The sequence below is a fragment of the Andreprevotia lacus DSM 23236 genome (assembly GCF_900176275.1).
In the GTDB taxonomy this organism is placed as follows: domain Bacteria; phylum Pseudomonadota; class Gammaproteobacteria; order Burkholderiales; family Chitinibacteraceae; genus Andreprevotia; species Andreprevotia lacus.
In genome coordinates this window covers 56,526-155,730 of record NZ_FWXD01000011.1, presented here as the reverse complement: position 1 = coordinate 155,730, position 99,205 = coordinate 56,526, and the positions used below count along the sequence as shown (strand labels likewise).

93 protein-coding genes are annotated in these 99,205 nt (G+C 61.5%); 37 read left to right on the top strand and 56 right to left on the bottom strand.

The window, feature by feature from the left end:
* Window positions 1–515: IS3 family transposase (locus tag B9A19_RS11135; RefSeq protein ID WP_139798782.1), on the top strand; the 515-nt coding region annotated here is incomplete at its 5' end.
* 58 nt (window positions 516–573) lie between these two features.
* Here B9A19_RS11135 and B9A19_RS11130 read toward each other — a convergent pair.
* Together B9A19_RS11130 and B9A19_RS11125 are read right to left on the bottom strand one after the other, a co-directional pair.
* Window positions 574–4,401, bottom strand: a complete 3,828-nt coding sequence (locus tag B9A19_RS11130; RefSeq protein WP_084090868.1) for a PAS domain-containing protein — start codon at window positions 4,399–4,401, stop codon at window positions 574–576.
* On the bottom strand, window positions 4,398–5,291 hold the full coding sequence (locus B9A19_RS11125; protein ID WP_084090867.1) for a transporter substrate-binding domain-containing protein: 894 nt from the start codon (window positions 5,289–5,291) through the stop codon (window positions 4,398–4,400). Before B9A19_RS11125 ends, B9A19_RS11130 begins: the two co-directional genes overlap by 4 nt.
* A 295-nt stretch (window positions 5,292–5,586) precedes the next feature.
* On the opposite strand from B9A19_RS11125, the gene B9A19_RS11120 reads away from it, so the two are divergent.
* Window positions 5,587–6,468: an AraC family transcriptional regulator gene (locus B9A19_RS11120; protein WP_084090866.1), complete on the top strand. Its 882-nt coding sequence runs from the start codon at window positions 5,587–5,589 to the stop codon at window positions 6,466–6,468.
* 503 nt (window positions 6,469–6,971) lie between these two features.
* Complete coding sequence (locus tag B9A19_RS22560) at window positions 6,972–7,139, top strand: hypothetical protein (protein ID WP_176216887.1); 168 nt, start codon at window positions 6,972–6,974, stop codon at window positions 7,137–7,139.
* A gap of 88 nt (window positions 7,140–7,227) precedes the next feature.
* Here B9A19_RS22560 and B9A19_RS11115 read toward each other — a convergent pair whose 3' ends face one another.
* The 15 genes from B9A19_RS11115 to B9A19_RS11045 all read right to left on the bottom strand — a co-directional run bounded on the left by B9A19_RS11115 (window position 7,228) and on the right by B9A19_RS11045 (window position 22,982).
* Window positions 7,228–7,770, bottom strand: a complete 543-nt coding sequence (locus B9A19_RS11115; RefSeq protein ID WP_084090865.1) for a hypothetical protein — start codon at window positions 7,768–7,770, stop codon at window positions 7,228–7,230.
* 164 nt (window positions 7,771–7,934) lie between these two features.
* Window positions 7,935–8,372: a hypothetical protein gene (locus tag B9A19_RS11110; RefSeq protein WP_084090864.1), complete on the bottom strand. Its 438-nt coding sequence runs from the start codon at window positions 8,370–8,372 to the stop codon at window positions 7,935–7,937.
* 21 nt (window positions 8,373–8,393) lie between these two features.
* On the bottom strand, window positions 8,394–9,350 hold the full coding sequence (locus B9A19_RS11105) for a hypothetical protein (protein WP_084090863.1): 957 nt from the start codon (window positions 9,348–9,350) through the stop codon (window positions 8,394–8,396).
* A 184-nt stretch (window positions 9,351–9,534) separates the two neighbouring features.
* A complete protein-coding gene (sucD, locus tag B9A19_RS11100; protein WP_084090862.1) occupies window positions 9,535–10,419 on the bottom strand; it encodes a succinate--CoA ligase subunit alpha in 885 nt (294 codons plus the stop codon).
* 25 nt (window positions 10,420–10,444) lie between these two features.
* Window positions 10,445–11,614 carry an ADP-forming succinate--CoA ligase subunit beta gene (sucC, locus tag B9A19_RS11095; protein ID WP_084090861.1) on the bottom strand — a complete coding sequence of 390 codons (1,170 nt, stop codon included), beginning with the start codon at window positions 11,612–11,614 and terminating at the stop codon, window positions 10,445–10,447.
* Between the two features lie 63 nt (window positions 11,615–11,677).
* The gene (gene lpdA / locus B9A19_RS11090; RefSeq protein ID WP_084090860.1) at window positions 11,678–13,111 is read right to left on the bottom strand and encodes a dihydrolipoyl dehydrogenase; all 1,434 of its coding nucleotides are present in this window, start codon (window positions 13,109–13,111) and stop codon (window positions 11,678–11,680) included.
* A gap of 51 nt (window positions 13,112–13,162) precedes the next feature.
* Window positions 13,163–14,356 carry a 2-oxoglutarate dehydrogenase complex dihydrolipoyllysine-residue succinyltransferase gene (odhB, locus tag B9A19_RS11085; RefSeq protein WP_084090859.1) on the bottom strand — a complete coding sequence of 398 codons (1,194 nt, stop codon included), beginning with the start codon at window positions 14,354–14,356 and terminating at the stop codon, window positions 13,163–13,165.
* Window positions 14,357–14,439: 83 nt separating this feature from the next.
* Window positions 14,440–17,247: a 2-oxoglutarate dehydrogenase E1 component gene (locus B9A19_RS11080; RefSeq protein WP_084090858.1), complete on the bottom strand. Its 2,808-nt coding sequence runs from the start codon at window positions 17,245–17,247 to the stop codon at window positions 14,440–14,442.
* Window positions 17,248–17,340: 93 nt separating this feature from the next.
* Window positions 17,341–18,627 (bottom strand): citrate synthase, encoded by a 1,287-nt coding sequence (gltA, locus tag B9A19_RS11075; RefSeq protein WP_084090857.1) that lies wholly within the window; start codon window positions 18,625–18,627, stop codon window positions 17,341–17,343.
* A gap of 44 nt (window positions 18,628–18,671) precedes the next feature.
* Window positions 18,672–18,929, bottom strand: coding sequence for an FAD assembly factor SdhE (locus tag B9A19_RS11070; protein ID WP_084090856.1), 258 nt, complete (start codon window positions 18,927–18,929; stop codon window positions 18,672–18,674).
* 6 nt (window positions 18,930–18,935) lie between these two features.
* On the bottom strand, window positions 18,936–19,646 hold the full coding sequence (locus B9A19_RS11065; RefSeq protein WP_084090855.1) for a succinate dehydrogenase iron-sulfur subunit: 711 nt from the start codon (window positions 19,644–19,646) through the stop codon (window positions 18,936–18,938).
* 13 nt (window positions 19,647–19,659) lie between these two features.
* On the bottom strand, window positions 19,660–21,432 hold the full coding sequence (gene sdhA, locus B9A19_RS11060) for a succinate dehydrogenase flavoprotein subunit (protein ID WP_084090854.1): 1,773 nt from the start codon (window positions 21,430–21,432) through the stop codon (window positions 19,660–19,662).
* A complete protein-coding gene (sdhD, locus tag B9A19_RS11055) occupies window positions 21,432–21,779 on the bottom strand; it encodes a succinate dehydrogenase, hydrophobic membrane anchor protein (RefSeq protein ID WP_084090853.1) in 348 nt (115 codons plus the stop codon). Before sdhD ends, sdhA begins: the two co-directional genes overlap by 1 nt.
* Window positions 21,773–22,147, bottom strand: a complete 375-nt coding sequence (gene sdhC / locus B9A19_RS11050; RefSeq protein ID WP_084090852.1) for a succinate dehydrogenase, cytochrome b556 subunit — start codon at window positions 22,145–22,147, stop codon at window positions 21,773–21,775. The genes sdhD and sdhC overlap by 7 nt, the downstream gene beginning before the upstream one ends.
* A gap of 100 nt (window positions 22,148–22,247) precedes the next feature.
* Window positions 22,248–22,982, bottom strand: a complete 735-nt coding sequence (locus B9A19_RS11045) for a GntR family transcriptional regulator (protein ID WP_084090851.1) — start codon at window positions 22,980–22,982, stop codon at window positions 22,248–22,250.
* A gap of 258 nt (window positions 22,983–23,240) precedes the next feature.
* On the opposite strand from B9A19_RS11045, the gene B9A19_RS11040 reads away from it, so the two are divergent.
* Window positions 23,241–24,227, top strand: coding sequence for a malate dehydrogenase (locus tag B9A19_RS11040; RefSeq protein WP_084090850.1), 987 nt, complete (start codon window positions 23,241–23,243; stop codon window positions 24,225–24,227).
* Window positions 24,228–24,497: 270 nt separating this feature from the next.
* Here the strand turns inward: B9A19_RS11040 and nagE are convergent, their stop codons facing one another.
* Entirely contained in the window at window positions 24,498–26,567 is a 2,070-nt protein-coding gene (nagE, locus tag B9A19_RS11035; RefSeq protein ID WP_084090849.1) for an N-acetylglucosamine-specific PTS transporter subunit IIBC, read from the bottom strand.
* A gap of 448 nt (window positions 26,568–27,015) precedes the next feature.
* On the opposite strand from nagE, the gene B9A19_RS11030 reads away from it, so the two are divergent.
* From B9A19_RS11030 to B9A19_RS11010, 5 genes are all read left to right on the top strand, one after another.
* Window positions 27,016–28,128, top strand: coding sequence for an efflux RND transporter periplasmic adaptor subunit (locus tag B9A19_RS11030; RefSeq protein ID WP_084090848.1), 1,113 nt, complete (start codon window positions 27,016–27,018; stop codon window positions 28,126–28,128).
* A gap of 42 nt (window positions 28,129–28,170) precedes the next feature.
* Window positions 28,171–31,338, top strand: a complete 3,168-nt coding sequence (locus B9A19_RS11025; protein ID WP_084090847.1) for an efflux RND transporter permease subunit — start codon at window positions 28,171–28,173, stop codon at window positions 31,336–31,338.
* Between the two features lie 120 nt (window positions 31,339–31,458).
* Entirely contained in the window at window positions 31,459–32,334 is an 876-nt protein-coding gene (dapA, locus tag B9A19_RS11020) for a 4-hydroxy-tetrahydrodipicolinate synthase (RefSeq protein ID WP_084090846.1), read from the top strand.
* 60 nt (window positions 32,335–32,394) lie between these two features.
* On the top strand, window positions 32,395–33,534 hold the full coding sequence (gene bamC / locus B9A19_RS11015) for an NlpB/DapX family lipoprotein (RefSeq protein WP_176216886.1): 1,140 nt from the start codon (window positions 32,395–32,397) through the stop codon (window positions 33,532–33,534).
* Window positions 33,535–33,674: 140 nt separating this feature from the next.
* A complete protein-coding gene (locus tag B9A19_RS11010; protein ID WP_084090844.1) occupies window positions 33,675–35,093 on the top strand; it encodes a DUF2252 domain-containing protein in 1,419 nt (472 codons plus the stop codon).
* A gap of 43 nt (window positions 35,094–35,136) precedes the next feature.
* On the opposite strand, the gene B9A19_RS11005 is transcribed toward B9A19_RS11010, so the two are convergent.
* Window positions 35,137–35,544: a hypothetical protein gene (locus B9A19_RS11005; RefSeq protein ID WP_139798781.1), complete on the bottom strand. Its 408-nt coding sequence runs from the start codon at window positions 35,542–35,544 to the stop codon at window positions 35,137–35,139.
* Window positions 35,545–35,571: 27 nt separating this feature from the next.
* Window positions 35,572–36,507 carry a tRNA-dihydrouridine synthase gene (locus tag B9A19_RS11000; RefSeq protein WP_084090880.1) on the bottom strand — a complete coding sequence of 312 codons (936 nt, stop codon included), beginning with the start codon at window positions 36,505–36,507 and terminating at the stop codon, window positions 35,572–35,574.
* Window positions 36,508–36,660: 153 nt separating this feature from the next.
* Here B9A19_RS11000 and B9A19_RS10995 point away from each other — a divergent pair, with 153 nt between their 5' ends.
* From B9A19_RS10995 to B9A19_RS10980, 4 genes are all read left to right on the top strand, one after another.
* Window positions 36,661–37,248 (top strand): LexA family protein, encoded by a 588-nt coding sequence (locus B9A19_RS10995; protein ID WP_084090842.1) that lies wholly within the window; start codon window positions 36,661–36,663, stop codon window positions 37,246–37,248.
* A gap of 11 nt (window positions 37,249–37,259) precedes the next feature.
* Window positions 37,260–38,087 (top strand): NADPH-dependent 7-cyano-7-deazaguanine reductase QueF, encoded by an 828-nt coding sequence (queF, locus tag B9A19_RS10990; RefSeq protein ID WP_084090841.1) that lies wholly within the window; start codon window positions 37,260–37,262, stop codon window positions 38,085–38,087.
* A gap of 70 nt (window positions 38,088–38,157) precedes the next feature.
* Complete coding sequence (msrA, locus tag B9A19_RS10985) at window positions 38,158–38,685, top strand: peptide-methionine (S)-S-oxide reductase MsrA (RefSeq protein WP_084090840.1); 528 nt, start codon at window positions 38,158–38,160, stop codon at window positions 38,683–38,685.
* Between the two features lie 295 nt (window positions 38,686–38,980).
* On the top strand, window positions 38,981–40,645 hold the full coding sequence (locus B9A19_RS10980) for a carbohydrate-binding protein (protein WP_084090839.1): 1,665 nt from the start codon (window positions 38,981–38,983) through the stop codon (window positions 40,643–40,645).
* Window positions 40,646–40,715: 70 nt separating this feature from the next.
* Here B9A19_RS10980 and B9A19_RS10975 read toward each other — a convergent pair whose 3' ends face one another.
* The 16 genes from B9A19_RS10975 to B9A19_RS10900 all read right to left on the bottom strand — a co-directional run bounded on the left by B9A19_RS10975 (window position 40,716) and on the right by B9A19_RS10900 (window position 53,879).
* Window positions 40,716–41,210 (bottom strand): phosphatidylglycerophosphatase A family protein, encoded by a 495-nt coding sequence (locus B9A19_RS10975; RefSeq protein ID WP_084090838.1) that lies wholly within the window; start codon window positions 41,208–41,210, stop codon window positions 40,716–40,718.
* Between the two features lie 13 nt (window positions 41,211–41,223).
* Window positions 41,224–42,192 carry a thiamine-phosphate kinase gene (gene thiL, locus B9A19_RS10970; RefSeq protein ID WP_084090837.1) on the bottom strand — a complete coding sequence of 323 codons (969 nt, stop codon included), beginning with the start codon at window positions 42,190–42,192 and terminating at the stop codon, window positions 41,224–41,226.
* Window positions 42,193–42,201: 9 nt separating this feature from the next.
* Window positions 42,202–42,687 carry a transcription antitermination factor NusB gene (nusB, locus tag B9A19_RS10965; protein WP_084090836.1) on the bottom strand — a complete coding sequence of 162 codons (486 nt, stop codon included), beginning with the start codon at window positions 42,685–42,687 and terminating at the stop codon, window positions 42,202–42,204.
* A complete protein-coding gene (gene ribH / locus B9A19_RS10960; protein ID WP_084090835.1) occupies window positions 42,684–43,160 on the bottom strand; it encodes a 6,7-dimethyl-8-ribityllumazine synthase in 477 nt (158 codons plus the stop codon). The genes nusB and ribH overlap by 4 nt, the downstream gene beginning before the upstream one ends.
* Window positions 43,160–44,272: a bifunctional 3,4-dihydroxy-2-butanone-4-phosphate synthase/GTP cyclohydrolase II gene (gene ribBA, locus B9A19_RS10955; RefSeq protein ID WP_245804328.1), complete on the bottom strand. Its 1,113-nt coding sequence runs from the start codon at window positions 44,270–44,272 to the stop codon at window positions 43,160–43,162. Before ribBA ends, ribH begins: the two co-directional genes overlap by 1 nt.
* Window positions 44,269–44,883 carry a riboflavin synthase gene (locus B9A19_RS10950; protein ID WP_084090834.1) on the bottom strand — a complete coding sequence of 205 codons (615 nt, stop codon included), beginning with the start codon at window positions 44,881–44,883 and terminating at the stop codon, window positions 44,269–44,271. The genes ribBA and B9A19_RS10950 overlap by 4 nt, the downstream gene beginning before the upstream one ends.
* Window positions 44,884–44,976: 93 nt before the next feature.
* Entirely contained in the window at window positions 44,977–46,110 is a 1,134-nt protein-coding gene (gene ribD, locus B9A19_RS10945; protein ID WP_084090833.1) for a bifunctional diaminohydroxyphosphoribosylaminopyrimidine deaminase/5-amino-6-(5-phosphoribosylamino)uracil reductase RibD, read from the bottom strand.
* On the bottom strand, window positions 46,107–46,829 hold the full coding sequence (locus B9A19_RS10940; RefSeq protein ID WP_084090832.1) for a glutamine amidotransferase: 723 nt from the start codon (window positions 46,827–46,829) through the stop codon (window positions 46,107–46,109). Before B9A19_RS10940 ends, ribD begins: the two co-directional genes overlap by 4 nt.
* Before the next feature lie 3 nt (window positions 46,830–46,832).
* On the bottom strand, window positions 46,833–47,288 hold the full coding sequence (nrdR, locus tag B9A19_RS10935) for a transcriptional regulator NrdR (RefSeq protein WP_084090831.1): 456 nt from the start codon (window positions 47,286–47,288) through the stop codon (window positions 46,833–46,835).
* Between the two features lie 91 nt (window positions 47,289–47,379).
* The gene (glyA, locus tag B9A19_RS10930; RefSeq protein ID WP_084090830.1) at window positions 47,380–48,627 is read right to left on the bottom strand and encodes a serine hydroxymethyltransferase; all 1,248 of its coding nucleotides are present in this window, start codon (window positions 48,625–48,627) and stop codon (window positions 47,380–47,382) included.
* Between the two features lie 97 nt (window positions 48,628–48,724).
* Complete coding sequence (locus B9A19_RS10925) at window positions 48,725–48,925, bottom strand: hypothetical protein (protein ID WP_084090829.1); 201 nt, start codon at window positions 48,923–48,925, stop codon at window positions 48,725–48,727.
* 11 nt (window positions 48,926–48,936) lie between these two features.
* The gene (locus tag B9A19_RS10920) at window positions 48,937–50,595 is read right to left on the bottom strand and encodes a magnesium transporter CorA family protein (protein WP_084090828.1); all 1,659 of its coding nucleotides are present in this window, start codon (window positions 50,593–50,595) and stop codon (window positions 48,937–48,939) included.
* Window positions 50,596–50,753: 158 nt separating this feature from the next.
* Complete coding sequence (locus tag B9A19_RS10915; RefSeq protein WP_084090827.1) at window positions 50,754–51,308, bottom strand: hypoxanthine-guanine phosphoribosyltransferase; 555 nt, start codon at window positions 51,306–51,308, stop codon at window positions 50,754–50,756.
* A gap of 70 nt (window positions 51,309–51,378) precedes the next feature.
* Entirely contained in the window at window positions 51,379–51,939 is a 561-nt protein-coding gene (locus B9A19_RS10910; RefSeq protein WP_084090826.1) for an adenine phosphoribosyltransferase, read from the bottom strand.
* Between the two features lie 21 nt (window positions 51,940–51,960).
* Complete coding sequence (locus B9A19_RS10905) at window positions 51,961–53,253, bottom strand: NCS2 family permease (protein ID WP_084090825.1); 1,293 nt, start codon at window positions 53,251–53,253, stop codon at window positions 51,961–51,963.
* 50 nt (window positions 53,254–53,303) lie between these two features.
* A complete protein-coding gene (locus B9A19_RS10900) occupies window positions 53,304–53,879 on the bottom strand; it encodes a TMEM165/GDT1 family protein (RefSeq protein ID WP_084090878.1) in 576 nt (191 codons plus the stop codon).
* Between the two features lie 627 nt (window positions 53,880–54,506).
* Here B9A19_RS10900 and B9A19_RS10895 point away from each other — a divergent pair.
* Window positions 54,507–55,016: a hypothetical protein gene (locus tag B9A19_RS10895; protein WP_139798780.1), complete on the top strand. Its 510-nt coding sequence runs from the start codon at window positions 54,507–54,509 to the stop codon at window positions 55,014–55,016.
* 89 nt (window positions 55,017–55,105) lie between these two features.
* Here the strand turns inward: B9A19_RS10895 and B9A19_RS10890 are convergent, their stop codons facing one another.
* Window positions 55,106–55,585: a low molecular weight protein-tyrosine-phosphatase gene (locus B9A19_RS10890; RefSeq protein WP_084090877.1), complete on the bottom strand. Its 480-nt coding sequence runs from the start codon at window positions 55,583–55,585 to the stop codon at window positions 55,106–55,108.
* Window positions 55,586–55,812: 227 nt separating this feature from the next.
* On the opposite strand from B9A19_RS10890, the gene B9A19_RS10885 reads away from it, so the two are divergent.
* Window positions 55,813–56,028, top strand: coding sequence for a DUF4287 domain-containing protein (locus B9A19_RS10885; RefSeq protein ID WP_084090823.1), 216 nt, complete (start codon window positions 55,813–55,815; stop codon window positions 56,026–56,028).
* Window positions 56,029–56,044: 16 nt separating this feature from the next.
* Here B9A19_RS10885 and B9A19_RS10880 read toward each other — a convergent pair whose 3' ends face one another.
* A complete protein-coding gene (locus tag B9A19_RS10880; RefSeq protein ID WP_139798779.1) occupies window positions 56,045–56,671 on the bottom strand; it encodes a DUF4253 domain-containing protein in 627 nt (208 codons plus the stop codon).
* A 50-nt stretch (window positions 56,672–56,721) separates the two neighbouring features.
* Window positions 56,722–57,915, bottom strand: a complete 1,194-nt coding sequence (locus B9A19_RS10875; RefSeq protein WP_084090821.1) for a DUF1444 domain-containing protein — start codon at window positions 57,913–57,915, stop codon at window positions 56,722–56,724.
* A gap of 117 nt (window positions 57,916–58,032) precedes the next feature.
* On the opposite strand from B9A19_RS10875, the gene B9A19_RS10870 reads away from it, so the two are divergent.
* The 4 genes from B9A19_RS10870 to B9A19_RS10855 all read left to right on the top strand — a co-directional run bounded on the left by B9A19_RS10870 (window position 58,033) and on the right by B9A19_RS10855 (window position 59,914).
* Window positions 58,033–58,659: a DNA-3-methyladenine glycosylase I gene (locus B9A19_RS10870; RefSeq protein WP_084090820.1), complete on the top strand. Its 627-nt coding sequence runs from the start codon at window positions 58,033–58,035 to the stop codon at window positions 58,657–58,659.
* Window positions 58,660–58,908: 249 nt separating this feature from the next.
* Window positions 58,909–59,040: a hypothetical protein gene (locus tag B9A19_RS23310; RefSeq protein WP_281249562.1), complete on the top strand. Its 132-nt coding sequence runs from the start codon at window positions 58,909–58,911 to the stop codon at window positions 59,038–59,040.
* Between the two features lie 120 nt (window positions 59,041–59,160).
* Window positions 59,161–59,664: a type II secretion system protein GspG gene (locus B9A19_RS23455; protein ID WP_084090818.1), complete on the top strand. Its 504-nt coding sequence runs from the start codon at window positions 59,161–59,163 to the stop codon at window positions 59,662–59,664.
* A gap of 16 nt (window positions 59,665–59,680) precedes the next feature.
* Window positions 59,681–59,914, top strand: coding sequence for a hypothetical protein (locus B9A19_RS10855; RefSeq protein WP_139798778.1), 234 nt, complete (start codon window positions 59,681–59,683; stop codon window positions 59,912–59,914).
* On the opposite strand, the gene B9A19_RS10850 is transcribed toward B9A19_RS10855, so the two are convergent.
* Window positions 59,901–60,767: a sigma-70 family RNA polymerase sigma factor gene (locus B9A19_RS10850; RefSeq protein WP_084090816.1), complete on the bottom strand. Its 867-nt coding sequence runs from the start codon at window positions 60,765–60,767 to the stop codon at window positions 59,901–59,903. The genes B9A19_RS10855 and B9A19_RS10850 overlap by 14 nt on opposite strands.
* A 161-nt stretch (window positions 60,768–60,928) precedes the next feature.
* Window positions 60,929–61,249, bottom strand: coding sequence for an antibiotic biosynthesis monooxygenase (locus B9A19_RS10845; protein WP_176216885.1), 321 nt, complete (start codon window positions 61,247–61,249; stop codon window positions 60,929–60,931).
* Window positions 61,250–61,502: 253 nt separating this feature from the next.
* Here B9A19_RS10845 and B9A19_RS10840 point away from each other — a divergent pair, with 253 nt between their 5' ends.
* On the top strand, window positions 61,503–63,215 hold the full coding sequence (locus tag B9A19_RS10840; RefSeq protein ID WP_084090876.1) for a phospholipase D-like domain-containing protein: 1,713 nt from the start codon (window positions 61,503–61,505) through the stop codon (window positions 63,213–63,215).
* Window positions 63,216–63,307: 92 nt separating this feature from the next.
* On the opposite strand, the gene B9A19_RS22125 is transcribed toward B9A19_RS10840, so the two are convergent.
* The 7 genes from B9A19_RS22125 to B9A19_RS10800 all read right to left on the bottom strand — a co-directional run bounded on the left by B9A19_RS22125 (window position 63,308) and on the right by B9A19_RS10800 (window position 69,289).
* The gene (locus B9A19_RS22125; RefSeq protein WP_139798777.1) at window positions 63,308–63,976 is read right to left on the bottom strand and encodes a hypothetical protein; all 669 of its coding nucleotides are present in this window, start codon (window positions 63,974–63,976) and stop codon (window positions 63,308–63,310) included.
* Complete coding sequence (locus B9A19_RS10825) at window positions 63,976–66,210, bottom strand: NHL repeat-containing protein (RefSeq protein ID WP_084090812.1); 2,235 nt, start codon at window positions 66,208–66,210, stop codon at window positions 63,976–63,978. The genes B9A19_RS22125 and B9A19_RS10825 overlap by 1 nt, the downstream gene beginning before the upstream one ends.
* A 173-nt stretch (window positions 66,211–66,383) precedes the next feature.
* The gene (locus B9A19_RS10820) at window positions 66,384–66,905 is read right to left on the bottom strand and encodes an HD domain-containing protein (RefSeq protein WP_084090811.1); all 522 of its coding nucleotides are present in this window, start codon (window positions 66,903–66,905) and stop codon (window positions 66,384–66,386) included.
* A gap of 10 nt (window positions 66,906–66,915) precedes the next feature.
* Window positions 66,916–67,323 (bottom strand): MAPEG family protein, encoded by a 408-nt coding sequence (locus tag B9A19_RS10815; protein WP_084090810.1) that lies wholly within the window; start codon window positions 67,321–67,323, stop codon window positions 66,916–66,918.
* Window positions 67,324–67,469: 146 nt separating this feature from the next.
* A complete protein-coding gene (locus B9A19_RS10810) occupies window positions 67,470–67,907 on the bottom strand; it encodes a hypothetical protein (protein WP_139798776.1) in 438 nt (145 codons plus the stop codon).
* A gap of 19 nt (window positions 67,908–67,926) precedes the next feature.
* Window positions 67,927–68,532 (bottom strand): 3'-5' exonuclease, encoded by a 606-nt coding sequence (locus B9A19_RS10805; RefSeq protein ID WP_084090808.1) that lies wholly within the window; start codon window positions 68,530–68,532, stop codon window positions 67,927–67,929.
* A gap of 172 nt (window positions 68,533–68,704) precedes the next feature.
* Window positions 68,705–69,289, bottom strand: coding sequence for a hypothetical protein (locus tag B9A19_RS10800; protein ID WP_084090807.1), 585 nt, complete (start codon window positions 69,287–69,289; stop codon window positions 68,705–68,707).
* A 389-nt stretch (window positions 69,290–69,678) separates the two neighbouring features.
* On the opposite strand from B9A19_RS10800, the gene B9A19_RS10795 reads away from it, so the two are divergent.
* The 6 genes from B9A19_RS10795 to B9A19_RS10770 all read left to right on the top strand — a co-directional run bounded on the left by B9A19_RS10795 (window position 69,679) and on the right by B9A19_RS10770 (window position 79,524).
* Window positions 69,679–74,871, top strand: coding sequence for an alpha-2-macroglobulin family protein (locus tag B9A19_RS10795; RefSeq protein ID WP_084090806.1), 5,193 nt, complete (start codon window positions 69,679–69,681; stop codon window positions 74,869–74,871).
* Window positions 74,868–77,225 carry a penicillin-binding protein 1C gene (pbpC, locus tag B9A19_RS10790; protein ID WP_084090805.1) on the top strand — a complete coding sequence of 786 codons (2,358 nt, stop codon included), beginning with the start codon at window positions 74,868–74,870 and terminating at the stop codon, window positions 77,223–77,225. Before B9A19_RS10795 ends, pbpC begins: the two co-directional genes overlap by 4 nt.
* 73 nt (window positions 77,226–77,298) lie before the next feature.
* Window positions 77,299–77,745, top strand: coding sequence for a hypothetical protein (locus B9A19_RS10785; RefSeq protein ID WP_084090804.1), 447 nt, complete (start codon window positions 77,299–77,301; stop codon window positions 77,743–77,745).
* A gap of 94 nt (window positions 77,746–77,839) precedes the next feature.
* Window positions 77,840–78,607, top strand: coding sequence for a DeoR/GlpR family DNA-binding transcription regulator (locus B9A19_RS10780; protein WP_084090803.1), 768 nt, complete (start codon window positions 77,840–77,842; stop codon window positions 78,605–78,607).
* A 19-nt stretch (window positions 78,608–78,626) separates the two neighbouring features.
* Complete coding sequence (locus tag B9A19_RS10775) at window positions 78,627–79,010, top strand: VOC family protein (RefSeq protein ID WP_084090802.1); 384 nt, start codon at window positions 78,627–78,629, stop codon at window positions 79,008–79,010.
* Between the two features lie 67 nt (window positions 79,011–79,077).
* Complete coding sequence (locus B9A19_RS10770) at window positions 79,078–79,524, top strand: hypothetical protein (protein WP_084090801.1); 447 nt, start codon at window positions 79,078–79,080, stop codon at window positions 79,522–79,524.
* Window positions 79,525–79,607: 83 nt separating this feature from the next.
* Here B9A19_RS10770 and B9A19_RS10765 read toward each other — a convergent pair whose 3' ends face one another.
* From B9A19_RS10765 to B9A19_RS10750, 4 genes are all read right to left on the bottom strand, one after another.
* Window positions 79,608–80,954, bottom strand: a complete 1,347-nt coding sequence (locus B9A19_RS10765) for a metallophosphoesterase (protein WP_084090800.1) — start codon at window positions 80,952–80,954, stop codon at window positions 79,608–79,610.
* A 256-nt stretch (window positions 80,955–81,210) separates the two neighbouring features.
* Entirely contained in the window at window positions 81,211–82,485 is a 1,275-nt protein-coding gene (tyrS, locus tag B9A19_RS10760) for a tyrosine--tRNA ligase (RefSeq protein WP_084090799.1), read from the bottom strand.
* A 156-nt stretch (window positions 82,486–82,641) separates the two neighbouring features.
* Complete coding sequence (locus tag B9A19_RS10755) at window positions 82,642–83,025, bottom strand: hypothetical protein (RefSeq protein WP_139798775.1); 384 nt, start codon at window positions 83,023–83,025, stop codon at window positions 82,642–82,644.
* A gap of 51 nt (window positions 83,026–83,076) precedes the next feature.
* On the bottom strand, window positions 83,077–83,790 hold the full coding sequence (locus B9A19_RS10750; protein WP_139798774.1) for a hypothetical protein: 714 nt from the start codon (window positions 83,788–83,790) through the stop codon (window positions 83,077–83,079).
* Between the two features lie 180 nt (window positions 83,791–83,970).
* On the opposite strand from B9A19_RS10750, the gene B9A19_RS23055 reads away from it, so the two are divergent.
* On the top strand, window positions 83,971–86,931 hold the full coding sequence (locus B9A19_RS23055; RefSeq protein ID WP_245804327.1) for a carbohydrate-binding protein: 2,961 nt from the start codon (window positions 83,971–83,973) through the stop codon (window positions 86,929–86,931).
* A gap of 117 nt (window positions 86,932–87,048) precedes the next feature.
* On the opposite strand, the gene B9A19_RS10730 is transcribed toward B9A19_RS23055, so the two are convergent.
* Window positions 87,049–87,849 carry an alpha/beta fold hydrolase gene (locus B9A19_RS10730; RefSeq protein ID WP_084090796.1) on the bottom strand — a complete coding sequence of 267 codons (801 nt, stop codon included), beginning with the start codon at window positions 87,847–87,849 and terminating at the stop codon, window positions 87,049–87,051.
* Window positions 87,850–87,970: 121 nt separating this feature from the next.
* Here B9A19_RS10730 and B9A19_RS10725 point away from each other — a divergent pair, with 121 nt between their 5' ends.
* The 5 genes from B9A19_RS10725 (at window position 87,971) to B9A19_RS10705 (ending at window position 91,233) form a co-directional block, all read left to right on the top strand.
* The gene (locus tag B9A19_RS10725; RefSeq protein ID WP_084090795.1) at window positions 87,971–88,882 is read left to right on the top strand and encodes a LysR family transcriptional regulator; all 912 of its coding nucleotides are present in this window, start codon (window positions 87,971–87,973) and stop codon (window positions 88,880–88,882) included.
* A gap of 297 nt (window positions 88,883–89,179) precedes the next feature.
* On the top strand, window positions 89,180–89,515 hold the full coding sequence (locus B9A19_RS10720; RefSeq protein WP_084090794.1) for an ArsR/SmtB family transcription factor: 336 nt from the start codon (window positions 89,180–89,182) through the stop codon (window positions 89,513–89,515).
* Between the two features lie 22 nt (window positions 89,516–89,537).
* On the top strand, window positions 89,538–90,011 hold the full coding sequence (locus B9A19_RS10715) for an ArsI/CadI family heavy metal resistance metalloenzyme (RefSeq protein ID WP_084090793.1): 474 nt from the start codon (window positions 89,538–89,540) through the stop codon (window positions 90,009–90,011).
* A gap of 20 nt (window positions 90,012–90,031) precedes the next feature.
* The gene (locus B9A19_RS10710) at window positions 90,032–90,529 is read left to right on the top strand and encodes an arsenate reductase ArsC (RefSeq protein WP_084090873.1); all 498 of its coding nucleotides are present in this window, start codon (window positions 90,032–90,034) and stop codon (window positions 90,527–90,529) included.
* Window positions 90,530–90,531: 2 nt separating this feature from the next.
* Window positions 90,532–91,233: an aquaporin gene (locus B9A19_RS10705; RefSeq protein WP_084090792.1), complete on the top strand. Its 702-nt coding sequence runs from the start codon at window positions 90,532–90,534 to the stop codon at window positions 91,231–91,233.
* A gap of 118 nt (window positions 91,234–91,351) precedes the next feature.
* Here B9A19_RS10705 and pdxR read toward each other — a convergent pair whose 3' ends face one another.
* On the bottom strand, window positions 91,352–92,797 hold the full coding sequence (gene pdxR, locus B9A19_RS10700) for a MocR-like pyridoxine biosynthesis transcription factor PdxR (RefSeq protein ID WP_084090791.1): 1,446 nt from the start codon (window positions 92,795–92,797) through the stop codon (window positions 91,352–91,354).
* Window positions 92,798–92,899: 102 nt separating this feature from the next.
* Between pdxR and B9A19_RS10695 the strand changes: the two genes are divergently transcribed.
* From B9A19_RS10695 to B9A19_RS10685, 3 genes are read left to right on the top strand one after another with little or no spacing between them, the layout of a single operon-like run.
* Complete coding sequence (locus tag B9A19_RS10695; RefSeq protein WP_245804326.1) at window positions 92,900–93,697, top strand: YggS family pyridoxal phosphate-dependent enzyme; 798 nt, start codon at window positions 92,900–92,902, stop codon at window positions 93,695–93,697.
* Between the two features lie 43 nt (window positions 93,698–93,740).
* Window positions 93,741–94,466 (top strand): glutamine amidotransferase, encoded by a 726-nt coding sequence (locus B9A19_RS10690; protein WP_084090790.1) that lies wholly within the window; start codon window positions 93,741–93,743, stop codon window positions 94,464–94,466.
* A 45-nt stretch (window positions 94,467–94,511) separates the two neighbouring features.
* Window positions 94,512–94,757, top strand: coding sequence for a hypothetical protein (locus tag B9A19_RS10685; protein ID WP_084090789.1), 246 nt, complete (start codon window positions 94,512–94,514; stop codon window positions 94,755–94,757).
* Between the two features lie 272 nt (window positions 94,758–95,029).
* On the opposite strand, the gene B9A19_RS10680 is transcribed toward B9A19_RS10685, so the two are convergent.
* Window positions 95,030–95,416, bottom strand: coding sequence for a glutaredoxin family protein (locus B9A19_RS10680; RefSeq protein ID WP_176216883.1), 387 nt, complete (start codon window positions 95,414–95,416; stop codon window positions 95,030–95,032).
* A gap of 181 nt (window positions 95,417–95,597) precedes the next feature.
* On the opposite strand from B9A19_RS10680, the gene B9A19_RS10675 reads away from it, so the two are divergent.
* Entirely contained in the window at window positions 95,598–97,325 is a 1,728-nt protein-coding gene (locus B9A19_RS10675; protein WP_084090787.1) for a bifunctional metallophosphatase/5'-nucleotidase, read from the top strand.
* Between the two features lie 182 nt (window positions 97,326–97,507).
* Window positions 97,508–98,590: a hypothetical protein gene (locus B9A19_RS10670; RefSeq protein ID WP_084090786.1), complete on the top strand. Its 1,083-nt coding sequence runs from the start codon at window positions 97,508–97,510 to the stop codon at window positions 98,588–98,590.
* Window positions 98,591–98,654: 64 nt separating this feature from the next.
* Here the strand turns inward: B9A19_RS10670 and B9A19_RS10665 are convergent, their stop codons facing one another.
* A complete protein-coding gene (locus B9A19_RS10665) occupies window positions 98,655–99,029 on the bottom strand; it encodes a hypothetical protein (protein ID WP_444541715.1) in 375 nt (124 codons plus the stop codon).
* Window positions 99,030–99,205 lie beyond the last annotated feature (176 nt).

Sequence of the window (99,205 nt, the reverse complement as noted above, 5' to 3'; positions counted from 1 at the left end):
AGCCGGGGCCGGCGCAATGGGTTGTGCAGCGTAGCGAACAACTCTGGGTCGCCGATATCACCTACCTGCCGACGGCGGGCAAGGTCGTCTACCTGAGCCTGATCACGGATGCGTACTCCCGCAAGATTGTCGGCTGGCATGTTCATGCCAGCTTGCAGACTGAAGAGGTAGCCCAAGCCTTGAAAATGGCGTTGCGAAGTCGGCAGACCCGACAGGCATTGGTTCATCACTCGGATCGTGGTGTGCAGTACTGCTCGAGTTACTACCAGAAGCTGCATCGGCAGCATGGGGTGATCTGCTCGATGACGGATGGGTATGATTGCTACCAGAATGCGCTGGCAGAGCGGGTGAATGGCATTCTCAAGACGGAGTTGTTGTTGCAGCGGCCTGCGGACCTTGCGCAGGCCCGGCGGATGGTGGGTGAGTCGGTCGCGATTTATAACCATGAGCGGCCGCATCTGTCGTTGCAAATGCAAACGCCCGATGCGGTGCACCGGGCGTCGTTGGCAGAATAATGCGGGTTCAAACCAGCTGTTTTGGGTGTCAACCTAATTCAGGACGGGTCAGGTCGATTCAAGCCGTCATGCCGGGTTGCTCCAGCACCGCCAGCACACGGCCAAACTGCAGCATGGACATGGCCGCTTCCATATCCGCCACCTGCACGGCGCCAAAATGCCCGCGCATGCTGATGCGCATGGTCTCGAACAGCTCAATGGCCTTCAGATCATTATTGCGCAGCGCCACCAGCAAATCGGCCAGCTGCGCCTCATCCAGCAGCTGGGCCGGCGCATCTTGGTCTTCTGCGTGTCGGGCAGCATGCTGTTCCAGCCACGCCGCCAGCGCGGCCAGCGTTTCGGCCAGCGTATTGCCGATCAGCGGCAGCTCGCGGCTCAGGTCGACCTCGCCATTCCGGAGCTTGCGCTCGGCTTGTGCCAGCAGCTCGGCCATGCGTACGGCACCAAGATTGGCCATTTCACCTTTCAATGTGTGCAGCTCTGCCTGTGCATCCTGCACCTTGCCCGCCTGCAGCAAGGCATCGATCTGGCCAATGGGCTGCTGCGCCCGCTCAACAATCGAGGTCAGGATGGGGGCGACCGATATCATCAAGGACGGCATTTGCACTGCCCGCGCAAGCAACTGCTCCTCGCGCAACAGCGGATGCACCGGTTCATCACCACGCGATGGCGACAACAGTGGTGCCGGCGCCTCCAGATAGCTGGACACCAGTTGCAGCAACGCATTGCAGTCCACCGGCTTGGGCAGGAAATCATTCATGCCTGCGGCAAAGCATGCTGCGCGTTCGGACTCCAGCACCCCTGCCGACATGGCGATGATGGGCACCTGCAAGCCAAGCTCGCTGCGGATCGCCCGCGCGGCGCTATAGCCGTCCATGACCGGCATCTGCACATCCATCAGCACCAGATCAAATGCCGTTGGCGCTTGGCGCAGCCGTTCAACGGCGATGCGGCCGTTGTCCGCAGTCTCGACCTGCAAGCCACTGGGGGAGAGGAAACCGATTGCCACCGCCTGATTGAAGCCATTGTCTTCCACCAGCAGGATGCGACCGTTCAGGTGCACGGTCTCCTCGCCAACCGCAGCGGCTTCGCCCGGCTCGCCGACCCGCTTGCCATACGCCTCCTGCAATGCGTTCATCAGGCTGGAACTGGTCACCGGCTTCACGGCAACGGCATCGAATGGCGCCACGCCATTGCGCGTGCCCAGCACCACCAGCAACGGCGGCGCGGCATGCTCGCGCAGCGTGCGGATTGCGGCTTCGCAGCCTGCATCTACCAAACGGCCATCAACCAGCAGTACGTCGTATTCACTCTCCGGGCCGGTTTGCAAGGCGTTCAGCAATTCGCCCTGCTGCGCGACAGTGACATGACGCCCACCCCAGCTCCCCACATAATCGGCAATGGACTTGCTCAACAGGGCATTGGGCGACGCAATCAGATAGTTCTGCGCAAAATCGGGTCTGGCGAGGCTTGCCTGCATGCCAACCCCGAATGGCAGGGTAACGCGGAAGGTCGTGCCCTTGCCCAAAGCGCTCTGCACCGCAACCTGCCCTTGCATGGCATCCACCAAACGCTTGGAGATTGCCAGCCCCAGCCCGCTGCCACCGAAACGCCGGGTAATGGAAGGATCCGCCTGCGAAAAAGCCGAAAAGAGCTGCTCTACCTGCCATTCATCCATGCCGATGCCACAATCGGTGACAATGAACTCCAGCAGCACCGTCTGATCATTGCGCCGCCCGGCCTGCCGTACCAGCAGCGATACCTCGCCCTCGGCAGTAAACTTGACCGCATTGCCGCATAGATTGAACAGGATTTGCTGCAGGCGCAGCTCGTCACCCAGCAAGCGCAGCGGCACGCCGGGCTCGACACCGATCACCAGCTCAAGCGGCTTGCTGCTGGAATTGACCGTCATCATCGCGGCCACAGAATCCAGCACCTGGCCAAGCAGGAACTCCTCCTCGTTCAGCACCATCTGGCCTGCTTCGATCTTGGAAAAATCCAGAATGTCGTTGATGATCGCCAGCAACGAGCGCCCGGCAGCGCGTGTCATGTCCAGGTATTTGCGCTGCTCCGGCGTCAACGGTGTAGCCGCCAGCAGCTCGCTCATGCCAAGCACCGCATTCATCGGGGTGCGGATTTCGTGGCTCATATTGGCCACGAACTGGCTCTTGACCTGGCTGGCCCGCTCGGCCGACTCCTTGGCGGCAATCAGCGCCTGTTCAGCCAGAACCTGTACCGAGATATCCCGGTTCACCCCGACCATGCGCACGGGCTTGCCGTCATCCCCACGGATGGGCACCGCATCGGCCGCAATGTGGCGTATCGCACCATCGGCCAGCTGCAGGCGGAAGGTACTGGCGAAAACGCTGCCCCGCGCAATGCAGTCGCTCAACGCCGCCTCGACCCGGTTCACGTCATCCGGGTGCACGCGCGCGCGCCACAGCTGGTAGTTTTCTTCGCCCAAGCCCTGCGGATAGTCATACAACGAGTACATGGTCTCGTCCCACAGCAAGGCATGGGTCTGCAGGTTGAGGTCCCATACCCCCAGACCGACCGAGCCGGTTGCCAACCGCAGGCGCTCGGTCAACTCGCTGATTGCCAGCTCTGCCTGGCGCCGCTGCGTGATGTCGTTGACCTGGATGATCAGGCTGCCGCTGGTGGTGTCTTCCAGCCGCGTGGCCTTCACCTCGGTCACAATCAACGCGCCGCTGCGATGGATGAAGCGGATTTCGCCTTCATAAACATCACTGCTCCCCTGGCGCAACAGGCTGGTCTTGTCCTGCTCCGCAGCAAAATCGTCCGGGTGAACCAGTTGCCCAAAGGGTTGGCCAATCAACTCCTTGCGCGCATACCCCATCAGGTTGCAGAAGGCGTCGTTGACCTCGATCATGCGACGCTCGCTGTCATTCAGCACCAGACCAATGGCGGCGTAGCGGATGATGTCGCGAAAGCGCCGCTCGCTCAGTTGCTGCGCGGCCGTGCGCAGTCGCGTTTCCTGCACCGCCACGGCCAGGATCTGCGGCACCAGCACCATCAGGCAAACGGGGATATAGATCAGCAGCACATCCGAGTAGCTGAGCATCGGCGGCGGCACGAAATAGCCGGTGGCAATTGCTGCGCTCGCGGCTATCGACGCAAACATGACCAGCGCCAGTTGCGCCAACAGCGGCAGCCACAAAGCAGCCAGCACCAGCGGCACTATGCCGTATACCAGCGGCAAAGGCAGGTAGTGCATCGCCAGCACCAGCAATGGCAATGCAATCAGCACTGCGGCCAGCAGATCCGGGTTGCGCAGCTCGGCAAGCGAATGGCTGGGTGTGCGCCGCAGCCACAGCATGGCCAGCGGCAGCACGCAGACGGAGCCGAGCACATCACCAGCCAGCCAGGCTGGCCACACCTTGTCAAACGGGGCAAAGCCATACCATGCAATCAGGCTGGCGCCGATGGTGGCCCCCAGTAATCCCGGCAACAATGCGCCCAGCAGGTTCAGCTGCAACAACGCCAGCACGTTGCGCTCAAAGCCGCGCCAGTAGCCGGCATGGCGCAGTACCAGCGCGCCGAGCATGGCCTCCAGCACATTGCCTGGCAGGAAACTGATGCTGAGCAGGATGGAATCGCCAAAAGTGACATTGGCCAGCAGGTTGCCCAGCCCGCTGGCAAGCAGCAGCAACGGCCAGCTGCGATACTGCGCATCGTAAAGCGTGGCCACCAGGCAGGCATTGGCCAGCCAAAGGGTGGCGATATTGCCCGGCTGGCGCGACAGAAAAATGCACAGCAATGCTGCCGCGCAGTAGGTCAAGGCCAGCAGCAGCGCGCCGCGCCAGCCATATTCGCGCGGCGTATGCAGCTCGGAAACGGGGGCTGCTGCGGCCGGGCGGAGACTCACGCGGCCCTCTGCTTGCGCAAACGGCTGTACAGCAACACGGCAATCCCGGCCGCCACGATGGCGATACCACCCGCGGCAATCGCATTGTCGCCGCGCCGTGTACCGTGCTGGCGCTCGGGCAACCAGCGTGTCAGTACCACTGTTTTCTGGTCAGGCGGCAATGCCAGCAACGCGGCATCAAAGATGCGCCCCAGTTCCGGCCAGTCCTTGCGATAGGCCATGCTGAGCGGGTAGTCATAGCCAACCCGGTCGCCCAGGGTCAGGTCCTTCCAGCCTTCGCGCTTGACGATGAAGGCAAAGCTCGCTTCATCCAGCACCATGGCCTCCACCTGCCCACCGCGCAACAAACGCAAGCCGCTGGCATCGTCGGGCACGGCCTCCCAGCGCAACGAAGGATAGTGCTCCCTGACGAAGCCCTCCACCGCATAGCCCTTGCCCACGGCAACCCGCTTGCCTGCCAGTGCCGCCAGATCGGGCTGACCGGCGCCACTGCGCACCGCCAGTGCTGCAGGCACCAGCACATAGGGTTTGCTGAAATCCAGCCATTGCGCGCGCTCTGGCGTGGGCCGCAAGGAGGTCAGCACGTCCACCTTGCCAAGCTTCACCCCCTCCAGGTTCTGGCTGAGCGGCGCAGCCGGCAAGGCCGCAAAGCGTATGCCAGCCTGCTCGCCGATCAGCTGCAGAAAATCCACCGATAAGCCCTGCGGTACGCCTTGCGCATCGGTAAACACAAAGGGGCCGTAATCGGATTCGGGAGCATAGTAGATGGTGCGGTGTACTGCCAGCCAGCGCTGCGTCTCGTCATCCAGCTGGAGCGCGCCAGCCATGGCCGGACGGGACCAGGCGAAAGCGGACAAGACCAGCAGTAGCAGAAAAAGGCGGATTCCCATGTTCAACCTTGTGCAAGGCGCAATCACGACACATCGGTAACGCAAAAGGTACGATCAGATCAATATAGCGCTGCACCAGACATTTAACAGCACCAGGCAAGCAATCAAAAAGCCTATGCCAAGCTCCGCGCGGTTGCAGGTAAGGGTTGCCGTGCAATGCATGCCTTGCTGTTGCCTGCATCAGCATTGCAGCTCGTCTTCATTCCAACGTCCTTTTCGTGAACGTATTGCGCAATATCTGTCAGGGCAAACGGCCATGCCGTGCGCTACAGTCGCCCTAACAACAGGGGAAGCCATGCAATCTGCCACCGAACGCTATCGCACCCGTTTTCGTACCGTACTGGAATACATCGATGCGCATCTGGACGGAGCGCTGACGCTGGAGCAACTCAGCAACCTTGCCTGCTGCTCACGCTTTCATTTTCATCGCCAGTTTGCCGAGTGGTTCGGCATCGGCCTGTTCCAGTACGTGCAGCAAACCCGCTTGCAGCGCGCCAGCCAGCGGCTGGCTTATCACCCGACGCGCAGCGTGCTCGATATCGCGCTCGATTGCGGTTACGACAGCCCCGAAGCCTTTGCCCGCGCCTTCAAGAAGCTCACCGGGCAAACACCCACGGCCTTTCGCAGCAGCCCCGACTGGCAAGGCTGGCATGCCCGCCTGCAACCACTCAGCGACCTGAGGAGTACTCATATGGCCCAACAACACACCGCAGACGAGGTACGAATCGTCGACTGCCCCGCCGTTCAGATTGCCATTTTGCCGCATCGTGGCGACCTGCAGCGCATCGGCGAATCGGTGCAGCGCTTTATCGCCTGGCGTCGGGAAAACAATCTGCCACCCAGCGTGAGTGCTACCTACAACATCCTTTACGACAATCCGGATACCACGCCACCCGAGCTATTCCGCCTCGACCTTTGCTGCGTGATCGACACTGAACCGGCACCGAACGATATCGGGATTACCAGCGGCCATATCCCTGCGGGCCGCTGCGCCGTGCTGCGCGCCACCGGTGCAACCGAGCGCATGGTCGCTGCCATCCGCTTTCTCTACGCAGAATGGCTGCCCGCCAGCGGCGAGCAATTGCGCGACTTTCCGCTCTACGTGCAACGCGTGAAATTCTTTCCCGACGTGCCGGAGCATGAAATGGTGACGGATGTCTTCCTGCCGCTGATCTAGGGCCTGTTAACACTTATTTCGCGCTTGCGCTGGGCCGCAAAGAGGTCAGCTACAAGGCACGCAACGCGGCAATAACCGGTTATTGCCAAGGCGCGTAACGCCGTAGATGGCCTCTTTGCGGCCCAGCCCTGCGGGTTCGGGGTATTTCGGGCGGTTCGCTGCGTTGCAAACCGCTTGCGCTACCCGTACCGCGGCGCGTTCTGCGCCTTGCGCTCCATCCCGAACTACCCCGAACGCAAGCGTGAAATAAGTGTTAACAGGCCCTAGTACCAGCATCGCCCATCAATCGGCAAACAAAAGAACCAGGAAGAACCGGGAAAGCTTTATCAAAATCAATTTTCAGCAAAAAGACAACATGCTGAAATTTATGTTGTCCGCATAAGGCATACATGTTTGAATGCGCAGGCCGGAAAAATTAGCAAAGCCTGATTTTATCGGTCGACCCAAGCCGTCTTCAACAGATGCAAGGGCCCCACACCAACCGCAGAAAAGGACTGTATTTCATGAAAAAGCACGTTGCACTTCTGATCGGCCTGTTCCTGACGTTGACCGCCTCCGCCACCATGGCAGCAGACGCAAACCCGTGGTGTGAAATCAAGCACCACGTGTGTGAGAAAGACCCGTCCTACATCAGCTGCTTCAACGCTTATCAGAACTGCCCGAACGGCTGAGCGAGCTGCCTTCATGCAAGCAGCGGTGCATGCACGCGCATCGCTGCTTGCTGGTATTCGATAGCGTCGGTAGCTCAATCTTCCGAAGCTAATCGGGCGACTGTGATTCGATCAGCCAGTAATACGTATCCCCTTGATCTCCTTCCTGCATCACAATCCAGCGATAACCCTCCATGGTCGCAAGTGCGGCCAGAACTTCATCCCGCCATACATCAGCAGTCGCGATGATGTTGTGAACAAGAAGCGGCAAACCAGCAAAAAATTCTTCGGCCGGTGCGCAAACGAAGAACAGGGTATTTTGATACCAGCACAACCTTTCAAGGCGTTCGCTGGACACTGTTTCTGGCACCGCGAAGTAGCCTATGGGTTCGTTTCCATCTGTACCAAAATAGGGAAATTCAAACAATGGCGGGGCGGAGCATAGCTCCTCCAGCATGCTGTCATCCCACCGCGCCATCCACGGATAGTTGGGGACCGATATCACCACCTGTTCTCGATCCTGGTGCATGAGGGCGATGAAGTCATCAAGATCAATGATTTTTACCTCCCGCCCAGTATCACGGCGCAACTTCACCGCGATGTCGGAAAAACATTCCATGAAATAGGGTTCGCTAGCTAATAGATTTTTCATCTCACCACGTTCTCTCAATTCACACAGTGGCAAATCTTCCCTGTCGTCACCAGCTGCAATAGCTGTCCCGAATAACAAGCCCTGATCCCCCTCTCAGCACTATGGCTTCTCAAAAAACAGGTCAGAACTGGCTTCCGGCCAATCCCCAGGATTCAACGCAGAGCTCAAGCCAGCTCGAATGCCGCTTGTTTCCACTGGCGATAGCTCAAGTGCTCCCGTAGCCGCCACCAACCGATCTGCAATATGCCGGATGCAGCACGTGCCGCAGGCACGGGAACGGGCACACTGAGCTTGACGACATCGGCAGCAAGCAGCGCGTATTCAGCTGCCAGCTCATCTGCAGGGATTTTCAGCAGGCAATAGCTGGTATGCTCATGAACACACAACACGCTAAAGCGCAGACCCCAATCTGAACTGCATGCGGCTTGGTAACGCGCTGCAATTTCCGCCACGTCGTAACCGTGGCTCGGCAGTATCAGCCATCCTTTGCGAGCACCATAGATAGCCTGCTCCGGCCTCACCCAGACAATCTGCGCTGGCAAACCTTGGCGCTGCAATAAGCCAAGAAAACTGGCCATGACCTGGTTGAATTCGGGCTTCATCGCTATGAGGTTGCTGTGGTTTCAGGCATGACTACCACCGCTAAACGCAAGCGCCAGATCCTGCTGCAACGTTTCCGGGCTTGCCTTGAACCACTCGACATAGCCAAAGCGGTATCCGGGCTGCAGCGCCACTGACGAGGATTCAGGCACAATCAGCTTGCCCAGGCATTCGATGCGTATCGGCTCTCCCGTATCTGCCCAACGATGTATCCGGAAATGCGCAGCCGGAAACGGCTCGAACTCTGCCGTCCACTGGCCGACTACCAGTACGGCTTGTTCATCGTTGCCAAAGAACACCAAAGCCGGCCCGTTGCTGCCCAAGGGCTGAATATCGACGACCCGCAGCGGGGCAACCTCGATGACCTCCACGGCCTGCGGATCAGCGGCCATAGCCCGGCGGCGTTGCTGTTCTTGCCGAAAGCGCCAGTTGGACACCACCGAGCTGGCAAACAAGCCACCACCGATGAGGGATGCTGCCAGCCAGGATTTGCTCAACCAGTAGATCAATGCGGCGAGCACGCCAAATACGAGCAGTGCGAGGCTGATGGCTCGGCCAAATGACGTCCCCTGCTGTTGCAACGCCTTGAAATCGTCGTCTACCGGCGCGCGGCGACTGATTTCGATCCGCCCATCGCCCATTTGCTGGTTGGCCAATTGCTCGGCGGGCAGGCAAAAATCACTGCTGATGTCGATTTCGTCCAGATCGGCCGGTAGTTCAGGCGGCGCTTCGCCGCGTGCAAACCAGTGAACCGCCGAACTCAATATGCCTGATTCATCCACAGACAGTGCCCAATAGCGCCCTTGCGCGTTGCCAAACCCGACACTGGCCCCGACTCCGACGCCAAAGAACTTGTTAGGCGGCGATATGCCCGGCACATAGGCAATGAAGCCCTCTTCCTCGCCCCGCATGCGTTTTAGTCTGACCACATCGCCGGGCAGTACCGCTGTATCACTGCCCGCGTAATGGATGGCTTGCATGTTTGCAGATGCTCCTGCTTGATCATGAACCTGTTGATGAATGGTCTTGGCGCACAGTGGGTACGGCGACTGGCGGCAAGCTGACGTCAGTATGCAATAAGCACCATGCAAAAGAAAACGCCACCCGAAGGTGGCGTTTTTTGCTTTGCCGCGGGTGCAAAACACACCCGCATCAAGCTGATGCTTAGATCATGCCCTTGCTTTTCAGCAGGTCGAACATGGTCTTGCCCAGTTCGGCCGGGCTGCGGGTGTAGGCGATGCCTGCACGCTCGAAGGCGGCGAACTTCTCTTCGGCAGTACCCTTGCCGCCCGAGATGATGGCGCCAGCATGGCCCATGCGCTTGCCCTTCGGGGCAGTCACACCGGCGATGTAGCCAACCACCGGCTTGGTGACGTAGGACTTGGCGAATTCGGCCGCTTCTTCTTCGGCCGAGCCGCCGATTTCGCCGATCATGATGATGGCGTCGGTGTCCGGATCGTCCTGGAACAGCTTCAGGGCGTCGATGTGCGAAGTACCCGGGATCGGGTCGCCGCCGATACCGATACATGTCGATTGGCCCAGGCCCAGTGCGGTGGTTTGTGCCACGGCTTCATAGGTCAGCGTGCCCGAACGCGACACGATACCGATGCGGCCCGGTTGGTGGATGTGCCACGGCATGATGCCGATCTTGCACTCACCCGGGGTGATGATGCCAGGGCAGTTCGGGCCGATCAGGCGGATGCCGGCTTCGTCCACAGCCTTCTTCACGTACAGCATGTCCAGCGTCGGCACGCCTTCGGTGATGCAAACCACCAGCTTCACGCCGCTGTCGATGGCTTCGAGGATGGAATCCTTGGCAAACGGTGCCGGCACGTAGATGACCGAAGCATCAGCCTGGGTCTGACGCACGGCGTCCTTCATGGTGTTGAACACCGGCAGGCCCAGGTGCTCGGAACCGCCCTTGCCCGGAGTCACGCCACCAACAACCTTGGTGCCGACCTTCAACGCTTGTTCAGCGTGGAAAGTACCGTTCTTGCCGGTGAAGCCTTGCACCAGCACTTTCGTATCTTTATTGACGAGTACGCTCATTTCAAAATCCTTTTACGCGTGCGGTTTAGAGGGCTGCAACAGCAGCAACGATCTTCTCGGCAGCGTCGTTCAGGCCTTGGGCCGAAGTCAGCTTGAGGCCGGATTCGTCGAGGATCTTGGCGCCCAGTTCAGCGTTGTTGCCTTCCAGACGAACCACAACCGGCACGGTCACGTTCACTTCCTTCACGGCGGCAATGATGGCTTCGGCGATCATGTCGCAACGGACGATACCGCCGAAGATGTTGATCAGCACGCCCTTCACGGTGTCGTCAGCAAGGATCAGCTTGAACGCTTCAATCACGCGCTCCTTGGTTGCGCCACCGCCCACGTCCAGGAAGTTGGCCGGCTGGCCACCCTTGAGCTTGATGATGTCCATGGTGGCCATGGCCAGACCGGCGCCGTTCACCATGCAACCGATGCTGCCTTCCAGCGCCACGTAGTTCAGTTCGAACTCGGAAGCCTTCACTTCGCGCTCGTTTTCCTGCGACTTGTCGCGCTGGGCCAGCAGGTCCGGGTGGCGATACAGGGCGTTGGAGTCGAGGTTGATCTTGCCATCCACGCAGGCCAGTTCGCCGTTTTCACGCAGCGCCAGCGGGTTCACTTCGAACAGGGCGAAGTCGTTGTCGATGAAGGCCTTGGCCGCACCGAGGAACAGCTTGGTGAACGCAGCCACTTGCGGGCCTTGCAGGCCGAGGGCGAATGCAGCGTCGCGACCCTGGAACGGCTGAGCGCCAACCAGCGGATCGATTTCGATCTTGATGATCTTTTCCGGAGTTTCTTCGGCAACCTTCTCGATTTCCACGCCGCCTTCGGTCGATACCATGAACACCACGCGCTGGCTGGAGCGATCCACCACGGCGCCCAGATACAGTTCGCGCTGTACCGGGTACATGTCTTCACAGACCAGCACCGAGTGCACCGGCTGGCCGGCTGCGTCGGTCTGGTAGGTCACCAGATTGGTGCCGATCAGGGTCTTGGCAACTTCGGCTGCTTCTTCGCGGCTCTTGACGACCTTGACGCCGCCGGCCTTGCCGCGGCCACCCGCGTGCACTTGTGCCTTCACGACGGCAAACTTGCCACCCAGGGTGTCATACGCTGCAGCAGCTTCTTCAGCGCTGTTGGCCAGAATGCCGCGCTGGACCGGCAGGCCATACTTGGCCAGCAGTTCCTTGGCTTGATACTCGTGCAGATTCATTTCTGAGATCCTTTGTGAGGAGGTGTGTTGGGCGCGGGCCGCGCTGCGGCGGCCCGCTGGAAATTAGCTGTGCAGACCGCGCTTGTCGCAACCCAGGGCTGCTTCGTGCATGGCTTCAGACAGCGACGGGTGTGCGTGAACGATACGGGCGATGTCTTCCGACGACGCCTTGAATTCCATCGCCACCACGGCTTCGGTGATCAGCTCGGACGCATGCGCGCCGACGATGTGCACACCGAGGATGCGGTCGGTCTTGGCGCAAGCCAGCATCTTGACGAAGCCCTTGGAGTCGCCCAGCGCCAGCGCACGGCCATTGGCCGAGAACAGGAACTGACCCTTTTTGTATTCGACGCCTTCGGCCTTGAGCTGTTGCTCGGTCTTGCCCACCCACGCAATTTCCGGGTTGGTGTAGATCACCCACGGAATCACGTCGAAATCGACATGCGGGTGCTGGCCAGCCAGGCGTTCAGCCACGGCAACGCCCTCTTCCGACGACTTGTGCGCCAGCATGGGGCCGCGCACCACGTCGCCAATCGCCCATACATTGGGCAGGTTGGTGCGGCAGTCGCCATCGACGTCGATCTGGCCGCGCTCGTTGATCTTGAGGCCGACTGCGTCAGCACCCAGACCATCGGTGTTCGGCACACGGCCGATGGCGACGATCAGCTTGTCGAATTCGCTCTTGTGCTCGGCACCGGCGGCGTCGGTCCAGTTGACGGTGACGTCCTTCTTGCCGGTCTTGATCTCGCCGATCTTCACGCCGATCTGGATGTCGAGGCCAGTGTCCTTGCTGAACAGCTTGAACGCTTCCTTGGCTACCTGCTCATCGGCAGCGGCGAGGAAGGCCGGAGCGGCTTCCAGCACGGTCACTTCCGCGCCCAGGCGCTTCCATACCGAGCCCATTTCCAGGCCGATTACACCACCGCCGATCACGCCCAGCTTCTTGGGCACGGCCGGGATGGCCAGCGCGCCTTCGTTGTCCAGCACCAGCTGGTTGTCGATGGCGACGCCCGGCAGCTGACGCACCTTGGAGCCGGTGGCGATGATGACGTGGGTGGCTTCGATCACTTCGACCTTGTCACCATCCTTGATCTCGATCTGGTACTTGTCGCCATTGCGCGACTTGAAGCTGCCATAGCCGAGGAAGGAGGTCACCTTGTTCTTCTTGAACAGGTAAGCGATACCGCCGGTGTTCTTGTTGATGATGTCCTGCTTGCGCGCCAGCATCTTGGCAATGTCTACCTTGACCGAGCCTGCTGTGATGCCGTGATCGGCAAAACCGTGGATGGTGTTGTGGTAGTTCTCGGACGATTGCAGCAGTGCCTTGGACGGAATGCAGCCGACGTTCAGGCAGGTACCGCCCAGGCTTTGCTTGCCTTCGGCATTCTTGGTTGCGTCGATGCACGCGGTGCTGAAGCCCAGTTGCGCGGCGCGGATCGCTGCCACATAACCGCCGGGACCACCACCGATGACGACGACATCAAATTGTTGGGACATGAGTTTCTTCCAGGTTGATGCACAAGGGGCGGGTTGCCCCGCCCCGTGGTGTTACAGGTCCAGCAGCAGACGCGCCGGGTCTTCGATGGCTTCCTTCACTGCCACCAGGCTCAGCACGGCTTCGCGGCCGTCAATGATGCGGTGGTCATAGGATTGCGCCAGATACATCACCGGACGCACCACCACTTCGCCGTTTTCGACCACGGCACGTTCCTTGGTGGCATGCATGCCCAGGATCGCGGCTTGCGGCGGGTTGATGATCGGGGTGGAGAAGAACGAGCCGAAGGTGCCGCCATTCGAGATGGTGTAGGTACCGCCAGTCAGTTCTTCCACCGACAGCTTGCCTTCCTGCGCACGCTTGCCGAAGTCGGCGATGGTCTTTTCGATCTCGGCCAGGCTGAGCTGGTCAGCGTTGCGGATGATGGGCACCACCAGACCGCGCGGCGAGCCAACGGCCACGCCGATGTCGAAGTAGCCGTGGTAAACGATGTCGTTACCGTCCACCGACGCGTTCACGATCGGATACTTCTTCAGCGCGGCAACCACGGCCTTGACGAAGAAGCCCATGAAACCCAGCTTGACGCCGTGTTCTTTCTCGAACTTGTCCTTGTACTTGTTGCGCAGGTCCATCACCGGCTTCATGTTCACTTCATTGAAGGTGGTGAGGATGGCGTTGGTCTGTTGCGATTGCAGCAGACGCTCGGCCACGCGCTGGCGCAGGCGCGACATCGGCACGCGCTGCTCGGCACGTTCGCCAACGGCCACGGCAACCGGTGCAGCAGCTGCAGCCGCCGGCTTGCTGCCACCAGCAACGGCATTCTGTACGTCTTCCTTCAGCACGCGACCGCCACGGCCGGTACCTTCGACCCTGGACAGGTCCACGCCGGCATCGGCAGCCAGTTTCTTGGCGGCCGGCATGGCGGCAGCGCCTGCAGCAGCCGGAGCCGGGGCAGCAGCAGGTGCTGCGGCAGGCGCAGCAGCGGCAGCCGGGGCAGCAGCGACAGCAGCAGCGGTATCGATGGTGGCGATCACGTCCAGGCTACCCACGGTGGCGCCTTCCTGCTGGGTGATGGAGACCAGTACGCCGGCTTGCGGGGCGACGATTTCCAGCACGACCTTGTCGGTTTCGATGTCGATCAGGTTTTCTTCGCGTGCGACGGCCTCGCCCACCTTCTTCTTCCACTGCAGCAGCGTGGCTTCGGCAACCGATTCCGGCAACTGCGGGACTTTGACTTCTACGATCATGGTGTTTCTCCAAATGGTTCTGGTACGTTCGGGCTGGCCCGAAACGACAAGACGCGGCATCCGGGATGGATGCCGCGTTGGAATTACAGCGTCAGGGCCTCGTCAATGAAGGCCTTCAGCTGCGCGTTATGCTTGCTCATGTAGCCTACGGCCGGCGATGCCGACGATGGGCGGCCGGCAAACAGCAAGGTCTGCTTCGGCTCCATGCAGTTTTCGAGACGGTGGCGAATCTGGTGCCAGGCACCCTGATTGCGCGGCTCTTCCTGCACCCACATGATTTCCTTGGCATTGCCGAACTTGGCCAGCTCTGCCTTCAGCTCTTCGGTCGGGAACGGATACAGCTGCTCGACACGGACAATCGCAATGTCCTTGATCTCGCGCTGGGTACGTGCGCCCAGCAGGTCGTAATAGACCTGGCCGGCACACGCGATCACGCGCTTGACCTTCTTTGCATCGATGTCGCCGGCTTCGCCGATCACGGTGCGGAATTCGCCGTTGCTGAACTGCTCGATCGGGCTGGCCGCATTCTTGGCCTTGAGCAGTTTCTTGCTCATGATCACGATCAGCGGCTTGCGCACCGGGCGCACCATCTGGCGACGCAGCACATGGAACATCTGCACCGCTTCGGACGGTTGCACCACCTGGATGTTGTGTTCGGCACACATCTGCAGGAAGCGCTCGACACGTGCCGACGAGTGCTCAGGGCCAGCACCGTCATAACCGTGCGGCAGCAACATGGTCAGGCCGCACAGACGGCCCCATTTGGTTTCGCCCGAAGTGATGAACTGGTCGATCACGACTTGCGCGCCGTTGGCGAAGTCGCCGAACTGCGCTTCCCAGATCACCAGCTCATCCGGCGCCGACGAGGCGTAGCCGTATTCGAATGCCAGCACGGCTTCTTCGTTCAGGATCGAGTCAATGACGAGGAAGTGCGCCTGGTTTTCCGAGATGTGTTGCAGCGGCACGTGCACGCCCTGGTCCCACTTTTCGCGGTTCTGGTCGTGCAGTACGGCGTGGCGATGGTTGAAGGTGCCGCGCCCCGAGTCTTCACCCGAAATACGCACGGCGTAGCCTTCGGTCAACATCGTGGCATAGGCCAGCGATTCGGCAGTACCGAAGTCGACGCCCAGGTTGCCATTCAGCATCTCGCCGCGATCCTTCAGGATCTTCTCGACGTTGGCGCGCAGTTTGAAGTTGTCCGGCACGGTGATCAGCTTCTGGCCCAGGCGCTGCAGGTCGGCCAGCGGTACGGCGGTGGTCACCGGGTGACGCCAGTGGTTGCCCATGTACTTGCCGAAGTCGATGGCGTACGAACGCTTGTAGTCGGTCAGCGTGGTCTGCTCGACATGCTCGCCGCGATCCAGCGCTGCGCGATAGGTATCGATCAGGCCGGCGGCTTCCGCATCGGTGACCACGCCTTCAGCGATCAGGCGATCGGCGTACTTCTTGCGCACGCCCGGGTGCTGGGCGATTTTCTTGTACATCATCGGCTGGGTGATGAACGGATCATCGGCTTCGTTGTGGCCATGGCGGCGGAAGCAAACGATGTCGATCACCACATCACGGTGGAATTCCTTGCGGAAGGCCAGCGCGGCTTCGACGGTGAGGCAGACCGCTTCCGGATCGTCACCGTTGACGTGGAAGATCGGCGCTTCGACCATCTTGGCGATGTCGGTGCAATACAGCGTGGAACGGGTATCGCGGGTGTCCGAGGTGGTGAAGCCGATCTGGTTGTTCACCACGATGTGCAGCGTACCGCCGGTACCATAACCACGCGTGTTGGCCAGGTTGAAGGTACCCTGGTTGGTGCCCAGGCCGATGAAGGCCGAGTCACCGTGGATCAGCACCGGCAGGACTTGTGCGCCGGTCTTGTCGCCACGGCGTTGCTGACGTGCGCGCACCGAGCCTTCCACCACCGGGTTGACGATTTCCAGGTGCGACGGGTTGAACGCCAGCGACAGGTGGATCGGGCCACCCGGGGTCGGGATGTCGGCCGAGAAACCATTGTGGTACTTCACGTCGCCCGACGGCAGTTCGGTCGTCGGACGGCCTTCGAATTCGCTGAACAGGTCACGCGGCAGCTTGCCCAGCGTGTTGACCAGTACGTTCAGACGGCCACGGTGGGCCATACCGATGATCAGCTCCTGCACGCCATCACGGCCGGCGCCCTGCACGATGCCATCCATGGCCGCGATCATGGCTTCGCCGCCTTCCAGACCGAAACGCTTCTGGCCGACGTACTTCTTGCCCAGATACAGTTCCAGTGTTTCAGCAGCCGTTACCTGCTTGAGGATGCGGCGCTTTTCGTCCTGGCTGAAGGCCGGTGTGGAACGACGCGATTCGAAATAGTCCTGCACCCAACGACGTTGCTCGTTGTTGGTGATGTGCATGTATTCCAGACCGATGTTGCCGCAGTAGGTCTGCTTGAGGAAGGCATGCACTTCGGCCGGGGTAGCGCGCGGCAGGCCGCCGATATTGGTGCCGAGCGTGATGCCCATGTCGGCATCGGTCAGGCCGTGCGTTTTCGGGTCCAGTTCCGGCAGTGCGGTCTTGTCCATGCGCTGCAGCGGGTCCAGCGTGGCCTGGCGGCTACCCATGATGCGGTAGGCGGAAATCAGGCGCAGCAGGTTGACCTGGCGCTCGGTAGCGGCTTCGTCGGCCGAACCGGATTGCACCACGCGTACCGGCGAGCGGGTGAGCTGGCGGAACGATTCTTCGATCGGGGCACGGGCGACATCGCGTTTTGCGGCGCCTTGCGTGAGCTGGTCGAAGTAGCTGCGCCATTGCGCATCCACCGAGGCCGGATCGGCCAGGTATTGTTCGTAGAGATCTTCCACGAACGGGGCATTCCCACCGAACAGATGGGAATTCAACTCAAGTTCTTTCATCATTTTTGTTAGTCCTGTCCTTGCCGCTTTACGGCGGATCAAGCCGGATTCAATGCAAAAGCGCCGCCCCGGCAACGGGGCGACGCTGGTTAGCGCTTAACCGCGCTTGGCAACTTCGACGTAATCGCGACGCGGTGCACCGGTGTACAGCTGGCGCGGACGGCCGATCTTCATGGCCGGGTCGGAGATCATTTCGTTCCAGTGGCTGATCCAGCCCACGGTACGGGCCAGTGCGAAGATCACGGTGAACATCGAGACCGGGATGCCCAGCGCGGTCAGCACGATGCCCGAGTAGAAGTCGACGTTCGGGTACAGCTTGCGCTCGATGAAGTACGGATCGCTCAGCGCGATTTCTTCCAGCTTCATGGCCAGCTGGAACTTCGGATCGTCGCGCAGGCCCAGTTCGGCCAGCACTTCGTCGCAAGTCTGCTTCATGATCTTGGCGCGCGGGTCGAAGTTCTTGTACACGCGGTGACCGAAGCCCATCAGCTTGTGGGTCTTGGCCTTGACGCCTTCCATGAAGGCCGGCACGTTTTCGACAGAGCCGATTTCGTCCAGCATCTTCAGTACGGCTTCGTTGGCGCCGCCGTGCGACGGGCCCCACAGGCAGGCGATACCAGCCGAGATACATGCAAACGGGTTGGCACCCGACGAACCGGCCAGACGCACGGTCGAGGTCGACGCGTTCTGCTCGTGGTCGGCATGCAGGGTGAAGATGCGATCCAGCGCGCGCACCAGCACCGGGTTCGGCTTGTATTCCTCGCACGGGGTGGAGAACATCATGTGCAGGAAGTTGGCGGTGTAGTTCAGGTCATTGCGCGGGTAGTTGAACGGCAGACCCTTGCTGTAGCGGTAGCACATGGCCGCGATCGTCGGGATCTTGGAGATCAGACGGTAGATGGCCACTTCGCGGTGACGCGGGTTGCTGATGTCCAGGCTGTCCTGATAGAACGCCGACAGCGCGCCCACCACGCCAACCATCTGGGCCATCGGGTGCGCATCGCGGCGGAAGCCCTTGAAGAACGAGGTCAGCTGGTCGTGCACCATGGTGTGGCGGGTAACAGTGTTTTCGAACTCGGCCTTTTGCGCTGCGGTCGGCAGTTCGCCGTTAACCAACAGGTAGCAGACTTCGAGGTAGTCGCTGTGCTCGGCCAGTTGTTCGATCGGGTAGCCACGGTAGTAGAGCTGGCCCAGATCGCCGTCAATGAAAGTGATCTTGGATTCACACGAGGAAGTGGCAAGAAAGCCCGGGTCGAAGGTGAACATGCCTGTCTTCGAGAACGCGCGGATATCCACCACGTTCGGGCCCAGTGTACCCGGCAGAACCGGCAGGTCGATGCTCTGCTCGCCGTTGTTGTAAGTCAGGGTGACTTTGTTTTCCATCTGTGTGACTCCAGGGTTGAGGCCCGGTTTTTACCGAACCCGTTTTAACTTTGCAGGGCTTGAATGCGCGCAATGATGGGCCGCAGCGACTCATCGGGGCACGGTGCCTTGCCATTCAGGTATTCAAGAAAATCCTGGTCCGGCAGCAGCAGCAGGCGGCGGTAATCCTCCAGCTCTGCTGCGCTCAGGCCGGGCAGCGCTTCGCTCACGAAGCGCTCCAGTTGCAAGTCCAGCTCAAGCAGCCCGCGACGCGAACGCCACAGGATGCGCTTGAGCTCGGCTTCATCGATGAACGAGTTCATCGTGGATCAGGCAATCCGCTTGACCATCAGGTCTTTGATCTTGCCGATGGCCTTGGTCGGGTTCAGGTCCTTCGGGCAGACATCGACGCAGTTCATGATGGTGTGGCAGCGGAACAAACGGTACGGATCTTCGAGATTATCCAGACGTTCGTTGGTGGCCGTATCGCGGGTATCGGCAATGAAGCGATAAGCGGCAAGCAGGCCGGCCGGGCCGACGAACTTGTCCGGGTTCCACCAGAACGACGGGCACGAAGTCGAGCAACAGGCGCACAGGATGCACTCGTACAGGCCGTCCAGCTCCTTGCGGTCCTCCTGGCTTTGCAGGCGCTCGCGATCCGGCGCCGGCGTGTCGTTCTGCACGTAGGGCTTGATCGAGTGGTATTGCTTGAAGAACTGCGTCATGTCCACGATCAGGTCGCGTATGACTGGCAGGCCCGGCAGCGGGCGAATCTGGATCGGCTGCTTAAGGCTGTCCACGTCGGTCACGCAAGCGAGGCCGTTCTTGCCGTTGATGTTCATCGCGTCGGAACCGCACACGCCTTCGCGGCACGAGCGGCGGAACGAGACGGAATCATCCAGCACCTTGAGCTTGACCAGTGCATCGAGCAGCTTGTGCTCGGTCGCGTCGAGTTCAACGGTGTAGTCCTTCATGTACGGCTTGGCATCCTTTTCCGGATCGAAGCGGTAAATGCTGAATTTAATGGTACGGGTAGTCATGTTCTGTTCACCCTTAGTAGGAACGGGTCTTGAGCGCGATGGTATCGACCGTCAGCGGCTTCATGGTGACCGGCTTGTACTTGAGCTGGTTGCCTTCGCGGTGCCACAGGGTGTGCTTGAGCCAGTTCTGGTCATCACGGCCGTTCGGGCGTTCCGGGGTATCTTCCGCATCATCACGCACGTGCGCGCCGCGCGATTCGGTGCGGGCCTCGGCCGAGATCATGGTGGCCTTGGCCACTTCGATCAGGTTCTGCAGCTCCAGCGCTTCGAGTCGGGCGGTGTTGAAGGTCTTGGATTTGTCGGCGATGACGATGTTGGCCACCTGCTTTTCGACTTCCAGAATCTTCTCGGCGCCTTCCTTGAGCATGTCCTTGAAACGGAACACGCCGCAGTGTTTCTGCATGGTGGCCTGCATGGCCAGGCGGGCGTCGTTGACTTCCACGCCGCTGCTGCGCTGGTTCAGTTCGTCGACGCGGGCGACCGAACGCTCGACGTCAGCGGTGTTGAGCACCGGCAGGTCCTTGGGCGCGTGCTTGATGAAGTCGATCATCGAGTTGCCCGAACTCTTGCCGAACACCAGCAGGTCGAGCAGCGAGTTGGTGCCAAGGCGGTTGGCGCCGTGCACCGACGCGCAGGCCACTTCGCCGGCCGCATAGAAACCGCTGACGATCTGGTCGTTGACGACAACTTCGCCCTTGTAGTTGGTCGGAATGCCGCCCATCTGGTAGTGGCAGGTCGGCACGACCGGGATCGGTGCCTTGATCGGGTCCACACCGGCGAACTTGATCGAGATTTCGCGGATACCCGGCAGCTTGGACTTGATGACTTCCGGGTCCAGGTGGGTGATGTCGAGCAGCACGTGATCCTTGTTGGGACCGCAGCCACGACCTTCGTTGATTTCGGTGACCATGGCGCGCGATACCACGTCGCGCGAAGCCAGATCCTTGGCGTTCGGCGCGTAGCGCTCCATGAAGCGCTCGCCATTGCTGTTGCGCAGGATGCCGCCTTCGCCACGCACGCCTTCGGTAATCAGCACGCCCGCGCCGGCCACGCCGGTCGGGTGGAACTGCCAGAATTCCATGTCTTCCAGCGGGATGCCGGCGCGCGCTGCCATACCCAGGCCGTCACCGGTGTTGATGAAGGCATTGGTGCTGGAAGCGAAGATACGACCCGCGCCGCCGGTGGCAAACAGGGTGGCCTTGGCCTGGAACACGTAAATGTCCGAGGTTTCCATTTCCATGGCGACCACGCCTTGCACATTGCCCTGCTCGTCGCGCACCAGGTCCAGCGCCATCCATTCGACGAAGAACTGGGTGTTGGCGCGCACATTGCGCTGGTACAGCGCGTGCAGCATGGCGTGGCCGGTACGGTCAGCCGCCGCACAGGCGCGGCGCACCGGCTTCTCGCCAAAATTGGACATGTGGCCGCCGAACGGGCGCTGATAAATGGTGCCATCGGCGTTGCGGTCGAACGGCATGCCGAAGTGTTCCAGCTCGACCACGACATTCGGTGCCTCGCGGCACATGAATTCGATGGCGTCCTGGTCACCCAGCCAGTCCGAACCCTTCACGGTGTCGTACATGTGCCAGTGCCAGTGATCCGGCTCGGAGTTGCCCAGCGAAGCGGACACACCGCCCTGCGCCGCAACGGTGTGCGAGCGGGTCGGAAATACTTTGGACAGCACGGCAGTCTTCAGGCCGGCTTCCGACAATTGCAGTGCGGCACGCAGGCCGGCGCCGCCGGCGCCCACGATGACTGCATCAAACTTGCGAACTGGAACAGTCATCACGCACCCCAGACAACTTTAACGGCATAAACAAGGCTGGATACCAGCCACAGGATGGTCACCACATGCAGGGTGAGGCGCAGGCCGATGTGCTGCACGTAATCCATCCAGATATCGCGCAGACCAACCCAGGCGTGCCACAGCAGCGCCAGGATGGTGACGGTGGTGAGTACCTTGACCCAGCCACAGGCGAACAGTTGCTGCCACTGTGCGTAATTGGCGCCATGCGCCAGCACCAGGAAGGCCACGATGGCCACGGCATACACCAGCATGATGACGGCGGTAACGCGCTGCACCAGCCAGTCGCGCAGACCGTAGTGCGCGCCGACAACTTGACGATTTACCATACCAGCACCCCGATCACGACAGTCAGCGACAGGCTCACGGCCATCACGATTTTTGCAGTCAGTCGTGCGGTTTCACGCTCGACACCCTTGTGAATGTCCATCATCAGGAAGCGGATGCCGGCACAGGCGTGGTGCAGGAAGGCCCACAACACCAGCAGCAAGAGCAGTTTCGTTACCGGGCTGCCCACACAGGCGCGGAAAGCGTCAAAACGCTCGCCGGACGACAGGGTGCCGGACAGCGCGTACAGCACGAAGGGGATGGACAGGCCCAGCAGCGCGCCGCTGATGCGGTGCAGGCCGGACACGATACTGGGCAGCGGGAATTTGATTACCCGCAAATCCAGGTGCTTGGGGCGTGTTTTGCTCATACGCTTTCCTTACTGGTTTAAATCCGGCACACGCCCTACAGCCCATGCCACAGCGGGGTTGCCCCCAAAAACCGCCAGCCGGGCATCTGCCCGGCCTTGGTCATTCTTGTTCGCCCCGCATGCTTTGCGGCGGTTCGAACGCGTCCTGCTCGGTGCGCAGCCATGCCACGCTCCAGATTTGCGGCTTGCCGTCGAAATCACGCGACAGGCGCACGATCTGCAGCAGCGGGTCACCAACTTCCATCTGCAACAAACGCGCTTCGGCCTGCGCCGCCGACACGGCCCGGTAACGCACCTCGCCATCCTTGAGCCGCACGCCAAAATCGCGCCAGCATAGCTCGGGCACATTACCTTTCAACTCACGAATCCGGCGCATGTCCAGATCCGGAAAACTGCTCTCGGGCAACAACAACTCTTCCAGCCCGACGATATGTCCCGCCACGCGCAACAGCTTGCGCACCTGCCACAGCGCGGCACCGCGCCGCAGGCCCAGTACCTCGGCCAGCTGCTCGCCGGCATTGATGCGCACACAGCCCAGCAGCTCGAATTTCGGCACTTCACCACCCACACCGGTCAACGGCGTAAAACAGCTGCGTGCCAGAAAATCACTGGTATCCGCCACAAAAGTGCCGACACCCTGACGCCGATACAACACGCCATCGGCCACCAGCACATCCAACGCCTTGCGCACCGTGCCCTGGCTGACGCCCAGGCTGCGGCCCAGATCGGTTTCACTGGGCAAGGATTCGTCGCCATGCCATTCGGCAGCTTCGATGCGGGCCAGCACTTCGCGCACAACCTGCTTGTACAACGGTTGCTGCGTGAGCTTCGCCATACTCGATTGCCTCGCTTTTTATCATGTTGTCCCGGTGTAGTCCACTACAGTCTTATATAAGACACAAGACAATCACCATTCATGCGGGCAATTACATCAAAACGCAAGCGCGGCGGCAATCGTGCGTGCTAAAATCGTCGGGCTTTGCACCAAAGCCGGCACAGCCATGCCGGGCCTTGGTGCGCACCAGACTCAAAACCGCTGCGCGGGACGTAGTCGCCGCAGCGTGAGCAACCACCATGATCCGGAGCTAAATCCATGACCACCAAGAAACCCGTACGCGTTGCCGTAACCGGCGCAGCCGGCCAGATCGGCTACAGCCTCCTGTTCCGTATTGCCTCTGGCGCCATGCTCGGCCCGGATCAACCGGTGATCCTGCAACTGCTGGACATTACCCCGTCGCTGCCGGCCCTCGCCGGCGTGGTGATGGAACTAGACGACTGTGCCTTCCCGCTGCTGCAAGGCATCGTGCAAACCGACGACCCGATGGTTGCCTTCAAGGATGCTGACGTCGCCCTGCTGGTTGGCGCCCGTCCGCGCGGCCCGGGTATGGAACGCAAGGACCTGCTGGAAGCCAACGGCGCCATCTTCACCACCCAGGGCAAGGCACTGAACGCAGTTGCTTCGCGTGATGTGAAGGTGCTGGTGGTCGGCAACCCGGCCAACACCAACGCCTACATCGCCATGAAGAACGCACCGGACCTGAACCCGGCCAACTTCACCGCCATGATGCGTCTGGACCACAACCGCGCCCTGACCCAGATCGGCCAGAAGACCGGCAACGCGGTCACCGACGTGAAGAAAGTCATCATCTGGGGTAACCACTCGGCTACCCAGTATCCGGACATTTTCCACGCAGAAGTCAAGGGCCAAAGCGCTGCCCAGCTGATCAACGATCAACAATGGCTGGAAAGCGAGTTCATCCCGACCGTGCAACAGCGCGGCGCTGCCATCATCAAGGCGCGCGGCCTGTCGTCGGCTGCTTCGGCGGCCAACGCCGCCATCGACCACATCCGCAACTGGGTGCTGGGCACACCGGAAGGCGACTGGGTCACCATGGGCGTACCGGCCAACGGCGAATACGGCTACAGCGACCTGATCTACGGCTACCCGGTGACCTGCAAGGATGGCAAGTACACCATCGTGCAAGGCCTGGAAGTCAGCGACTTCAGCCGCGCCCGCATGGATGCGACCGCCAAGGAACTGAGCGAAGAGCGTGATGCCGTGAAGCATCTGCTGGGCTAAACCCCGCTCGCACAAGCCTGCTTGTGCAAGAAAAAAGGACGAACCTCGGTTCGTCCTTTTTTTTTCGTCCCCGAGCCGCCGGACCACCATCCGCACGCCAGAACTGGCCTCATGCAGACCGGGAAACAGCCCCTGCCACACCTACCAGGTGAGCAGACTGCCAACCACGTACAACGTGCAGCAGCACTGCACGCCCGCACCGGGCCACTGGGCCGCACATGAAAAAACGGACCGGCAAGCCGGTCCGTTTTGTATTGCCACAGCCGAGGTTTAACGCGGCTTGAGCGTATACAGCGTGCTCTGGCCGGCAGCCACCGGGCCACTGGCAAAGTTGGCCACGCCACCGAACTGGTCGATATTGCTCACGACCACCGGACTGATCAGCGATACCGCGTGTTCGCTCAGGTAGTCCAGATCCAGCTCCAGCACCGGCTCACCCGCATTCACATGCGTGCCCTGCTCGGCCAGACGGCGGAAGCCCTGCCCGCCCAGCTTCACGGTTTCGATACCGATGTGGACGATGATTTCCGCACCGTTGTCGGCCTGCAGCGCAAAGGCGTGATTACTGTTGAAAATCTTCACCAGCGTGCCGCTTGCCGGTGCAACCACCAGACGGCCTGTCGGCTTGATGGCCACGCCATCACCCACGGCCTTGCTGGCAAATGCGGCATCCGGCACGTCGGACAGCGGTACGGCCTCACCGGTTACCGGGGCAACCAGCACCAGCTCGCCCTTGCCCGGCTGCACGGCCGGCGCCGGCGGCTGCAGTGCGCTGACGGTGGCAATCTTCTGCTCGATCGAGATCGGCGCAGCTTCAACAGCCTCCTGAATGCTGGTACCTGCAGTCAGCCACTTGCGCATCTGATCAGCAATCAACTCGGCCTTGGGCCCGATGATGATCTGCACGCTCTGCTTGTTCAGCTTGACCACACCGGCCGCGCCCAAGCGCTTGGCTTCAGCTTCGTTCACCAGGGCCGAATCATTCACGTTCAGACGCAGGCGGGTAATGCAGGCATCAATTGCCGCCAGATTGGCAGCACCACCGACCACGCCGATATAGGCCTTGGCCAGTTGCTCGATATTGCTGCCGGCAGCGCCAGCCGAAGTCGGCGCCGGAGCAGCCTGCACCACGGTTTGCGGGCCAGCCTCTTCAGTATCGTCCTCACGACCCGGGGTCTTGAGGTTGAAGGCGGTAATCGAGAAGCGGAAGCCGAAGTAATACACAAAGAAGAATACGATGCCCTGCACGATCAGCATGAACCACTGCACCGCCAGCGGGTTGCGCGACGACAGCACCATGTCGACCAGACCCGCACTGAAGCCAAAACCGGCAATCCAGTGCATGGTCGCGGCAATGTAGACCGAAATGCCAGTCAGCAGCGCGTGCACCACATACAGGAACGGCGCCACGAACATGAAGGAGAATTCGAGCGGCTCGGTCACACCGGTGAAGAACGAGGCAAACGCGGCCGCCATCATGATGGACGCCACACGTGCCTTGTGCTCCGGCTTGGCGGTCTGGTAGATCGCCAGCGCTGCGCCCGGCAGACCGAACATCATGATCGGGAAGAAGCCGGCCTGATACATGCCAGTCACGCCGACGACAGCCTTGTGTTCAGCCAGCGATTGCGCGCCACCCAGGAAGTTCGGGATGTCGTTGATACCTGCAACGTCAAACCAGAACACCTGGTTCAATGCATGGTGCAGACCAACCGGAATCAGCAGGCGGTTAAAGAAGGCGTAGATACCGGCCCCCAGCGGCCCCATGCCCTGGATACCTTCGCCAAAATGCACCAGCGCGCCGTAAATCACCGGCCAAGTGAACATCAGCACAAATGACACGGCCATCATCACGAAAGACGTGACGATCGGCACCAAGCGCTTGCCGCTGAAGAAGGCAAGTGCCTTGTTCAGCTCGACATGACTGAAACGGTTATACAGTTCAGCAGCAATGACCCCGGTCAGAATCCCGACAAACGGGTTTTTGATCTTGCCGAAGGCGGCCGGAACCTGTTCTGGCTTCAGCCCCTGCAGCTGACCAACCGCTTCGGGCGAACACAGTGTTGTTACCACATAGAAACCCACCAGACCGGCCAACGCTGCCGCGCCATCCTTGTCTTTGGACATCCCGTAAGCCACACCGACAGCAAACAGGATGGCCATGTTGTCGATGATGGATGCGCCGGACTTGATCAGGAACGCCGCCAGCGGGCTGCCACCACCCCAGCCTTGCGGGTCGATCCAGTAGCCGATACCCATCAGGATTGCCGCAGCCGGTAGCGTGGCCACCGGCACCATCAGCGCGCGGCCGATTTTTTGTAAATACCCTAGGACACTCACGGTATACCCCCTTGTTACGATTGCGCAAAAAATGATCGCTGCGACACTGAACCCGTCCGCGTTACGCGGGCTGCTCACCCAAGCCCTTGATACAAAATACGAAACGGCGCAAGACAGGCAAATCCACCCCACAGGTCAGCCCGGCCCTCATCCAGCCGGCATATTCCTTGCAGATGAGTTGTAACCATCATGCGTGCGCGTGTAAAGCATTATCGAGTACTTAAATGCGCTTTGGCATCAGGACAACAACATACATAGACGAATGTTAGGCCGAAGCTTACGCGCATTGCTGACTGGCCACACGCGAAAATTGTGTGCAACTTGATCCAGCGCAAACGGTACATTGTCACGAAATGCCGTTTTCGGCCGATTCCGTCATGTTCAAGCCAGCGAACATCGTTAGAATCTGCCCCGTATGTAAATCTCGCCGCCCATCCGGATTCCCGCCATGTCCTTGCCCGCGCATCGTGCCTTGCAATACACCTTTCTTGCCCTGACGCTGACGGCCGCGCTCAGCGGTTGCGGCAACAAGCCAGCCCCGACAGCAACCGCCAGCGCTCCGGCCGCGGCCGAGCTGGCGCGGGAGGATGTCGTTACCATCAAGCGCAGCGATCTCAACCACAGCATTCCCCTCACCGGCAGCCTGCAGGCACTGCGCCAGACCACCTTGACCGCACAGGTCGAAGGCGTGGTGGGCAGCGTGGCCGTGCGCCCCGGCGCGGCGGTTGCTGCCGGACAGGAGCTGGCCATGTTTGATACGCGCGATCTGGAAAAACAGTTGCTGGTTTCCAAGGCCCAGCTGGAAAAGAGCCGCGAGATGCTCGACCTGAACCGCAAGCAGGCCGAGCGCAACGCCAATTTGCTCAAGCAGAATTTCATCTCGCGCAATGCGTTCGATGCCACCAACAGCCAGGTGCAAACCTCGGTGGCTGACGTCAACGTGAGCGAGGCACAACTGGCGCTGGCCAAGCAGGCATTGGCCAAGACCCGCGTAACCGCACCGTTTGCCGGCACGATTTCCGAGCGCCTGGTCGAGCCCGGACAGCACGTGGGCCTGAACAGCAAGCTGTTCACCGTGGTTGACCTGTCCGAACTGGAGTGGGTTGCTGCGGTTCCCTCCAGCCAGATCGGCGAAGTACACGTGGGCCAGACCGCCACGCTGAAGGTGGATGGCTTTTCGGGCGAGTTCAGCGGCCAGGTAAGTCGCATCAACCCGGCGGTGGATGCGGTCAACAAAACCGTCGAAGTCTATATCCGCATCATCAACGATCAAGGCAGCTTGCGTGCGGGCCTGTTTGGCCAGGGTCGCCTTGCCATCGATACGCGCAAGGATGCACTGGTCGCCCCGGCTGCCGCAGTACGCGAGGAAAACGGCCAGCGCTTCGTACTGCAGGTGGACAAGGGCACGCTGGTACGCCGCAACGTGGTGCTGGGGGCGGCCGACGCAGCCAGCAACACGGTGGAAATCCAGTCCGGGCTGGAGGCCGGCGCCGTGGTGCTGGTCAGCGGCGTGCGGCTGACCGCCGGCATGCCGGTCAAACTGCAAGCCAGCCAGCCCTGACCCCTCCGACCCCTCCCGCCCCGCCGCAAGGAGTGTCACGCAATGTGGTTTACCCGTATCAGCATCCAGAACCCGGTATTCGCCACCATGATGATGGTGGCGCTGATGGTGCTGGGCCTGTTTTCCCTCACCCGGCTGCCGGTTGAGGAACTGCCGGACGTCAAGTTCCCGGTCATCGTGGTCAGCACCGAATACCCGGATGCCGCGCCGGAAATCGTCGAATCGGAAGTCACCAAGCCGCTGGAGGAAAGCATCAACACCATCAGCGGCCTGAACCAGGTGTTCTCGCACACCTATCAGGGGCTGTCGGTGGTGATTGCCGAGTTCGACCTCAATGTGGACCCCGACAAGGTGGTGCAGGACGTACGTGAAAAGGTCGGCGTGGTCTCGCCCACCTTCCGCACCGAAATCAAGGCGCCAACCATCAGCCGCTACAACCCGGATGACATGCCGATCATCTCGCTGGCGATCAGCTCGGACAAGCTGACCCCGCGCGAGCTGACCAGCCGCACCCAGCAATTCATCAAGAAACGCTTCGAAATCATTCCCGGCGTGGGTCAGGTGGCCGTGATCGGCGGCACGGCGCGCGAAATCAACATCAACGTCAAGCCAGAGCGCCTGTCCGCGCTCAAGCTCGGCATCAACGACATCAACGCCGCCGTACAGGCGCAGAATGCCGAGGTGCCGGTGGGCACCGTTGAGGATCACAGCTCGGAAAAAGTCATCCAGATCAAGGGCAGGCTGAAAACCGCTGCCGAGTTCAATCGCATCATCGTCGCGTGGCGCAACGGCGCACCGGTCTACCTGTCCGACGTGGCAACGATACAGGACGGCCAGGCAGAGGAAGACTCGCTGGCACTGGTGAACGGCAAGCGCGCGATCTCGCTCGACATCAAGAAGGTCAACAAGGCCAATACAGTGCAGACCGCCGACGGCGTGCGCAAGGCCATGGACGACGTCAACCGCGAGCTGGCGGCCGAGGGCATCAAGCTGTCGGTGCTGTATGACAACTCGGAGGGCATACGCTCGTCGCTGAAGGACGTGAAGGCATCGTTACTGGAAGGCGCGCTGCTGACCGTGGTGATCGTGTTCTTTTTCCTCGGCTCATGGCGCTCCACCGTCATCACCGGCCTGACCCTGCCGGTGGCGTTGATCGGCACCTTCTACGCGCTCTACCTGTCAGGCTTCACCATCAACGTGATGACCATGATGGCGCTGTCGCTGTGTATCGGCCTGTTGATCGACGATGCCATCGTGGTGCGCGAAAACATCGTGCGCCACACCGCGCTGGGCAAGGACCACTATCGCGCTGCGCTGGACGGCACCAAGGAAATCGGCCTGGCGGTACTGGCCACCACATCGACCATCGTGGCGGTGTTCCTGCCGGTGGGGTTCATGGGCGGCATCATCGGCCGTTTCTTCCACCAGTTCGGCATTACCGTGTGTGCAGCGGTGCTGATCTCGATGTTCGTGTCGTTCACACTCGACCCCATGCTGTCGTCGCTGTGGCACGACCCGCATGCGCAAGGCGGCAAGCGCCCGCTGGGGCGCCTGCTGGACGCCATTGAGCACGGCATGGACTGGCTGGGCGAACGCTACAGCCGGCTGATTACCTGGAGCCTGAGCCACCGCATCTGGGTGGTGCTGATTGCCATCGCCAGTCTGGTGGCCGCGTTTGCGCTGGCGCGTTTCATCGGTAGCGAATTCGTCCCCAAGGCCGACCTGTCCAAGGTTTCGGTCCATTTCACCACGCCGGTCGGTTCGTCGCTGAACTACACCGCGGGCAAGGCACGACAGGTGGAAACCGCGCTGCGCGAGTTCCCTGAAGTGATCGAAATCTATACCACCGCCAACACCGGCGAAGCCCAAGGCAAGAACAGCGCAACCATGACCGTTACGCTCAAGCCCAAGCTGCAGCGCACGCGCGGTCAGGACGAGCTGATCAATCTGTTCCGCGAGCGACTGGGCCGGGTGGCCGGCGTGGACCTGCGCGGCGTCAGCCCGCTGGGCGGCGGCGGCCCGGATGGCAAACCCCTGCAGATTTCCATGCAGGGCCCGGACTTGGACGATCTGCGCCAGCTCTCCAATGCCTTTACCGCCGAACTGGCCAGGATTCACGGCGTGGTCGACATTGATTCGAGCATGCGCGATGCCAAGCCGACGCTGAATGTCGAGGTGGACCGCGAGCGCGCGGCCAGCCTGGGCTTCAACCCGTCGCAGATCGGCAACGCCCTGCGCCCCTTGATTGCAGGCAAGGCAGCCAGCACCTGGCAAGCGCCGGACGGCGAGAATTACGACGTCAACGTGCGCCTGGACAAAGCCGAGCGCACCAATGCCGGCCAGCTGGCCTCGCTTTACCTGACCGGCAACAAGACCGATGCCAATGGCCTGCCGGTCACCCTGCCCTTGTCCGAGCTGGCCACCATCCGCGAAACCACCAGCCCGGTGCAGATCAACCGGCGCGACCTGTTCCGCGAGGTCAACATCACCGCCAACGTGGCCGGCCAGACCACAGGCGAGGTGCAAAAGCAGATCACCGCACTGCAGCAACGCTTCAAGCTGCCTGCCGGCTATCGCTTTGTCACCGGTGGCGACAGCAAGAGCATGGCCGAGTCGGCCGGCTATGCAGTAGCAGCGCTGTTGCTGGGCGTCGTGTTCATCTACATGATCCTGGCCTCGCAGTTCGGCCACTTCCTGCAACCGCTGGCCATCATGACCTCGCTGCCGCTGTCGCTGGTGGGGGTGCTGTTGGCGCTGCTGATGTGGCGCAGCACGCTCAATATCTTCTCGGTGATCGGCGTGATCATGCTGATGGGTCTGGTCACCAAAAACGCGATCCTGCTGGTTGATTTCGTCAACCATCTGCGCCGCGAGGGCATGGCGCGTGCCGAAGCCATTGCCGAGGCCGGCCGCGTGCGGCTGCGCCCCATCCTGATGACCACGGCAGCCATGGTATTCGGCATGATGCCGTTGGCACTGGCGCTGGGCGACGGTGCCGAACAGCGCGCACCGATGGCACATGCCATCATCGGCGGCGTGATCACCTCCACCCTGCTCACTCTGGTGATCGTGCCGGTGGTATTCACCTGGCTGGACGATCTGGGCAGCTGGATCTTGCGCAAGACCGGCCACAAGCCGCGCCAGGCTGAAGCCGACAGTCAGCCGATGCACGGCGAGGTGGATGAAGGATCGGTGCGCCACCCCAGATAGAAGCCAGTCGATACGGGCGCAGTATGGCAATTTTGCGCATGGTTTGAGTTCCGCAGCCCCGGGGCATCGGTTAGAATGCCCTTTCCCCTGCGGTTTACTTTCAGAGAAGGTAGGCGTTTGATGCTTACAGGCAGTCTGGTGGCGATCGTCACCCCCATGTTCGAAGACGGCAGTCTCGATTTCCCGACCCTGCGCAAGTTGGTCGATTGGCATATTGAACAAGGCACCGACGGCATTGTCGCCGTCGGCACCACCGGCGAATCGCCGACGGTCGATGTGGAAGAACACATCGAGATCGTCCGCGTCATCGTCGAGCAAGCAGCCGGCCGCGTGCCGGTGATCGCCGGCACCGGCGCCAACTCCACCAAAGAAGCCATTGCGCTGTCGCAGCGCGCCAAGGATGTCGGCGCAAGCTATGGCCTGTCGGTGGTCCCGTACTACAACAAGCCGACGCAGGAAGGCCTGTACCTGCACTTCAAGGCCATCGCCGAAGCCGTCGATCTGCCCACGCTGCTGTACAACGTGCCAGGCCGCACCATTACCGATCTGTCCAACGACACTGCACTGCGTCTGGCCGAGCTGCCGGGCATCGTCGGCATCAAGGACGCCACCGGCAACATGGAACGCGCTGCCGATCTGGTCAAGCGCGCGCCGCAGGGCTTCACCCTGCTGTCCGGTGACGATGCCTCGACACTGGCCTTCGTGCTGCAAGGTGGCAACGGCGTGATTTCGGTCACCGCCAACGTGGCGCCGCGCGAAATGCACGATCTGTGCGTCGCTGCCAGCACTGGCCGCATTGCCGAGGCACGCGCCATCAACGACAAGCTGCAGGGGCTGCACAAGCACCTGTTCGTCGAAGCCAACCCCATCCCGGTCAAGTGGGCACTGGAAGCACTGGGCCGCATTGGCCCGGGCATCCGCCTGCCGCTCACCCGACTGGCCAATGCCAACCAGGGCGTCGTGCGTGAAGCACTCGCTACGGCCGGTCTGCTCTAAACAGCGCGTGCCTGTCTTCACTCCTGCTCAATAGCAAGCGATTCGACACCGATGAAAACCATGACCCGTTTGACCACCCTGGCCCTCGTGCTGGGCCTGGCTGCCTGCAGTACCGATCAACTGATGCTGCAACGCAAGGTTGACTACCGCTCCGGCAGCGACAACACGACGACAAATTCGCTGGAGGTGCCGCCGGATCTGACAGCGCCATCCAGCAATGCCAATTACACGGTCCCGGCCAAGTCGCTGTCGACCTATCAGGCACCTGCCAGCAGCACCGCCTCGACCAGCGTACTGCCGATCGACGGCAACGCACGCTTGGTACAGGAAGGCAATCAACGCTGGCTTGAAGTCAAAGGCTCACCAGAAAAGGTGTGGCCACAACTGCGCGAATTCTGGCTGGACAACGGTTTCCTGCTGAAGGTCGACAATCCGTCCATCGGCATCATGGAAACCGACTGGCTGGAAAATCGCGCCAGCCTGCCGAGTGACTGGGTCACCAAGATGCTGCGCAAGGTGGCGGACCGCTTCATCTCCACCGGCGAGCTGGATAAATACCGCACCCGCGTCGAGCGTGGCACAACGCCAGACACGACCGAAATTTACCTGACTCACCGAGGCATGGTAGAGGTGTTTGCCGATGGCACGACCGAAACCAAGGCCACCGGCAAGAACGCTGAAACCCAGACCGTATGGACCCCGCGTCCGTCCGATCCTGAGCTGGAAGCCGAAATGATGGCCCTGCTGCTGCAACGCTTTGGCATGAGCGAGGGCCAGGCCCAATCTACCGTGAAAAAGCCGGTGGTACAGCAGGCCCGCGCCGCGCTGATCGACAGCAGCCAGGCGCTGGCGGTGTATGACGACTTCGACCGTGCATGGCGCCGTGTCGGTCTGGCGCTGGACATGAGCGGCTACGTTGTTGTGGACCGTGATCGCAGCAAGGGCGTGTATTACGTGCGCCGCGCCGATGCCGATATCGCACAGGAAGAAAACAGCAGCTTCTGGTCCAAGCTCAAGTTCTGGGGTGACAACGGCGACGGCAAGGCAGCAGGCAAGGCAGCCAAGCCCAGCGAGTTTGAAGTCAAACTGGCCAGTGCGGTGAACCAAACCAGGCTGACCGTATCCGGTCGCGATGGCAAGCAGGCCGACAACGCCACACAACAAGCATTGCTGAGCGCACTGCTGAGCCAGTTGAAGTAATCCGGCACGCCCGGAAAGAAAAGGGACGATCTGCGGGTCGTCCTTTTTCATGTTCGCAACAATCACGTACCGATACTGGCTGCCCAAGCAGGCGGCTTTGGGTCAGAATGAGGTCAGTCCATTGCCAGCCGGAGACCCACATGGCCCGCCAGCCGCACACCCTGACCGACCGCATTGCCCTGGGACGTGCCAGCCGCAAGCAGCTGCAACGCAGCGAACATGACGACATCGGCCATGTTCACCGCGACCCACTGGCCCTGTTGCGTGCCAACAGCGCTGGCCGCGTAGAGGGACTGGTGCCGCTGCGCTATGGCCGCATGCTGGCATCGCCCTTCACCTTCTTTCGCGGCAGCGCCATCCTGCAGGCGCACGATCTGGGCAGCAGTGCCAGCACCGGGCTGTGCGTGCAATTGTGCGGTGACGCGCACCTGTCCAATTTCGGCGGTTTTGCCACGCCCGAACGCAACCTGATTTTCGATCTCAACGATTTCGACGAAACCCACCCCGGCCCGTGGGAGTGGGATGTAAAGCGGCTGGCCGCCAGCCTGGTGGTGGCATCACGCCACCTGCGCCATGGCGAAGCCGCCGCACAGGAGGCGGCCTACACCGCCGTGGCCAGCTACCAGCAACGCATGGCCGAGTATGCACAACTGGGGATGCTGGAGGTCTGGTACGAGCGCATCACCTTCGAGCGACTGCTCAAGGTGGTCGACGCCCCCGAGGCGCGCAAGCGTGTGAAGGCGGGCATGAGCAAGGCTGGCGGACGCACCCACGAGCAGTTGTTGCCCAAGCTGGGCAACGAGAAGCATGGCCAGTGGACGATACGCGATGCACCGCCCGCAGTGTTCCACATCCACGGCAGCAGCACCCTGTTCGGCGCCGAAGACGACTGGCTGCGACTGGGCAGCGGCGATGCCATTATCGGCAAGCTGTACAAGGATTACGTGGGCACTCTGAGCGCCAACTACCGGCAGTTGCTCAGCCAGTTCGCGCGGCATGACATGGCGTTCAAGGTGGTGGGCGTCGGCAGCGTGGGCACGCGTTGCCTGATCGCGCTGATGGTCGATGCGCAGGGCAAGCCGCTGTTCCTGCAGTTCAAGGAAGCACGCCGCTCGGTGCTGGCCGACTACGTGAAGGTAAAAAGCCCCTATCAGCATGAGGGGCGGCGCGTGGTGGATGGCCAGCGCCTGATGCAGGCCGCCAGCGACATTTTTCTGGGCTGGACCAGCGGCCCGTCGGGTCGGCATTTCTATGGCCGCCAGTTGCGCGATATGAAGCTATCGGCCGACATCGAGCTGTATGACGCGCATCTGCTCAAGGAATACGGCAAGGTATGCGGCTGGGTACTGGCGCGCGCCCATGCCAAGGCCAGCGGCATGGCGCCGGAAATCAGCGGCTATATCGGCAGCAACGACAGTTTTGCGGAAGCAGTTGCCCGCTATGCAGCACGTTATGCCGATCAGGTAGAGCGTGATTTCGAGCACTTTGCCAAGGCCTGCCGCAGCGGCAAGGTCGAGGCGCGCACCGATCAGGATTACGCGGCGGATTTCACCGTGTGAGCGGCTGGCCCTTGCGGCCAGCCATCACATTCCTTGTGGCGGTTTACTTCGCCGCCTTGCGCGGGTGTTGCAGCTCGAACAACGACACCCAGCGCTCATCGCGCTTGCAGTAGCTGGCATTCACCCTGTCCTGCTGCGCCTTGGCCTTGATGTTGACGCGCACGCTGCGGCACGGCAGTTTTTGCTGCTGCACCATACGTTCATAGCTGCGTGTCGGCGTCAGTGTCACGGTGAGTTTGTGCGGATTGCTGCCCTGCAAATTGTCCCAGCTGCGCGTTTCGCCATCGGCAGCCTGATCGAGCGTAGTGTCGAGCAACTCACGCAGTGCCGGCACTTCGTCTTTCTGCAGTTTGAGCAGCGGCGAGTTGGCGAGGAAAGTTGCGCCCTGCGCGGCGCACAACGAGGCCGACGCACTCAGCGCCAGCCCGACAATCAGCAAGGAAATACGCAAGGGGGTTCTCCGGTTGGGGCAGTCCGCTCAAGCATGGCTTGCGGCAGTCTGCTTGTCCAGCGCAGGAAATACCGCTTGCTCGACCTCGGCGGGATCGACCAGTGTCCTGCAGCGCAGGAACAGCTCGTCCGCCTCGGGGTAAATCTTGCGCAGATAGGCCAGCCACTGCTTGAGGCGGCCGGCACGGTGCTTGGGCAGGACTTCGGGTTCGACTTTTTCCCAGAACAACGGCAGCAAGGGCGCAACCTCGCTCCAGCTTGCGTCACCCTCGCCTTTCGCCGCGCGCGCCAGGCCCGGTGCGGCCACCATGCCACGCCCCAGCATGATGTCGTCACAGCCGGAGACCGTACGACAGCGCTGGAAATCGCCCACCGTCCAGATTTCGCCATTGGCGATCAGCGGAATATTGATCGCCTCACGGATGGCAGGCAGCTCTTCCCAATAGGCCGGCGGGCGATAGCCATCGGTCTTGGTGCGCGCATGCACCACCAGCTCGGCCGCACCGGCGGCCTCGATGGCCTGTGCACATTCCAGCTTGCGACTGCGGTCGGTATAACCCAGCCGCATCTTGGCCGTCACTGGCAGGTGCGCCGGCACGGCACTGCGTACAGCCGCCACAATCGCATGCACGGTTTCCGGCTCGTCCAGCAGCACCGCACCACCACGATGACGGTTGACGGTCTTGGCCGGGCAACCAAAGTTCAGGTCGATGCCCAGCGGCCCCAGCGCCGCCAGCTTGGCCGCGTTCTCGGCCATGCACACCGGGTCCGACCCCAGTAATTGCACGCGCACCGGCACGCCGGATGGCGTGCGACTGCCATGCAGCAACTCGGGCGCAATGCGATAGAACGTCTTGTTGGGCAACAAGGTGCCCGATACACGCACGAACTCGGTCACGCACAGGTCCACCCCGCCCAGCCGGGTCAACATGTCGCGCAACACATGGTCGAGCAGCCCCTCCATCGGGGCCAGATAAATCTGCACCTTGTATCCTGACCTGCAAGCAAAGGCGCGATTCTACTCCAGTGCAACCCGGCCGTATCGAGCAGGCGACGATTGACAGCGTACGATCGTTCACCTTAAGCTGAGTGAACGAATGTTCTGCGCGAGCACACCATGGGCAACCCGAACCGCGACAACGAATACCTGGCCAAGCTGCAGGATTACTACGCCGATTACCGCATCCTGCCCTCCTACGCCACCATCGGCGAGCTGCTGGGCATGGCCTCCAAATCGGCCGTATCGGCGCTGGTCAAGCGGTTGACCCTGGCTGGCTATATTGAAATGACGCCGGAAAAGCGCCTGGCCCCTACCAAGCGTTTTTTCGAGCGCGAACTGGCCGACTTCAACGTGCCGGCCGGTCTGCCCGCCGCCGCCAACGATGCGATGAGCGAATCGCTGTCCATCGACGAATACCTGATTCCGCGCCCGTCCACCACCATCATGGTGAAAGTACGCGGCGATTCAATGATGGATGCCGGCATCTACGACGGCGACATTGCCATCGTCGAAAAACGCCATGCTGCCGGCGTAGGCGACATCGTGATTGCCATTGTTGATGGCGAATATACGCTGAAGGAGCTGGCGCGCGACAAGCAAGGGTATTTGTTGCTGCCGCACAATGCTGCCTTTCAGCCAATCCGGCCGCGCGAAGGACTGGAAATTTTTGGCATCATGGTGGGCTTGATCCGCAAATACCGTTGAGGAAACTGAGCATGTCCGATCCGCAACAATCGCCGCTGGGCAAAGCCGTCAGCTACATCACCGAATACGACCCTGCCCTGCTGTTCCCGATTCCGCGCCAGGGCAAGCGCGACGAAATCGGCCTGACCGGCACCCTGCCCTTCATGGGCGTGGATATCTGGAATGGCTACGAGCTGTCATGGCTGAACGCGCGCGGCAAGCCACAAGTGGCCACCGCCGTATTCCAGGTGCCCGCCCAGAGCGCCAACATCATCGAATCCAAGTCGTTCAAACTCTATCTGAACAGCTTCAACCAGACCCGGCTGGACAATGTCGAGGCTCTGGCCACCCTGCTGCGCGACGATCTCTCGCAAGCCGTGCAGGCACCGGTACAGGTTGAGCTGTTCGAGCCGGAGCGCTGGGCCGGCCTGAAGTTTGCCGAGCTGGATGGCTACAACATCGACAACCTCGATATCGAGGTGGAGACCTACAGCCCGCAGCCCGGCCTGCTCAAGTGTGACGAAGCCGACGCACCGGTGGATGAAGTGCTGGTGTCCAATCTGCTCAAGTCCAACTGTTTGGTCACCGGTCAGCCAGACTGGGCCAGCGTGCAGATCCGCTATATCGGCCAGCCCATCAACCGCGAATCATTGCTGCGCTACCTGATCTCGTTCCGCAACCACAACGAGTTTCACGAGCAGTGTGTCGAGCGCATCTTTACCGACATCCAGCGCGACTGCAAACCGATCAAGCTGGCCGTCTACGCCCGCTATACCCGCCGTGGCGGACTGGACATCAACCCCTACCGCTGTAATTTCAACGCCCCTGCACCGACCAATCTGCGTACCGCCCGGCAGTAATCGAAGAGATTGCTTGTGGTGGCAGATTTCGCCCGCACCTGAGTGTGGGTAAACGAATCAGGAGCAACACATGGCACAAGCAACTCTGGCAGGCGGCTGTTTTTGGTGTCTGGAAGCGGTTTTCCAGCGCGTACGCGGCGTGGATCAGGTGGTATCCGGCTATATGGGCGGGCACACCGCCCATCCGGATTACCGTGCAGTCTGCGGCGGCGACACCGGACATGCCGAGGTGGTGCAGATCAGTTATGACGACAGCGTGGTGAGCTTCGATAGCCTGCTGGACGTTTTCTTTACCATCCACGATCCCACCACCCTCAACCGGCAGGGTAATGACGTCGGCACACAGTATCGCTCGGCCATCTTCTGCCATGATGCGGCGCAACAGCAGCAGGCAAACGCCAAGGTGGCCGAGTTGACGACTGCACATGCTTTCAACGCACCCATCGTCACCCAGATCGTGCCACTGCAGACCTTCTACCCGGCCGAGACATACCATCAAGACTATTTCAACCGCAATCCCAACCAGCCCTATTGCATGGCTGTGGTTGGCCCCAAGGTGGGCAAGCTGTTGAAATATCATGGCGAACTGAGCCAGTAAGCCTTTGCCGGCGCCCTTCCTTTCCAGTGGAAGGGGGCCGGCTTTCCCCTCCGGCCTCTGCCGTGCATCCGGGCATGGTCCCGCCATACATTTTACCCCACATCTCACGCTGCCACTCGGCGGAAACTTACCCGGTCCTACATAGCATTCACGCCACTCCACCACATGGCTGTCTCTCCCTGTCATGCACTTCATTGACAGCGCTTTCATAATCAGGATAGTTACATACCGGCCGCGCACGAACCGCCTGCAATGCGGTGCACGCAGCGGCCGTTCATAAATAGAGGAGACAACCATGTTCAACCGCAATACCCTGCTTGCCTTGATCGCAAGCATGGCGGCGACGTGTGCATTCGCCGCACCGGCCTGGCAGCCGGATGTCTATTACACCGCCGGCACCGTGGTCAGCTACAACGGCCACGACTACCGTGCACTGGTCAACCAGACTGACTACAGCAGCACCGGCTGGAATCCGGGCAATGCATCGCTGTGGACCGATCTGGGCCCGAGCAGCGGCGTGACCACCGTGCCGACGGCCACACCGGTGCCCACCACCCCGCCAACCGGCGGCCCGACCCCGACCACTGCGCCAACACCCACGCGCGCGCCGACTACGCCGCCCACCGCCACCCCGGTGCCGGGCACCGGCTGCTATGCCACATGGAACAGCAGCACTGCCTACAACGGTGGCGCTCAGGTGAGCTACAACAACCGCAACTACACCGCCAAGTGGTGGACACAGAACAATATTCCATCGTCCAGCAATGGTGATGGCCAGCCGTGGACCGACAACGGCCCCTGCGGCGGCACGCCGTCGCCCACGCCGATCCCGACCGTCACCCCGACGCCGGGCGGCCCGACACCGACCCCGGTGCCACCGGGCAGCCGCATGTATGTGGGTTATTCCAGCACCTGGAATACCAGCATCTATGACCTGAGCACGGCCAACATTCCCAACTATTTCACGCACATCAACCTGGCGTTCGCCAAGCCGGATACCGCGTATGTGAAGGGCTCGTACAAGTTCGACCAGTCGGTGGCCGGATTCGAGTTCGTCGAGGGTGCCAGCACCAACGCCGGCCAGAAAACCTTTACCGCGCAGCAGGCGCAAGACCTGCGCAACATCATTGCCGCATTGAAGGCGCGCGGTACGCAGGTGTGGGTGTCGATCGGTGGCTGGTCCTACAGCCAAGGCAGCAGCTGGGCCAACTTCAACGCCGCGCGCGTGGTCGATCTGGTGCAGGACCTGGGTGCATCCGGCGTCGATGTGGACTGGGAAACCGAAGGCGCCCAATGCAACAAGGGCGATGCCAGCAGCTTCAGCTGCAATACCGATGGCCAGATCGCCAACATCATCAACACGCTGTATAGCGAAATCCACAACCGCGGCGCCAATATCGGCATCTCGGTGGCAGGCTGGTCGACCGGTGCCTATTACGTGAAGGGTAGCCCGTTCGAAGAAGGCAAGGTGCAGTGGGGTTCGCCGTTCGGTGGCGTGATGTACAGCGTAGTGAAGAACCAGGGCAGCAAGATCAGCCACATCAACCTGATGTCGTACGATGGCGGCGATTACTACGACCCGCGTGAAGGCTATGAATCGTACCGCGCGATTTACAACGGCCCGATCAATATGGGCATGGAAATCGCTCCGGAAGGTGCGGGCGGCGCAGTGCTCAAGTTGAACGACGGTGGCGTGCAGTACGATGCAGACATGCTGACCGGCCAGAACAATATGGCCACGGCGTACTACAACGTGCAAACGCTGGTGAAGTACATCAAGAACAAGGGCAAGCCCAATGATGGCTTCATGATCTGGCAAATCTGGAAACAGCGCGTCCACCAGCCAGCCCCGGCCGGTGCCGCAACAGAAAACACCGCTGGCCAATTCGTCTGCTACAACCTGCCACTGGTAGGTAACTGCAGTGATGTACTGCCAACACTGCCCAAGCTGACACCGTAATCAGTCAGAGAGCAGTGGCATGAAAAAACCCGGCAAAGCGCTGCTTTGCCGGGTTTTCATTTTATCAGCACTAGATAACGTGCCAGTGCAGCAGGCCCCACAGCACAGCCACCGCAAAACCAGCTGCCAGCAAATCATCCAGCATCACACCAAAGCCGCCGGGCACGCGTTCGTCAAACCAGCGGATCGGCCACGGTTTGACGATATCGAACAAGCGGAACAGGCCGAAGGCCAGCAGCCAGCCCAGCCAGGTAACCGGCACATAAGCCAGCACCAGCCACATGGCCACGATCTCGTCGATGACGATGCTGCCATGATCGTGCACACCCAGCGCCTTGCCGGTCTTGTCGGCCGCCCACCAGCCCAGCAGGAACACCGGAATGCACAGCAGCACGATCTGCAGCGGCGTCAGCGCAAGCATCAGCAGTGCGTATAACGGCAGCGCCGCCAAAGTGCCCCAGGTGCCCGGCGCCTTGCGTGGCAAGCCACTACCAAAGCCCAGCGCGATGAAATGAGCCGGGTGGGCAAACAGAAAGCGGCGATCAGGATGCAGGATGGCAGGCATGGTATCCGCGCGGTCAGGCCGCGAAATGGTCAAAGCCGCGTGCACCGGCCAGCAGCGGGCTGCCGTCGCCGGCACGGGCGTGCACGCCTTCGCCAGCCGTGATGCGGCCGATACGGGTCAATGGCAGGTCCAGCTCTACAGACAGGGCCTGCAAGGCGGCACGTTGTGCAGTCGCGGCGGTAAAGCAGAGTTCGTATTCGTCGCCACCGGTCAGCACGGCCTGCTGCTGCATGGCCAGCGGTAGATTGATGATGGCGGGGTCGACGGGCAGCTGGAGCCAGTCCAGTTCAGCCGCAACGCCGGATCGCGCTGCGATATGGCGCAAATCGCCCAGCAGACCATCGGACACATCCAGCGCCGCATGGGCAATGCCACGCAAGGCACGGCCGAGCGCGACTCTTGGTGTGGGCATATCCAGCCGCTCGCCACAGCGGGCCTGTTGTTCGGCAGAGAGCACAATGCCCTGCCCGGCCAGCTTGCCACTGCGCGCCAACACCGCCACCGACGCAGCACCCAGCACACCGGACACCCAGATATCGTCGCCGATCCGTGCGCCATCGCGCCGCAGCGCCTGGCCCGGCTCGATCTCGCCGGCAATCTGCACCGCAATGGTCAGCGGGCCGCGCGTAGTATCGCCGCCCACCAGCTCGACGCCATGCAGATCGGCCAGCGCAAAAAAGCCGGCACTGAACGCCGCCAGCCAAGCTTCATCGACGGCTGGCAAGGCAATGGACAGCGTGCACCAGCTCGGCTGTGCACCCATCGCGGCCAAGTCGGACAGATTGACCGCCAGTGCCTTGTGGCCCAGCCGATAGGGATCGACATCGGGAAAAAAGTGGCGGCCGGCCACCAGCATGTCGGCCGAAATGGCCAACTGCCGGCCCTGTGCCGGCGCGAGCAGCGCGCAATCATCGCCCACACCCAGCACGGCGCGCTGCGCCGGGCGGGTGAAGTAACGACCGATCAGCTCGAACTCGTTCACGCGCGCGGTTTAGCCACGGCGCTTGGCGCGGATGGATTCGATTTCTTCCGGGCGCTTGGCAGCGGCCAGCTTGTCGAGCACGCCATTGACGAACTTGTGGCCATCGCTGCCGCCAAAAGTCTTGGCCAGCTCGATGGATTCGTTGACGATCACCGGGTACGGCGTTTCCGGCGTGTGGATGATCTCGAACGCCGCAGCCAGCAGCACGGCAGCCTCAACCGGGCTGACTTCGGCAAAGTCGCGATCGATATGCGGAACCAGCGCTTCCTTGAGCGCGGAGGCATCCTTGAGCGCACCGAACAAAATGCTGCGGAACAATGCCTCGTCGGCCTTGGCAAAACTGGTATCGCTATCGCGCAGATTGCGCTCGATCACCGCCGGCAAGTCGCCGGTCAGTTGCCATTGGTAAATGCCCTGCACGGCGAATTCGCGTGCGCGGCGGCGCGGCGACTTGGGCTTGGCCGGCTTGGCGGCGGGGGTCTGTTGCTCGCTCATGCTTCCAGCGCCTCTTGCAGATTGCGTTGCAGATTGGCCATTTCGACCGCCACACGTGCGGCATCCGCACCCTTTTCGACCATGCGCACTTCGGCTTGCTCGTCGGTTTCGGTGGTGAGGATGGCGTTGGCAATCGGCAGACCGTAGTCGAGACCGACACGGGTCACGCCCGCGCCCGATTCATTCGACACCAGCTCGAAGTGGTAAGTCTCGCCGCGGATAATGGCGCCCAGTGCGATCAGCGCGTCATACTCGCCCGATTCGGCCAGTGTTTGCAGCACCAGCGGGATTTCCAGTGCACCCGGCACGGTCATCAGCAGGATGTCCTGCTCGGCCACGCCCAGGCTGGCCAGTTCGCTCAGGCAGGCATCGCGCAGGCCATGGCAGACGGGGGTATTGAAGCGCGCCATCACGATGGCAATGCGCAGGCCCGCACCATTCAGGTCGGGTTCGATCACGGAGATTCCGCTCATCAGTGTTTTCCTTGTTGCAGGCATTCGAAACCGGTGATTTCCAGTCCGAAGCCGGTCATGCTGGGGATTTTTCGTTCCGGCGAGAGCAAGCGCATCTTGCCCACACCCAGTGATTTGAGCATTTGCGCACCAATCCCGTAGGTACGCAAATCCCATTTACGCGGTTTTTCCAGCTGCAGCTCGGGCAGCGCCCGCGCCAGCACGTCCTCGCCACTTTCATCGCGGTGCAGCAGGATCATCACGCCGCTGTCACTGCGCGCAATGGCTTCCAGCGACGCCGGCACGCTCCACGAATGGCCCGTGTGGCTCAGATCCAGCCAGTCCATCACCGACAGCGGCTCGTGCACGCGCACCAGCGTTTCGGTATCCGGCGTCGGCTGCCCCTTCACCAGCGCCAGATGCGTGGCGGTAGAGAGTTTGTCGCGGAACACGGCCAGCTCGAATTCGCCGGCAAAGGTGTTGATTTTACGCTTTCCTGCGCATTCGATCAGCGATTCTGTCTGGCTGCGGTAATGAATCAGGTCGGCAATGGTGCCCACCTTCAGATCATGCTCGGCGGCAAAGGCCAGCAATTGCGGCAGCCGCGCCATGGTGCCGTCGTCGTTCATGATCTCGCAGATCACCGATGCAGGCTGCAAACCGGCCAGCATGGCCAGATCACAGCCGGCCTCGGTATGGCCGGCGCGCACCAGCACGCCACCCGGTTGCGCCAGCAGCGGGAACACATGCCCGGGCGAGACGATATCGCTGGGCTTGGCGTCGAAGGCCACCGCACGCTTGATGGTGAGGGCACGATCATGCGCCGAAATGCCGGTACTCACGCCCTCGGCCGCCTCGATCGACACGGTGAAATTGGTGCCATGGCCCGAGCCATTGTGTGCCACCATCAGCGGCAGGTTGAGCTGCTTGCCGCGCTCGGCGGTCAGGGTCAGACAGATCAGCCCACGGCCGTACTTGGCCATGAAATTGATGATCTCGGGGGTGACGAAATCCGCCGCCAGCACCAGATCACCTTCATTCTCGCGATCCTCCTCGTCGACAAGGATGACCATCTTGCCCAGACGGATGTCGGCAATGATGTCCTGGATCGGCGAGATGTTCACTGCGGTCATGGGCGAGCCTCCAAGGACAGCATGCGTTCCACGTAGCGTGCAATCAAGTCGATTTCCAGATTCACCTTACTGCCGGCAGCCAGGCCGCCCAGCGTGGTGACCTGCAGCGTATGCGGGATCAGGTTGATCGAGAACTCGCAGCCGCCGTCCACATCGCGCACGAAGTTAGTGGTGAGCGATACGCCATTCACCACCACCGAGCCTTTCACGGCCAGGTATTTGGCCAGTGCTTGCGGGGCACGCACCACCAGCTCGCGGTTGTCGCCCACCGGGTCGAACGACACCACGTCGCCAATACCGTCCACATGGCCGGAGACCAGATGGCCACCCAGCCGCGCGTTCACGCGCAGCGCTTTTTCCAGATTGACACGGTTGCCGGCACGATCCAGCCCCACCGTGCAGCGCAGCGATTCGTCCGACACATCAATGGTGAAGCGATTGTCAGGCAACAGGCTGGTCACCGTCATGCAGGCGCCGTTGTGGGTGATGCTGTCACCCAGGCCCACATCGGTGAAGTCCAGCCCCGGCGCATGCACGGTCAGGCGGACGCCGCCGGCAAAGGGCTCAACGTGCTCGATGGTGGCAACGGTTTCTACGATTCCGGTAAACATGGTCTGCTCCCTGTGGCCCGCTTGTGGCGGTGCATTTGGTCAATCAAGACAGAGTCGGGGCGAGTTGCCCCGCTTCAAGCCTTGTGCCGTCATTTATTGCGCCGCCTCGCCACTCAGCGCGGCGGCATCGGTAAAGCGCAAAGTGATGCGCTGGTCGTCGCCCACCATGCGGCGCTCGAATACGCGAGGCGTCAGTTTGTCCGCCAGGCTGGCCAGATCGAACTCGGCTACGCCACGGCCGTTGCCGATCAGCACCGGCGCCTGATACAGGATCACTTCATCCACCAGCCCAGCCTGCAGCAATACACCGGCCAGTGCACCGCCCGCCTCCACCGTCACTTCGTTCATGCCGCGCCGGCCCAGCTCGTCCAGTAGCGCCGCCAGATCGACACGCCCATCGGTGCCGGCCAGCAGCATGACCTCCGCCCCGGCCGCCTGCAGCGCCTGCCGCCGTGCGGCATCACCCTGCGCAGCAACGATCAGCACGCCCGGTGTCTGCAGCAGCTTCGCCGTTGGCGGCGTGCGCAAGCGGCTGTCGACCACCACGCGCAGCGGCTGGCGCCCTTGCCAGTCCACGCCTTGCGGATCACGCACGGTGAGTTGTGGATCATCGGCCAGCACGGTGCCGATGCCGGTCAGCATGGCGCACGAGCGGGCGCGCAAGCGCTGCACATCAGCACGCGCGGCCGGCCCGGTAATCCATTGCGATTGCCCATCAGCCAATGCGGTGCGGCCATCCAGGCTGGCCGCCATCTTGATGCGCAGCCACGGCCGGCCCCGCACCATGCGGCTGAGAAAACCCTTGTGATGCTCCAGCGCGGCATCGCGCAGCACGCCGGCCTGCGCCGGAATACCCGCGTCGTTCAGACGGCTCAGGCCACGCCCGGCTACCAGCGGATTGGGGTCGCGCAAGGCGGCTACCACGCGCACCACGCCCGCAGCAATCAGCCCATCCGCGCACGGCGGCGTGCGGCCATGGTGGCTGCATGGCTCCAGCGTCACATAGGCCGTTGCGCCGCGTGCCGCGTCGCCCGCCATGCGCATGGCCATCACCTCGGCATGCGGGCCGCCGGCCTGCTGGCTATGCCCCTCGCCGACGATCACGCCATCCCTGACCAGCACGCAGCCCACGCATGGATTGGGCGTGGTATTGCATTGGCCGCGCTTAGCCAATGCCAGCGCGTGCTGCATCCAGTAGTGGTCTGTTGCGGCTTGCGTGTCGCTCATGCACGCTGCCCCGGCGTGAGCTGCGCCAGCCACTGCGCCAACCAGACCTGCGTTTGCCGCTTCAGCTGCGCGCCATGCTCGACACCCAGCGCGCGCAGTCCAGCCAGATCAATGCCCTGCCCGGCCAGCTCGCCAGCATGACCTATCATCCACTGCTCTTGCCGCTGCGCATCGAACTCCGGGTGGCACTGGAAGGCCAGCGCACGCTCGCCCCAGCTGTAAACCTGATGCGGATAGGCGGCGCTCGACGCCAGCAGGGTCGCCCCCTCGGGCAAATCGAAGGTATCACCGTGCCAGTGCAACATGGTGGTATGCGGTGTGGTCAGCGCAGCGATGCCGGCGGCCGCGCCAGCCGCAGTGGCCGTCAGCGGATACCAGCCGATTTCCTTTTCATGGCCCGGATAAACGCGCGCACCAAGCGCTGCCGCCATCAATTGCGACCCCAGGCAGATGCCCAGCGTTGGGCGACCGGCACGCAGCCAGCGGCCGATGGCCGCAATTTCCGCATGCAGCCACGGATAACTGTCGGTCTCGTAGGCGCCGATCGGGCCACCCAGCACGACCAGCAGATCGCGGTCGTCCGCGCCATCCAGCTGTGCCGGATCATCAATCCCCGCTTCCAGATAGCGGATGGCATAGCCGGCAGCCTGCAACGGCGCGGCCAGCGTGCCCAGGTCTTCGAACGCCACATGGCGGATTGCCCAGCAGGTTTGCGTCACGAGCTATTCCTTTTTGGTTACTTCACGGATCACGTCACGGAAATCATCGACATCGGAGAAGCTGCGGTAAACCGAGGCAAACCGGATGTAGGCCACCTTGTCCAGCTTGGCCAGCTCGGCCATCACCATCTCGCCGATCTGGCGCGACATGATTTCGCGGTCACCCACCGTGAGCACACGCTGGATGATGCGGGCAATGGCCTCGTCCACCAGATGCGTGGGCACCGGGCGCTTGTGCAGCGCGCGCTGGAAGGAGGTGCGGATTTTCTCGCGGTCGAAATCGACGCGCTGGCCGGTGGTCTTCACCACCTGGGGCATGCGGACTTCGGCGGTCTCGAAGGTGGTGAAGCGTTTGTCGCACACTGCGCAGCGGCGGCGGCGACGGATGACATCGCCCTCATCGGACACACGCGAATCAACCACCGTCGTATCGGGGGAACCACAAAACGGGCACTTCATCCGCATTCACTCCTGCACACACGATACAGCGCACAAAAAGGCAAAAGGGTGGAGCAAGCCCCACCCTGTCATACTCAGCCCGAAACCGGTGTTACGCGGTGTAGACCGGGAAGCGCGCGGTCAGCGCCTTGACCTTCTCGGCTACGGCAGCCAGGTTCGCTTCGTCGTTCGGGTTGTCCAGCACGTCGGCAATCAGGTTGGCCACTTCGACTGCTTCGGCTTCCTTGAAGCCACGTGTGGTGATGGCCGGCGAACCGATGCGGATGCCCGAGGTCACGAACGGGCTTTCCGGGTCGTTCGGGATGGCGTTCTTGTTGACGGTGATGTGCGCCTTGCCCAGTGCGGCATCGGCAGCCTTGCCGGTCAGGCCCTTGGGGCGCAGGTCAACCAGGAACACGTGCGACTCGGTACGACCCGAGATGATGCGCACGCCACGGGCAGCCAGTGCGGTCGCCATGGCTTGGGCGTTCTTGGCAACCTGCTCTTGATACACCTTGAATTCCGGTGTTGCCGCTTCCTTGAACGCAACGGCCTTGCCGGCGATCACGTGCATCAGCGGGCCGCCTTGCAGGGTCGGGAACACGTTGGAGTTCAGTTGCTTTTCGAACTCGGCCTTGGCCAGGATGATGCCGCCGCGCGGGCCGCGCAATGTCTTGTGCGTAGTCGAAGTCACAAAGTGTGCGTGCGGCACCGGGTTCGGGTACACGCCGGCAGCGATCAGGCCGGCGTAGTGCGCCATGTCGACCATGAAGTAAGCGCCAACCTTGTCGGCGATTTCACGCATGCGCGCCCAGTCGAAACGCAGCGCATAGGCCGAAGCGCCGCCAATCAGCAGCTTGGGCTTGGTTTCCAGCGCAATGCGCTCCATTTCGTCGTAATCGATTTCTTCGTTTTCGTTCAGGCCGTAGGCAACGATATTGAACAGCTTGCCCGACAGGTTGGCCGGCGAGCCGTGTGTAAGGTGGCCACCGTGGCCCAGGTTCATGCCCATTACGGTGTCGCCCGGCTTCAGGATGCTGAAGTAGACGGCCTGGTTGGCTTGCGAACCCGAATGCGGCTGCACGTTGGCGTATTCAGCACCGAACAGTGCCTTCACGCGGTCGATGGCCAGTTGTTCGATTACGTCGACATATTCACAGCCGCCGTAGAAACGCTTGCCCGGGTAACCCTCGGCATACTTGTTGGTCAGTTGCGAGCCTTGCGCTTCCATCACGGCCGGGCTGGTGTAGTTTTCCGAGGCAATCAGCTCGATGTGCTCGTGCTGACGAACGACTTCACCCTGCAGGGCGGCGTTGAGTTCGGGATCGTACTGGGCGAGGGTGACGGCGCGGGAGAACATGGCGGCAAGTTCCGTAAATGACTGGAAAGAGGCGCATTTTAGCACGGCGACGTCATTTTTCGCATTGCAACGGAAACGCGGCTGTCATGAATTCCGTTCATGCAAGCCCCGACTGGGCAACGTAAAGCAATGTCAATGGCAAGCCCAACCCAGCCAACAGGGACAACAAAGCATCGAAGACCGCAAACGTGCGACCAAGCAAGTTGCTGGCGCCAAATGCACTCATCGCCCTGCATCGTACTTGGCTACTCAGGCAAAATGCCCAGAAGGTCACAAAGTACCCCAGCAGTTCGTCCATGCAAGACCGTCCTATTGCTGCGTGTGCCCGCTCGGCCGCTTCTTCCATATCTTGAAGAAGGCAAGGATGCGCTTGCGCCAGCTCATCCGCTCATCCGCCATCGCATCCAGGAACTCACTCAGGCCGCGCGAGCGCATCAAGGTATAGAAGGTCAACAGCATGGTCGGGATCAAGGTCGCCATCAGGATGCCGAATTTGGTCCACGGCGCCTCATGGGTGAAATCGAAGATGTTCATGCCCAGAAAACCGCTGGCGGTGGTGCCGACCATGCCAAGGATGGTCACCACCGTCAGCCGCACCACGGTATCGGCCTGGCGGCGCAGGTCGTCGTTTTCCAGATACTGGTTCATGTTCTGCACCGAGGCCTGCACCTCGTCGAACAGCGCCTCGGTGCCCAGGTGGTTGCGCAGCATGCTGTAAAGGTGGGCCGCCACCATCTGGTTGGAGACCTCGCGGAACCAGTAACGCTGGCGGAAGCGCAGGAACACCTCCAGCTGCAAACGGATATCGCGCTTGAACATGCGCACTGACAGCGGGTCGCGGATATTCAGTTGCGACAGCAAGGCCGCCACGCGATCGGAGAACAGCAGCAATGCCGCCTTGTGGAAGTGTGCAACCAGGGTCAGCAGGAACAATTGGTGGCGAAACTGCCCCAGCGCACCGGTGCTGGCATCCGAGAAATGCTTGCGGCCATGCATGCCGACCATGACAAAGGCGTGCCCGTTGCACATCATGCGCGTGGAACCGGCTGCGGTTTTCTTGTCCGGTGCCCAGAAGCGGTCGAAACAGACCTCGCGCAAAAATTCCAGGAACAGCCGGCTGGAATGCGGTAGCGCATCCTGATCGCCCGGCCGGGTCACCATGCCCAGCTGATAGAAATCATCATCATCGAGCGCGAACGGGTCATCCAGCGACAGATAGGCCATCAGCGGCATGCGGTGGTATTCGATCTGTCGGTAGCGCACCGGGCCGGCCACGTCCGAGTGGTGCGGCACCATGGGCGCCAGCAGGAAATCCCAGTGGCTGGACAGCCGTGGCGAGCGGAACTGGCCCAGGTGAGCCAGATAGACCACGCGCTCGTCGTAATCCGAGACGGCAATCTCGCGCCCCACCGCATCCAGCCACGCGACGCGGCGCGGGCAACTGGCGGCTTCTTCATCTTCATCCCACTGCGCCGGGAAAGAGCGCCCGAAGCGGAACATGGTGTCCTGCACGCGCTTGAGCGGCAGGTCGTCGCCTTTCATTTCAAACGCGAGGATGACGATATCGATGTCATAAAAGAAATACAGGTCGATATGCGCGATGGGGAAGTCTATCGTGACGCCGTCCTTGAACGTCACCCGCACGGCCTGGATATCACAGCGGCGGAACACGTGCAGCGGCGAGCGGCCGTAGGTGGCCTCGCTATCGGCCTCGCTGCCGCCTTCGCCATACAAGAAACGCTGCACATAGGGCAGAAAGGTGATGAACTCGCGGTAGTGGCGCTCCTGGAACTCGGTCGCCGGGCAATCGAATTCGCCCGGGCGTGGCTGCCAGGGCGAGCCGGCCTTGGCGGCATCGCGCATACGTTCCCAGTGCCGGCCACCATGGTGATCGGTGGGCATCAATTGCAGCGGCCAGATCAGGATCTGGCGGAAATGCCGCACCAGCACATCCTCATCGCGCTCCATGCCTGCCCCCGCTCTTTTGACGCTGCGTTTATAGCACAGGCTCTGTGGCGACGCCGTGACGGGGCATATAACGCACTGATGGGGCAACACATCTTGTTGCAGCCGCAAACAAAAACGGCAGCCACTGGCTGCCGTTCCGCGCTGGCGCAAACGGGGTGCTACAAGCCCTTCACCGCGTAAATCGCCAGTGTATTGCGCCAGTAGCCCTGGTAATCCATGCCACAACCGAACAAGAAGCGATCCTGCACCTGCAGGCCGACAAAATCAGCCTTCACACCCGGCGCCTTGCGATCATGCTGCTTGTCCACCAGCACGGCCACCAGCACCTCGCGCGCGCCCTGCTTCTTGCAGTAGTCGATCACTGCGGCCAGCGTGTGGCCCTCATCGAGAATGTCATCCACGATGACCACCGAGCGGCCCTTCAGCTCTTCGCTCGGCGCCACTTTCCAGTTCAGCGCACCGCCGCTGGTTTCGTGGCGATAGCGCGTGGCGTGCAGATAAGAGCACTCCAGCGGAAAACGCAGCCGCGGCAGCAGGTGGCCGGCGACGATCAAACCACCATTCATGATGGTGTACACAATCGGGTTGGCATCAGCCAAACGGGCGGTCATGGCTGCCGCCATGCTGTCCAGCGCGGCCAGCACTTCGGCCTCGCTGTGCAGGCAGTCGGCGTTGTCGATAATCGTGCGGGCTTCAGGAAGTTCTAGTGTCATCGTCTATGCTCCCCCGTCCAGCCGGGGTCTTGTTTCAATGGTATAGCCAAAACCGGGGCAGCCCGGATACTCAGTGGCCGGCAAAATTACACACTGTATGCAGCGGGATGTTCAGGTCGCGAATCAGCTTCGAGCCACCCAGCTCGGGCAGATCGACGATGGCTGCAGCCTCGACCACTTCGGCACCAATGCGCGTCAGCAGCTTGGCAGCGGCAATCATGGTGCCGCCAGTGGCCACCAGATCGTCGATCAGCAGCACGCGGTCACCCGGCTTGCAGGCATCGGTATGGATCTCGACCGTGGCCGAACCGTATTCCAGCTCGTACTCTTCCTGCACTGTCAAAAAGGGCAACTTGCCCTTCTTGCGGATGGGCACGAAGCCCAGGTTCAGCTCATAGGCCACCACGGCACCCAGAATGAAGCCGCGCGCATCGACACCGGCAACGATGTCGAGCTGCTTGTCCATATAGCGGTGCACGAACAGATCAACCAACACGCGGAAGGTCTTGGGGTTTTGCAACAGCGGGGTGATGTCGCGAAACTGCACCCCGGGCTCGGGCCAATCCGGCACGGTACGGATATGGTTGCGGATATAGGTGCTATCCAGCGCACCCTCCTTCGAATGACTCATGCCGGTTGGCCTTTCAGAGGTTTACGGGAACAGCGCGAATTTCACGATCCACAGGATCGCAATCACTACCACGGCCGGCTTCAGATCCTTGAAACGGCCAGACAGCAGCTTGATGGCAGCATAGCTGATGAAGCCAAAGGCGATGCCGTCGGCAATCGAGAAGGTGAACGGCATGGCCAGCGCGGTGAGCACCGCTGGTGCCGACTCGGTCAGGTCGTCCCATTCGATTTCCGACAGACCACGTGCCATCAGCACCGCCACATAGCCCAGCGCCGGCGCGGTTGCATATGCCGGTACGGCGCCCGCCAGCGGCGCGAGGAACAGCGCAGCCAGGAACAGGATGGCCACCACCACGGCGGTCAGGCCGGTACGGCCACCCACGGCGGTGCCGGCTGCCGATTCGACATAAGCGGTGGTAGACGAGGTGCCCAATGCAGCACCCACTGAAATGGCAATGGAATCGGCCAGCAGTGCTTTTTTCAGGCGCGGCAGCTTGCCGTCCTTGTCCAGCAGGCCGGCACGGTGCGACACGCCGATCAGCGTGCCGGTGGTATCGAACAGATCGACAAAGAAAAACACAAACACCACACCCAGCAGGCCGACATTCATTGCACCGGACAAGTCCATCTTGAACAGGGTCGGCTCCAGCGACGGCGGCATGGAGACCACACCTTTGAACTCGGAAAGGTGCAGCGCAATCGACAACACGGTTACAGCCAGGATGCCGATGATGATGGAACCCGGCACCCGGCGGTATTCGAGCGCCACGATCAGGAAAAAGCCGAAGATGGCCAGCAACACCCTGGGATCATGCAGCGAACCCAGCGTGACCAGCGTGGCCGGCGAGCCGACCACCACGCCAGCACTCTTGAGCGCGATCAGCGCCAGGAAGAAACCCACGCCAGCCGAAATGGCAAACTTGAGCGACTGCGGAATCGCATTGACAATGGCCTCACGCACCTTGAACAGGCTGACGGCGAGGAACACGATGCCGGAGATGAATACCGCCCCCAGCGCCACCTGCCACGGCACGCCCATGCCCTTGACCACCGAGAAGGTGAAGTAGGCGTTCAGCCCCATACCCGGCGCCAGCGCCATCGGGTAATTGGCCACCAGGCCCATGATGGCAGTGCCCAGCGCGGCCGCGAGGCAGGTCGCCACGAAAACGGCGTTGAAATCCATGCCCGTCGCCGACAGGATGGACGGATTGACGAACACGATGTACGCCATGGTCAGGAACGTGGTGAAGCCGGCAATGACTTCGGTCCTGACGTCGGTGCCGTGCTCCTTGAGCTTGAACAGCTGTTCCAACATCTCAAAAACTCCCCAGTGATCTGTTTATTGGTATGCGGCCGAAAGGATCATTACAGACTTGTACCCACACCCAGCAGCGCCAGCACACCCAGCAAACCGAATATCGCAGCGGCAACAAAGCGCACCGAGCGCAGCAACTGCATGCGCGCGGAAACCCAGCTGCCGAGCAATACGGCCGGCACATTGGCCAGCATCATGCCCAGTGTCGTGCCCATCACCACCTGCCACAACGGGTGGTATTTCACCGCCAGCGCCACGGTGGCTATCTGTGTTTTATCGCCCATTTCGGCCAGAAAGAAAGCTATCGCCGTTGCAATAAAAGCGCCATAAGGCTTAACCGTAGCATCGCCCTCATCCATTTCGTCGGGAATCAAGGCCCAGGCGGCAATGGCAAGGAAGCCGAAACCCACGATCCAGCGCAGCCAGGACGGATCAAACACGCCCGCCAGCAAGGTGCCTACCCAACCAGCAGCAAAGTGGTTAAGCACGGTTGACACAAATATGCCGGCCACGATGGGCCAGCGGTGCGGGAAGCGCGCAGCAAGGATCAGCGCCAGCAACTGGGTCTTGTCACCCATTTCGGCAACGGCCACTACGCCAGTGGAAACGAGAAAGGCATCAAACATGAGGTCGGACTCCGGGATGGGCAATGGACGCGAGGCCGCTTTGCGGCGGCCCATCCAAGGCGCTGCAAAACAACCTCAAGTCTTGCCAGGCGGCTCATTGCGAACCGCTAGTTGCACCATGAAACACAGCCGGGCCGGTTTCAAGTCTGTTGATGCAACTCCCGCTGGTACAGCTGCGGGCGACTACTCCCCTGAAGAAGCGCGCAGTCTACCCGAGCCAGCTTACAAGTTCAACCTTACAAACGCATCCGTATGTCGGCTCGGTGCCACACTGCCCGATGCCGAACGGTCACGTCATCAGTGGGAAGCCAGCATGTGCTAGGGCCTGTTAACACTTATTTCGCGCTTGCGCTGGGCCGCAAAGAGGTCAGCTACAAGGCACGCAACGCGGCAATAACCGGTTATTGCCAAGGCGCGTAACGCCGTAGATGGCCTCTTTGCGGCCCAGCCCTGCGGGTTCGGGGTATTTCGGGCGGTTCGCTGCGTTGCAAACCGCTTGCGGTACCCGTACCGCGGCGCGTTCTGCGCCTTGCGCTCCATCCCGAACTACCCCGAACGCAAGCGTGAAATAAGTGTTAACAGGCCCTAGAACAATGACTGCCAACTATCGTCTGGGCCAACCTGCATATGGCACTCCCCTCACCCGTGATCGCTGCCCTGCATGACCTGAATGCCATGCTGCGCCAATTCTGGCCCGATCGCACCATTCCTCTGGAATTTTGGTTGATCGAGGACGATGTGATTTTCTTCGACGCGTTGCAATACTTGCCTTGTTGCTTGGGTAGCCGCATGTATGAAACCGCTGACATCGCCATGCTGCCCGAAGGCTTTCGTGTGGCGCTGGCAATTTTCGATCTGGAAGACGGGTTTTCCGGTGAAGGCTGGCATGCCATCAACAACGCTGGCGAGGATGGTTTGCGCAACGCCATTGCCGCCTATCGCACCGTCGGCCTGCCGGTGCGCGCCGCCGCGCTGGAGCGCGTGTTGCTGGTTTATCTGGCAGGTACCGACGACACTGATGACTACCGGAACGCGGCACGCGGCGAACTGGCAGAACTGGTGGACGACCACGCAGCAACAGCCATCGTGCAGGCTTGGCTGCAACAAGAACCCGAGCGGCTGTTTGGGCCTATCTAAGTGTCATCTGCTGGCATGCAGGCTGCCAGCGCTTCCTTCGCACAACATCTGGAATCGCAGCGTACCCAGCGCAGCGCGTATACCAGTTCTCAGAGACTGGCCCGGATATGAGCCAGCAACCCATCGCAGCCATCCTCGACCAGATCGAGCACATGCTCGAAGCCATCGGCGCCGCCGTAATAGGGATCAGGCACTTCCTGCTCGTCGTGCCGCGTGGCGAACGCCAGAAACAACTTGAGCTTGTGGCGCTGTGAGGCCGGGCAGGCACGCTCCAGCAGGCGCAAATGTCCCTTGTCCATAGCCAGGATCAGATCAAACTGGCTGAAATCTGCCGGCTTGACCTCACGGGCGCGCAACGGCGACAAATCATAGCCACGCTTGGCGGCATGGGCGGTGGAGCGGCGGTCTGGCGCCTCGCCGATATGATAGTCATGCGTACCGGCCGAATCGACCACCACCTGGCCAGCCAAGCCAGCATCGGCCACGCGCTGGCGCAGCACGCCATCGGCAGTAGGGCTGCGGCAGATATTACCTGTGCAAATGAATAAAACAGCGTATTTGGTATTCATGCAAACCAACAGATTTTCGGTCAAAACGGGGCCGTTCACGCCGGATCAGGCATGCCTGCCAAGGGAACCGATATGTTACGTGCAAATCCAACGGCAACCCAAGCCGTGCCAGTCAGCCCCGGCGCATCATTTCCTTGCCAAGCTACAAAGACCCGAGTTAGCAAATACGTTACATTGTGCTTTGTATGGCGCCGTACGGGCACAGCACCCACCTACAGGAGCACGTCATGACCACTCCCGAAAAGCCCAAGGGCCCTGCGTCGTATTTCCCGTCGATTGAAAAACAGTATGGTCAGCCCGTCAGCCACTGGCTGGGCTTGCTGGGCAGCCTGCAAGGGCTGAAGCATATGGAAATGGTGGCCTGGCTGAAGAACGAGCACCAGCTTGGGCACGGCCATGCCAACGCGCTGGTGGCTCACTTCCTGGCGGATCAGAAAAAGTAGGCCCGTGCGCTGCCCGTCAATCCCACCACAGGCACAGCTCGCCCTGCACCGCGATATCGCGCGCCAACGCGGCCACCGTGCCGCCCCCTTGGTTCACGATGTCGGGGCAGAAGTCATAAACCTCGTCGGCAAAATCCATCAAGCCCAGCGGGGTTTGCAGCAGGCGCAGCTGAACGGTATCGGTCTCGGCTTGCCACAGGTCGATGCCGTAGGCTTGTTGCCAGCGCGCGAGCACTGCTTTCAGCTGAGGGGTGTCCATATCGAAATTGGCCGCGTTACTGGCGGCAATATCGAGCACGTCCAGCTGTGTCTGCCCGTGGCCGACGACCAGCTCCACCCCCTGTGCCGGCGGCTGGCACAAACTGCGTGTAGTGCCGACAAAGGCCACCAGGCCACCGGGCAGGCGTGGCCGCAGCAGGTTGAGCAGACGCCGGGCACGCCGCTCCGGCACCAGGGCCGAAATGGCGCCAGTGTAGTGCTGGCGTCCAAAATCACGCGTGGCAAAATCGCGTACGGATGCACCGGCAACTTGCTGTAGCAGTGGCGCTACCTGGGCCAGCAGCGGGTCTGCCAATTCGGGCAACGCCTGTATTGGCGCAGTGCGCAGCAATGCGGAAAACGTGCGGGTAAGGACGTTGAGCATGGTTTCCTCGGCCAAGGGTCAATTCACACGATGCAAGGCAGCGCTGGCCGTTACACTACGGCGTCATGATGTAGTTCGGACCACCGCGCCAGCAAGGCAGCAGAGGGAAATGCAGCAACCTCGAAGCGCGCCGGCGCGTATGTGCCGGGGCACAGCATGGTGCCGGCATCGGCCACTACTTGTGCCCATGGCACCATCACCAGCCGGTCATCGCTGCGTTTGAAAGCAATCCGGTCGGTCTGGGGCAGTAGCGAATGAACGCCCTCGGCCCAGCTGCAGTAGCTGAAGACCTCCCCTTGTGCGTCGCGCACGGCGCTGTAGCTGGCGACAAACACATCCGTGCCCTCACGCTCAAACTTCTGCTCCAGCAGCTGCTTTTGTGCGGCATAGTCCTGCGCTTCGCTCCCCACGCGCAGCAGCTGCAGCGCCGCCACGCAGGACGGCGGCTGCCATGCCGCCCACCCTTGTGGCCCCAGCCTCAGCAGCAGTGGGGACAGCGGTCGCGGTTGCTGCAGGATATTGGCCGCCGCCTCCACCAGGGGCAGCAATGCAGCCTCGTTCTGATCACCCGTCACCAGCAGTACGGAGCGGTTGGGAATCATCACGACCGGAGCACCACGCAGCGGCAAGCGGTGCAGCATATCGGTCAACAAGATGCGCGCCGCATCATGGCAATCCTCATACGGGCTGCGGAACACGCCCCCCATGTCCTCCAGCGGCTGGGTCGAACGTGCCCGCAAATTGAGCAGCGCATCCTGATAGGCCGTGTCGAAGTCCACGCCCCAGTCGGCAAGATGCTGTGCCGACAACCGGGCCATGGCGTATTCGGTGTCATATACCAGGCTGATCTCCAGATCGGCCCCCAGTGCGCGAAACGCAGCATCTTCATCATCATCGAGCTGCAATGCCTGCAGCCCACGCTCGGCGGCAGGCCGGACCGCCGGCAGCAGGTGCGGGCGGGCATCTGCATAGCTGTCCGGCAGATGCGCCTGCAACTGGACCATGGCTGTGGCATGCAGCATGCTGCGCCGCTGGCTGCGACTGGCTGCCAGATACTCGGCGTACATGGTTGCCAGATTGATCACGCCCTCCGGCTTGCCGGACGCGGTCGAGGGCAAGAAAAGCCGCTCCTCCAGCGCATCGAACTGCCAGGGCCGCACATCGCCCAGCTCGCTCAGCTTGCCCTGCAGCAGCCGTGCATAACGTGCCATGGTTGGCGGGCGAAAAAAATCCAGAATCGACATGACGGCCCCTCACGGCACAGAATGGATTTAATCTAGCATGCAGCAACATCATGAATGATGTCAGTTTGAGTAAATAATGCATTAAGCAACATATCCACCACACGCCCAGGAAGCACGATGAACAGCACCTACACCGACCCCGACGGCCTGCCCCGCTGCCACTGGTGCAGCGCCACTGACCAATACATCAGCTACCACGATCTTGAATGGGGTTACCCGGTGGCCGATGACGTGCGGCTGTTCGAGAAAATCTGCCTGGAAGGTTTTCAATCCGGGCTGAGCTGGCGCACCATCCTCGCCAAGCGCGACAACTTCCGCGCGGCCTTCGATGGCTTCGACTTCCACCGCATCGCCACCTATACCGACGCCGACATCAGCCGCCTGCTGGCCAATGCCGGCATCGTGCGCCACCGCGGCAAGATCGAGGCCGTGATCAACAACGCCAACCGCGCGCTGGCGCTGGTGCAGGAAGCAGGCTCGCTCGCTGCCTTTTTCTGGCGCTACGAAGCCAGACCGGAAACGCAGGTCGAACCACAAACCGTCAGCACCACCGAGCTGTCGCATACGCTGTCGAAAGCGCTGAAAAAGCGCGGCTGGAAATTCGTCGGCCCCACCACCGTCTACGCCTTCATGCAGGCCATGGGGCTGGTGAATGACCATGCCACTGACTGTGCGTTCCGGCAGAAGGTCGCCGATGCCAGGGTTGGATTCATGCGGCCGGGCGATGAAGGTAAAACGCCATGAGCAATATCAAATGGGTGTGTTTCGACTGCCGCATCGGCGTGCGACGCAGCGGCACAGATGAGAACGTGCGCTGCCCCGGATGCGCCCGCCCCTGCACGGCGCTGGGCACCCGCATACTGCTACCGCCCAAACATCGCGCCAACAGAATGGCTGGCACTGTTTGTGGCCATCCACAGCGCCAGCCGGGCCCGGATGTTGAGGTGGGATCAGGCCCAGGTATTCAGCGCCCACAAAAACGAGAAACTGCCCATGCGCGTGCTGCTGCAGCAACAAATCAAGGATCTGCAGGCCCAACCCGCCACGCCGCGCAGCAACCGCCCGCTTGCCCGGGCGCTGCGCGATCTGTGCAAGGTGGAGCGGGCTTGTTTTCCGCATGGCTGAGCCGGATCGCCGCATGAGCCCAGGTCTGGCGCGGGTGATACGCCTTGCGTTTGTGCTGTGCATTGCCGGGCTGGTGGCGATCGCGGTCTTGCCACGATCCCGGTCACCGGATGCATCGACATGGCACAAGCGGCAATGGACCAGCGCGCATCTGAGCACGATTCAATCGGCCCTTGTGTAATGGCAACACGATCACGGCCGCGATCTGCCCGCTGCAGCGGGTCTGGACACACTGCCCCGCCGGGCCAGCAGGATGCTTATCTCGCATGGCTACCGAACGATGCCTGGGATCATCCTTTCCGCTACCGGCCCGAACAGCCGGAGCTCTGCCTGTATTCGATGGGGCCGGATGGTGTGGACAATGGCGGCAAGGGCGATGACATCGCGGAACTGGCCGCCACAGGCCTTGCATCCCCTTGCGCCTCGGCGCCCCCCCCCCCCCCGGCCTGCCCGGCGCAGGAGCTGGCATCATGCTTTCCGCAGCGCGACGATGCCGACCAGGCAGCATCGTACAAGGGTTGTGGTCCATGCCATCAAACGGCGATAATCGCAAAACAACTGAGCCTGAACCCACGCGGATCTGGCCAGCGGCTCAAAGCAATCTCACGGGCCCGCAACTGGTGAAAGTGAACACAAGCACATGGAAAAACTGGCTGGCTGGATGCTGATGGGCGGAATTACGCTCTTCTACATTACTTTCAAAATCTACCCTATGTTCATTCGCCGGCGATGCATTGCTTTGGGGTTGCAACCAGAGTCGATCAGCCCGGCCGGCATGATTGCGCTGCGCCAGACAGGTTTAATCTGGCACTTCTACATCGCCTTGGGCGTGGCCATCCTGCTGATCATCGGGGGAACCATCATTCTGTCGTGATTTCCAATCGCCCCTGCAGCTTGCGCCACGCCGCCCCATCCAGCACATAAGCCGCAAACAGAAAATCCCGAATGCTGGCAATCCGGCCTTGCCGCCATTCAAGCAGCACCATATGCGCCGGTTGATCGGGCCGGGTGTGGTCGTAGACCAGCATGGCCGGGTGCTGCTCGAACGTGCCTAAGGCGTAGCACCATTTCGGTTCTGCAGCATAGCGGCTGAAATACGGGGCAATTTGCTCGCGGCCGGCGAGTTTGAGGCGGTTGACCAGCTCCAGTTGCACGTCTTCGGCCAGCAGCGCGCGGATGGCGTCAAAGTCGCCTTGCTGGAAGAGCTGTACATAGCTGGCCAGTTTTTCAGCATCGGCGCGCGCTGGTGTGGCGATGGGCTTTGCGGCACGTTGCCGCAATGTACTGCGGCCGCGCTGCAGTGCCGATTTGGCCGCCGCCGGGGTGCTGCCGGCGATGGCAGCAATCTCCTCCACCGTATGGCCGAGCACATCCTTGAGGATGACGGCGCAGCGTTGCAACTCGGGCAGTTGCAGAAAGGCATGAAAACCGAGCGTGACGATATCGGTGTCAGGCCGTGCGGCATGGGCCATACCTTCATCCAGCGGCACCAGTTCGACACGCGCGCGGCGGCGCAGGAAATCCAGACAGCAGTTGTGCGCAATGCGCAGCAGCCAGCCGCCAAGGTTGTCCACCATTGCACCGTCGGCCTGCGCGTGCAGCGCCTTGACCAGCGCGTCCTGCAGCACGTCCTCGCCATCAATGGCCGAGCCGGTCATGCGCGCGCAGTAGCGATGCAGCCGTGGCCGCAGCGCCCGCAGGCGCGCTTCGAAATCCGCTTCACTCATGGCTTGTTTACCAGCCCCTTCCGATGGTCATCTGGCCAAACTGCCAAGATAGCGTTGATGAAGATATGTGTCTGCCCGGCGGGAGCACGCAGGTACCTCGCGATACAGTCTGCCGGGGAATGGCAAAGCTGCCGCCATCGCCCGGCAAAACCAAGTGGCACTTATGCAAGCGCGTTTTCACGTTCCGCACTGAAAGCCAGTTCGCCCGACATGGCATCAAAGCGCGCCAGCGCCAATATCTGCGGAAAATACGCCTGCATGCGCGGGTCGGCCCGCATGGTCTCGACGGCAGCCGGGCTATCCCATTCCGAATAGATGATCACTGCGCTGCCATCCGGCGCGGCAATCAGGCGCGTGCGCCGCCAGCCGGCCAGGGTGCGGATGACGGTGTCGATGTTCTGCTGCAGCAAAGCAAGCAGCGCAGCCTGATTGGCCGGTTCGACCTGCAAGCGGTTGATCAGAATGATGGGGTTGGTCGCCATGGGGTGTCTCCTGTTCATATGGACACCTGCTAGACGAAACGGCAGCGCAAAACGGATCGCACGACGCAAAATATTGCTGCATCGCCCACCGCTGCCCATCAAATCAGCCTGCCATGATGAGCCCGCAGCATTTCACTGAAATTTCATCTTTACTCACAAGAACTGGCAAAATTTTTCGTAAAAACAAGATGTTTGACCATCATGCCGACAGCATCTATGTTCAGACGGATACGCCAACAGCATGGGTGACGAGATGAGTGATTTCAGCGCGCAGGATGAAAAAGACGGCTTCAAGCTCAAGCTCTGGCGCGGCGAGCGCATGTGCTTGCTAGGGCTGGATGTTGCCCAGCCCGAGGATGATCTGGCCGGCTTTGCCATTGAGGTACAGGCGCCGGACAGCAACGAGTTCAAACCGCTGCCCAACCGGCTCAACTTCAGCTACGACAAGCCAACGCATGAAGCCGTCACCGGCGCACGGCTGTACTCGTCGCTGGAGGCGCCGTTCCAGCGCTTTCGCTGGATCGACTTTCCTGCCGAGCAGCAGCCGGGTGAATACCGCTATCGCGTCACCAAGATGCACATGCCGCAGGACGGCAAGCTGGTGGCCGGCAGCCAGCTCACGCTCGGCCTGTCGCTGGACCCGGTCACCTACGCTGATTTTCTGGATGTTGGCTTCACGCGCAACTTTGCATCGTCGCAGGCGTTCAGCGACAGATATGGCACCAAGCCACAGCTGATCCCCGCTCAGGCCGACGACGGGCTGGCTTTCCACAAGACCGATGCAGATGCCTATACCTGGCTGGGTTTCGAGGCACTGGAACTGATCAAGGGCGTGCTCGACGAAGCCGTGGCCAATACCGACCTGAGCATCGAACTGCTGGCCTACGACCTGAACGAGCCCGATCTGGTGGCCCGGCTGGCCGATCTGGGCCCTCGCCTGCGCGCCGTGATTGATGACTCGGGCAGCCATGCCCCTGCCCACAGCGCAGAGAGCCAGGCCGCCGCACGTTTCGCCGCCTCGGCCGGTGCCGGCAATGTGCGCCGCACCCACTTTCAGGGGCTGCAACACCACAAGGTGCTGATCGTAAAGCGCAAGGGCACACCCGAGAAGGTGCTGTTCGGCTCCACCAATTTCAGCTTCCGTGGCCTGTATATCCAGGCCAATAACGTCATCGTGGTGCAATCGCCCGCTGCTGCAGCGCTGTTTGCCAATGTGTTCGAGCAGGCCTTCAGCAACCCGGCCGGCTTTGCCAACAACCCGCTGGCGCTGCAATGGCATCTGGTGCAGGCCGCCCCCGGCCAGCCATCGCTGCAGTTCTGCTTTTCGCCGCACCGTGATAGCGGTCTATCGCTCAACCCGCTGGCCGCAGCCATCGATCAGGCGTCATCATCGGTGCTGTATTCGATTGCCTTCCTCAACCAGATCAAGACCGGCCCCACCCGTGAGGCACTGGACCGGCTGATGGACAGCCCGCTGTTCAGCTACGGTGTGGTCAACAGCGATACTGGCCTGATCGTGAACAAGCCGGATCACACGCAAGGCGTGGTCGATTTTGCCTATCTGTCGGCCAAAGCGCCCGAGCCGTTCAAGAGCGAATGGTCGGGCGGCGCCGGCATCCATATCCACCACAAATTCGTCGTCACCGACTTCAACCTGCCCACGGCGCGCGTGTTTACCGGCTCGTCCAACCTCTCGCCCAGCGGCGAGGAAGGCAACGGCGACAATCTGGTGATGATTCAGGATCAGCGCATTGCCACCAGCTACGCCATCGAAGCGCTGCGCATGTTCGACCACCTGCACTTCCGCACTGCCATGCAGCAGGCGCTGGCCAACAACCCGCAAACCGCCCCCAAGGCGCTGACCTTGCGCAAACCCACAGCCATCAGCGGCCAGCCGGCATGGTTTGCCGATTTCTACGCAGCTGATTCGCAAAAGGCCAAGGACAGGCAGTTGTTTTCGTCCTGAGTGCGTCTACTCCTCAAATGGCAGGGGTGGTTCGCCACCCCGTGCCGTTTGGAATGCCTCCCCGCAGATCGTTGTGGCCAAACCAGCCAAGCCTATTCAACCGGCAAGTGGCGGTAGTCAAACTCGGCAAACGACACTGGTTTCAGCCCAGTCAGCACCCGCTTTTTCTCACGCCTGGCCTTGCCGGAGCCGGACCAATCAATCACTTTGCCCGTCAACAGGTTGGCGCTGGTTCCGCTTTCCTGCTCATCGCTGCCATCCACATAGACGTTGACGGATTCCAAGCCGATGAGCATCAGTCTGCTCGCTTGCTGCCTGAATTGAAGTTCCATCCCCCAGTGCGAACAACAGCCACCCGAGCCATCACTATGAACAAAAACAGACTGCCGTTTAATATCCACTACATAGAAAATGCGTTCATGTCCGGGTAAAGCTCGTGAGGCCTCAAGCAAGCTGAAGGTGTGGTCTTTCGCACCCAGAAACACCAACACCTTTACATCTTCAACGCCATGATCGTTGTAATTGGGGTCTCCGAGGAAGGTGGCAAAATCCGTGATTCCATCACCATTGATATCCCCGAAGGCCGTGGCGTCCTCATGAAAATGCGCTCCAGGGGCGTAATGCTCAAATGCGGCTTTGGCTTGTGCCAGAAGCGCTGGCGCAGGCCCCGCTAGAACCGGGTTTGCACAAACCGCAAACCCGGCCAGCAACATAGATAGCAAATTGCGCTTCAGCTTTTTGTACAAATAAGCATACCACATCAGTAAGCAAACACCTGCACCACGTTGTAGGTCGAATCTGCAATCTGCACCTGCCCGTCATGCGCATGCATGAAGTACGGCATCCACACCCCCCCCTGATCCAGGTGCAGCTTGAACAACGAGATGCCGCCCAGGAAGGTCAGGCCGTTTTCGTCAATGCGGAACAGCTTGAGTGCGCGGTTGACCAGATCGTTGAGGATGAGTTTGTCACCATCGACCGCCAGACTGGTCGGCAGCATCAGCTTTTCACCATCCGGCTGGCCCTCTTCCCAGTAGCCTTCGCGGCCGCAGGCCCACAATGATTTGCCGTTGCGGTCAAAGCAACACACGCGGTTGTTGAACTGGTCGGTGACCAGCACGCGGTTCTGGCTGTCCAGCGCAACGTCGGTGGGGGTGAAGGCGGCCTGATCATGCTCGCCTTCCCAAATGAAGTTTTTCACGAAGACAACCAACCCGGTGGGCAGGATCTGCCATTTGGCTATGCGGCAGTTGAGCGAGTCCACAATGAACACCTCGCCGGCATCGCTGACCGCCATGCCCTGCGGGCCGCGCATGCAGCCATCACCCTTGCCATACATGCCGAACGGGATGCCATAGTTGAGCAGATGGCCGAACGGGCCGATCTGGTACATGGTGACGGTGCCGAAGTTGAAGTTGTCCACCAGCACCAGCGGTGTGCCCGGGCAAAGCTGGCCGAACAGCGGCACCTTGGGGTGGTAGACCGCCACGCCCAGGTTGCCGGCCAGGAAATAGCCCTCGACCAGATTGCCGGGGATGGCCTGGAAGTCTTCCTCGCGCTCGCGATAGCCCTTGATGCGCCAGTTACCAGCATCGACGGTGAGCTGCAGGTCTTTCAGCGGCAAGCCGGACAGCGCGGCTGGCGCCAGTTTGTTCGCATCGCCAAACCAGAAGCGATAGGCCTGCTGCATGTTCTGGCTGGCTTGCTCATACCATTGCAGGAAGGGGTTGTACTTGAGGTAATCAGGCAGCTCGGCATCGACCTTGCCGGCAACTGGCGGATTGGCCGGCGGCAACAGGTTGGTGACGGCGGTGACACAGTTGAATTGCGGATCGATGCGACGGTTGCCCGGCATATCGCGGCGCGCACCCAGTGTGGCAATCATCTGCGCTTCAGGAAAGCGGCGATCCAGGTGCGGAATACGCAGCTTGGCCACGCGCGACGAGAACGGCTCGCTGATATAGAAAATATCATCCTCTTCCCCCTGGCAGATCACATAGGGGTTGAGCAGTGCGGCATCTTCCATGGCGTAGTAGATCGGGTCGGTCAGCGAGTGCACCGGCTCGTCGCCGTGGTTCCAGCTCGGGCGCACGCCGGCCAGCGTGGATTCAAGCCGGCCATCCAGGCTGTAGACGCTGATGGTGTTGAGCACGTGATCGGGGACGAACACGCGTTCGCCGATCACGCCGACGTAACGCATGATGTTGAGCATGCCCACACCGGTGGGCTGGCCAAAGCAGTGGTTGACCACCGGCTTTTCGGCCTTCATTTCATAGTGCTCGTTGATCGGCGCATTGGCCGGGCACTTGAGGATTTCATAGCTACCGGTATTGGCGATATACAGGCTGCCCTCCAGGTCAGAGCTCAGCCCCTGCGGCCAGTACAGGTCATGCCGCGTGCCATCCGGGTCGATCAGCGTGCGGAACTCGTTCACATAGCGGCCGTGCTCGTCATAGCGCACGCAACGATTGCGCATCTTGTCGGTTTCGGTATGGAAGAATTCGTCGTTGACGTGGATGGAATAGCCGCCGTCGCGCTGCATCACCACGGTGACACCGTTCGGGTCTTGCAGCGGCGCGCCGCCGTTTTCCTCGCGGTTGCCAAAGGCAAACTCGAAGTCGATGCGCTCTCCCTCGTACGCCATGACCACCACGCGCGAGTTGCCCATATCGGTGATGTAGACCAGGTTTTTCTGCGGGTGCGGGTGCACGTGGAAAGGCATGCGGAACGGCACCTTGCCCTCACCCTTGTCGGCGGGCGCCGGGGCATACAGCACGCGGATGATGCGTGTCAGTGTCTTGTCCAGCACCAGCACACGGTTGTTGCCGGTGTCACAGACCCACACGTGCTGCTGCCGGTCCATGCACAGGCCGACCGGTGAATTGAAGGTGAAATCCTCCGGCACCGGGCCACGGAAATCAGGGTTTTCCTTGGCGCTCTGACCATACAACGCTACATGCTGAAACACTGCCTTCGTCTGCGACTTTGCTGCCATGGTTTCCTCACCGGTTGGGTTCCTGTTCAGAAAACACCATAGCAGAAAGATGAAAGAAAGCTTGTTAAGCAGTGACCGAGTGTTTCATATCAGTCTTATGTATGTATTTGATAGAACGCTGCACAGCGAGTGAGTGGTGAGCGGCGCATCGCAGACGCGCCACTTTCAGTCATTCACGCCGGCCGTTTGGCATATGCAGCATCAAACAATTGCTCCAGCCCGGCGTGCGTGCCGCGCAGGCCGTCGATCACGGCACGCGCCCAATCAAAATATTCCTGCTTGCGTGCCAAAGGCCAGCCCGCCGGCGGGCTGGTCGCCAGATCGCGCAGATTGCAGATTTTGTCGGCCAGCTTTACCAACCGCGCTTCATGGCTCAGATGCGGCGCATGGTCGATCTGCGCCTGCTTGCGCGCCGCCTTGGGCAGGCTGCGGTCATCGGTGACTTCCAGCACCACCGCCAGTACCTGCGGGCCGAAAGCGGCGGCGATTTCTTCTGGCGTGGTGTCGGTGTCTTCGATGGTGTCGTGCAGCAGCGCCGCCACGACGGCCAGCTCGGGCACCCCATCCACCTCATTGCACAACACATCAGCCAGCGCCAGCGGGTGGTTGATATACGGCAACGCCGCTTCATCCTTGCGGCGCTGATCGCGGTGTTTTTGCGCCGCAAAACAAGCCGCGCGAATGATGTTGTTCATCCTGCTGCCCTCACGCCGCCAGCCACGCCAGACGCAGCACCAAGCCCCACAGCAGAAAGGCCGACAGCGAATACGCTGCAAAGCGTGCCGGCACGCGGTTGATGGTGCAATGAATCGCACTGTGCACCACACGGCCCAGCACAAAGCCCCATGCGAGGATGTGCAGCCAGCCATCCTGTAAATGCAATGCCAGCGCGATGGCACAGGCGGCGTAGAAAATCACCGGCAGCTCGAACAGATTGCGCAGGTTATCGGCCGGGCGCAGCACGGAATCGGGCAGCAGTGCACGCAGCGATTCAGGGGTGGCAATGCGTTGCGGGTGGATGCGCTCGGCCATCATGTAGCGAAAACGCCGTTCATACATCAGCAACCAGACAACAAATGTGAGCAGGAACATTACGAGCACAGGTGCAAGCATGAAATTGCCTCAGGATTTCGAGTGAAGTTGTTTGCGGCATCCGCGGTCAGGGAGCCAGCAAACCAATGCGTTCAGTATGGACTGCTCAGCGGCATTTGCCGTGGCGCGCGCGCGTGGCTGCGATGCCGATGGATTGAACCGTGTGTTCATGATTGCTGCAGCGGCTGCACCCAACCTGCGCGCCGCAGCAGCAGGTACGCCAGCAGGGCAATCGCGCCACACAGGTATCCTACAACCAATACCGGAATAGCAACCCACAGCAGCATTGTTGGCGCCACCTCCAGCAGCCTATCAGGGCCAATCAACCGCAGCCAGACCATCACCCAGCCAAACTGCACTGGCAGGTAGAACAAGGGTGCCAAACCCAACCGCCAACACAACGCGCGCAGGGAGCACACCCCGCCCAGTTGCCAAGCAAACAGCGCAGCAAACACCAGGTAAGGCGGACCAACGATCTCATGAAGCATGCTGATGGCCTCAGCAGGTGGTTGCCCCAACAGCATCAGCAACAAAACCGGAATTGGAAGCAGCAAGCAAAGGCGAAAGTAGCGCGTTGTTTTCAATAGCATATGCAGCAGAATCAATTCGGAAGCAAGATAAGGCTCACCTGTGCTTGCGGGGCCTTTCCCACTTTGTCGGCAACACTTGGTCACCCACAATAAAGGGTAAAAGCCGCGCAATATTACGGGCATCATCAATTCCACGATGATGCGTGCCGGCAAAGCGTAAGCCTGCCAGCCGAATTGCATCACCCAGCCCGGGCTTTCCATTCAATTGTTGCCGCTCAACCAAAGCTCGCTTCAAGTTGCAGTGCGGCGCATTGATGGGATATGACAACTGGTGATAAGCACAGTCCTGCTGCAACTGTTTGAGGTCGTAATCACCCCAAGAGCAGAAAACAAAATCCTGATACTGGTTCAGCCATGCTCTGAAATCAGCCAGTACCGTAGCTAATGGCAATGCTTCGTCGACATCCCGCTGTGTAATAGATGTAAGCCCAATGCAAAACGGTGTTAGCCGTGGATGGCGCACCGGCTGTACGAAACAGGCGAATTCATCCACAACCTGCAATGTAGCCGCATCGACCATCACAGCGCCAAATTCAATAATTTCCATCTGCGCACGTGGCACCAAGCCTTGGTCGCAACACGTCGCCTCAAAATCGATCACCAGGTAGTGCGCAACGCGGCGCAAATCATCTAATTCCAAAGGATTTTCCCCATTATCGAGTATTAGTTAATACTCGGAATTGAGAGATAAGGTCGCAAGTCTCTCACCTTCGCGAACTGGCCGCAGCATCGCTGCGGCCCAAGCATCATTTTAACAACTGTGAATCTCAGCACGGCAGGTATCAAGTTGATCAATCCTCTCCCCTGGACAATCAGGCAACACACCGCGCGGCTCGAGATCGCGCTTGCGCCGATACCTCCCGTATCGAGTGCACAAGTTGCACTGACGGCAAAGCCAGCAAATGCTGCAATTGGGTTGCATGCCGCGCCTGCAACCCCGCCAATCCGCTTTCCCAAGCCTCGTTCAACCATTCCATCAACCACAGTTTATGTCGCTGAATGCGCATGTGGCTGCCACAGCGGGCATCCCAGCGGCGGGTGCCGATGTGGCCAAGTCCGATCCATTCATCCACCACGGCCTCGATCAACGCCAGCGGCACCGGGGTGGGCCAGCGGCGGCGCCATTGCTGCGGCAGCAGACGCGCCAGTGCCTTGCGGTCACGCACGCGGCCGGCAATGGCGCTCCAGACAGCCAGCCTGGCGATGTCGTCCAGGCCATCCAGCGTAGCCATGACTTCGTGCGCCAGTTCGGCAGGAACTGCAGGCATGCTGGCCGGGGCGTAGCGGCTGTGCACGATGGTAATGTCGGCAGCGCGCACCGCCCACGCCAGCAAATGCACAATACCGAGGAAGGGCTTGCTGGCCACGATCTGGGCCGGGGAAACAAGAACGGACATGTGAGGCTCCTGGAAGTTGGCATTGCACCGGTTTCCCGGCACATGGATCACACCACTTGATTCCGCAACGACTGCGGTTTGTGCGGCGTTACATAATGATCAAATACTAACCAAGGATAGCAAAAATATCAACCAAATTTAAGTCATCAGTTAGCAAAAAGCGCGGCCATCGCAAACCAAAAGAAGCAAACCATCCACTTCACGCGAGCTGCAACACTGCAAGACGGACGAGGTACGCCAGGCAGGGCGTGCTTTGAAACAACGTGCGCAAGCACGCTGAGCAAGAAGGCAACACATCACCGCCGTTGCAGCGGTAAATTTTCAGGCGGGCAAGATTCGGCAAAAAAAAGCGTGTAATCTGCCTGAATCAGATTGAAAGCTTGCCGATCATGCGCCTAACCAAGCCCCTCATTGCCGTTGTCGCTGCTATTGCATTTGCCGCCAGTGCCGGCGTGGTGTCCTGGCACTTCATCAGCAAATCCAAGGACGACGTCACCCAGCAGATCGACCCGAACACGGCATTTGCGGTGCTCGAAGCAGCCAACCGCAGTTACGATGGCTCGCCGGCGCTGGCACTGACGGTGACGCAGCCGTTGGAGTCAGGGCAGGATTTCGACAAGCTGATCCAGGTGTTCGAGATGGGCAAGGATGGCAAAGCCAACCCTACCCCGACACCGGAAGGCGAAGACGGTGCGGCAGTCGATGCCAGCGACGAAGACCAGGCCCAGCCCAAGGTGGCGCTGGATAAATCGGTCAGCTCGGCGCCGGCCGATGTCGCCACCAATGGCGGCAAGGCGGTCAAGGGCGGCTGGGTGCTGGGTGACAACCCGCGCATGCTTTATCTGCCCAATGTGAAGCCCGAAACACGCTACGTGATCGTGGTCAGCAGTGACCTCAAGGACAAGGCCGGCCATACGCTGGGTGGCGAGCAGCGCTACTCGGTGAACACCGCCGCCGTGGCGCCGGCGTATTACTTCGCCAGCAACGGCATGGTGCTGCCGGCCGGGCAAAACGGCGGCCTGCCGGTGATTACCGTCAACGTACCGGAAGTGGACGTACAGTTCCTGCGCGTGCGCAAAGAGCAGATGCCGCGCTTCCTCGACATGGTGATTGCCGGCCCGCGCAAGGCCAAGCAGGCGCCCGCCGATGGCGAGGACGACGATGCCGACGCCGAATGGCGCAAGCCCTACTCCGAACAGCACCACGAGCTGCACGGCGCCGTGGGTGGCTGGGAGCTGGACCCGCTGCACAAGATGACCGACAGCATCTATCAGGCACGTTTCGTCACCGAACAGAAGGCCAACAAACAAAGCGTGACCTTCTTGCCGGTCGAGGACATCAAGGAATTGAAAGAGCCCGGCATTTACGTGGCCATCATGAGCAAGCCGGGCCGCTTCGGCTACGACTACCAGACCACCTATTTCTATGTGTCCGACCTGGGCCTGTCGCTGCACGTCTACCCCAAGGGCACCACCGCACTGGTCAGCTCGCTCACGTCGGGCAAGGCGCAAAGCGGTGTTACCGTGTCGTGGCTGGATGGCGCCGGCAAGCTGCTGGGCAGCGCCAAGACCGACAGTGATGGCCGTGCCGATTTTGCCGAACGCCCAGCCAAGGCCCGCCTTGCCGTAGCGGAAAAGGACGGCCAGATTTCGCTGCTGGCGCTGAAAGAGCCGTCGCTTGATCTGTCCGAATATGACATCAGTGGCGACCTCTACAAGCCGGTACGCCTGTTTGCCTACAGCGGGCGCGATCTGTATCGCCCCGGCGAGCAGTTCGATGTCTCCATCATCGCGCGCGATGCCGACGGCCACCCGGTGCCGCCACAGCCCATCCAGGCCACCTTGCGCCGCCCCGATGGCCACAACCAACTGGTGTCCACGCTCAAGCCCAATCCGCAGCACCCGGGCTATTACCAGCAGCACGTGGAAATTCCGCTCGATGCCCCCACAGGCGTGTGGTCGCTGGAACTGCGCAGTGATCCGGCCGACAAGCAGCCGGGCACCGTGCTGCGCTTCAATGCCGAGGAATTCCTGCCCGAGCGCATGAAGCTGGACCTCTCCAGCAACGCTGCGCGGCTGCAGCAAGGCACCGACTTCACCATCGACGTGAACGGCAGCTATCTGTACGGCGCACCGGCAGCAGGCAACCGCCTGCTGGGCACCGTGGAATACCAACGCAGCCGCAACCCGCTGGCGGCCAAGCTGCCGGGCTATCTCTTCGGCAGTGTGGACGATGACAACGTCGCCAAGCGTGTAGAGCTGGATGAAACCGCGCTGGACGACCAGGGCAAGACGCAGGTAGAGATTGATACCCAGCCCGCAGCTGGCCGCAATTCACCGATTACCATCCGCAGCACGCTCAGCCTGCTGGAAAGCGGCGGCCGCCCGGTGATCCGCAGCCTGGAGCGGGTATGGTGGCCGAGCGACGCGCTGTATGGCGTACGCCCCAAGTTCAGCAACGACTATGTGTCGGAAGATGCGCTGGCCGAATTCGACGTGGTGCTGGCCAATGCCGACGCCCGCCTGCTCGGCCATCGTGCCGTGCCGGTACGATTGATCCGCGAAAACCGCGACTGGTACTGGCGTTATGACGACCAGCGCGGCTGGAACTCCGGCTTCGTCGAAAGCAGCGAGCTGATCACCACGCAAAGCGTGGACATCACTGCCGGCAAGGCCGCCACGCTCAAGCTGCCGGTGAAATACGGCCGCTACCGCGTCGAAGTCGGTACACCGGGCGCTGCCGGCAGCGCAGCTTATCGTTTCTATGCCGGCTGGTCGGCCCAGCGTGACCAATCCGATGGCGTGCGCCCTGATCGTGTCGCGCTCAAGCTCGACAAACCGTCCTACCAGGATGGCGATACCGCCCACCTGACCATTGCCGCCCCGCATCGTGGCGAGGCCATCGTCGCCGTCGAAGGAGACCGCCTGCTGTGGATGAAGCGCATCCATATCGACAGCGACAGCCAGCAGCTCGACATCCCGCTCGATGCCAGCTGGAAGCGCCAGGACATGTATGTGTCCGTCACCGTGCTGCGGCCGGGCAATGCCGGCGATCTGGTCACGCCCACACGTGCGCTGGGGCTGGTGCATCTGGCGCTGGATCGCAGCAAACGCAAGCTGGCGGTGAATCTGGCTGCGCCGGACAAGGTGCTGCCGGAAACCACCGTACCGGTGCAGATCAAGGTGCCAGCGGCACAGGGGCAGAAAGCCATCGTCACGCTGTCTGCGGTGGATGAAGGCATCCTCAACATCACCAGCTTCAAGACGCCCGATCCGTTCCAGTCTTTCTTCGGCCAGTTGCGCTATGCCACCGAGCTGCGCGACATTTATGGCCGCTTGATCGAGAAAATGGCCGGCAAGAAGGGCAAGTTGCGCTTTGGTGGCGATGCATCGCTCAAGCAGCCGCCCAAGTCGCCGCAGAAAGTGAAGCTGGTCGACCTGTTCAGCGGCCCGGTACAGCTGGATGCCAAGGGCAATGCCACGGTGCCGCTCAAGCTGCCGGACTTCAACGGCCGGCTGCGGCTGATGGCCGTGGTCAGCGCGCCGGACCAGTTCGGCGCGGCCGAGCGCTCCATGGTCGTTGCCGCGCCGATGATCGCGGAAATGAACACGCCGCGCTTCATCGCGCTGGGCGACAACGCCACGCTGGCGCTTGATCTGCACAATATGTCGGGCAGCACGCAGGCGCTCAAGATTACCGTGACGGCGGGCAATGGCCTCACGCTGAGCGGCGCACCGCAAGCGGCCACCCTCAAGGACAAGGAAAAAGCCACGCTGCGCTTTGCGGTTGCCGCCAGCGGCGCACCGGGTCTGGTTGACCTGCGCGTGCAGGTGGAAGGCAACAAGATCGCGCTGGATCGCCACTTCGCGCTGGAAGTCGAAGCCCCCACCCCGCCACAGCAAACCACCTCGGTCTTTGCCGTGCCGCCAGGCGAGAGCATCACACTCAAGCATGCCGATGCAGCCAGCTGGTATCCGGGCCGCAGCACGCAATTGATGCTGAGCGCACTGCCGCCGCTGAATGCCAAGGATGCGGTGCAGGGCCTGCTGCACTATCCCTATGGCTGCGCCGAGCAAACCACCAGCTCCAGCTATCCGTGGCTGTTTGTTGATGAAGCGGCCGCCAAGCAATACGGCGTGAAGAGCTATACCCGCGCCGAGCGCGCAGCGGTGCTGGACAAGTCGTTTGCCAAGCTGGGTGCCTATCAGGCACCAAATGGCGGCTTCAGCCTGTGGGGTGATGCCAGTGCGCATGATTACTGGCTGAGCGCCTACGTCACCCGCTTCCTGCAGGATGCGCGCGAGCAAGGCTTTGCCCCGCCGCAGGCCATGTATGACAAGGCCATCGGCTATCTGCAGGAACAAATGCCGGCCGGTATTGCCACCTTGCCGACCAAGGGCAGCAACTGGAACGGCGCCAGCAACTGGCAGACCTATTGGGACTACCGCAACCGCAACTTTGAAGCACTGGCGCAAGGCGCGCTGGTGCTGGCGCAGGATCGCAAGATCCAGCTGGGCACGCTGCGCCAGCTGTTCGAGGTGCGCGGCAATGCCAACAGCGCGCTGTCGCTGGTGCAACTGGGCGTTGCGCTGCAACTGATGGGCGATGCGCCGCGCGCACAGACCGCCATCAGTGAAGCGCTGGCCAAGTCGCGCATCAACGCCTCGTACTGGTATGACTACGGCAGCGACCTGCGCGATGCCGCAATGAGCTGGCTGCTGCTGGACAAATACAAGCTCAACAGCGCCGGCAGCGGCAAGCTGCTGGGCAATCTGGCCGAGCTGAGCAAATCGCGCCGCTATCTGAGCACGCAGGAGCAGATGGCGCTGTTCTTGGCCGCCCGCCGGCTGGAAGGCAGCGAGGGTGACAGCTGGAGCGCCACCTTGTCCGGCGCCGAAGATGCCGAACTGACCGGCAAGACCGCGCAATACCGTGCTCTGCCCCAGGCCAGCGGCGAAGGCTATACGCTGAAAAACACCGGCAGCAAGGCGCTGTTCGTGGTGATGAGCGCCGTCGGCCATCCGCGTCAGGTCAGTGACTCCACGCCGGGGTTGAGCATCGAGCGCAAGTATTTCACCGCTGACGGCAAGCCGCTGGGCAACAACCCTACGCTCAAGACCGGCCAGACCATCTGGGTGGAAGTGCTGACCAATGCCAACCGTTTCATGCCCAATGCGCTCATCGTTGACCGTGTACCGGCCGGGCTGGAAATCGAAAACACCCATCTGATCCAGGGCGAGAAAGGCGATGCGGTGAAGATCGACGATGCCAACCCGGTCGATGCCATGGCCGACCAGCGCATCGTGCATGTGGAATTCCGCGATGACCGCTTCGTGGCCGCAGTGCGGCTGGGCAGCTGGTGGAACGACCGCCTGCGGCTGTTTTACCGCGCACGCGTGGTCACGCCAGGCAAGTTCGTCATTCCGCAAAGCCTGATCGAAGACATGTACGACCCGCAAACCCATGCAGCCAGCGCCGCACCGGGCACCTTGCAGGTGGAAGACGCCAACGCACCACGCAAAGCGCCGGTTAAGTCGGAAACGGACAGCATTCCGCCGGCGGCAGCCCCAGCGCAGCAATGACGGGACGTTGGGGCAGGCTGGCCGCCGTGGCACGGCGGCTGCAGCCGCGTTCGCGCGCAACGCGGCGCGTACTGGGCGCATTGTTGCTGTTGATCGTACTGGTGCTGGTGCTGGACCGCCTGTTCCCGCTGCCCGAGCGCGGCCACGGCAAGGACTTTGCCGCCGTGGTGCTGGCGCGCGACGGCACGCCGCTGCGCGCCTTTCCCGATGCGCAGCATGTCTGGCGCTACCCGGTGCGCTACGATCAGGTATCACCGCAATACGTCGAAGCGCTGATCCGCTACGAGGACCGGGGCTTCTGGTGGCACCCCGGCATCAACCCGCTCGCACTGCTACGCGCGGTGGGGCAGTGGATACGCTATGGGCACGTCGTGTCCGGCGGCTCCACGCTCACCATGCAGGTGGCGCGCATCGTCGATCCGGTGCCGCACTCCTTCGGCGGCAAGCTGCGCCAGATGCTGCGCGCGCTGCAACTTGAGCTGCATTATTCCAAGCGGCAGATTCTGGAAATCTACCTGAACTACGCGCCCATGGGCGGCGTGCTGGAGGGCGTCGAGGCCGCCAGCCGCGCCTATCTGGGCAAGCCCTCGTTGCGCCTGACGCCGGCAGAAGCTGCGCTGATGACGGTACTGCCGCAAATGCCGTCCCGGCTGCGGCCGGACCGCTTCCGTGCCGAGGCACAGGCCGCGCGCAACAAGGTGGTCGAGCGCATGCGTGGCCGCTGGCCCGAACAGACCATCAACGAAGCGCTGACCGAGCCGCTGGTGGTGCTGCGCGGCCGCGAACTACGCCTGGCCCCGCTGCTGGCGCAACGCGTGCACGACCAGCGCCCCGGTCAGGCCATCGTCAACACCACCCTGGACACCGATGCACAGCGGTTGGTGGAGCTGTTGCTGCTTGATCGCGCCAACCTGCTGCCGCCACATGTATCAGCCGCCGCACTGGTGATGGATAACCGTGACCTCAGCGTATTGGCCTATGCCGGCTCGGCCGATTTTGGCGACCCGACGCGTTTTCCGTGGGTGGATATGGTACGCGCCCAGCGCTCGCCCGGCTCCACGCTCAAGCCCTTTCTGTACGGCATGGCGCTGGATGATGGCTTGATTCACTCCGAATCATTGCTGATCGATGCCCCGCAATCATTCCACGGCTATGCGCCGGGCAACTTCGGGCAGGCGTTTTCCGGGCCGGTCAGCGCCTCCGAGGCGCTGGTGCGCTCGCTCAATGTGCCAGCCGTGCAGGTGCTGGACCATCTGGGACCGGAACGTTTTGTTGCCCGGCTGCACAACGGCGGCCTCAAGATGGTGTTTCCGCGTGGCGCCAGTGCCAACCTCAGCGTGATTCTGGGGGGCGCCGGCACCACGCTGGAAGAGCTGGTCGGCGCCTATAGCGCGCTGGCGCGCAACGGCATGGCCGGCCAGCCGCGCCTGACGCCCGATGCCCCCAAGGTCGAGCGCCGTTTGCTCAGCCCCGGCGCGGCCTTCATCATCCGCGACATCCTTGAGGGCGGCGGGCTGACTGCCAAAGCCGTCGGCGTACGCGCAGACCGGCGCGGCGTGGCCTACAAAACCGGCACCAGTTATGGCTTTCGCGATGCATGGACCGTGGGTGTCAATGATCGCTATACCGTCGGCATCTGGATCGGCAACCCGGATGGCACGCCCAACCCCGGCTTCTACGGCGCCAATATCGCCGCACCGCTGCTACAGAACATTTTCGACGGCCTGCCCATGCCGGCAGCCAGCCGCAGCCGTGTACAACCGGCCAGCGTCAGCCAGGGCACCATCTGCTGGCCCGAGGGCCGGCTGGCCGGGGGCGACGACCCCATGGTCTGCCAGCTGCGCCGCAGCGCCTGGCTGCTCAACCAGACCGCGCCCCCCACGCTGCCCGGCGAGCACGATGCCCCCGATCAGCGCCGCCAATGGCTGGCAGATAATCGCAGTGGCCTGCGCGTGAACAGCGATTGCACCCGCCTGCCCTATCACGAAGTCAACGCTGCCCGCTGGCCGGTGCTGCTGGAACCTTGGCTGGACCAATCCACGCGCGAACGCTATCAGCCGCCAGCCTGGGCGCCGGGTTGCCATGGCGATCCGGGCACGGGCGAACCCTTGCATATACTGGGTGCCATCAGCGGAGAAATCATTGCTGCAACGCCCGGCAGCCCGGTGCCGACGCTGCGGCTGGCCACGCGCGGCGGCAATGGCCCGGTGAACTGGCTGGTGAACGGCGTGCTGATTGCCATCAGCCGCGGCAACGACACGCAGCTGATCAAGCTGGAGCAAACCGGCCGCCACGATATCACCGCCATTGATGCTGAAGGTCATTTCGACCGCGTGCAGGTGACGCGCCGCTGATTGCGCTACCGTCACCGCGACGGCGTATGCTTGCAATGGCGCGGGTCAGCCACCGCCCGACCGCAGAGGGGCCATGTTGCGCAAAATCACACTCTTGACTTGCTTGTTCGCCAGCGCGGCCAGCGCCGCGCAGCCGGCATGGGTACTGTTGCGTGCCGACCGCGAGCAAGGCGGGCTGTATCTCGACCCGGCCTCCTACCATGCCAACGAAGCTAACCAGGCGCAGGCCAGCTTTTTGATCCGGCTGCAGCCCCCGTTCCGTGCGGTAAACGGTCAGTTGGTCCGCACTATCGCACGCAGTTTTTCGGCCGATTGCCAGGCCGGCATCCTGCACGGCGGCACACCGGCCTTCTACGGCACCGACAATGGCAGCGGTGCGGAATTGAATCCCTTGCAGAACGATGCCCGCCCTACCTTGTTGCTACCGTGGACCGCTTTTGTGGCCGAGATGCGCTACGTACTGTGCCACCGCAACGGCGGCCCCACACTACACCTGCCACCCGGCACGCTACCGCCCTGATCATGCATTCGCGAGAATAACCGTGCATCACCAAGCAAAAAAATGCACATTTATGCACATTGTTTTTAGAAAAATCATGCATTAACATGCAACCATGCAAAACGATCTCCCTCTTGCCCGGCGCGACGTCATTGCCGGCCGGCTGGCTGCAGGGCAGCCTGTAGTCGCAGCCGAACTGGCTGCCGAATTCACGGTGTCCGAAGATGCCATCCGCCGCGACCTGCGTGCGCTGGCGGCCGAGGGGCGCTGCCGGCGCGTCTATGGCGGCGCACTGCCCCTCTCGCCGGCCGCAATGCCCATGTCGGCCCGTATGCATAGCGATATGGCGCGCAAGGCCGCACTGGCTGAGCATGCGGCACAAGGCATCCAGCCGGGCGAGCTGCTGTTTCTGGACAATGGCAGCACCAACCTCGCGCTGGTCGATGCCTTGCCCGAGGATCAGGGACTGACCATCGCCACCAATTCGGTCGATATCGCCGCCGCCCTGCTGCGCCGGCCCGAATTGCCACTGATCCTGCTTGGCGGTGCAGTAGACCCGTTGGTGGGGGGCTGCGTGGATGCCAGCGCAGTACAGGCAGTCAGTCGCATGCGCATTGATCGCTGTTTTATTGGTGCCTGCGCAATTGAAGCCACAAGTGGCGTTTGGGCCAGCACGCTGGCCGATGCCACATTCAAGCGCGCGCTGCTGGCCGCCAGCCGGCAGCGCATCGTGCTGGCGATCCAGGCCAAACTGGCCGCCCGCGCCGCACATCACGTGGCGGACTGGGCCGGCATCAGCCAGCTGATCCTCGAACACGACACCTCGCCCGAGCAGTTGACCGCGCTGGCCCATGCCGGTGCGCAAACCCGACTGGCCAGCTGACCTCAGCAAGGAGAACCCTATGCATTTCGCCCATATCGCCCTGTGGACCCGTGATCTGGATGGGGCCGCCGCCTTCTGGCAGCACTACTTCAACGCCAGTGTGGGGGCGCCCTACCACAGCCAGCGCCGTCCCGGCTTTGTCTCGCGCTTTGTCACCCTGCCCGGCGGGCAGGCGCAGATCGAACTGATGACCGGCCCGTGGCTGGATGATGCCGCACCGGGCGAGCACACCGGCTGGGACCACCTCGCCATCGCGCTGGACGATGCCGCCGCCGTCGATACCTTGGCCGCACGCTGCAATCACGATGGTCTGCTGCTCTCCGCACCGCGCACTACGGGCGACGGCTTCTACGAAGCCGTGATTGCCACGCCGGATGGCTGCCGGATCGAGATTACCGCTTGAAACTGGTCGCAGTGCTCGACACCCACAGCAGCATATACTTTGGTGCCCCTTTCCACGTCAATCAACCATGAGCCGCGCAGCCACGATTTCCCTGCAGTTTCCCTACCTGCTCACGCCCCTGACACTGGTTAACTATCTTACTTGCCTGGGCTGGCGTTTTGATTGGGATGGTCAATTCACCTACTGGGATGCCCTGGCAGATAAGGAAGTAACGGTTCCTTTTGCCGAAGCGCACGCCCGGCTTGAGCAACTGACTGCGACGCGAAGCCATGCACTTTTGAGCGCTTGGCAAGTCGGGCCTGATCCGCTGGGCGAGTTGAACACATATGAGTTGAACTTTGATATCGACACGAATGATGCCAGCCGGGTCGATGCTTACACTTACGCTGCGAAAAAACGCTGGACAGAAAATGGCACTGCAGTTGACTTCGACTGGTACATCGAAAGGCTCTGCCCAAGCGGTAACATTGGCTTGCCAAGGCCGACGGTCATATCAACCACTCTGGAACCCTGATCCAGCCGCAAACAAGGCCGCCTAAGGCGGCCTTGTTACCAATCCGCCAGTACAGGCGGATCAATATTCAGCTTGGAAGCCGATCACGGCTGCACACGCTTCCACGAGAACGGGCCGAATGCGTTGTCGCTCGCGGCTGCATTGACGCTGGTATCGATGGTCAGATTGACGTATTCCTTGTCGGTGCCGGCCACCGTCGCATTGCCATGCACCACGATGCGATGGAAATTGCTGACGTTGTAGGCCGGCACATAGGCCGGATTACCCTTTACCTGCACGATGCTGTACGGATCGACCACGGTTGCACCCTTCAACACGCCATTGACCGCGCTATCGGCACAGGAGATGGTTTTTGCAGACTTGCTGCCCGTGGTGGATGGTACTTCGATCGCGCAGGCAGCCCCCTTGACCAGCGGATTGTCAGAACGATAAATGTGCGAGTCGCCATTGATCAGCAGCACCGGCTTGCCATACGCGGCAGCCTGCGCGGCAATCTTGTCGATGTATTGCTTGTATTCGGTCAGGTGGAGGTCGGTCATGGCGCCGCCATCCAGATCCCACATGTCGGCCTGCAGCATCAGCACCATGGCCTTGTCGCCATTGGCGGTCGCTTTGGCAAAGGCGTTGTCCAGCCAGCGCAGGGTTGCGCCACTGCGATTGCTGACTTCCTGCGCCTGCGCAGGGCTCATCGCGGGCACGCCATACCATGGGTCGGTGCCATTATTGCTGCCGCCCGGGATATTGGCGGTGGCAAACAGCACGCCGTTCTTCTCGAACCAGACATTCTCGACATAGTTGCTGTCGGTCGGGTGTGCCGCATCGAATTCCTGCGCCTGCGTATGCACACTCATGGCAACGCCCGGGGTCTTGCCCGGGGTGGCAAAGAAAATCGCCCGCACCAGATCAAGGTTGGCGACCGGATCACCACCGGCGTAATCGGCCCAGATACCGGTGGTGGAGTCGATAACGTAATCGATCGTGCCAGTGGTGGCATTGTAGGCACCGCCGCCTTCCTTCTTCTTGTGGCAATCGGCCCACTCGTTGTCGCCCGGCGTGTACACCATCGGCACCTTGAACGCAGACCACTGGTTCAGGATCGACTGGTTGTAGGCCTGCGTACAGTTTTGCTTGCCGGAGTGGATGTCGCCGGCGTGCAGCACCATCGAAACGGATGCATCGCTGTTGATTGCCGAGATGAACGCCGGATTGGCGTTGAATTCTGCCGTGTCGGTCTGGCTGCCGCCGTAGGGCATGTCGCCGATTACGGCCACGCTGAACTTGGTGCTGGGCGGGACGACGTTGTTATTGGTGCTCGAGTCACTGCCATCGCCGGCACAGCCGGTCAGGGCCGCAAGCGAAATCAGGCCGAGGACGGGCAACGCGCGCTTGGCAAGCGCGCCGAATCGGGTAGTACGGGAACGAATGGGCACGGCAGTCTCCGTTGAGGTGGGCGACCCTGCCGATTCAGGCAGGTGTCAAAGCCGCGCAGCTTAGGGGGCGTATGTTGCGCTCCGGTTGCATGTCGATGACATTGTGTAACCAGTTCGATACCCGCTTGTATCTTGTTGCCACATGACCCTGATTCGCCGCTCTACTCAAAAGGCCAAATACCTGGCAGCAGCAAACAAAAAGCCACCCGAAGGTGGCTCTTTTCTACTGCACGCGCTTGCCGCAAGGAGAAAAACCTTACTGCCACACCACCAGCGCATAGTTCTTCTTGCCGCGCTTGAGCAAGGTGTAGCGGCCGAACAGGCGCGCATCATCACCAACGCTGTAGTCCAGCGCTTCAACCTTGCCGCCGTTCACGGTGACTGCGCCGCTCTGGATGAAGGTACGTGCTTCGGTCTTGGACTTGGCCAGACCCGAGTTGGCCAGCGCATCCACGAGGCCCGCTACATCGCGGCCCAGTTGCACGCTGGGCATGCCGTCCTGCGCCAGTTGGGCAAAGTCATCTTCGGTCAGCGCAGCCAGGCTGTCGCTGAACAGGTTTTGCGTGATGCGCTGCGCAGCAGCCACGGCAGCCTCGCCGTGCACGATGCGGGTGATCTGCTCGGCCAGGATGCGTTGTGCTTCCGGCTTCTTGCCGCTTTCCTTGTCGGCCTGCTCGATGGCGTCAATCTCGGCCACGGGCAGGAAGGTGAAGAACTTGAGGAACTTGTACACGTCCGCATCGGCGGTATTCAGCCAGAACTGGAAGAACGCATAGGGCGAGGTCTTGCTGGCATCCAGCCAGATGGTGCCCGATTCGGTCTTGCCGAATTTGGTGCCATCGGCCTTGGTCACCAGCGGCAAGGTCAGGCCGAATACCTGTTGCTGGTTCAGGCGGCGAGTGAGGTCGGTACCGGCAGTGATGTTGCCCCACTGGTCCGAGCCACCGATCTGCAGCTTGCAATCATGGCGGCGGTTGAGCTCGGTAAAATCGTAGCCCTGCAGCAGTGCATAGGAGAACTCGGTGTACGAGATGCCCTGGTCTTCGCGGCTGATGCGTTGCTGCACCGATTCCTTCTTGATCATCACGTTGACCGAGAAGTGCTTGCCGACATCACGCAGGAATTCCAGCGCACCCATGCCGCCAAACCAGTCATAGTTGTTGGCCATCAGAGCGGCATTGCTGCCCTCGAAGCTCAGGAACGGCGAAACCTGGTCACGAATCTTGCCCACCCAGCTGGCGATTACGTCCGGGGTGTTGAGCTTGCGCTCGGTGGCCTTAAAGCTTGGGTCGCCAATCATGCCGGTGGCGCCGCCGACCAGCGCAATCGGCTTGTGGCCAGCCAGCTGGAAGCGTTTGAGCACCAGAATGGGTACCAGCGAGCCGATGTGCAGGCTGTCTGCCGTCGGGTCGAAGCCGCAATACAGCGTCACACTCTCCTTGGCCAGCAGTTCGTCCAGCGTGGCAAGGTCGGTCGACTGCGCGATCAAACCGCGATCGCTCAGATCCTGAATGAGGGTGGACTGGTGCATGGGCACGTCTCCGGTATGCGGCAATCAAAACCCGCGATTGTACCGCAAAGCCCATGCTGGCGGCGCAGCATGCCAGCCCCGCTATAGAGGAAAAAACCCTGGCGTTGTACGTCGCCCTCGGTAGCAGCCAGTTGCTTGCGGGTGCAAGACGGGAAGCTAAATGCCTCCCTGCCTTAGCGCTACCAGTTCATCAAGCAGCGCCTCTACCTTCGGCAGAAGATTAACCAGCGTAGCGCGATTTTCTTCGTCAAAATTTTCCAGTCTCTCCATAACGGCCTCAGACGAAAAAATGTAATCCTCACGTTCGGATTTCGTTACCTGAATCGGCATACCGTATGCAGCATCCAACGAGGCCAGCCAAGCAAGTCCTTCAACCAACTGATGCTTTTCAAAACAGGTGCGCACGACTGGCAATTCATCAGCTGAATATCGGTCCAGATAAATACCCGCACCACTCAGGTTCAATTCGACGCAAAACAGGTACAAGGCAACGATGAACCGGCTCAATTCGTCATCACTGACCCGCAAGTCAAAGGTCAAGTTGTCAGAGATCCACTGATAAGACCGCCACATCCTCGGCTCCAGAAATGGTCAGTACCTGCGATTCAAAATATCCTGGTCCCCGCCGCGCATGCCTTCGCCATCAATGAACTGCCTGGCCTGCATCTCGCTATCACTCAGAAAGGCAGCCTTGACGGGGGCAAGGTTGAAATAGACCAGCGCCGCCAGCGACAACAAAAGGGAAAGCACCAGCAGAATTGGCGATGGCGGAAACGGCCCGACGCCCAGCACGCGCAGCCAGACCAGCACCGTATAGACGGCCGATAGCGCCGACAGGCTGAGGGTGAGCTGCCGCCCCCAGGGTTGCAGCGTCCACAAACCATAGCTTTGTGCCAGCTGCACGATGCCCATGAACAGGGCCAACAACAATGTCAGCAACACGCGATCACCCAGCCACGGCTGCGTGCCCAGCACTAGCGCCCAGCAGCCCCAGCCAGCCAACAGCAGGCCAGTGAGCGAAAAATAGAGGGTGAACAACACCAGACCGGCAGGCCGGTTTTCCCGCGAAATGGACAAGCGCCCCTCCTGATTGACATGCCGACACCACGGCAGATACGTCGAGATCATTGCTTTCAGCATGGTAAGCAATGAAAGCGCACGCAGCAATGTTGAATCACACGGCCACCGCGCTCGTCCCCCAAGTGTGAATCCGTGGGCACCAGGCACCTGTTTCAGCCAACCATTCGTGAAATGGCCCCGGCCCGGACGCCAAGCATAAGCTTTTGAAATTTCAACAAATTTCATTAAATCATGATGCAGCTTGTGAACTGACTCTCCCCCTGCTTGCTCCTGACACACTGTCGATGCAATAGTCCTCGCGCTACCGCGCGTCGTGCACACCGCACGCGCCTGGCGGCGCTTTCACAACGCATGACATCCCGGGCCAGCACATAACCAGGCACCAGAGGATGCGAGGAGACAGAAATGCAGCAAAGCAAGTCAGCCCTGCGCCGCAGCAACGCGGCGCTGGCCACGCTCAGCCTGCTGGCGGCCATCTGGGCGCCGGCAGCACTGGCGGCAGTGGCCTGGCAGGAAGGCAATACCTATACCGCCGGCACGGTAGTGAGCTACAACGGCCACGACTACAAGGCATTGGTTACCCATACCGCCTATGTCGGCACCAACTGGAACCCGCCGGCCACACCGACCCTGTGGCAGGATCTGGGCGGCAGCTTTACCCCGACGCCCACGCCGACCCCAACGCCAACCCCGAGCGGAACACCGACCCCGGTAATCACCGTGACGCCAACTCCGCCGTCCTTCAATTGCAATTACGAAAGCCCGGCATGGCAACTTGGTCAGACCTACCCTGTTGGTAGCTGTGTTACCACGCGTAGTGGCAGTACTTTCGAGACCTGCATACACATTTATGGCGCCAAGGTGGCCAATGTTGCCATTGGCAGCAATGCCCCAGGGCTGGGCACCGCAATCTGGCAGTCGCTGGATACCGGCGCTGGCGTTTGCTTCATGACGCCGTATATCACGCCGACCCCGACGCCAACCACCTCGCCTACGCCAACGCTCACCCCCACGCCGACGATAACCCCAACACCGACCAGCACGCCGACACCGACCGTAACACCCACGCCCGGCATGCCCGGCGGCCCTGCCTGCTACGCGGACTGGTTAAGCGGTACTGCCTATACCGCTGGCGCAACGGTGACGTACAACGGGCGCAATTACGCGGCCAAATGGTGGACACAAGGTAACGTACCGGCCAGCAGCACCGGCGATGGTCAACCCTGGAATGATCTTGGCGCCTGCGCTGGCCAGCCGGTGATCAACATCACCTCGCCCACCGAGGGGCAGACATTCTCCTACGGCGATGTCTTCTTCCCGATCTCGTTCACCGGCAACGCCAGCGAGGCTGGTGGCACCGTGAAATCGATGAGCGTTTCCATCGACGGCAAGCTGGTCCAGCAAGTCAACGCTGCCTCGTTTTCGTTCCAGTGGGGCCCGATGGATGGCAACCACGTGATGAGCGTGACCGCAACCGATGACCGTGGCAACGCCAGCACCCAGTTGCGCAACTTCGTTGTGCATATCTACGGCCTGCCGACCCAGCGCCCGTCGATCACCCCGACGCCGACCACGACACCAACCCCGACGGCCACACCCACACCGACGGCGACACCAGTCCCCACCCAGATCCCGTATCCGCTGCCCAACGGCACCCTCACTGCAATCAACTGGTCATTGACGGCAACCGGGCCTCGTTCGGCCAGCGTGAGCTGGAGCGCGGAATCCAGCGTACTGGGTTTCGCTCCGGCCAATTGGTATGTCGCACTGCCTGGCGGGATCGCGGTTTATTCCAGTTCGTCCATTTCGATCGGTGACGACTTCGTCAATAACAAGGCCTATTACGGTGGGAATGGCTCGATCAACACGCTGAATGCAGCGGGCCCCTACACCCTGAAGGTGTGCGACAAAACGTTCGCACGCTGCGCGGACAGTATTGTGACGCTTTCCTTCAACGGCGTAGTTACCCCCACTCCGACCAGCACGCCGACACCGACCGTCACCCCCACGCCGATCCAGTGCCCGGCCGTGATGCCGCTGCCTGGCTACAAGGTAGTGATGGGCGACCCGGCCTATCCGTGCGGCAAACTGGTTCCTGCTGGCGACGTGGTCAGCTTCAACAACCTGCAGGCAAAATCGCCCGCCGCCGGTCAGTTGAACGTGAGCTGGAGCGTGAATGCCAGCGCGCTGTCGGGCCTGGTGCCACGTTACTGGCGTGTGCTCAATGAAAACGGCATCACCATCACGACCTCGTCGACCGTCATGGCGACTGCAGATGTGCCAGTCAGCGCCTATGGCGGCAGCCTGACTGCCAATGTGGGCAGCCTGCCGGCGCAATACCAGGTGCAACTGTGCGAAAACGCCAGCAGCACCAGCTGCGTGCTCAGCCCGCTGACCGCATTTGCTGCCAGCTCGGCCAAGCATCAACTGATCGGTTACTGGCATAACTTTGCCAACGCCTCCGGCCCGACCTTCCCGATCAGCCAGGTGTCGGATGACTGGGATGTGATCGTGCTGGCCTTTGCCGAAAACGCCGGCAGCGGCAGCGTCGCCTTCCATCTCGACCCGAGCGCGGGTAGCGAAGCGCAGTTCATTGCCGACATTGCAGCCAAGCGCGCCAAGGGCAAGAAAGTGGTGCTGTCGCTGGGCGGCCAGGATGGCTCGGTGACCCTCAACACCGACAGCGACGTTGCCAACTTCGTCGACAGCCTGTACGGCATCATCACCAAGTACGGCCTGGACGGCATCGACCTTGATCTGGAAAGCGGCAGCGGTGTCACCGCCGGTGCAGCCATCCAGGCCAACCTGGTCAAGGCCGTCAAGCAACTCAAGGCCAAGGTAGGTGCAGGCTTCTATCTGTCGATGGCGCCGGAGCACCCTTACGTGCAAGGTGGTTATGTCGCCCTCAGCGGTATCTGGGGGGCCTACCTGCCCATCATCGACGGCCTGCGGGATGAGCTGAGCGTGCTGCACGTGCAGTACTACAACAACGGCAGCTTCGTTTACACAGACGGCCGCAGCGTGAACGAAGGCACCGTAGACGCGCTGGTGGGTGGCAGCCTGATGCTGATCGAAGGCTTCAAGGCCAACTACGGCACGGGCTGGGAGTTCAAGGGTCTGCGCCCGGATCAGGTCGCCTTTGGCGTGCCAAGCGACAACTACGCAGCCGCCCGTGGCTTCGTGACTGCGGCAACGGTCAAGAACGCCCTGACCTGCCTGACCCAGCTCACCGGTTGCGACACCATCAAGCCCGCCCAGGCCTATCCGGCCTATCGTGGCGTGATGACCTGGTCGATCAACTGGGACAAGTACGACAACTACAACTTCTCGGTCCCGGCCCGTAGCGCGCTGAACGCACTGCCGTAACGCGCAGTTGGTAGTTCCTTGCAACAGGACATCGGCACAGGAAACTGTGCCGATGTTTTTTTGCACCCGCCCTGCTCCGCAAACGCCATTCTTTTGCTTATTCCCCTCGTACGCCAGTCAGCTCCCGGGCTGCAGGAACGTCACTACCGCATCCAGAAACGCCGCCGGGAATTCGACATTCGACAGATGCACCGCTGGCAGCACCAGCAACCTGCTCCCAGGGATGGCGGCAGCGATCTGCTCGCTGTGGCTGGCCAGGGTGACGGTATCGTATTGCCCGGCAATGACCAGGGTGGGCCGTTCGATCAGCGTGATGGTGCGGCGCAAATCCATATCGCGCACGGCGGCAAAATTGCCGGCCAGACCATGCGGCAGGGTTGCCAGCACCCCATCGCGGAAACGCTGGATCAGCTCGGGCTGCCCGGCGTGCATGGCCGGCGGAAACCAGTTGGTCATGAACATCTCGGCCATGGCGGTCATGTCGTCAGACCGGGCAAGGCTGTGGATCATCGTATCGAAGGAATCACCCGGGCCAAGATAGGCCGACGTATTGCACAGGATCAAACGATCCAGCCGGTTTGCCGCATGGATGCCCAGCCATTGCCCCACCATGCCGCCCAGCGACAGCCCGCAGAAATGCACCTGGGCAATGTCCAGCCCGTCGAGCAGCTCCACCACATCCCTGCCCAGGCGATCGAGCGAATACGCGCCAAGCGGCGCACCGGATTGCCCGTGGCCGCGCATGTCGTAGCGCAGCACGCGGAAATGCCTGCTCAGACCAGCAATTTGCGCATCCCACATTTCCAGCGTGGTCGCGATGGAGTTGGACAGCAGCAGCACCGGCTTGTCTGCCGGCCCGTCGAAGCGATACGCAATTTTGCAGCCGTCTCCGGCCGTGAAAAAGGAACGGGTTTCCATATCGTCACATCCTGTTCAAGTCGTCAGTTGATGCTGTGCATGCACAGTCGGACGAAGCTTAGTTGCCATCCACTCCATAAAAAATTACAAAGATAAAACCATCTTTGTCGATAAATTTGACATGAGTGATTTCACGCTGCACGAACTCCAGTGCTTCGCTGCGGTAGTCAGCACCGGCGGTTTCCAGTCGGCAGCAACCGCGCTGCACCGCTCTCATCCGGCCGTGTTTGCCGCCGTGGCCAAGCTGGAGCGTCAGCTCAACCTGAACCTGCTTGATCGCAGCGGATATCGGGTGCAGGCAACTGCCGCCGGGCAGTCCTTTTTACAGCGCGCGCAAAGCCTGCTGCGCGAAATGGAAAGCCTGCAGGCGCATGCCGCGCAACTGGCCATGGGCGAAGAAAGCGTGCTGCGCGTGGTGATCGGCGATGTCTGCCCACGCCCTTCCATGCTGGCGCTGCTCAGCCGCTTTTTTGCCACCTGCCCGGTCACGCGACTGGACCTGCATTTCGAGGCTATCGATGGCCCGCAGGAGCGGCTGCTCGATGACGACGCAGATCTCATCCTGCACCACGTGGATAAAAGCGACCCGCGCCTGGAATGGCTGGCGCTGGGCGAAATTGCCTTCGTGCCGGTAGTCGCCTCCGGCTTTCTGCCATTCCCCCCTTCGCGCGACATCACGCCGGACCAGATGCGCAGCTTTACCCAGTGCGTGATACGCAATACCGCCACGCATTCGGCCCGGCGCAGCTATTTCCTCATCGAGGGGGCGCACCAATGCACGGTGGCCGACCTGTTGATGAAGAAGGAAATCATCCTGCATGGCATGGGCTGGGGCCATCTGCCCCAATTCCTGATCGACGCCGAGTTGGGGGATGGTCGATTGCACGCCATTACGGGAGACTATCTGCCCGGCAGTGTCGTCGAGCTGGTTGCAGCCCGCCGCCGTGACCGGCCCCACGGCCCGGTGGCCAACAGGCTATGGGCGTTCATCCAGCACCATGCGCAGCAATGGCAACAAAACCCGGTCGCTTGATGGCAAGCCGGCCCACGTCGTTCACCCCCTTCTCACTGATGTCTGAGTCACTCGCCACCGCCCGCTAAAGCACGACACACTGCCGCAAGTCTGGTCGATAGGCCGCAGCAAACGCATGGCTGGCTTTTAGCGTCGTAACAGCGATGCGCTGGTCTACACGCCACAGCACTGCCCGGTGGCAGGCTGGCCTGCACCTGGGCTACCGGGTGCCCGCCAGCCGCTGATCCGCAGTCGGCCCGGCAAGCTCGATACACACAGGCACTTGCATTGATTCCATATTTCCATAAAAATGGAAATATGGAATCAAAAGTCGCTGTTACCACCCTTGCCGCACTGGCGCAGGAAACACGCCTGAGCATCTTTCGCTTGCTGGTCACGGCTGGCCCGGAAGGCTTGGCCGTCGGCCGCATCGGCGAAGCCCTCGGCGTTGCGCCGGCCACCCTGTCGTTCCACTTGAAGGAACTGGCCCATGCCGGGCTGGTAGGAACGCGGCAGGAAGGTCGCTTCATTTACTACTCGGCCAACTATGCGGCGATGAATGAATTGCTGTCTTTCCTGACCGAAAACTGCTGTAACGGCGCACCGTGCAGCATCCCCGCTGCCGCAGGCTGCTGCGACGGCGCCTGCAACTGACTTTCCCGCCAGGAGTTGCCGCATGAAACGCTTCCACGTGCATATCTCGGTTGAACAGCTCGACGAGAGCATCCGCTTTTACAGCGCGCTGTTCGACACCCCGCCGACGCTCCAGCACCCTGACTACGCCAAATGGCAGTTGGATGATCCCCGCGTGAACTTCGCCATTTCGCAGCGCGGTAGCAGCGCAGGGCTGGATCACCTGGGCCTGCAAGTGGACAGCGCGGACGAACTGGCTGCACTGCACCAGCGCCTGCAGGCTGCTGACATCAGCACGGTCAGCGAGCCGGGCACAAGCTGCTGCTATGCCGAATCGGACAAACACTGGATCACCGACCCTTCCGGCATCGCGTGGGAAGGCTTTCATACGCTGGGCAGCATCCCGACCTTCCGTCAGGAAGCCCAGGTGGCCGGAACAACTTGCTGTGCCCCCGCTGCACCCGCCATCAAAACCACGCCCGCACAACGTTGCGCCCCCGGCAGCGGTTGCTGCTGACTTACCCTGACGAGACCGCCATGAGCAATTCCCCCATCAACGTGCTGTTCCTGTGCACGGCCAACTCTGCCCGCAGCATCATGTCCGAAGGGCTGCTGAACCTGCTGGGCGGCGACCGCTTTCGCGCCTTCAGCGCTGGCAGCAAACCGGGCACTCAGCCCAACCCGCACGCCATGGCACTATTGCAGCAGGCCGGCTTCGATACTGCGGGCATGTACTCCAAAAGCTGGCATGCCTTCGAGGGCGCCGACGCACCGCAGATGGATTTGATCATCACCGTGTGCGGCAACGCGGCCAACGAGGTATGCCCGGTATGGCCAGGCCACCCCGTCAGCGCGCACTGGGGCTACGAAGACCCCCACGGCGACACCGAGGCAGAAAAACGCGCGTCGTTCGAGAAAATCTTCCTGCAGATTCGCCGCCGCATCGATGCTCTGGTTGCCTTGCCGGATCAAGCACTGCACGGCGCGGCGTTGGTACAGGCCGCGCGCGACATTGGCGCGCTCGAGGTGGATTGAGCATGAACCTGCAACGACGCCTGTTTGCCGAATGGCTGGGCACGGCCATGCTGCTGGCGGTGGTGGTGGGTTCGGGCATCATGGCCGAGCGGCTGGCCGGCGGTAACGTCGCCCTTGCCTTGCTGGCCAATGCCGTGGCCACCGGAGCCGGGCTGATCGCACTGATCCTGACTTTTGGCGGCATCTCCGGCGCCCATTTCAATCCGGCAGTCACACTGGCGGTCACCTTGCGCGGCGAGCTGAGTAGGGGTGACGCGCTGGGCTATCTGGCTGCGCAAGTGCTGGGGGCATTTTGCGGCGTAGCAGCCGCACATGGCATGTTCGATCTGCCGCTGTTTGCAGCGTCCCAGCATGTGCGCAACGGCCCGTCGCAATGGTGGAGCGAATTTGTCGCCACCTTCGGGTTGCTGGCCGTGATTTTCGGCAGCACGCGGCAACGCCCGCAGGCCACGCCTTATGCCGTTGCCTGTTACATCGTGGCCGCCTACTGGTTCACCGCCTCCACCTCGTTTGCCAACCCGGCCGTCACCTTGGCACGTGCAGCAAGCGATACCTTTGCCGGCATACGCCCGCAGGATGTGGGTGGCTTCGTGCTGGCTCAGCTTGGTGGCGCGCTGGCCGCAACGGCGTGCTTTGGCTGGCTGCTGCGTGGCGATGCTGCCTTGCAGCCTGCCGGCAAGGCAGCAGCGCCAGTACATGCATAACGCTTGGAGCCGCTAACAAAACCCTGCTGGCGGCGTTACGTTCACTGGCCGTGCGGTTTGTGGTGTCTGCGTTTTGCGTGCCTGCCAGCATCGCTGCACAGGGTTTTGTTAGCGGCTCTTAACCCGGCAGCAACGCACGCTCCAGCCTGTGCACGGCACCAGCCAGCTCGTTCTCGTCGAGATGACCAAAGCCCAGTCTTAACGCGGCAATACCCGGTTCGCCCTCGGCAAAGCGATGCGCAGTGTGCCAGTGCGCCCCATCGCGCTCCAGCCGCGCCGGTGCGGCCGGGTCGTGCAGTTGCAGCCAGAATGCCAGCCCGCCTGCCGGCAGCTCGAAATGCGCGTGGTCGGCCAATGTTTGCTGCAACAAACCCGCCAGCAGATCACGCCGTGCGTGATAAATGCGGGTGGCGCGGCGCAGGTGGCGTTTGAGCTCGCCATTGCACAGCAACTCGCACACTGCCAACTCGGTCACCGTATTACCCTGTCGGTCGATCTGCATGATTTCTTCGGCGCAGCGCGCAATGACGTCGGCCGGTGCAGCCAGATAGCCCAAGCGCAAGCCTGGGGCCAGCACCTTGGACAATGAGCCCACATAGATCACCCGCCCCGCGCCATCGCCGCTGGCCATGGGCAGGCTGGGCCGGTGGTCGTAGGAAAACTCGTGGTCGTAATCGTCCTCGACAATGGCAAAACGGTATTGCCGGGCCAGCGCAAGCAGCTGCAAACGCCTTGCCGGCGGCATGCGCCGCGTGGTGGGGAACTGGTGATGCGGCGTGAGGTAGACCGCGCGCACCGGGTGAGCCTCGCACAGCCGCGCCAGCGCTGCCGGGCACAGGCCATCCTCATCCTGCGCTGCATTGATCACTTGCGCGCCGGCAGCGCGAAAGGCCGCGCGGGCCGGCGGGTAGCTCAAATGCTCGGTCACTACCACATCGCCTGGTCGTGCCAGCACGCGGGCCGCCACGAAGATGCCCATCTGGCTGCCCCGCACCAGGCATAGCTGCTCGGGCCCGACGGCCAGGCCGCGCTCCATGGCCAGCATTTCAGCCAATGCCTCGCGCAGCGCTGGTGTGCCGCGCGGATCGGCATAGCCCAGCATGCGGCCACGTGCGCTGCGGATCAAGGCACGCCGGTAGGCACGGCCGAGCAAGTCAAAAGGGATCAGCCTTGAATCCGGCTCGCCATCGGCAAACAAGCCATGTTGCGATGTCTGCCACGACTGCAGCGGCATGACTGGCGCATGCAGCAGAAACTCGGCTTGCTGCGCCGGCACGCCACCCGGCTGCGCTGGGGCCGGGGCCGGCAAACGCGCAGCGACAAAAGTGCCACGGCGCGGCTGGCTCGCCAGCCAGCCTTGCGCCACCAGCTCGTCATACGCCTGCTGCACGGTTTTACGGTTGATGCCCAGTTGCGCCGCCATTTCGCGGCTACCCGGCAGCGGCGTGCCTGCGGCCAGGCGGCCTGCGCTGATGTCCTCGATCAACTGCTGGCATAACTGCAGGTGCAGCGCCTGCGCGGTGTGGCTCATCAACGGCACGCGTAACGACCAGGGGCGCAACATGGCTGACCTCCTTGCAACTGGACCAGTCAATTTAGCAGAACTGGCTGTTTTTTATGGACCAGTTTACGCCCAGGCTATGGTTTTCGCAGCAGGAGCTCTGCCGTGTACCACCCAGCCCTGGCACCCGCTGTACCGTTGGTCGAGCCCGTCTGGCGCGAGGCGATCAGCCCCGAAGACTTCGCTGCCAACCTGGCTGACGTCAACGCACGCATCGCCGCTGCCTGCCTGCAGGCGGGGCGCTCTCCAGCCAGTGTGCGCCTGCTGCCAGTCAGCAAGACCTGGCCGGCCGAACGGGTGCGGCTGGCGTGGCAAGCCGGCTTGCGTGAATTTGGCGAAAACCGCATACAGGAAGCCAGTGCCAAGGCGCGGGAGCTGGCCGATCTCGACGGCCTGCGCTGGGCGATCATCGGCCACCTGCAAAGCAACAAGGCACGCCAGCTGGTGCGGTTTGCCAGTGAATTCCACGCGCTGGACAGCCTGGCGCTGGCGCTGGAGCTGGACAAGCGGCTGCAGCAGGCCGGGCGCGGGCTGGACGTGCTGGTGCAGATCAATACCTCAGGCGAGGCCAGCAAGTTCGGACTGGCGCCGCAAGATGCTGCCGCCTTCCTGCATGCGCTGCGCCCGTACAGCGCGCTGCGCGTACGCGGCCTGATGACGCTGGCGCTGCACAGCCGCGATGTCCCGGCCGTGCGCCAGTGCTTTGCCGGCCTGCGCGTCTTGCGCGACCACCTGCAGCAAATCGCCCCGGCCGGCATGCAACTGGATGAGCTGTCGATGGGCATGTCGGGTGACTTCGAGCTGGCCATTGCCGAGGGCGCCACCACCGTCCGCATCGGCCAAGCGCTGTTCGGCCCGCGTGTCATGCCCGATGCGCTGTTCTGGCCGGGCTTGGCGCAATGACGCCGGCCACGGCAACCCCATTCACCACACATCCGGAGTGACCATGAGCAAGACCGCACACATCATACGCCATCTGGCTTTCGAAGGCCCCGGCTTGCTGGCCGAACTGCTGCCAGCGCATGGCTACCGGCTGCAGCAATACGATGCCGGCATCACGCCCTTGCCGGAGGCATTGCCCAATCCGGACGATCTCTTGTTGGTGCTGGGTGGCCCGCTGGGCGCCAACGATACGGCGGACTATCCGTGGCTGGCACAGGAAATCGCGCTCATCCGCAAGCAGCTGCATCGGCGCGCGCCCGTACTGGGCATCTGCCTGGGCGCGCAGTTGATGGCACGTGCGCTGGGGGCCCCCGTCATGGCCATGCCGCAACGTGAAATCGGCTATGCCCCGCTCAAGCTGAACCATGCCGGCAGTGCCTCACCATTGGCGCCATTACAGGGCGAGGCGGTGCTGCACTGGCACGGCGACCAGTTTGCGCTGCCCCACGGCGCCACATTGCTGGCGGCAAGCGCCGGCTGCCCGCACCAGGCGTTCGCCATCGACAACCATGCGCTGGCGCTGCAATTTCATCTGGAAACCGATTGGCAGGACATCGAACGCTGGCTGATTGGCCATACCGGCGAGCTGCGCGCCAGCGGCATCGCCCCGGCCAGCCTGCGCCAGGCTGCGGCGCAAGCCGGCCCGCGCCTGCGCACCCTGGCACAGCAGGTACTGAGCAACTGGCTGGCGGCCCTGCCCGGCAACCAGGCCCCCAATCCGGACTGGTGAACATGCAGCAGCACTCACCCGACTCAAACGCAAAGGAGCAAGCGCATGGTGCGTTACCGCATACGCCTCTGGCATCACGAACAGTTATGGGGCGATTTCATTGTCGAGCCGCAACGGAGCGAAGCCGTCGTGCAAGCTTTGCTGGCGCTATGGTCAGCCGGGCAAGGCTATCGCTGCGAGCTGGCTCGCGCGTCGGACGAACGCCGCATTCTGGAGAGCGGCCCGCAGGGCGTGAGAGTGCTGGGGGTGGAATACCTGTTCGAGGCCATTCCGGCCTCAGCCCCGGCATGATGCCCTAGGGCCTGTTAACACTTATTTCACGCTTGCGTTCGGGGTAGTTCGGGATGGAGCGCAAGGCGCAGAACGCGCCGCGGTACGGGTACCGCAAGCGGTTTGCAACGCAGCGAACCGCCCGAAATACCCCGAACCCGCAGGGCTGGGCCGCAAAGAGGCCATCTACGGCGTTACGCGCCTTGGCAATAACCGGTTATTGCCTGCGTTGCGTGCCTTGTAGCTGACCTCTTTGCGGCCCAGCGCAAGCGCGAAATAAGTGTTAACAGGCCCTAGTTGGCCGCTTGCGGAGCCTGCAGCGCAGCCAGCGCCGCATCATATTCGATGGGGTCGAAGCCGCTGATCTTGCGGTTGCCGATCAGCACCACCGGGTAGCCGGTGCCGCCCAGTCGCTCGAACTGCTGCGCGGCAGCCGGCTGTTTTTCCACATCCAGATCATGCCAGGCCACGCCCTTGGCATTGAAATAGGCGCGCGCCCTGGCGCAATACTGGCACCAATCGGTGCCATACAACACCACCCTCACACTGTCGGAATAATAGCTGCGGTAATCACCGCTCTCGTAACCGCCGGCACCTTGCTGCCGCGTCAATACGCCGCCCAGCAAGGCCACCAGCAAGATCAGTCCGATACCCAGCGCGGCCCTCAGCGTGCCATTCATTCCCATGTTCTCCACCACATCGGCCATCGCCAAGGCGGTGACTTTACCAGCTCTGCTACCCCACCAGCATATGCCACAGCTGCAGATCGACCTGCATCACTTGTAACAATTAACTTAATCGGTATGCAATATATCGTAAGCAAGATCGGAGCCGTCCTTCGCAACCCGTGTCCATACCATCATGACTCGCTTCCGACTTCTTGCTCTTTCTGCAGTGCTGACTACCGCCGCGCTGGCTGCCTGCGGTGGCAGCAGCAGCGACGATACCAGCAGCAATCCTTCCACCAAGGCCACGCCCACGCCGCAACCGGCGTCGGCGCCCGTCGAGGTCAAGCTGCTCTCGTTCAACGACTTTCACGGCAACCTCAAGCCGGGTGGCTCGGTCACCGTGCCGGACCCGACCGATGCCAGCAAGACCGTCTCGGTCAAGGCTGGCGGCATCGAATACATGGCGACCTGGATCAAGACGCTGCGCGCCAAGAACCCCAACAACGTGGTGGTATCAGCCGGCGACCTGATCGGTGCCAGTCCGCTGCTGTCCGCATTGTTCCATGACGAGCCGACCGTCGAGGCCATGAACGAACTGGGCCTCGATCTGAACGCCGTGGGCAACCACGAATTCGACGAAGGCAGCGAAGAGCTGCTGCGCATGCAGAACGGCGGTTGCCACAAGACCGATGGCTGCGTGGGCAAAGCCAGCTTCAGCGGTGCCAAGTTCAAGTTCCTCGCCGCCAACGTGGTGGATGAAAAAACCGGCAAGACGCTGTTCCCGGCCTACAACATCAAGACCTTCAACGGCATCAAGGTGGCCTTCATCGGCATGACACTGAAGGGCACCCCCAGCATCGTCACCCCGTCGGGCGTGGCCGGCCTGAAGTTTCTTGACGAAGCCGACACCGCCAACAAGCTGGTGCCCGAGCTGAAAGCACAAGGCATCGAGGCCATCGTGGTGCTGCTGCACGAAGGCGGCATGCAAACCGGCCAGTTCAACGAGTGCAAGGGCATTTCTGGCGCCATCGTCGATATCGTCAACCGCATGGACAAGGCCATCGACGTGGTGGTGAGCGGCCACACGCACCAGTCGTACAACTGCCAGATCAACGGCAAGCTGGTGACAAGCGCCAACCAGTATGGCCGCATGATTTCGGAAATCGACCTCAAGCTCGACCCGGTTACGCGCGACGTGATCAAGAGCAGCGCCAACAACGTGGTGGTGACCAATGACGTCGCACGCGATGCGGTGCAGACCGACCTGATCAACAAGTACGACGCCATGGTGAAGCCGCTGGAAAACCGCATCGTCGGCAAAATCGGCGGCACCCTCACCAAGGCCGTCAACCCGGCCGGCGAATCGCTGCTGGGCGACGTGATTGCCGATGCCCAACTGGCCGCCACCAGCGATGCCAAGCTGGGCGCTGCGCAGATCGCCTTCATGAACCCGGGCGGCGTGCGTGCCGACCTCACCCCGGATGCCAGCGGCAACGTCACCTACGGCCTGCTGTTCACCACCCAGCCCTTCGGCAACAGCCTGGTGACGCTGACAGTGACCGGCGCACAAATCAAGGAGCTGCTGGAGCAACAGTTTGCCGGCTACAGCAACAACCAGCCGTATGACCGCGTGCTGCAATCGTCGGCCGGCTTTACCTACAGCTGGGACAGCAGCAAACCGGGCGGCCAGAAGGTGGACGCCAACAGCATCAAGCTGAACGGCGTGCTGATTGCGCCGACAGCCACCTACCGCATCACCGTGAACAACTTCATGGCCACCGGCGGCGACAACTTCACCGTGCTGATCCAGGGCCAGAACGTACTGGGGGGGGCGCAGGATATCGACGCGCTGGAAGCCTACATCAAGGCCCGTTCACCGCTGGCCGTGCCCACGCTCAACCGCGTGACCAAGACCAAGTAACGCCTGCACAACCGATTGCTCGCTCTGTTTGCCGCCGGCTTGCCCGGCGGTTTTTTTTGGCCATTTCTGGCATGAGGCACAGCCATTGAAAGCGCCGTCAAAAAACCTTAGAAAAGCCCTCATGCCAATGTAATGGCCGCTCTTTAGCCTCCGGGTGCTTTCAACCCCGACCCGGAGCAACCATGAACAACCGCAAGCCCACCCTCTTGCTGGCCGCAACACTGCTGGCCTTGAGCACTGCCGCTGGCGCCGCCACGCTGGATGAACTCGCCTACCGCTGGGCGCCGGTACACTATCAGGACACCGACAGCAGCGACTTTGCGTCCGACTACCTGACTGCGGTTGATTATGATGGCGACTGGAGCGGCATCAACAACTGGGATAACCGCACGCGTTACCCGCTCAAGGCGGCGATGTATTACTCCGTGGTGGAAAGCTGCAGCCACTGGTTCATCAATTATTCCTTCTTCCACCCGCGCGACTGGTCGGACACCATTTTTGACGGCGAGCACGAGAACGATCTGGAAGGCGTATTGCTGGCCGTGCGCAAGGATGGCAGCAGCTACGGCAAGGTCGATGGCATGCTCACCATCTTCCATACCGACTTCTATGCCTACACTCCGGCGGGCAGCCCGCTGCTCAACGGCCACGAAACCATAGACGGCACGCTGTCGTTCGAGAATGATAACGGCACGCTGCGCCCCAAGACCGCCGCCCAATCCAAGGGCCACGGTGTGAAGGCCTGGCCCTACATCACCGACTTTACCGGCGCCGGCAATCAGGACGGCGTGATTTACTATCCCACGCAGGGCGATGGCGGCATCCCGACCTCGGGCAATGACCGGCACGTGCCCTACCGCCTGATCAACATCTTCCAGTCCGGCGGCATGTGGACTCACGCGCTGGCCGATGCCCAGATCAGTGGTAAGGGCACTACCTTTGCCACTTGGGGTACTTTCCGTGGCGATGGTGGCGGCGGTTGCGGTTCGGGCGCCAAAATCTGCACCACCGACTCGGCCCACGCACCGTGGGGCTGGGACGACGACAACGACGGCACCAGCTATCGCGGCGAATGGGCGCTGGACCCGGCCCACCTGTTCAACTTCTATTTCGATGGCACCACGTTCAGCGAAACCTATCTGAGCAACCAGTATCTGGACGACATGCGCCGCATGGGCTGGGCCACTGGCCACGTGCCGGCCGGCTATGACAACAAGGCCGACCTGAGCACGATGCTAAACAAACTGGGTAGCGTTTGCCGCTGACGCCGCCGTGCCGGGCTACCACACAGGCTGCCCGGCACTTGCGGACAGATGCGGCAGCGCCCTATCAAACCCGCCGCAACACCTCAGCCAGTTGCGCGGACGACAGGTTCATGGCCCGGCCAAAACCGGCGATGAAACGGGCGCTATCCGGTTCGATCAACATCAGCATGAAATCACTGAATGAAAACAGTGCTTCGCTCTCGGGCAACCGTGCCAGGTACGCGTTGCGTGCTTCTGCATGGCGCGGATGCCCGGGCCCGCACACCACAACCTTGCCCTGCAGGCTCAAGCGCGGCAAGGCCAGCGGCGTATCGGCCATGCTGGCCGGTGCTGTTACAAGCAGCCCCGCCACCGGCTGCTGCAACATATCCTGCGTATGCGATGCCAGCCGGCTCACATGCACCACCCATGCAGTCCCGCACACGGCAAACGGCGCCATGGATACAGCAGGCAAACCAGCGTGCAACGTAGCCACTGCAGCTACAGGTTGTGCTTGCAGCAAGGCGTGGAGGACATGGACCTCTTCATCGGTCATCGGGCAAGCAGGCATCATGCCACACAGTCTATGCCGCTTTTTGCCATGCGGCCTTTCTGCACTGCTTGATATACTTACAA

Excerpts from the sequence above, each read along its gene's own strand:
- B9A19_RS10915 (WP_084090827.1), bottom strand. The coding sequence starts at position 51,308 with ATGACACTAGAACTTCCTGAAGCCCGCACGATTATCGACAACGCCGAC.
- B9A19_RS23455 (WP_084090818.1), top strand. The coding sequence starts at position 59,161 with ATGGCACAAGCGGCAATGGACCAGCGCGCATCTGAGCACGATTCAATC.
- nusB (WP_084090836.1), bottom strand. The coding sequence starts at position 42,687 with ATGAGCGAGCAACAGACCCCCGCCGCCAAGCCGGCCAAGCCCAAGTCG.
- B9A19_RS10670 (WP_084090786.1), top strand. The coding sequence starts at position 97,508 with ATGAACAACCGCAAGCCCACCCTCTTGCTGGCCGCAACACTGCTGGCC.
- nrdR (WP_084090831.1), bottom strand. The coding sequence starts at position 47,288 with ATGAAGTGCCCGTTTTGTGGTTCCCCCGATACGACGGTGGTTGATTCG.
- msrA (WP_084090840.1), top strand. The coding sequence starts at position 38,158 with ATGGCACAAGCAACTCTGGCAGGCGGCTGTTTTTGGTGTCTGGAAGCG.
- B9A19_RS10910 (WP_084090826.1), bottom strand. The coding sequence starts at position 51,939 with ATGAGTCATTCGAAGGAGGGTGCGCTGGATAGCACCTATATCCGCAAC.
- B9A19_RS10685 (WP_084090789.1), top strand. The coding sequence starts at position 94,512 with ATGGTGCGTTACCGCATACGCCTCTGGCATCACGAACAGTTATGGGGC.
- B9A19_RS10710 (WP_084090873.1), top strand. The coding sequence starts at position 90,032 with ATGAGCAATTCCCCCATCAACGTGCTGTTCCTGTGCACGGCCAACTCT.
- B9A19_RS10925 (WP_084090829.1), bottom strand. The coding sequence starts at position 48,925 with ATGGACGAACTGCTGGGGTACTTTGTGACCTTCTGGGCATTTTGCCTG.
- dapA (WP_084090846.1), top strand. The coding sequence starts at position 31,459 with ATGCTTACAGGCAGTCTGGTGGCGATCGTCACCCCCATGTTCGAAGAC.
- B9A19_RS10675 (WP_084090787.1), top strand. The coding sequence starts at position 95,598 with ATGACTCGCTTCCGACTTCTTGCTCTTTCTGCAGTGCTGACTACCGCC.
- odhB (WP_084090859.1), bottom strand. The coding sequence starts at position 14,356 with ATGATCGTAGAAGTCAAAGTCCCGCAGTTGCCGGAATCGGTTGCCGAA.
- sucC (WP_084090861.1), bottom strand. The coding sequence starts at position 11,614 with ATGAATCTGCACGAGTATCAAGCCAAGGAACTGCTGGCCAAGTATGGC.
- B9A19_RS10905 (WP_084090825.1), bottom strand. The coding sequence starts at position 53,253 with ATGTTGGAACAGCTGTTCAAGCTCAAGGAGCACGGCACCGACGTCAGG.
- B9A19_RS10715 (WP_084090793.1), top strand. The coding sequence starts at position 89,538 with ATGAAACGCTTCCACGTGCATATCTCGGTTGAACAGCTCGACGAGAGC.
- lpdA (WP_084090860.1), bottom strand. The coding sequence starts at position 13,111 with ATGTCCCAACAATTTGATGTCGTCGTCATCGGTGGTGGTCCCGGCGGT.
- B9A19_RS10995 (WP_084090842.1), top strand. The coding sequence starts at position 36,661 with ATGGGCAACCCGAACCGCGACAACGAATACCTGGCCAAGCTGCAGGAT.
- B9A19_RS10820 (WP_084090811.1), bottom strand. The coding sequence starts at position 66,905 with ATGAACAACATCATTCGCGCGGCTTGTTTTGCGGCGCAAAAACACCGC.
- B9A19_RS10795 (WP_084090806.1), top strand. The coding sequence starts at position 69,679 with ATGCGCCTAACCAAGCCCCTCATTGCCGTTGTCGCTGCTATTGCATTT.
- B9A19_RS11110 (WP_084090864.1), bottom strand. The coding sequence starts at position 8,372 with ATGAAGCCCGAATTCAACCAGGTCATGGCCAGTTTTCTTGGCTTATTG.
- gltA (WP_084090857.1), bottom strand. The coding sequence starts at position 18,627 with ATGGAAAACAAAGTCACCCTGACTTACAACAACGGCGAGCAGAGCATC.
- B9A19_RS11105 (WP_084090863.1), bottom strand. The coding sequence starts at position 9,350 with ATGCAAGCCATCCATTACGCGGGCAGTGATACAGCGGTACTGCCCGGC.
- B9A19_RS11045 (WP_084090851.1), bottom strand. The coding sequence starts at position 22,982 with ATGGCGAAGCTCACGCAGCAACCGTTGTACAAGCAGGTTGTGCGCGAA.
- B9A19_RS11030 (WP_084090848.1), top strand. The coding sequence starts at position 27,016 with ATGTCCTTGCCCGCGCATCGTGCCTTGCAATACACCTTTCTTGCCCTG.
- B9A19_RS11080 (WP_084090858.1), bottom strand. The coding sequence starts at position 17,247 with ATGATGAAAGAACTTGAGTTGAATTCCCATCTGTTCGGTGGGAATGCC.
- glyA (WP_084090830.1), bottom strand. The coding sequence starts at position 48,627 with ATGTTCTCCCGCGCCGTCACCCTCGCCCAGTACGATCCCGAACTCAAC.
- B9A19_RS10815 (WP_084090810.1), bottom strand. The coding sequence starts at position 67,323 with ATGCTTGCACCTGTGCTCGTAATGTTCCTGCTCACATTTGTTGTCTGG.
- B9A19_RS10690 (WP_084090790.1), top strand. The coding sequence starts at position 93,741 with ATGAGCAAGACCGCACACATCATACGCCATCTGGCTTTCGAAGGCCCC.
- B9A19_RS11065 (WP_084090855.1), bottom strand. The coding sequence starts at position 19,646 with ATGACTACCCGTACCATTAAATTCAGCATTTACCGCTTCGATCCGGAA.
- B9A19_RS10980 (WP_084090839.1), top strand. The coding sequence starts at position 38,981 with ATGTTCAACCGCAATACCCTGCTTGCCTTGATCGCAAGCATGGCGGCG.
- ribBA (WP_245804328.1), bottom strand. The coding sequence starts at position 44,272 with ATGACCGCAGTGAACATCTCGCCGATCCAGGACATCATTGCCGACATC.
- B9A19_RS11025 (WP_084090847.1), top strand. The coding sequence starts at position 28,171 with ATGTGGTTTACCCGTATCAGCATCCAGAACCCGGTATTCGCCACCATG.
- B9A19_RS10870 (WP_084090820.1), top strand. The coding sequence starts at position 58,033 with ATGAACAGCACCTACACCGACCCCGACGGCCTGCCCCGCTGCCACTGG.
- B9A19_RS11040 (WP_084090850.1), top strand. The coding sequence starts at position 23,241 with ATGACCACCAAGAAACCCGTACGCGTTGCCGTAACCGGCGCAGCCGGC.
- B9A19_RS22125 (WP_139798777.1), bottom strand. The coding sequence starts at position 63,976 with ATGTGGTATGCTTATTTGTACAAAAAGCTGAAGCGCAATTTGCTATCT.
- B9A19_RS10885 (WP_084090823.1), top strand. The coding sequence starts at position 55,813 with ATGACCACTCCCGAAAAGCCCAAGGGCCCTGCGTCGTATTTCCCGTCG.
- B9A19_RS10785 (WP_084090804.1), top strand. The coding sequence starts at position 77,299 with ATGTTGCGCAAAATCACACTCTTGACTTGCTTGTTCGCCAGCGCGGCC.
- B9A19_RS10775 (WP_084090802.1), top strand. The coding sequence starts at position 78,627 with ATGCATTTCGCCCATATCGCCCTGTGGACCCGTGATCTGGATGGGGCC.
- B9A19_RS11120 (WP_084090866.1), top strand. The coding sequence starts at position 5,587 with ATGCAATCTGCCACCGAACGCTATCGCACCCGTTTTCGTACCGTACTG.
- B9A19_RS10730 (WP_084090796.1), bottom strand. The coding sequence starts at position 87,849 with ATGGAAACCCGTTCCTTTTTCACGGCCGGAGACGGCTGCAAAATTGCG.
- B9A19_RS10680 (WP_176216883.1), bottom strand. The coding sequence starts at position 95,416 with ATGAATGGCACGCTGAGGGCCGCGCTGGGTATCGGACTGATCTTGCTG.
- B9A19_RS10845 (WP_176216885.1), bottom strand. The coding sequence starts at position 61,249 with ATGGCGACCAACCCCATCATTCTGATCAACCGCTTGCAGGTCGAACCG.
- sucD (WP_084090862.1), bottom strand. The coding sequence starts at position 10,419 with ATGAGCGTACTCGTCAATAAAGATACGAAAGTGCTGGTGCAAGGCTTC.
- B9A19_RS11125 (WP_084090867.1), bottom strand. The coding sequence starts at position 5,291 with ATGGGAATCCGCCTTTTTCTGCTACTGCTGGTCTTGTCCGCTTTCGCC.
- B9A19_RS10900 (WP_084090878.1), bottom strand. The coding sequence starts at position 53,879 with ATGTTTGATGCCTTTCTCGTTTCCACTGGCGTAGTGGCCGTTGCCGAA.
- B9A19_RS10780 (WP_084090803.1), top strand. The coding sequence starts at position 77,840 with ATGCAAAACGATCTCCCTCTTGCCCGGCGCGACGTCATTGCCGGCCGG.
- B9A19_RS10975 (WP_084090838.1), bottom strand. The coding sequence starts at position 41,210 with ATGCCTGCCATCCTGCATCCTGATCGCCGCTTTCTGTTTGCCCACCCG.
- B9A19_RS10825 (WP_084090812.1), bottom strand. The coding sequence starts at position 66,210 with ATGGCAGCAAAGTCGCAGACGAAGGCAGTGTTTCAGCATGTAGCGTTG.
- pbpC (WP_084090805.1), top strand. The coding sequence starts at position 74,868 with ATGACGGGACGTTGGGGCAGGCTGGCCGCCGTGGCACGGCGGCTGCAG.
- B9A19_RS10950 (WP_084090834.1), bottom strand. The coding sequence starts at position 44,883 with ATGTTTACCGGAATCGTAGAAACCGTTGCCACCATCGAGCACGTTGAG.
- B9A19_RS10665 (WP_444541715.1), bottom strand. The coding sequence starts at position 99,029 with ATGGCGCCGTTTGCCGTGTGCGGGACTGCATGGGTGGTGCATGTGAGC.
- ribH (WP_084090835.1), bottom strand. The coding sequence starts at position 43,160 with ATGAGCGGAATCTCCGTGATCGAACCCGACCTGAATGGTGCGGGCCTG.
- queF (WP_084090841.1), top strand. The coding sequence starts at position 37,260 with ATGTCCGATCCGCAACAATCGCCGCTGGGCAAAGCCGTCAGCTACATC.
- tyrS (WP_084090799.1), bottom strand. The coding sequence starts at position 82,485 with ATGCACCAGTCCACCCTCATTCAGGATCTGAGCGATCGCGGTTTGATC.
- B9A19_RS10855 (WP_139798778.1), top strand. The coding sequence starts at position 59,681 with ATGGAAAAACTGGCTGGCTGGATGCTGATGGGCGGAATTACGCTCTTC.
- ribD (WP_084090833.1), bottom strand. The coding sequence starts at position 46,110 with ATGAGCGACACGCAAGCCGCAACAGACCACTACTGGATGCAGCACGCG.
- B9A19_RS11070 (WP_084090856.1), bottom strand. The coding sequence starts at position 18,929 with ATGAACTCGTTCATCGATGAAGCCGAGCTCAAGCGCATCCTGTGGCGT.
- B9A19_RS10875 (WP_084090821.1), bottom strand. The coding sequence starts at position 57,915 with ATGTCGATTCTGGATTTTTTTCGCCCGCCAACCATGGCACGTTATGCA.
- B9A19_RS22560 (WP_176216887.1), top strand. The coding sequence starts at position 6,972 with ATGAAAAAGCACGTTGCACTTCTGATCGGCCTGTTCCTGACGTTGACC.
- sdhC (WP_084090852.1), bottom strand. The coding sequence starts at position 22,147 with ATGAGCAAAACACGCCCCAAGCACCTGGATTTGCGGGTAATCAAATTC.
- B9A19_RS10770 (WP_084090801.1), top strand. The coding sequence starts at position 79,078 with ATGAGCCGCGCAGCCACGATTTCCCTGCAGTTTCCCTACCTGCTCACG.
- B9A19_RS10880 (WP_139798779.1), bottom strand. The coding sequence starts at position 56,671 with ATGCTCAACGTCCTTACCCGCACGTTTTCCGCATTGCTGCGCACTGCG.
- B9A19_RS10705 (WP_084090792.1), top strand. The coding sequence starts at position 90,532 with ATGAACCTGCAACGACGCCTGTTTGCCGAATGGCTGGGCACGGCCATG.
- B9A19_RS10725 (WP_084090795.1), top strand. The coding sequence starts at position 87,971 with ATGAGTGATTTCACGCTGCACGAACTCCAGTGCTTCGCTGCGGTAGTC.
- sdhA (WP_084090854.1), bottom strand. The coding sequence starts at position 21,432 with ATGACTGTTCCAGTTCGCAAGTTTGATGCAGTCATCGTGGGCGCCGGC.
- bamC (WP_176216886.1), top strand. The coding sequence starts at position 32,395 with ATGACCCGTTTGACCACCCTGGCCCTCGTGCTGGGCCTGGCTGCCTGC.
- B9A19_RS11000 (WP_084090880.1), bottom strand. The coding sequence starts at position 36,507 with ATGGAGGGGCTGCTCGACCATGTGTTGCGCGACATGTTGACCCGGCTG.
- B9A19_RS10895 (WP_139798780.1), top strand. The coding sequence starts at position 54,507 with ATGGCACTCCCCTCACCCGTGATCGCTGCCCTGCATGACCTGAATGCC.
- B9A19_RS11115 (WP_084090865.1), bottom strand. The coding sequence starts at position 7,770 with ATGAAAAATCTATTAGCTAGCGAACCCTATTTCATGGAATGTTTTTCC.
- B9A19_RS10800 (WP_084090807.1), bottom strand. The coding sequence starts at position 69,289 with ATGTCCGTTCTTGTTTCCCCGGCCCAGATCGTGGCCAGCAAGCCCTTC.
- pdxR (WP_084090791.1), bottom strand. The coding sequence starts at position 92,797 with ATGTTGCGCCCCTGGTCGTTACGCGTGCCGTTGATGAGCCACACCGCG.
- B9A19_RS10890 (WP_084090877.1), bottom strand. The coding sequence starts at position 55,585 with ATGAATACCAAATACGCTGTTTTATTCATTTGCACAGGTAATATCTGC.
- B9A19_RS23055 (WP_245804327.1), top strand. The coding sequence starts at position 83,971 with ATGCAGCAAAGCAAGTCAGCCCTGCGCCGCAGCAACGCGGCGCTGGCC.
- B9A19_RS10840 (WP_084090876.1), top strand. The coding sequence starts at position 61,503 with ATGAGTGATTTCAGCGCGCAGGATGAAAAAGACGGCTTCAAGCTCAAG.
- B9A19_RS10920 (WP_084090828.1), bottom strand. The coding sequence starts at position 50,595 with ATGGAGCGCGATGAGGATGTGCTGGTGCGGCATTTCCGCCAGATCCTG.
- B9A19_RS11010 (WP_084090844.1), top strand. The coding sequence starts at position 33,675 with ATGGCCCGCCAGCCGCACACCCTGACCGACCGCATTGCCCTGGGACGT.
- B9A19_RS10720 (WP_084090794.1), top strand. The coding sequence starts at position 89,180 with ATGGAATCAAAAGTCGCTGTTACCACCCTTGCCGCACTGGCGCAGGAA.
- B9A19_RS10850 (WP_084090816.1), bottom strand. The coding sequence starts at position 60,767 with ATGAGTGAAGCGGATTTCGAAGCGCGCCTGCGGGCGCTGCGGCCACGG.
- B9A19_RS10750 (WP_139798774.1), bottom strand. The coding sequence starts at position 83,790 with ATGAAATTTGTTGAAATTTCAAAAGCTTATGCTTGGCGTCCGGGCCGG.
- sdhD (WP_084090853.1), bottom strand. The coding sequence starts at position 21,779 with ATGGTAAATCGTCAAGTTGTCGGCGCGCACTACGGTCTGCGCGACTGG.
- B9A19_RS23310 (WP_281249562.1), top strand. The coding sequence starts at position 58,909 with ATGCGCGTGCTGCTGCAGCAACAAATCAAGGATCTGCAGGCCCAACCC.